Annotated in this window: 85 protein-coding genes and 1 riboswitch (1 of these 86 cut by a window edge); of the genes, 15 read left to right on the forward strand and 70 right to left on the reverse strand. The window is 46.2% G+C overall.

The window, feature by feature from the left end:
* On the reverse strand, positions 1–440 hold a 440-nt coding region (locus ASG89_RS16945; protein ID WP_235549798.1), incomplete at its 3' end, for an RICIN domain-containing protein.
* Between the two features lie 3,586 nt (positions 441–4,026).
* Here ASG89_RS16945 and ASG89_RS16960 point away from each other — a divergent pair.
* Positions 4,027–6,276: an AraC family transcriptional regulator gene (locus tag ASG89_RS16960; protein WP_057311889.1), complete on the forward strand. Its 2,250-nt coding sequence runs from the start codon at positions 4,027–4,029 to the stop codon at positions 6,274–6,276.
* Positions 6,277–6,937: 661 nt separating this feature from the next.
* Here the strand turns inward: ASG89_RS16960 and ASG89_RS16965 are convergent.
* The 3 genes from ASG89_RS16965 to ASG89_RS37725 all read right to left on the reverse strand — a co-directional run bounded on the left by ASG89_RS16965 (position 6,938) and on the right by ASG89_RS37725 (position 8,735).
* On the reverse strand, positions 6,938–7,474 hold the full coding sequence (locus ASG89_RS16965) for a group II intron maturase-specific domain-containing protein (RefSeq protein WP_057311890.1): 537 nt from the start codon (positions 7,472–7,474) through the stop codon (positions 6,938–6,940).
* 377 nt (positions 7,475–7,851) lie between these two features.
* Positions 7,852–8,382 carry a helix-turn-helix transcriptional regulator gene (locus tag ASG89_RS37720; RefSeq protein WP_235549799.1) on the reverse strand — a complete coding sequence of 177 codons (531 nt, stop codon included), beginning with the start codon at positions 8,380–8,382 and terminating at the stop codon, positions 7,852–7,854.
* On the reverse strand, positions 8,307–8,735 hold the full coding sequence (locus tag ASG89_RS37725; protein ID WP_321166514.1) for an AraC family ligand binding domain-containing protein: 429 nt from the start codon (positions 8,733–8,735) through the stop codon (positions 8,307–8,309). Before ASG89_RS37725 ends, ASG89_RS37720 begins: the two co-directional genes overlap by 76 nt.
* A gap of 127 nt (positions 8,736–8,862) precedes the next feature.
* On the opposite strand from ASG89_RS37725, the gene ASG89_RS16975 reads away from it, so the two are divergent.
* Both ASG89_RS16975 and ASG89_RS16980 read left to right on the forward strand, forming a co-directional pair.
* Complete coding sequence (locus ASG89_RS16975) at positions 8,863–9,750, forward strand: sugar phosphate isomerase/epimerase family protein (protein WP_057311891.1); 888 nt, start codon at positions 8,863–8,865, stop codon at positions 9,748–9,750.
* Between the two features lie 27 nt (positions 9,751–9,777).
* The gene (locus tag ASG89_RS16980; RefSeq protein WP_057311892.1) at positions 9,778–10,830 is read left to right on the forward strand and encodes a Gfo/Idh/MocA family protein; all 1,053 of its coding nucleotides are present in this window, start codon (positions 9,778–9,780) and stop codon (positions 10,828–10,830) included.
* 194 nt (positions 10,831–11,024) lie between these two features.
* On the opposite strand, the gene ASG89_RS16985 is transcribed toward ASG89_RS16980, so the two are convergent.
* The 29 genes from ASG89_RS16985 to ASG89_RS17125 all read right to left on the reverse strand — a co-directional run bounded on the left by ASG89_RS16985 (position 11,025) and on the right by ASG89_RS17125 (position 59,606).
* Positions 11,025–11,690 (reverse strand): rhamnogalacturonan acetylesterase, encoded by a 666-nt coding sequence (locus tag ASG89_RS16985; RefSeq protein WP_082593363.1) that lies wholly within the window; start codon positions 11,688–11,690, stop codon positions 11,025–11,027.
* A gap of 123 nt (positions 11,691–11,813) precedes the next feature.
* Entirely contained in the window at positions 11,814–12,122 is a 309-nt protein-coding gene (locus ASG89_RS16990) for a hypothetical protein (RefSeq protein ID WP_235549800.1), read from the reverse strand.
* Positions 12,115–13,554, reverse strand: coding sequence for a glycosyl hydrolase family 28 protein (locus tag ASG89_RS16995; RefSeq protein ID WP_057311895.1), 1,440 nt, complete (start codon positions 13,552–13,554; stop codon positions 12,115–12,117). Before ASG89_RS16995 ends, ASG89_RS16990 begins: the two co-directional genes overlap by 8 nt.
* A gap of 150 nt (positions 13,555–13,704) precedes the next feature.
* A complete protein-coding gene (locus ASG89_RS17000) occupies positions 13,705–15,552 on the reverse strand; it encodes a glycoside hydrolase family 97 protein (protein ID WP_057311896.1) in 1,848 nt (615 codons plus the stop codon).
* Between the two features lie 364 nt (positions 15,553–15,916).
* Positions 15,917–18,049, reverse strand: coding sequence for an RICIN domain-containing protein (locus ASG89_RS17005; RefSeq protein WP_057311897.1), 2,133 nt, complete (start codon positions 18,047–18,049; stop codon positions 15,917–15,919).
* Positions 18,050–18,336: 287 nt separating this feature from the next.
* Positions 18,337–23,259, reverse strand: a complete 4,923-nt coding sequence (locus tag ASG89_RS17010; protein WP_057311898.1) for a discoidin domain-containing protein — start codon at positions 23,257–23,259, stop codon at positions 18,337–18,339.
* Positions 23,260–23,299: 40 nt separating this feature from the next.
* Positions 23,300–24,724: a glycosyl hydrolase family 28 protein gene (locus ASG89_RS17015; RefSeq protein WP_082593346.1), complete on the reverse strand. Its 1,425-nt coding sequence runs from the start codon at positions 24,722–24,724 to the stop codon at positions 23,300–23,302.
* A gap of 87 nt (positions 24,725–24,811) precedes the next feature.
* On the reverse strand, positions 24,812–26,410 hold the full coding sequence (locus tag ASG89_RS17020; RefSeq protein WP_057311899.1) for an extracellular solute-binding protein: 1,599 nt from the start codon (positions 26,408–26,410) through the stop codon (positions 24,812–24,814).
* Positions 26,411–26,483: 73 nt separating this feature from the next.
* The gene (locus tag ASG89_RS17025; protein WP_057311900.1) at positions 26,484–27,347 is read right to left on the reverse strand and encodes a carbohydrate ABC transporter permease; all 864 of its coding nucleotides are present in this window, start codon (positions 27,345–27,347) and stop codon (positions 26,484–26,486) included.
* Between the two features lie 28 nt (positions 27,348–27,375).
* Positions 27,376–28,350: an ABC transporter permease gene (locus tag ASG89_RS17030; RefSeq protein ID WP_057311901.1), complete on the reverse strand. Its 975-nt coding sequence runs from the start codon at positions 28,348–28,350 to the stop codon at positions 27,376–27,378.
* A gap of 228 nt (positions 28,351–28,578) precedes the next feature.
* A complete protein-coding gene (locus tag ASG89_RS17035; protein ID WP_057311902.1) occupies positions 28,579–30,156 on the reverse strand; it encodes an extracellular solute-binding protein in 1,578 nt (525 codons plus the stop codon).
* Positions 30,157–30,236: 80 nt separating this feature from the next.
* Positions 30,237–32,447 (reverse strand): AraC family transcriptional regulator, encoded by a 2,211-nt coding sequence (locus ASG89_RS17040; RefSeq protein ID WP_057311903.1) that lies wholly within the window; start codon positions 32,445–32,447, stop codon positions 30,237–30,239.
* Positions 32,448–33,546: 1,099 nt separating this feature from the next.
* Positions 33,547–34,971: a family 43 glycosylhydrolase gene (locus ASG89_RS17045; protein WP_057311904.1), complete on the reverse strand. Its 1,425-nt coding sequence runs from the start codon at positions 34,969–34,971 to the stop codon at positions 33,547–33,549.
* 77 nt (positions 34,972–35,048) lie between these two features.
* Positions 35,049–37,112 carry a glycosyl hydrolase 115 family protein gene (locus ASG89_RS17050; protein ID WP_235549801.1) on the reverse strand — a complete coding sequence of 688 codons (2,064 nt, stop codon included), beginning with the start codon at positions 37,110–37,112 and terminating at the stop codon, positions 35,049–35,051.
* A gap of 29 nt (positions 37,113–37,141) precedes the next feature.
* Complete coding sequence (locus tag ASG89_RS17055; RefSeq protein ID WP_057311905.1) at positions 37,142–38,020, reverse strand: carbohydrate ABC transporter permease; 879 nt, start codon at positions 38,018–38,020, stop codon at positions 37,142–37,144.
* Positions 38,020–38,859 (reverse strand): ABC transporter permease, encoded by an 840-nt coding sequence (locus tag ASG89_RS17060; protein WP_235549802.1) that lies wholly within the window; start codon positions 38,857–38,859, stop codon positions 38,020–38,022. The genes ASG89_RS17055 and ASG89_RS17060 overlap by 1 nt, the downstream gene beginning before the upstream one ends.
* A 179-nt stretch (positions 38,860–39,038) precedes the next feature.
* The gene (locus ASG89_RS17065) at positions 39,039–40,580 is read right to left on the reverse strand and encodes a hypothetical protein (RefSeq protein WP_057311907.1); all 1,542 of its coding nucleotides are present in this window, start codon (positions 40,578–40,580) and stop codon (positions 39,039–39,041) included.
* 109 nt (positions 40,581–40,689) lie between these two features.
* A complete protein-coding gene (locus ASG89_RS17070; protein ID WP_057311908.1) occupies positions 40,690–42,534 on the reverse strand; it encodes a sensor histidine kinase in 1,845 nt (614 codons plus the stop codon).
* Positions 42,531–43,547, reverse strand: coding sequence for a response regulator (locus ASG89_RS17075; protein WP_057311909.1), 1,017 nt, complete (start codon positions 43,545–43,547; stop codon positions 42,531–42,533). Before ASG89_RS17075 ends, ASG89_RS17070 begins: the two co-directional genes overlap by 4 nt.
* 214 nt (positions 43,548–43,761) lie before the next feature.
* Positions 43,762–44,433: an ABC transporter ATP-binding protein gene (locus tag ASG89_RS17080; protein WP_057311910.1), complete on the reverse strand. Its 672-nt coding sequence runs from the start codon at positions 44,431–44,433 to the stop codon at positions 43,762–43,764.
* Between the two features lie 85 nt (positions 44,434–44,518).
* On the reverse strand, positions 44,519–45,220 hold the full coding sequence (gene sigK, locus ASG89_RS17085; RefSeq protein WP_057311911.1) for an RNA polymerase sporulation sigma factor SigK: 702 nt from the start codon (positions 45,218–45,220) through the stop codon (positions 44,519–44,521).
* Between the two features lie 110 nt (positions 45,221–45,330).
* A complete protein-coding gene (locus tag ASG89_RS37155; protein ID WP_057311912.1) occupies positions 45,331–45,564 on the reverse strand; it encodes a hypothetical protein in 234 nt (77 codons plus the stop codon).
* A gap of 307 nt (positions 45,565–45,871) precedes the next feature.
* Complete coding sequence (locus ASG89_RS17095) at positions 45,872–49,102, reverse strand: endo-1,4-beta-xylanase (protein ID WP_162259711.1); 3,231 nt, start codon at positions 49,100–49,102, stop codon at positions 45,872–45,874.
* Between the two features lie 833 nt (positions 49,103–49,935).
* On the reverse strand, positions 49,936–53,628 hold the full coding sequence (locus ASG89_RS17100) for an Ig-like domain-containing protein (protein ID WP_057311914.1): 3,693 nt from the start codon (positions 53,626–53,628) through the stop codon (positions 49,936–49,938).
* 39 nt (positions 53,629–53,667) lie between these two features.
* The gene (locus ASG89_RS17105; RefSeq protein WP_057311915.1) at positions 53,668–54,510 is read right to left on the reverse strand and encodes a carbohydrate ABC transporter permease; all 843 of its coding nucleotides are present in this window, start codon (positions 54,508–54,510) and stop codon (positions 53,668–53,670) included.
* Positions 54,500–55,456: a carbohydrate ABC transporter permease gene (locus tag ASG89_RS17110; RefSeq protein ID WP_057311916.1), complete on the reverse strand. Its 957-nt coding sequence runs from the start codon at positions 55,454–55,456 to the stop codon at positions 54,500–54,502. Before ASG89_RS17110 ends, ASG89_RS17105 begins: the two co-directional genes overlap by 11 nt.
* 171 nt (positions 55,457–55,627) lie before the next feature.
* Positions 55,628–56,947 (reverse strand): ABC transporter substrate-binding protein, encoded by a 1,320-nt coding sequence (locus tag ASG89_RS17115; RefSeq protein WP_057311917.1) that lies wholly within the window; start codon positions 56,945–56,947, stop codon positions 55,628–55,630.
* Between the two features lie 151 nt (positions 56,948–57,098).
* Positions 57,099–57,845 carry a response regulator transcription factor gene (locus ASG89_RS17120; protein ID WP_057311918.1) on the reverse strand — a complete coding sequence of 249 codons (747 nt, stop codon included), beginning with the start codon at positions 57,843–57,845 and terminating at the stop codon, positions 57,099–57,101.
* A gap of 3 nt (positions 57,846–57,848) precedes the next feature.
* Positions 57,849–59,606: a sensor histidine kinase gene (locus ASG89_RS17125; protein ID WP_057311919.1), complete on the reverse strand. Its 1,758-nt coding sequence runs from the start codon at positions 59,604–59,606 to the stop codon at positions 57,849–57,851.
* Positions 59,607–59,900: 294 nt separating this feature from the next.
* A riboswitch (purine riboswitch) is annotated at positions 59,901–59,999 on the forward strand.
* A gap of 61 nt (positions 60,000–60,060) precedes the next feature.
* Here ASG89_RS17125 and ASG89_RS17130 point away from each other — a divergent pair.
* Both ASG89_RS17130 and ASG89_RS17135 read left to right on the forward strand, forming a co-directional pair.
* Complete coding sequence (locus ASG89_RS17130; RefSeq protein ID WP_057311920.1) at positions 60,061–61,485, forward strand: NAD(P)/FAD-dependent oxidoreductase; 1,425 nt, start codon at positions 60,061–60,063, stop codon at positions 61,483–61,485.
* Between the two features lie 186 nt (positions 61,486–61,671).
* A complete protein-coding gene (locus ASG89_RS17135; protein WP_057311921.1) occupies positions 61,672–62,013 on the forward strand; it encodes a LytTR family transcriptional regulator DNA-binding domain-containing protein in 342 nt (113 codons plus the stop codon).
* A gap of 68 nt (positions 62,014–62,081) precedes the next feature.
* Here the strand turns inward: ASG89_RS17135 and ASG89_RS17140 are convergent, their stop codons facing one another.
* From ASG89_RS17140 to ASG89_RS17165, 7 genes are all read right to left on the reverse strand, one after another.
* Positions 62,082–62,480, reverse strand: coding sequence for a hypothetical protein (locus tag ASG89_RS17140; protein WP_057311922.1), 399 nt, complete (start codon positions 62,478–62,480; stop codon positions 62,082–62,084).
* A 109-nt stretch (positions 62,481–62,589) separates the two neighbouring features.
* Entirely contained in the window at positions 62,590–63,855 is a 1,266-nt protein-coding gene (locus ASG89_RS17145; protein ID WP_063867965.1) for an MFS transporter, read from the reverse strand.
* Positions 63,852–64,301 (reverse strand): MarR family winged helix-turn-helix transcriptional regulator, encoded by a 450-nt coding sequence (locus tag ASG89_RS17150; RefSeq protein ID WP_057311923.1) that lies wholly within the window; start codon positions 64,299–64,301, stop codon positions 63,852–63,854. Before ASG89_RS17150 ends, ASG89_RS17145 begins: the two co-directional genes overlap by 4 nt.
* A 762-nt stretch (positions 64,302–65,063) precedes the next feature.
* On the reverse strand, positions 65,064–65,216 hold the full coding sequence (locus ASG89_RS37730) for a hypothetical protein (RefSeq protein ID WP_235549803.1): 153 nt from the start codon (positions 65,214–65,216) through the stop codon (positions 65,064–65,066).
* Between the two features lie 243 nt (positions 65,217–65,459).
* Complete coding sequence (locus tag ASG89_RS17155; protein ID WP_057311924.1) at positions 65,460–66,596, reverse strand: lactonase family protein; 1,137 nt, start codon at positions 66,594–66,596, stop codon at positions 65,460–65,462.
* Between the two features lie 27 nt (positions 66,597–66,623).
* Entirely contained in the window at positions 66,624–67,256 is a 633-nt protein-coding gene (locus ASG89_RS17160; RefSeq protein WP_057311925.1) for a DUF2238 domain-containing protein, read from the reverse strand.
* A gap of 101 nt (positions 67,257–67,357) precedes the next feature.
* A complete protein-coding gene (locus ASG89_RS17165) occupies positions 67,358–68,203 on the reverse strand; it encodes a helix-turn-helix transcriptional regulator (protein ID WP_057311926.1) in 846 nt (281 codons plus the stop codon).
* A gap of 134 nt (positions 68,204–68,337) precedes the next feature.
* Between ASG89_RS17165 and ASG89_RS17170 the strand changes: the two genes are divergently transcribed.
* Both ASG89_RS17170 and ASG89_RS17175 read left to right on the forward strand, forming a co-directional pair.
* Entirely contained in the window at positions 68,338–69,333 is a 996-nt protein-coding gene (locus tag ASG89_RS17170) for a Gfo/Idh/MocA family protein (RefSeq protein WP_057311927.1), read from the forward strand.
* Positions 69,334–69,363: 30 nt separating this feature from the next.
* Positions 69,364–70,302, forward strand: coding sequence for an aldo/keto reductase (locus ASG89_RS17175; protein WP_057311928.1), 939 nt, complete (start codon positions 69,364–69,366; stop codon positions 70,300–70,302).
* A gap of 154 nt (positions 70,303–70,456) precedes the next feature.
* On the opposite strand, the gene ASG89_RS17180 is transcribed toward ASG89_RS17175, so the two are convergent.
* Entirely contained in the window at positions 70,457–71,269 is an 813-nt protein-coding gene (locus ASG89_RS17180; RefSeq protein ID WP_057311929.1) for a phytanoyl-CoA dioxygenase family protein, read from the reverse strand.
* A 179-nt stretch (positions 71,270–71,448) separates the two neighbouring features.
* Here ASG89_RS17180 and ASG89_RS17185 point away from each other — a divergent pair, with 179 nt between their 5' ends.
* The 4 genes from ASG89_RS17185 (at position 71,449) to ASG89_RS38230 (ending at position 74,568) form a co-directional block, all read left to right on the forward strand.
* Positions 71,449–72,354, forward strand: a complete 906-nt coding sequence (locus ASG89_RS17185; RefSeq protein WP_057311930.1) for an AraC family transcriptional regulator — start codon at positions 71,449–71,451, stop codon at positions 72,352–72,354.
* A 62-nt stretch (positions 72,355–72,416) separates the two neighbouring features.
* Positions 72,417–73,166 carry a glucose 1-dehydrogenase gene (locus tag ASG89_RS17190; protein WP_057311931.1) on the forward strand — a complete coding sequence of 250 codons (750 nt, stop codon included), beginning with the start codon at positions 72,417–72,419 and terminating at the stop codon, positions 73,164–73,166.
* A gap of 114 nt (positions 73,167–73,280) precedes the next feature.
* Positions 73,281–73,415, forward strand: coding sequence for a hypothetical protein (locus ASG89_RS38225; RefSeq protein ID WP_268795631.1), 135 nt, complete (start codon positions 73,281–73,283; stop codon positions 73,413–73,415).
* A 520-nt stretch (positions 73,416–73,935) separates the two neighbouring features.
* On the forward strand, positions 73,936–74,568 hold the full coding sequence (locus ASG89_RS38230) for a c-type cytochrome (protein ID WP_082593353.1): 633 nt from the start codon (positions 73,936–73,938) through the stop codon (positions 74,566–74,568).
* A gap of 381 nt (positions 74,569–74,949) precedes the next feature.
* On the opposite strand, the gene ASG89_RS17200 is transcribed toward ASG89_RS38230, so the two are convergent.
* From ASG89_RS17200 to ASG89_RS17210, 3 genes are all read right to left on the reverse strand, one after another.
* A complete protein-coding gene (locus tag ASG89_RS17200) occupies positions 74,950–75,756 on the reverse strand; it encodes an anti-sigma factor (RefSeq protein WP_057311933.1) in 807 nt (268 codons plus the stop codon).
* A 3-nt stretch (positions 75,757–75,759) separates the two neighbouring features.
* Complete coding sequence (locus ASG89_RS17205; protein ID WP_057311934.1) at positions 75,760–76,326, reverse strand: sigma-70 family RNA polymerase sigma factor; 567 nt, start codon at positions 76,324–76,326, stop codon at positions 75,760–75,762.
* 170 nt (positions 76,327–76,496) lie between these two features.
* Positions 76,497–78,176, reverse strand: coding sequence for a hypothetical protein (locus ASG89_RS17210; protein WP_057311935.1), 1,680 nt, complete (start codon positions 78,174–78,176; stop codon positions 76,497–76,499).
* A 253-nt stretch (positions 78,177–78,429) separates the two neighbouring features.
* On the opposite strand from ASG89_RS17210, the gene ASG89_RS17215 reads away from it, so the two are divergent.
* A complete protein-coding gene (locus ASG89_RS17215; protein WP_057311936.1) occupies positions 78,430–79,185 on the forward strand; it encodes a DeoR/GlpR family DNA-binding transcription regulator in 756 nt (251 codons plus the stop codon).
* Between the two features lie 55 nt (positions 79,186–79,240).
* Here the strand turns inward: ASG89_RS17215 and ASG89_RS17220 are convergent, their stop codons facing one another.
* The 8 genes from ASG89_RS17220 to ASG89_RS17255 form a co-directional block, all read right to left on the reverse strand.
* Positions 79,241–80,500 carry an MFS transporter gene (locus tag ASG89_RS17220; protein WP_057311937.1) on the reverse strand — a complete coding sequence of 420 codons (1,260 nt, stop codon included), beginning with the start codon at positions 80,498–80,500 and terminating at the stop codon, positions 79,241–79,243.
* A gap of 161 nt (positions 80,501–80,661) precedes the next feature.
* Entirely contained in the window at positions 80,662–82,293 is a 1,632-nt protein-coding gene (gene nagZ, locus ASG89_RS17225) for a beta-N-acetylhexosaminidase (protein ID WP_057311938.1), read from the reverse strand.
* A gap of 27 nt (positions 82,294–82,320) precedes the next feature.
* On the reverse strand, positions 82,321–83,136 hold the full coding sequence (locus tag ASG89_RS17230; RefSeq protein WP_057311939.1) for a carbohydrate ABC transporter permease: 816 nt from the start codon (positions 83,134–83,136) through the stop codon (positions 82,321–82,323).
* Positions 83,133–84,017 (reverse strand): carbohydrate ABC transporter permease, encoded by an 885-nt coding sequence (locus tag ASG89_RS17235; protein ID WP_057311940.1) that lies wholly within the window; start codon positions 84,015–84,017, stop codon positions 83,133–83,135. Before ASG89_RS17235 ends, ASG89_RS17230 begins: the two co-directional genes overlap by 4 nt.
* A gap of 14 nt (positions 84,018–84,031) precedes the next feature.
* A complete protein-coding gene (locus tag ASG89_RS17240; protein WP_057311941.1) occupies positions 84,032–85,378 on the reverse strand; it encodes an extracellular solute-binding protein in 1,347 nt (448 codons plus the stop codon).
* A gap of 94 nt (positions 85,379–85,472) precedes the next feature.
* Positions 85,473–87,071 (reverse strand): response regulator, encoded by a 1,599-nt coding sequence (locus ASG89_RS17245; RefSeq protein ID WP_057311942.1) that lies wholly within the window; start codon positions 87,069–87,071, stop codon positions 85,473–85,475.
* Entirely contained in the window at positions 87,068–88,918 is a 1,851-nt protein-coding gene (locus ASG89_RS17250; RefSeq protein ID WP_082593358.1) for a sensor histidine kinase, read from the reverse strand. Before ASG89_RS17250 ends, ASG89_RS17245 begins: the two co-directional genes overlap by 4 nt.
* 68 nt (positions 88,919–88,986) lie before the next feature.
* Positions 88,987–89,430, reverse strand: a complete 444-nt coding sequence (locus tag ASG89_RS17255; RefSeq protein WP_057311944.1) for an OsmC family protein — start codon at positions 89,428–89,430, stop codon at positions 88,987–88,989.
* A 993-nt stretch (positions 89,431–90,423) separates the two neighbouring features.
* On the opposite strand from ASG89_RS17255, the gene ASG89_RS17265 reads away from it, so the two are divergent.
* Positions 90,424–91,104: a DUF559 domain-containing protein gene (locus ASG89_RS17265; RefSeq protein WP_157276694.1), complete on the forward strand. Its 681-nt coding sequence runs from the start codon at positions 90,424–90,426 to the stop codon at positions 91,102–91,104.
* Between the two features lie 1,258 nt (positions 91,105–92,362).
* On the opposite strand, the gene ASG89_RS17270 is transcribed toward ASG89_RS17265, so the two are convergent.
* Positions 92,363–94,129 (reverse strand): methyl-accepting chemotaxis protein, encoded by a 1,767-nt coding sequence (locus ASG89_RS17270; RefSeq protein ID WP_057311946.1) that lies wholly within the window; start codon positions 94,127–94,129, stop codon positions 92,363–92,365.
* Positions 94,130–94,336: 207 nt separating this feature from the next.
* On the opposite strand from ASG89_RS17270, the gene ASG89_RS17275 reads away from it, so the two are divergent.
* The gene (locus ASG89_RS17275) at positions 94,337–95,281 is read left to right on the forward strand and encodes a diacylglycerol/lipid kinase family protein (RefSeq protein ID WP_057311947.1); all 945 of its coding nucleotides are present in this window, start codon (positions 94,337–94,339) and stop codon (positions 95,279–95,281) included.
* Here the strand turns inward: ASG89_RS17275 and ASG89_RS17280 are convergent.
* The 6 genes from ASG89_RS17280 to pdhA form a co-directional block, all read right to left on the reverse strand.
* Positions 95,278–97,452, reverse strand: coding sequence for an AMP-binding protein (locus tag ASG89_RS17280; protein ID WP_235549804.1), 2,175 nt, complete (start codon positions 97,450–97,452; stop codon positions 95,278–95,280). The two genes, ASG89_RS17275 and ASG89_RS17280, sit on opposite strands and share 4 nt — an antisense overlap.
* 108 nt (positions 97,453–97,560) lie before the next feature.
* Positions 97,561–98,292, reverse strand: a complete 732-nt coding sequence (locus ASG89_RS17285) for a glycerophosphodiester phosphodiesterase (RefSeq protein ID WP_057311948.1) — start codon at positions 98,290–98,292, stop codon at positions 97,561–97,563.
* Between the two features lie 179 nt (positions 98,293–98,471).
* The gene (gene lpdA, locus ASG89_RS17290; protein ID WP_057311949.1) at positions 98,472–99,887 is read right to left on the reverse strand and encodes a dihydrolipoyl dehydrogenase; all 1,416 of its coding nucleotides are present in this window, start codon (positions 99,885–99,887) and stop codon (positions 98,472–98,474) included.
* A 4-nt stretch (positions 99,888–99,891) separates the two neighbouring features.
* Positions 99,892–101,220: a dihydrolipoamide acetyltransferase family protein gene (locus ASG89_RS17295; RefSeq protein WP_057311950.1), complete on the reverse strand. Its 1,329-nt coding sequence runs from the start codon at positions 101,218–101,220 to the stop codon at positions 99,892–99,894.
* A 34-nt stretch (positions 101,221–101,254) separates the two neighbouring features.
* The gene (locus ASG89_RS17300; protein ID WP_057311951.1) at positions 101,255–102,235 is read right to left on the reverse strand and encodes an alpha-ketoacid dehydrogenase subunit beta; all 981 of its coding nucleotides are present in this window, start codon (positions 102,233–102,235) and stop codon (positions 101,255–101,257) included.
* A 55-nt stretch (positions 102,236–102,290) separates the two neighbouring features.
* Positions 102,291–103,373 (reverse strand): pyruvate dehydrogenase (acetyl-transferring) E1 component subunit alpha, encoded by a 1,083-nt coding sequence (gene pdhA / locus ASG89_RS17305; protein WP_057311952.1) that lies wholly within the window; start codon positions 103,371–103,373, stop codon positions 102,291–102,293.
* Between the two features lie 218 nt (positions 103,374–103,591).
* Here pdhA and ASG89_RS17310 point away from each other — a divergent pair, with 218 nt between their 5' ends.
* Positions 103,592–104,323 carry an alpha/beta hydrolase gene (locus ASG89_RS17310; RefSeq protein ID WP_057311953.1) on the forward strand — a complete coding sequence of 244 codons (732 nt, stop codon included), beginning with the start codon at positions 103,592–103,594 and terminating at the stop codon, positions 104,321–104,323.
* Here the strand turns inward: ASG89_RS17310 and ASG89_RS17315 are convergent.
* The 11 genes from ASG89_RS17315 to alaS all read right to left on the reverse strand — a co-directional run.
* Positions 104,315–105,136: a biotin/lipoate A/B protein ligase family protein gene (locus ASG89_RS17315; RefSeq protein WP_057311954.1), complete on the reverse strand. Its 822-nt coding sequence runs from the start codon at positions 105,134–105,136 to the stop codon at positions 104,315–104,317. The two genes, ASG89_RS17310 and ASG89_RS17315, sit on opposite strands and share 9 nt — an antisense overlap.
* Positions 105,137–105,210: 74 nt before the next feature.
* Positions 105,211–107,031 (reverse strand): peptidoglycan D,D-transpeptidase FtsI family protein, encoded by a 1,821-nt coding sequence (locus tag ASG89_RS17320; RefSeq protein ID WP_057311955.1) that lies wholly within the window; start codon positions 107,029–107,031, stop codon positions 105,211–105,213.
* A 141-nt stretch (positions 107,032–107,172) separates the two neighbouring features.
* Entirely contained in the window at positions 107,173–109,350 is a 2,178-nt protein-coding gene (locus ASG89_RS17325; protein ID WP_057311956.1) for a methyl-accepting chemotaxis protein, read from the reverse strand.
* A 193-nt stretch (positions 109,351–109,543) separates the two neighbouring features.
* A complete protein-coding gene (locus ASG89_RS17330; protein WP_057311957.1) occupies positions 109,544–110,827 on the reverse strand; it encodes a peptidase U32 family protein in 1,284 nt (427 codons plus the stop codon).
* Positions 110,828–110,852: 25 nt separating this feature from the next.
* Complete coding sequence (locus tag ASG89_RS17335; RefSeq protein WP_235549805.1) at positions 110,853–111,779, reverse strand: peptidase U32 family protein; 927 nt, start codon at positions 111,777–111,779, stop codon at positions 110,853–110,855.
* A 23-nt stretch (positions 111,780–111,802) separates the two neighbouring features.
* On the reverse strand, positions 111,803–112,903 hold the full coding sequence (mltG, locus tag ASG89_RS17340; RefSeq protein ID WP_057311958.1) for an endolytic transglycosylase MltG: 1,101 nt from the start codon (positions 112,901–112,903) through the stop codon (positions 111,803–111,805).
* 123 nt (positions 112,904–113,026) lie between these two features.
* A complete protein-coding gene (locus ASG89_RS17345) occupies positions 113,027–113,326 on the reverse strand; it encodes a DUF1292 domain-containing protein (protein ID WP_057311959.1) in 300 nt (99 codons plus the stop codon).
* A complete protein-coding gene (locus ASG89_RS17350) occupies positions 113,323–113,631 on the reverse strand; it encodes a DUF1292 domain-containing protein (protein WP_057311960.1) in 309 nt (102 codons plus the stop codon). Before ASG89_RS17350 ends, ASG89_RS17345 begins: the two co-directional genes overlap by 4 nt.
* Positions 113,632–113,637: 6 nt before the next feature.
* Positions 113,638–114,054 (reverse strand): Holliday junction resolvase RuvX, encoded by a 417-nt coding sequence (ruvX, locus tag ASG89_RS17355; RefSeq protein ID WP_057311961.1) that lies wholly within the window; start codon positions 114,052–114,054, stop codon positions 113,638–113,640.
* Between the two features lie 17 nt (positions 114,055–114,071).
* The gene (locus ASG89_RS17360) at positions 114,072–114,332 is read right to left on the reverse strand and encodes an IreB family regulatory phosphoprotein (RefSeq protein ID WP_028555746.1); all 261 of its coding nucleotides are present in this window, start codon (positions 114,330–114,332) and stop codon (positions 114,072–114,074) included.
* A gap of 109 nt (positions 114,333–114,441) precedes the next feature.
* Positions 114,442–115,343: the 3' portion of an alanine--tRNA ligase gene (gene alaS, locus ASG89_RS17365; RefSeq protein WP_057311962.1), read on the reverse strand. It continues 1,726 nt past the right edge of the window; only the last 902 of its 2,628 coding nucleotides appear in the window; its start codon lies off the right edge, out of view; it ends in the stop codon at positions 114,442–114,444.

Below are 115,343 nucleotides of genomic sequence, written 5' to 3' on the forward strand. Positions count from 1 at the left end.
TTCGCGCCAGTGGAAGTGGAACCCCCAGATACATCGAGCACTTTTCCGCTATTTTTATTTATGATTTTGTAGTCGCCGCTTGCTGTTTTGACAATTTGAAAGTGCTGATTGACGGCACTTGTGTCGTTCCATTGAATAATATTCGCGCCCGAATTAAGCGAACCCCCGTTTACATCCATTACCTTGCCGCTATTTTTATTCACAAGCTTGTAATAAGCGGTTTGGTCTGGAGCTGAAATAGAAGCGAACGCATCCAAAGCACAGATTGTATTGCTAGAAGAAGCATTTTTGGTTCCCTTGCAAACGACCTTAATGGTGTGAGACCCATTCAGAAGATTGGAGTTTTGATACAGAACAACTTGTTTCGTTGTGCTTGGCGTATAAGCATCAATATCGGCCTGTGCAAGAACGCCGTCGATATAGACATCTACTTTCCCCATGTTGGGTTGTGTCATGCTCAGATATCGAACGCCCGTTCNTAAGCATCAATATCGGCCTGTGCAAGAACGCCGTCGATATAGACATCTACTTTCCCCATGTTGGGTTGTGTCATGCTCAGATATCGAACGCCCGTTCCATTAAACGTATATTGCGCATAACTATTGGCGCTGTTGATATACGATTCAGAACCACTGTAATCACTTGAACTGTTATAGTTGCTCCATGTGGGACTATAGGTTACATTGACATTTTTGTCGTCAATATAATTCCATTGCTGTCTAACGAGGAATCTGGACTCTGCGGAACGATTCCCAAGTGCGTCCACAACATAAAGCTTATAATCTCCGGCAGCTTTCGGTACAAAGATCGAGGTCGCCGTACCGCCTGCCTTGGTCATCGTGTTGCCTTCCGCGAAGGTAGTAGTGCCTGAAGGAGCCAACCATACCGTTTTGGTCGCATCACCAGCGCTGCGGATCGGTACCTTTACCGCATTGGTATCCACGTATACACTGGCAAGCAGAAGGTAATCCGGCAATGAGAAGTTGGACTGCGGTATAATATCCCGATAGGAGTCCTCAATTCCGGAATTTAGCGCAAYGTTGTACGCCTGCAMCGGAAATACATCATTGGTAGTTAAGCCAACTTGGTTATCGCTATTGTACGTATTCTTAGTCCAATCACCAGTTTTTTTCACTGAAGCCGTAAAATTGGAAAATATTGTATTATTTTTTGATGCACTGTCGGGGTTATAGTTTTGAACATACACCCAATTCACGTCATTTCCAATGTCAGCTACCAGATTATTGTTTACGTTAAAAAATTGAGTTCCTTCGTCCAGATAGATCGCTCCGTAATGCGCGTTATCTTCACGAACATAGTTGTTATTGATGGAGGAGTTCGGTTGTCCGCCTAAGGTATAGATNAGTTCCTTCGTCCAGATAGATCGCTCCGTAATGCGCGTTATCTTCACGAACATAGTTGTTATTGATGGAGGAGTTCGGTTGTCCGCCTAAGGTATAGATTCCGCCGCCATCTGTTAGAACATTCATCACGTCGTGTATATAATTGTATTGAACGGTATTATTCTTGGCCACTGTAGGATCAGCCCATCCCCAACCCCAGCCCATTGAAATCNTTAGAACATTCATCACGTCGTGTATATAATTGTATTGAACGGTATTATTCTTGGCCACTGTAGGATCAGCCCATCCCCAACCCCAGCCCATTGAAATCGCGTCATATGGAACGTCTGTGATTTCATTATGGGAAATGTTGGTACCCTCCGTATACCCCACATTGATAGCCGGTGCATCCATATACTCCACACCGGTCTGCGCGATATAGTTATTCTGTATCGTATTGTTTTTAATGGTTTTGACAGTCGGATCCGCTTCCGCGTAAACACCAAACATATCAACCTTCATCCAGGTCCCGCCCGTCTTAACGACTTTTATCGTATGTTGGCCATACGTCAGCCCTGTAATACTGTAGAGGTTGCCACTACCGCGACCGCTGGCTATATAACCATTGACCGTCTGTTTAAATGTTCCGTCCATGTACACATCTTGGGTGCCTGTAGTCGATTCTTTAATGCCGTAATAATCGACTCCGGAGCCCGTAAAGGTAAACTGAAAGTAATCGCCATTATTTTGGGTTTGGGTGACATCATCGTGGTAATCGCTTTTATTAAGCCAATTGTAAGAACCAGAGAAGCTTCCACTATAAGTGACTGCACTATCCGTATTATTGTAGTAGGCGCTTATGTTATGCCCTTGATAATTGATGTTGTCCATCCAGATAGNTTTATTAAGCCAATTGTAAGAACCAGAGAAGCTTCCACTATAAGTGACTGCACTATCCGTATTATTGTAGTAGGCGCTTATGTTATGCCCTTGATAATTGATGTTGTCCATCCAGATAGCAGATGAGGAAATATCCTGAAAGACGTTTCCGATAACGGTGTTGTYTTGACACCCGTATTCGAAATTCATCGCCGCTGCACCCAAATGAGTAAATGTGTTGCGTTCCAACCTTACATTTTTAACAGCCGAGAAGTTGATATTGGCTGCCGTTTTGTANTCGAAATTCATCGCCGCTGCACCCAAATGAGTAAATGTGTTGCGTTCCAACCTTACATTTTTAACAGCCGAGAAGTTGATATTGGCTGCCGTTTTGTATAAATCGTTTCCTCCTCCGCCATTAACACCGTAAAATAGCATACCTGCCTGGGTGGGAATATAACCTTCCCCGGTGCTCGTTCGCAACCAAGTCGCATAGGCGAAGGTGATGCCGTAAAATTGCACGTTATGCAACGGAGTAGCATAGGTCCCTGCTGCGTTTACAAGCGTTTCCAAAACCGGCGCTACGACTGTAGCCGTCGATATGTTTTCATTCGCAAGAGGCTTGTAKTAGAGATAGCCGGCAGTACGATCCAGATACCAYTCGCCTTCCGAATCGAGCAATTCATAGGCATTCTCAACCCACGACGGCTTCCCGAAGTTGTTAGACCCTTGCCGGCTGCCATTTTTCCAGCACGGGAACTGCATGTTAACAGAAGTCCCGGAAATGGAGGAAACGCCGCAACGATAGCTTTTCCATTGTACATTGGAAACGATTTCAATATTGCTTTTGTTGCCCCAGCTGGCCATTGTTGAATCAGGGGCGAAAAAGCCGTTGCNGGCGCGGGTCGCGCGTACGCCGTTTACATAAAGCTGCCGGGTATTGAGTGAAGTTCCCACGTTAGCCCGATATATGTTTTTCACGCTGTCATATTGCGTCCAACCTGTAATTTGCTGGCCTCCGCTGATGACAGGATGTGAACCGGGATCCGCTTGATAGATTACGTTGTAGCCGTTCGTTCCCGAATCATGTACAGTCGCGCTTTCCGTTAATTGAAACGTAGAAGATAATGTATAAGTCCCATCCAACAATCTAATGATAATATCTCCAGTCATATTACCATTTACAGTGCGGGCTTGATCTCTAGCTCCTTCAAGGGAACATGGCGAAGCCTGACTGCAAACAGTGCCNCTAATGATAATATCTCCAGTCATATTACCATTTACAGTGCGGGCTTGATCTCTAGCTCCTTCAAGGGAACATGGCGAAGCCTGACTGCAAACAGTGCCGCTTCCGGTCGGTGAAGCATAAAGCGTTGTCTGAACTGCGGCTACTGCCTGATTGGGAGCAACAAGAGTGGCGAAACCACTAAAAGATAAGAATATGGCGAGAAAAACAATAAACGTTGGTTTCCATCTTCTCAATATCATTTTTTCATTCCTCCATAGCATATTGGGGTAGGAAATTAATTTGAAACCGTATTTCTGATTAGTCTCTTATCAATCCACCTTTCTAAAGTATCCTCGAAACTTTACCCTATTGGGTGCAGTGCCTTACGGCATAACAATATCATCCGCGCCAGACAGTAACAATTTCTTATCCTCGCGATAAGTTCTGTTTGGAGTAAAATTCGAGTACGCAATTTAAGAATTTGTTCAGAAATTAGGGATTGGCAAAATCAATATATTACTGATTGATTCTTTATTATCGTTTATGATAGTCTTTGTACTATAGGAGTTGACTATATTGCTCAAATCGTTCGTACTCAAGAACCCTTATCAGTTGTTCATAACGATACTGCTGCCTTTCCTCCTCAGTACAGTCTTGCTGCTATTTGTACAATCCTCATTTTTAAATCAGAATTTTGTGAATTTTTCTTTAAATATGGTTTACAATCAACAAAAAACTGACTTGCAGAATACTAGCCGTAATGTCAGTTTAATGGCTGACTCGGTCAAGTCCTTGGTAACCACCGCTTTTTTTGACGATACGATTAAAGATCTGTTGTATTCGGACGTCAATCCGGAAGACTATATAAAATATAGTAATAAACTGCAAACTTATAAAAATATATATCCATTCCTGCAATCCATTTATATTTATAATGGCGATAAGGTTTATGCGATTCCAAGTAAAGTCTTCGTTAATGAGCGTACGACTTTCAGCGATCAAAGCATTTTCCCGATATTGGACGATATCCAGCATAACCGCTCACACAGCATTGTGCTTCGGAAGATCCCAAATTTGATGGCGGATATTAATGCAAATGCCCCTAAGGAAATTTACGTTTATTCTTATTTGTTCTTTGATTCTCAAGTTGCAAGCGGTAAAGTGAGCGAAGCCATTATTTTGAATATCTCACAGGATTCGATTAAGCAAAGCATCAGTTCTTCGGATCCGAACAATAAAAACCGGATTTTTATTGTAGATCATAACGGGAAGCTGCTGTCTGATGATGGTTCGCATCCATTATTAAGCGATCTCAGCGGAAATTCGTATATCCATCAAATTATCTCGTCCAATGCAAAGGCAGGCAATATGCGAATCAAAGTTAATGGCGTGGATTCTTATGTCACTTATGCGTCCACGGATGTTTACGATTGGAATTTAATTAGCATCACGCCATATGACTCCATTGTCCAAGATGTTCAAAAGATGAAGAAAAAAACGTACCTGCTTGTATCTTTTTTCATAATCGGCAGCATCCTGCTTTCGCTCTATTTTGCACGGAGACTTTTCAAGCCCATCAATATGGTGCTAGAAAATTACAAAATTTTAGAATCCGAACAAAGAAATGCGTTCTACTATAGAAAACAAGATTTTTTACGCCAGATGGTTCATTCGGCCGATCTGATTCAAACAGATTCCCTTCGCAAACAGTTTGCGAAGTTTCAAATTGCGCTTGAGCCAACCGAATGGTATGTTCTGCTTCTTATCAAACTGGATAACTATAGCAATTATTGCGCAAAATATAATCTGAAAGACCGCCAATTGTTGAAATACGGACTGGTTAATATTATTTCGGAGATTCTTGCCGAAACATACGAACATGAATGTGTAGAGGTCGAAGAAGACCAAGTTCTTGTACTGCTTCACTACAAGTCCTCCGATTTGCCTTTCAATGATGAGCCTTTGTTTGCACTTGTCACTCAAATCCAAATTTGTACAATCAAGTATCTTGGCATCTCCACCTCAGCTACAATCAGCGAGGCATTCGAAGATTTGTCGAATGTGAATTTTCATTATTTGAAAACGCTTGATTTATCCTATTACAGAATGATTTTAGGGCATCAAAGCATCATTTTCAGCGAAAGCTTAAATATTAATACGGATGATTTCAAATATCCGCAAGACCAGGAAAAAGAATTATCGGATAGGCTAATCCAAGGTCAAACGGATGAGGCCAAAGATATTTTGTCGGATATGATCCGGCATGCATCTCAATATAGCTATACCATACTCAATTCCGTCCTTATCAGGTTGCTGTTATCCATCCGATATGCGATTGAAATTCTGGAAGCCAATCATCACATTAAAGTGAATTTTAATTTCAATACGTATTTGGCCAACCTACAAAAGATGGAAACGTTGGATAAAATCGAAGCTGATTTCTTTGAATTGTTCGAGAACCTGTCCAAAGAGCTGGAGTCCAAAAAGGATAACAAATATATCCGGCTGCTGGAAGACGTTGACCAATTAATTCAAGCAGACTTTGGAAACCCTTACCTGTCATTGGATACCATAGCTGAAAAAGTGAGCCTATCTCCGGCTTATCTGGGGAAATTATTCAAAAAGCACAGGCTGATCTCTATGACAGACTATATCAATAATGTCCGGATTACCTATGCCAGCAATCAAATTGCCGTATCTGAGGATACTATTAACGAGATTATGGAAAAGTCGGGATTTTCAAGCCGCAGCCATTTTTTTACCTTATTTAAAAAGGCCTATGGCGTCACGCCGAATCAATTTAGAAGCAATTTTAAAGGAAAGTAAAGTAAAAAAAGCCGCCTTTAATGTAATAACGAAAGCACCGAAAACTATTTTTTAATGATAGCCCCTTTCTGCGAATAGCGCAGAAGGGGCTTTTCCTAATCCAGGAAAAGCCCACGCTTTGAATTAAAAGATCACAATAGTAATTTTCTTGTGTATTCCTTGGTGAAAAAAGAATGGTACCTTGCTCTGGTATCATTCAAACCAATCCATTGAACTAACGTTACCCGTTAATGAGTTACCTGAACCGGTTTACTTAACTGCACGTATCGAAAGCCATTGAGGAAGGGATGTCATGGGATTTAATGTCTCAAATGTAATTTTATACATTATGTATCTATAAAAGGGTATTGTAGATAAAGCTTTAGAAAATCCTCGTATCTCACCGTATTTTATTAAATCCACGGAGACTCTCCTCTCTTGATACAACCCAGCGTCAATGTTTGTGGCAAAACGGAACCCAATGAATGTGACCACAGTTTAGATAAACCCATGCAATCAACAAATTCCTGTGAACTTATATATCGCGCATTAGTAGCAATAGGTAAGCGTTTGATGCGATCTCCAGCTTTTCCTCCGGGTAGAGAGGCCACCCAACTGGTGGCCCGAACCCCCACAGAACCCGGCGTGCGGATTTCCCGCACCGGGCTCTTCAGAAATGGTTTCACAGCATGGCGTAAGATTTCATCCGATCAGACGGGATAAATATCTTCGGTCGCAACAATGGAAACTTTAACTTCAATTGATCGAATTTCTCCCAAGATACATGACTTTTCTGGCTTCGACTGCTTAGCATTCGTCTCCAGTAGTTATCGGCTGCTTGGTACACTTGGATAAGGCACCTTATGTTGCCTGTCATACCGTAATATGCATAGTGTCCTCGTAGTATTTGGTTAACCTTAGCTGCTTGGGCCTTCATAGATTCATGTCGAATTGTCCTTATTGTTTCCTGAACTTTCCCAATACTTCGCTTCAATCGCGTCTTCTCCGTTTTACGCCCCACCATAAAATTACCTTTCTGGTTTCGCGTGCAATAATGCGTAAATCCCAGAAAGTAAAGCGTTTCTGGCTTTCTCATACTCTTTTCCTTAGCATGTCTGCTTGCAAAACGACCGAATTCAATTAGCCTGGTTTTGTTCGGTTCTAGTTGGAAGGGCAGCCGGTGAACTGGAGCTAGTGCCTTACGGCAGCGCCAACGCATAGGGGAATTCCTACTGCTCGGCCATCGCAAGCCGGAGCCATGGAAAAACTCAGCTTGCTTGTTGTCGTATCCGACTGCAGGGGATTTTTAGTTAGGCATTGCTGCTTCCATTGTAGATTGCGCAATGGAATCGTTCCGAAGAGATGCGTTGCTAACCTCCGCAGCAGTTTATGCAACTGGACTGACCTTTCATCTCTACGGAAGCACAGAAGGAGCCCATTCGATTGTATTTCTGCAACAGAGCTCATCATTTTATGCCTTATGTAAGGTTTCTACTACAAAATGTACAATGGACGCGCATTCAGCTTTTGTAGCAATACGAATTCAGCGTTCGCAACAATCGAATGCAGTTGAGGCCGCTCCCTTTCGGAGCAGCCCTATTTTCGCGCTTGTGAAGGAGTCATCCCCTTATATTGCTTATACAGCCTCGTAAAATAGTTCGGATTATCGCAGCCGACCAAAGCTGCGATTTCGGTGACGGTGTCGTTGCTTTCACGGAGCAGCCGCTCCGCCTCGTTCATGCGGCAGACGTTGACGTATTCGACAAAGGTGCGGCCCGTCAGTTTTTTGAATAACTTGCAGAAGTGAAAAGGGTTAAGGCTGACCTGCTTGGCGGCTTGTTCAACGGTTATTTTATCACAAAAATTCGATTCGACGCGCTGAATAAGCGTCTTAAAGCGATCACGATTGACGAAATACGGCTCAGCCGGCTTACAGGTGGCCTGCTGCTCCATGAAGGTACGGGAGAGCAGCGTAAACAACGCATACAGTTTTGACTTCACTACGAGCTGATAAGCGGGAAGCTTCGCGGCCAGCTCGGCAATGGCCTCATCTAGCAATGAATAATAGCGGAGGCAGGACTCCTCCTGCTCCGACGGCTTGACGGGAAAGCGGAGTCGTCCCTCCAAGTATGGAGCAACAAACTGGGCATGAACCGGATCATGCACCAGTCATTGAACAGGGCCGCGTTCAAGACAATGCAATCATAATGAACATTCCCATAGTGAAGCGCGTATCCAACATGCAGGCTCCCGCCCGGTATAATGATAACTTCCCCTTCATTGACGATATACGGACGGCTGTCGATATGGAATACTGCGCTGCCCTCTCTCATAACGATGATCTCGAAATGCTCATGCCAATGCAAATATAAGATGCAATCATTAGATTTGACTTTAGGGAAACGATTTTGAAATAGCTGAATCGGATATGTTTTATGCTCGAGTCGAGTATTTTCCCAAAGCTCCTTCGGATAGGTCATGTTCTTTATCCACCACCACAAGATCAGACTAGTATTGCACAAGATTGTTTAGAGTAATATACAAAACTCCTAGCTATAATGGAATTGTTACGAATACTATAAGCCAATATTGGAGTGATTTGCAAAGATGGAAAATATACTGCGCATTGGAACGCTTGTAAGCGGAAGCAACGCGGATCATGTTATTCCGCAAATTGTGAAGCATGGATTTGAATCGTTTAACTTAACGTTTTGGCAAACGACTGGCAGCACGGATCTTGTGGAAATGGCTAAGCGGGTAAGAGCGCTTGCTGATAAGCATGATTTTGTCGTTCCTGCTGTAAGCATTTTCGGTAACCCACTGACCGGAGATGGAGATAACACCGATACGCTTGCAAGCTGGGAGCGTCTTATCGATAATGCCCATTTATTCGGCGCTGATATTGTTTCCGGATTCACGGGCCGCCTGAGGGGCCAACCGATCGACGAATCGATTCCGAAATTTAAGGAAGTGTTCGGCGAGTTGACTCGCAGGGCGGCGGATAAGGGCGTGCGGATCGCTTTCGAAAATTGCGACATGGGCGGCACATGGGCAACCGGTGATTGGAATATAGCGCATAACCCGACAGCCTGGGAGCTTATGTTTAATGCGGTACCGGAAGACAATATCGGACTGGAGTGGGAGCCTTGCCACCAAATGGTTAGCTTAATTGATCCGATTCCGCAGCTGCGCAAATGGGCAGACAAGGTGTTCCACGTTCACGGCAAGGATGCTACGATTGCTTGGGATATCGTAAAAGAGCATGGCGTCCACAGTAAGCAGCAGTATGTTTGGCACCGGACGCCGGGCTTTGGCGACAGCAACTGGACGGATATTATAACGATTTTGAGACAGAACGGCTATAAAGGAACAATCGACATCGAAGGCTGGCATGATCCGGTTTACAGTGGAAAGCTGGAGATGACCGGCCAGGTGAGTGCTTTGAATTATTTGAAATGCTGCCGTGGCGGCAATTATGTTCCAAATCCAATATAAGCCGAGGGAAAGCGAGGTCTGATCATTATGACAATAAAGCATCGAGTGATCGTCGCTGGCTGCGGCGGCATGGCGAATACATGGGTGGACTATGCAAAGTGGAGAGAAGATACCGTAATCGTCGGGCTTGTCGATATTAAAGAGGAGTTCGCGCAAGAAATGGCTGGGCGGAAGGAGCTTAAATGCCCAACCTTTACGGATGTAAAGCAGGCAATAGAAACGACTGGGGCCAACATGGTGTTTGACGTAACCATTCCTTCAAGCCATTACGCTGTCAGCACGACAGCCTTGCAGCTGGGGTGTAACGTATTTGGCGAAAAGCCGCTTGCGGAGTCGATGAGCGATTGTAACGATATCGTTCGCATTTCGCAGAGTAGTGGAAGAACGCATGCGGTTATGCAAAACCGCCGATTCGATCCGCGTATCAGGGCGTATCGCAATCTAATCGCTGGAGGTACAATCGGAAAACCGGGCTTTGTCGGCGCCGACTTTTTCATTGGAGCTCATTTCGGCGGCTTCCGCGATGCGATGGACAGCCCGCTGTTGCTTGATATGGCGATTCATACCTTTGACCAAGCAAGGTTCATAATCGGTGCGAATCCGGTGTCCGTCTATTGTCAGGAGTTTAATCCGCCCGGTTCATGGTATGCAGGAAATGCAATGGCTGTCTGCATTTATGAAATGTCAGACGGCTCGGTATTTAACTACCGTGGTTCATGGTGTGCGGAAGGCGTGCTAACCTCATGGGAAGCATCGTGGCGGGTTACGGGTGAACGCGGTACTGCAATATGGGACGGCCATGGGGAGCCGTATGCGGAAGTCGTTGCAGCTGGCGATCAAACCGGCAAATTCATTCGTGATTTCGAACGCGTGGACAGCGTATTACCGGAGATGGCCAACACGTTCCACTATGGCTGTCTGGACGATATGTTTGCAGCTCTAGAGTATAGCCGAAAGCCGGAAACGGATTGCAGCGACAATATTTACAGCATGGCCATGGTGCTCGCCGCCCTCGAGAGCGCGAAGACCGGCCAAAAAGTGCTGATCGCCGATTTCATGAAGGATGAGCCAGTGCAATAAGCTTGTGCCCGTACCAACGTCAGGCGGAATAGGGGAATTATATATCGCATTAGGTTTATCACAGTATCTATATGCGTTTAATAGTAGGTTTTACGCAAAAAAACCTTGCGACAGGAATCTACCGGAAAATGGGCACCAAACACCTATTCTCTCATAAATTCCGTCACTAGGGCATCATACTCAGTGATGACTCCTCAACCAAGATTCAAGTTCAACTTGATGATGGCTTCAGCCACCATTCGTGCGACAGCCTCTGCACCTTGCTCATTCAAATGCGTATTGTCTTCGATCCCTTCGGGATAATTCAGATGTTCGCCCGGGCGCAGCCAGGTCAGCCATTCTCTTGATTTGGTGTCTCCCATTTCTTTGAATGCGACAGCACTTCGGCCGCACAAATCGATGAAAAGGACTTTTTTCTGTACGGCCAGCGCTTCCATCGACCGAGGATAATCGCCGTGCGTGTTGATCAATAGACCGTCATTGTCAAAATGTCTGCGGCAAAGAGGCGAGATAAGGACGGGATGAGCTCTCCTCTCTCTCGCTCCGTCGATATATTGCTGCAAATACCGATGGTACGTGCTCCAGGGACTTGTATGCCTTTCGGCATCTTCCTTACTGTCGTTGTGACCAAATTGAATAAAAAAGTAGTCGCCCTGCTTAATCACGGTTAAAATTTCTTCGAGCCTGCCTTCCTCGATAAAGCTCTTGGCGCTTCTACCGCACATAGCCTTATTCACAATTCGAACGGAATCGGGTATAAATAGATGGAGCTTATTCCCCCAACCTTGCATGGGGTACGATGTAGGCGGATAATCCGCCATTGTCGAATCGCCGGCCAAATAAATCGTTTGTTTTTCCAAAACATCCACCACCGATTATTAATTTTCTCCCCGCAGCAGTCAGCGGGATATCTTATTTTTCACGACATAACAGCCATCATCGCTTCGCTTTAGCATAATACCGTTATTGAAACGTTCTGAAGACTAATTCACATTGATAACCAGCCTGGCAGGATACATGCCTTCTGACGCAGCGGATAATACTACGCGCCCTTGTTCACCTGTAAGCCGAATAACCGTACTGACACATCCATGGTACAGATGCATTCTATTATTATTATATGGTTCACTTGAACTGAGATCGCCATTATCCACAGCAACGAGTTCTGCCGGCCCCGTAACGCTGAAGACGACTTTTGCGCTTTCACGGAATACAGTTCTCCCAGAATGGTGTTGTCCACGGTTCACTTCGTTCGTCACCTTATCGTTTGGTATGATATTTGAATTATTCAAAACGGATGTTGCCAGCAAACGGAAGCACCCGGATGTTGCCCGATTCGGCGTCCGTCACCGGCTTCCCGTTGATTACGACATTCTTGAATACGATATGCTCGACCGTCCTGTCCTTATCATATCCGCCGATCTGTGACAAATTGCCGCAGTCCCCGACGCAGGAAATATTCTCGTAGCGGATCTGTTCGATCCGTTTACCCGGCACCGGATTGTACTTCGGGTTAAAGAGCACGCGGATATCGAACAGCCGTCCGAGCTCGAACGGTTCAACCCGGATGTTCCGGTAGGTCACATTTCTAACCGTATTGTTATCGCCGGCATTAATCGACATACAGCCCCGATAGTCGGGCTGCGGCTCATGATGCTCGAGCACATCGATATTTTCGAACATGATGTTCTCAATGACGTCCCCCTTATGGTGATTGCCGTGCCCGCCGACATTCATCGGATGAGCCACGTCAGCCCATAAGACGGAATTGCGGACGACAACATTCCGCGTGTCTCCCTGATAATCCCAACGGCTGGCGTAAACCGCGATACAATCGTCGGAATTGCGCATAAATACGTCCTCGATCTCGATATCCGAGCTGGCCATCATATCGATCCCGTCCGACCACCCTTTCGTGCTGAACGCTTTAAAGTTCGCAATCCGGATCTGCTCGGACTTGCCGATATAGATGCTGTAATGCGGAGGATCGATGAGTGCAATTCCCTCGACGCGAATCCGCTTGGAGAAGATGATACGCACCCCGCGAAAAGCGGAAAAACGCCCGAATTCAGTCAAGTAAAGAACGCCTCTTCCGCGGACAGTGACATCGCTGACGGAGTCGCAGACCATAGAGCCCGCGACCGCCGCTCCGCCGGCTATGTAAACCGTCTTCCCCGACGGGATGCGCAAAATCACTTCCTCCAAATGATGCATGCCCGGCCCGAAATAGAGCGTATGCGTCTCGCAGCCGTCTGTTCCCGCAGCCATCAGCAGCGCAAGAAGGTCCTCAGTCCGGTGGATGCCCGGCTTGACGAAAGCGACGCCCGACTCGTCAGGGGACGGCGCATCCTGCTCGAGCGGATTGGCAAACAGATGCAAATTACGGAACCTGTCACCGTTCACTTCCACCGACAGCTTTTGCGGGCCGTCAATGGTAAAAGTGATCGTGTTGCCGTTAAGCACGTAAGAAACACCGCACGACAACGGACGAATTACGCAGTCGTTTACTGTCCTATCGTTCTTCGTAACCTCAATCTCAATCGTGCCCAAGCAATCGAACATCGCCATGGAGGCATGCCGGACCTGGTGCATGTCGACTTTGACATCATAGACGAAGAGCTGCTCCCATTCGCCGCCCGCCGGTCTTGCCCTGACCGTGAAATCGTGATTTTCCGCTACCCCCGAAGGGCCCGGATACGTAATTAGCTTTGTTTCCTTTGACATGTTGGTACCTCCAACGGAGTTCATTTTGATGTATGACAGTAAATGGTCCAGCAGAGAAGCCACTCATCCCCAATCGGAAATAAGCGGCTTAAACTCAATCAATTATCTTAATTTAATCCACAGCTGATTGCTTTAGGTTATCTTTATACATTACATAGGTTTTAAATAAATAGCTGTTCCTCCCGAGCTTTCCAAATGAAACTCAAGTATGGAATCTTTGGTAACCTCGACATATCTAATACCCACCTTTGTGCGAGTATCAAGTTCCGATACATCTTCATAAATCTGTGCACTATATTTATTCTCAGCATCCAGAAAATGTAGAGGAATTTTAGCAGTACGGACTTTCTCATTATTAATGCATCCTATAAACCAATCGCTATCCTTGCGTCTTGCAATAATTGCATACTCTCCGATCTCACCCGATATGCCAATTGACTCGTCCCAAGTTACCGGTATTTTCTCCCAGAATTCAATTTCCTCCTCACCATGCCAATCCGAAGGTTTGTCATACCAGAACATCATCTGCATTGGACTATACACAATAACGCCCATAGCCAGCATATGAGCATGTGTCACTTTCAATCGTTTATCAAAATAGCAAAGCGTATAATCGCCTGCTCCAGCCTGAAACCGTACGAAGGGCAATGTCGTGTTATGTTTGGCTGTGGGAAAATGCTCGTTTCCCCGAATCCCTTCCTGTGTAAGCACATTGGGATAGGTACGTGAAAGGCCTGTAGGGCGATAGGCATCATGAATATTGACCATCAACCCATGTTCATGGCACTTTTTTACCGCCTCTACAAGCCAACGCGTCCACTCTTGAGGCCCCACTTTCACAAAACCTAATTTAATGCCCGCTATCCCCCACTCTTTCCATACAGGCAGAGAAGCATCCAAATACGGTTCTGCAGCAGTTCTATCAACGTAAAGGAATATTCCAATGCCTTTCTCTTTGCCATATGAAATGACTTTCCTTAGATCCAAATCTCTGTCAGGGTCTTCTCTTCTAGGATCGATTGCTTTATTTTCCGAATCAAGCGATCCATACCAGCCTCCATCAAATAGAACGTACTGGAAATGATGGTCTACACAAAAATCGATACAGTCAAACGCACTTCTTGTAGACAGCATCATGTCCCGCAACGCCTTCCCAGGTTTTACATATCGGAAATCTTCAACTTTGCCAGACTCGCTTAGGTTAAGTACCATATTGCTCCGACATAGCAATTCCGCTGCTTGATCTGCAAGTATGAAAGTTCGCCAAGGTGTTGCAAAGGGCGTTTTTCCCTCTACATTTGAAACTAGACTATCCGTTTCGTCTTTATTTAAAGTAAACCCATATCCTACATAATCATTCACACTGAAAAGCCCACACAAATGTCCTGACAAATGCACTTTTAATGTGTTTTCGGCTTCTTCATCCTTTACAATCAACATTCTTGCGTAATCTGTCAGCCCTGCTTCATGAATAAGAACATATCCACATTCCGGTAATTGCACAACGAGTGGACGTTCACAATAGCCGCTCACATCACTGACTCGTTTTACAGCGTATTCCCCTTCTACTCCATGCTCTTCCCATGCAAGACTTCCTTCCGGAAAGGCAAAGCTTGTATCTTCTTGAATAATGGTGAAATTTTTCAACTTTTCCTGCTCCGGTATAACGTATTGCAATGCGGTACCTTCAAAATAGGCACGTAACCGTATTTCCATTCTCCGTCCCAAGTCATCTTCCACGCAAACAATTGCCTCTTCGAAACTATCGTCAATTTCAGCCCGCTCACCGTATATAGGTTTCCACGCACCTGCCACATTTCTTTTGGTTACTTTTGTTATCGTAAACCTGTCACATAATGGACGGGCATTGGCAAGATGCAGTCCAAGCCTTGAAGGCAGAACAACCTCAGTTCCGTTACGCTTAACGGTATACCACATTTTTCCACCACTATTTAAACTTAAGCAAATACTATTCCCTGCATATGATGCTTCTATCATCGTACTTTCACCTCAAAATATATATTCATTCCGTGTTAGAGTAGATCGGAATAACCTAAAGGAATGTGGCAGGCTTAGCTTAGCAAATCATGCTCATTTCATCAATTTCAAAATCATTAATTTTATTTTGATTTCTTTAGAATCTCCAGTTGAATTCTCATAATGTCTTTTATTCGGATATTGTCGTCAAAATTTGGATCACTGATCATTCAAAGAACCCTCCGATGGATATCGCCGAAATCTTATTAACAATATCTTCTCTCCTCTTAAACGTACATTGTTGCCCTTTCGGTATAGAGTGTAAGGCAACACAAAGCCGCTCACCTCCGAACGGAAATGAGCGGTATAAACTCAGTCAGTATGCTCAGTCTACAATCTGCCATCTTTGGTTGGCGCTGCTGCCTACTCCCCATTGGCCTAGGTCAGACCCGTTGGTCGTCAGGCCCACCCCGTCCACATATAACCCCGAAGCGCGGTTTCGGATCCGCACATTGTTGCCCTCAATCGAGACAGACCATTGCTGATTATTGCTGGTGCTTAAGCTCCACTGTCCGACAGTCGAATCGTTTGTCGTGCGGCCCATACCGTCCAGGTATAGTCCCGTTGCGACATTCTTAAATCGAACATAGCTCCCGTCCGTTTCCTCAATCCACCGCTGATTATTGCTGGTGCTGGAGCTCCACTGTCCGGCAGCGGAGCCTCTCACCGTGCGGCCCATCCCATCGATATACAAGCCGGTGGCGGCGTTACTGAATCTGACCGAAGCAGTCCCCAAAGTTCCTCCCGTAGCTGCAGATACGGCAGAGGATTTCGATCCTCCGGCTACTTCTACCTGATAATAGTAGATCGTATCAAGGGTCAAGTTTGTATCGCGATATACTCTCGCTGTAGTAGGGGCGCTGTTAATCTTTACAAAAGTGCCATTCGGATCTGTGGATCGGTAAATGTTATATCCAAGCGTACCTGACACGCCCGACCAACTTACGTAGATCGTATTCTCACCCGCTGCAGTTGCTGTCAATCCCGAAATCGAGCCTAACGTGATCTTGTTGCTCAAGCTGACCGTCTTGGCCGCATCAGGTGTGTACAGCAGCATGAAAAGCGGATAATCCTTTCCTGCAACCTCAGGCATTCTCGTTTCGTAGGCATAGGCCAAATATTTGTACTTCTCTTGGGTCATATCCCTATTTTCGATATATTTGTAATAGTTATATAAAACACTGAAGTAAGCATCGATTCTGCCTCTGCCGTCTGCATTGATCGTATCGTAATATTGAATCGTACTGCTTTGGTTTGCCCGTGCAGGCGTCCATAACACATCGTAACCCAGATGATACTTGAGCAAATAAGTCGTTCCTGCCAGCAGCCGGTCGTCCAGGAAGTTGAACACATCCACCGCATTGGAGGCTGTAGACCTTGCTCCGGTGACCGGGTCAACCTTCGTGCTTTGGGCATAGATGGTTCGCACCAATGAAGACAGTCCGCCGACATTGCCGTAGGAATGCCCTACATCGCGCCCCATTTCGATGGCCTGCACATGGTAATCCGCCGGATCCAATGCCGCTCCTGTCCGCTCATTTGTCGTCATCCACCGCATCTGATGCTTAATAGAACCGTTTCTTCCCCCTTGATCGCCTGCGGTATTTACGGTCGCAGCCTCCACAGCCTCATCGTAAAGCTGCAGATTATTGGTGAAGATAGCTCTTCCCATCGTTCCCATCACAGTGAACTGATGCTGATTCATAAAGAAGGTATGAGCGTTATAAGTGACGGAAACGATGTCCATGAGATGGGTAAGATTCGCCGTATCCGCATTCGTCCATTTCTCACTCGCCGTAGGCGTATCGGAATAGCGCAAGATTTCCGCCGCTGCCGAGAGAAGATAACTCATCGTAGCAAGACGGAAGTTCGAATGGGTAACGCAATCCACTGCAGCAGAAAAACTCCTGATAATTTTCATGGCATTGGCGCGATACGTTTCATTCCCTGTTATATACCACATGATCGCCTGCATGAAAGCGGTCTCAGAGTCGGTATTGGCACGCGTTCCTAAATATTCGCTGGGATTACTGTAATACTTACCCGTCTCGGGGTCGGTAAACCCCCAAGGTCCTTGAATGTGTTTAAAGATGTAATTATTTTCATAATAGATTCTTGGCGTTTTACTGGATTGAGAATCGGCGGCAAAGGCATTAAACGCCGTATTCCATGGCTCATCCCCCGCTCTTACATGATCGCGCATGTTGTCCAAATCGACCTGCCTCATTGCAATGCCAGGATGGTGAATGGTTCCCGTTACTGTGTTTCCGGAGGAATCCTTATAGGACACATTGGCATCCGAATTGACGACCTGCGGCTTATAAGGCGTGATCAGCGGTGAAACAGCCGCTTTCGCTGTTTGGCTGCCGATTCCAAAGAAGCTCGTCATCACCAATACTATACAAATAATTCCAAAAACCATCCTATTGGAGCAACTTTTCTTCATAAAGGGATTCATTTCGTTGTCCTCCTTTTTTTAGCGAAATTGGATCCAAGCATGCCATCGAATCGCTATCCATTTTTGCCCTTCTGAACCGACATCCGTCCAAATCTGGCAGCGTTTTCTTCTTTATAGCTATTTACGGCATTTCCCTCCTTTCAATTAAAAAAACTCCAACGTAAGATTCGCATGACGGCCGTTATCCAATCCTCCTACATGTTATTCACCCCCTTAAATCCTCTAGCCGGCACAAGCGTCTTGCTGCCTAGTGCCGGCCTTGGGAGGAAATCTTTCTTAAGAATTATTTACGGATTGTTCAGCAAATAACCGGCATCTCGAAGCAAATACTGTGAGGCCTGCGTATAGATATGCTTGCCGCTCTGCGCCTGTACTTCGTTAACGAACGCGGCCAGACTGTTCGCTGCCAGCTTGCTCTGCAAGCTGTTCGCAATGCCTGCGTTATCGATCCATCCCGCATTCTTGAATCGTGCAACCAAATCTTTCATCGATTCGATGCTGGCCTTCGACTCGAATGTCACCGTTTTGCTGCTTGTGTTCCCCGCCAAGTCGTTTGCGGTCACAATCAGCGTGTGCGAACCCAACGGCAATGTGTACAACGGAACCGTTGTTCCCGGCTGCATGCCGTACGTGTCCAATGTGACCGTCGTCTTGCTGTTGTCGACTCCGGACAGATTATCACCGAGCACAAGGGCCGGTGCTAGATCCACGGCATTGCTGTACGAGCCGTACACCAGCCCGGTTACTGTAATCGTCGGAGCGGTCGCATCCAGATTGACGGCGACCGTTTGAACGCTCCCCGCATTCCCGGCTTCGTTCCTGGATCGGTAGCTGACCGAATAGTTGCCGTCCTGGTTTAACGTTACCGGTCCAGAGTAGCTTTGCCACATCCCACTATCATCAAAACTATATTCCGCTTTGCCGTATGTCGACAACGTGACGGTAATCGGCGTTGTGTACCAATCATTCGTCCCGTTCGGTTCGGCAGGATCGAGGGAAGCTGCAATCTTGTAGATCAAGCTGTCCAGCGCGGTCTTCAAGCTGTCGGCAGCTGCGTCGAGGTCGCTTTGGGTTGCTGTTGCGTTTGAAACAACCAGCTTTGCGTTCGAGACCGCAGTTTGCAGAGCCGCATAGCTGTCGTCCGTGTAACGATCGGCGGCGACTTGATCCGCTTGATCCAGCAAGAAAGTTAGCAGTGTACGGTCCACGATTTTCTCGTAGAATTCCAGCTCGCCGACATTGGCATTGCCGGTCGAAGAGTAATATCGCAAATAACGGTATGGCGTGTTGTTGTTAATCACTTGCGTATACCATTTCACTTCTGTAACGCCACTGATTGTATAGATGCTGGTATAGGTAAACCCGTCTTTGGAGCCTTGGATGATCGCCCCGTTCATTCGGGACGCCTGACCGGACCGCGGGATATACTTGATGCCGACAATCGTCTTAGCGTTTTCTGCGCCCAAATCAACGGTCACCCAGCCGGCGGCGGTCTTCGTGTCCGGGAACGTATTCTGATCGCCGTCAAATGCGCGCCATCCGTTTTGCCCAGCGGTGTACTTGCCGTCCCACGATACGGTAGACGCCGTGACCATCGAAGGGGTTATGGCAACTTTCTGATTGATGAAGCTGATCGGCACAAGAATCGCTTTGGCCTCCAGCAATTGATTCAGAATGGCCATCTTGTTGACGTCCGGTTGCTCCAATTCCGCCCTGATCTGGTTTACTTTCTGTTGATACAGATAGTAGCTCAGCTTGGTATAGCCGTCCGGCGCAACTACTTTGGAATCGAAATAGGCGGTATCGTAATCCATTGCACCGTGGAATCTCACTTCCGACATATTCCCGAACCAGGCGTTCCCATTGTACATACGGATATACCGGTAACGCTGCTTGTCGTTAATCGACAAGATTTGCCAATCCTTCGTGGGCACCGCTGCCGATGAGATGGTCTTCCACGTCGCATTGTCGTTGGAGCCCTGAATGACCGTGCCGTTGATTCTACTGAAGTACCCGTCTTGTCTTGCCAGCAGCTCCACATACGACAATTGCGCATAGCCGCCTTGCCCGAAGTCAAATTGGACCCAAGATCCGGCTCCGCTGCCGTTCAGGCGGTAATCGGTATCCGTCATCGGATTGTTATCAAATAACCTGTTCGCGATTGCGATAGCATCTGCCGGCGATCTGCCGTAGGAATCGCTCACTGCAGCGATTGACGTTATATCGCGGATCAGGTCCGATTCATCGGCCAATATCAAGCGGGAACCGTCGGTCGTGAACAACGTTTCTGCGGCAATGATTCCGCTCGCTGTCTGATATTGGATGTTAAATTTCACCGCGCCCGGCGCGGATCCTGGTCCCATTACCGCTTCCGCCGTCCAGGTTCGACCATCATCCGTACGGACGGTTGCAGGTTGTCCCTGAATCTTGACATTCAAATTTTGAATGTTCTCCGTCGATTGGAACGATAATTTCACCGTATCTCCCAAGACGATGCGTCCCCCAAAAGCCTGGTTCGAGCCGATGGAAACCTTGGAGAGCTTGTTGATGACCTCGTGACGCTCACCGAAGATCCGGAATTCGGACAATTCAATGATAGGGGGTCCTGCGAACAGTTGATAATACGGCTTAACCATCTGGATTTTCAGAAAACGGAATTGCTCATTCCGGAGTTCTTGCGGCACTGTCAAGGTCTGCATATCTGACGTCACGATTGTCTCCTCCGGCGTCAAACGGGTCCAATTCTCGTAGTCATTGGAGCCGAATACGGCGACGCCGCCGATCCGTTCAGGGAAACCTGCACGCACCTGAAGCCCGAAGGCTTGGGCCGATACCCGGAAGCTGGGCCCGAAGTCCATAAAATGCGATAAATTTTGTGCCGTCGTGTAGGCTACAAACGTATCAGGTGATTCGTCCAGCCAAGTGCCCGCAGTGAATGTAGACGACACAAACATATCCCTGTAATTCATGCTGCCGTCCGCGAGCAGCGGCGTCGTCTCCCGAAGGCCTTGTACGGCCTGATCCAGGTCCTTCAGCTTCTGGTAGAAGACTTCATCCGTGGCCCCTGTGATCGCGTTCACGGCGCTATTGTATGCTTGATTATACGCATCAAGCGTTGACCATACATAGCGGATATTCGCGTTGTAGGGAGCGATGGCCGCCTCCACGGCCGATTGCCGGTCGTTCGTGACTATAACCGTGACGTCCCGGGTGGATATCGTCGTGCCGTCGGAAGCCTCCACAACGAAAGCATACGTTCCAGCTTTCGCCGGTTTCCATTCAAATATGCCGGTGTTTGTATGGAACACGGTGCCCTCAGGCGCGTTGTCAATCTGATAGGTCACAACATCGGATGGGCCTGCGTCCGCTGCCGAGAATTCATAATGGAGCGTCGCCCCGGACCCTACATAGGCAAATAGCTTCAAAGGGGCTGCTCCGGCCGTAAATAACGGCGGCGTAAGTTCGTTCGCTGCGTTGACATTGATATGGTCGATATCGACCGCCGTGCCGTTGCCTATAACTGTGAAATAAGACAGGTTGTTCAGCCCATTAAAAACCGGGAGATTATAAAATACATATCTCCATTGCCCCTTGGTATCCGGCAATGCAATGGTTTGGCCGAAGGCTTCCAGCTTCGCCACGCCGTTCGTACGAATCTTGTATCCGATCGCTCTCGTACTGCTTTCGGAACCAACCAATGCCAGTTTGCTCCCGGTTTCCGTGGCCGTGATGCGGACGAAGGAAACATCGCCCTCTTGCATGGCAGTCGAATTGCCGTCAAAACGGGTAAACCGAGCCTCGATCTCCCGCAAATTCCCGATTTGAGGTTTAGGAAGATAGGTCGCTCCCTCGGCCTCGGCTTCCTTGGGGATGTACAGCCAGTATTCTCCTCCGGCATCCGGTGATTCCCAGTAGTAAGGCAGCTTCTTCTTAAACATTTCGGCGAAGTACGGAGCGGCCTGCTCTATGTCCAAACCTTGCTCATACTTATAGTAATAATACAGATCATAAACATTGCCGCCGATTCTTCCGCGATAGTTGCTGCTCAAAATCTTGTAAATAACCGGGTTTCCATCCGAATCAATACGCGCCTCCGTTGGGATCCAAGGCGTATCGTAGCCGAGCATATAACGGGCAAAATGGTCGGCCCCTTGCAGGATACGCTTGCCAAGAAAATCATACGTGGAAACGGCATTCTCCGCAGTCGATACCGTACCATTTACGGGATCTACCTTAGTTCCCTGGGCCTGCAGCAGACGCGACAAAATGGAGGCATTGATGACGTCGCCGGTGCTGTGAGCCTGATCCCTGCCCATCTCCACAATCTGCACCTGAGGGGTATCCACCTTCTCGCCTGTCGCCGCATTCGTATCGACCAACCGGAACAATTGCTTGATGGAACCGTTCATGTATTGATCCACAGCCGTCTTATTCACCGTGAACCACTCGACAGCCTCCTGATAGCGCCCCAAGTTGCCGGAGAAGATATACCCGGATACGGATCCGATGAGCGGATATAGATGCTGGTTCATAAAGCGGTAATTCGTATGATTGAAGGTTTCGGTAACCGGAACGATCAAGTTATTTGTGAAATCAGCCGTATCTTTGTCCGTCCATACCAGTTCTGGCGTCTGCGTGCTGGAATACCGCAAGATTTCTGCGGCGGTAACCATCCGGTAGAGAGGAATCCCTGTGTGAATGTGCGCATCGGTAAAATACGCATACTTCGTCGGGTCCATCTGCTCCCAGTTGCGGATAATACGCATCGCATTGGCCCGATAAACCTCATCCCCCGTTATCACATACGTAAGAGCCTGGGTATACGCTTTCAAGCCATCCGCTATGAATCCTCCGTTAAAGCCCTGGCTGTTGAAAGTGTCGCCCGATTTGCTGGATGTAACCGTTCTCGAAGCGGTACCCGACGTCGTCATCTGGTTGAAGTAGGTCATCCAAGGCTCTTTTTGCGCCCGAACCTCTGTTTGCAAATTCTCGAGTATTTCCTTGGTCAGCCCGACGCCGGGATGCTTGAAACCGCTTGCATCAATTGTTTCATTAATCGTCGGCAAATAATCGGTCATAAGAGATTGCGAGGTCGTATCCGCCGCAACCGTTCCCGCCGATACCGGCAGGAGCATGACGATCATGCTGACGATACCGAGGATGGATAGCAATTTTTGCCAAGCTTTACCGGATCTTCTGTTCCGCACCATTATGATAATCCTCCATTTCAATTTGTTCATCCGTCTTACATTAGGTGAATGTTACATCATGTGCATGCTCCTCAATCCGAATATTGCCAGACTCCGGACTGAGAATGTGTCGAGCATTGATACGCAAATTCCGAAACTTCACCCCCTTCACGATTCTGGACTCGTCGAATCCCGCAATAACCGACGGATTGTCGCAAGTTCCGTTGAACGCTATATTGTCAAAGAAAATATTCTCCACCCGGAAGCCGGGGCATGGATTATATTTCGGATTAAAGAGTACGCGGATGTCGATTAGTTGTCCGAGCTCGAATTGTTCTATTCGGATATCCCGGTAAGTCACATTCCTGACCGTATTGTTGTCGCCGCAATTAATCGACATACAGCCCCAATAGTACGGCTGCGGCTCATGATGCTCGAGCACATCAATATTTTCGAACAGGATGTTCTCGACGATGTCCCCTTTCTCATGATTGCCGTGCCCGCCGACATTCATCGGATGAGCCACATCCGCCCATAAGACGGAATTTCGGACTGTGACATCCCGTGTGTCCCCCTGATAATCCCAGCGGCTTCCATAAATCGCAATGCAATCGTCGGACGTTCGCAAGAACACATCGTCAACGTTCACATGGCTGCTTGCCATCATATCGATGCCGTCCGACCACCCTCTAGTGCTGAATGATTTGATGTTGCGGATCGTGATATGCTCGGATTTCCCGATGAATACGGTATAGTGAGGTGGATCGACCACAATGATTCCTTCTATCGTAACCTGCTTAGAGAACATGATTTTGACCGCACGGTAATACGTCGTCTTCTCGAAATCGGACATATAGACAATTCCGCGTCCCCGGATGGTTACATCCTGTACACGATCACATACGAATGCCCCAGCAACGACGGCTCCTCCGGCGACATATACCGTGACTCCAGAAGGAATACGTAGCTGTGGATGCTCCAGAACATGCATGCCGGATTCGAAGTATATGACGGATACCTCTGTAGAAATCAGGCTCTGAAGTTGTTCCGTCCTGTGAATGCCCGGCTGAACAACGAAGACACCCGAATCGGCAGGGTTCGGCGCGCCTTCCTCGATCGGATTGGCAAATATGTGCAAATTATGAAAGCGGTCTCCATTTACCTCAAACGAAAGCTTGCGGGGACCGTCCATTGTGAATGTCACCCGGTTACCGTTAACAACGCCGTCAATCCCTGCGGATGCAGGGCGGATCGCCACGTCCCGAATCTCTCCGTCATTCTTGACCACCTCGACTTCAACCGTACCGGCGCAATCGAAATAGACCATGGAGGTGTTACGGACATCGTGCATGTCTACCTTCACGTTGTAACAGAACAACGGCCGCCATTCATCCTGATCTTGTCGAACACGCACGGTATAATTGGAATTACCTGCCGCCCCCTCGGGAGCCGGGTATATGGTCATTCGCTTTGACGAAACGGTCATCGATATCCCACCTTGCTTGGAGTAGTATCGGTTTGACCGGAACACGTGAGACGTGTTCCGGTCAAATAAGTTCATGCATGATCCAGATTACTTCACAGCCTTACGCTCTGTATATACCTTGTTGGCTTCGTCTGTCAATTCCTGTCCGCCGGACTTCAACCATTCCGCCTTGAAAGTGTCGAATGCTTTGTCTGAATCCGCTTCTCCTATGATTGCCTTTATCAAGTACTTATCCTGCAGTGTCTGAAGATTTGCCCAGTACTTCGCCTTGGCCGGCAATATGGCAGGTCCAAGAACGTCTCTCAACGGCTCATAACCGACATCCAGCTTCGCCTTCAGCTCCCGCAGTTCATTACTCGTATTATATTTCTCCTTCGCAGTATCTACGGAAGTAAGCGGGTTGTAGAAGCTGCCGGCTCCGACTTTAGCAGTTGCGGCTTCAGGTTCCGTCTTGGCGACGACATAGTCGCCGTTCGGCTGATCATAGTTTTTACCCTTTTCGCCGTATACAGTCAACAACCAGTACTCGTCGTTTGTTGCAAGGAAGTCTAGGATTTGCTCAATCTTAACCCGTTTCGCTTCATCTTTCTCAAGATGTACACCTAAGAGCACGGGGGCTTGACGCGCGCCGTAAGACCAGCTATATGCTTTGCCGGCCGGGCCTACAACCGGCTTTCCTGCGATGACGTTCTGACCCTTTTCCAATGCGGACTTCGTAATAAATCCGGACGTCTTGATAAAGTTACCCCATCCCATGTTTTCGACCATACCGATCTTTTGATTGGCAAATTTTTCATCGAGCTGTTTGTTGTCGGTCGTCAGAAACTCAGGATCGATAAGCCCGGACTTATACCACTTGTTCAGAAGATTGAGCGCTGTGCGAGTTTCTTCGGTGATGCCACCATACACAACCTTGCCGTCTGCACCCAGCTTGAACGCGTACGGATTTACGCCATGAGCAGCAAATACGGAAGTGAACATCTGGATGGGGAGCTTCCCTCTGGCCGACATACCGTATGTATCCTTCTTGCCGTTGCCGTCTGGATCGTTATTGACGAATTTCGTGAGGACATCCTCCAGCTCCGCAAGCGTCTTCGGCGGCTCGTTGTAGCCGACCTTCTTCAGCCAAGCTTCATTGTAACCGGGGATGAAGCTGGAACTGCCGCTCGGCCACACTTTCGGAATCCCCCAGTCCTTCCCTTTGTAGAAGCCGACTTCCCAAGCGCCGGCATCCGTGGTCTCCAGTGCTTTCATATAGTTCGGCATGTTCTTTTTAAGCTCATTCCGAGAGAAATTGGCGATAACACCTTGGTCAGCCCAAGCGGCCATATCGTTTTCATTCGCATCGATCGGGAAGATATCCGGTACTTGTCCGGAGGCAAGCAGAACATTGAATTTTTCCTTCCAGCCTTGGCGTTCGAATTTAACCGTTTTGATCTTGACATTGAACTTCTCTTCAATCTTCTTCTGCACCAGGTTTTCTTCGGATTCCGGGGCATTGAAATTGTTTGACCAAACAATTTCAATCGGTTTTCCATTGATCGCAGGTGCTGATGCTGAAGTGCCTGCGGACGTTTGCGGGGTAGCTCCCCCATCACTTTGCTTGCTGCACCCGGTGGTGACGGCAAGCGACATCGACAATACGACGCCCGTCAAGCCCAGCCAAGTCTTCTTTCTGTTACTCATTCTTTTGTCCTCCCTTTTCATCTTTGATGTATTATTTAAACAATACGCTTCTGAAGCGCACCGGTTAAACCAATTATCCCTTAATCGAACCGACCAAGGTGCCTTTCACGAAATATTTCTGAAGGAACGGATACACGATCAGGATGGGAAGTGCGGTAAACATAATGACGGCAGCCTTGACGGTCTCCGGCGCCATAGTTTCATCCTTGGGAGGCAGGAGCGGATCGGACTCGGCAGCGATGACAAGCCGCCTCAAGAATGTCTGAAGCACGTACAACTTTTGATCCTGCAGATAGATCATGGCATCGAACCAAGCGTTCCAATGTCCGACAGCGGACCAAAGCGCCAAGGTTGCGAGCACCGGCTTCGACAGCGGAAGGATAATGGTAAACAAGATCCGCAGATCGCCAGCACCATCCATTTTCGCCGAATCCTCAAGCTCTTCCGGCAGGGTCATGAAGAAATTGCGGAGAATCAGAAGTGAAAACGTACTGATCAAGCCGGGGATGATCAAGACCCAGCGGGAATCGATGAGTCCGAGCGATTTGATCAAGAGATACGATGGAATAAGACCTCCGCTAAAAAACATCGTGACGACGATAAACATCATGTAAAAGCTGCGATGCGGTAGATGCTTCTTCGAAAGTGGATAAGCCGCCATCGACAAGGCAAGGAGCGTCAGAAAGGTCCCGACTATGGTACGAAACACGGTGTTTCCTAAAGCGCGCCAAACATTACTATCTTCCACAACCCGCTGCCAGGCGAACCAAGATATCTCGTGCGGGTACCAGTGCAAGCCAGGCCGGACTGACTCCGCCGTCGTGCTCAGCGATATCGAGAGCACATGCGCAAACGGATAAAGCATGCCGGCACTCACAAGTAAGATAAATCCGATCAGGAAAACCTGAAACACTTTCTCTCCGGAACTGAGTCTCACGCTTATTCATTCCTTTCGGGTCATGGGGTTATGTAATTCCTTCCTGACCCAATTTTTTCACAATATAGTTGGCAGACAATACCAGAATCAATGCGACTACATTTTTAAATATGCCGACAGCCGTCGTCAAGCTGTACTGTGCGTTCTGCAAGCCTACGCGATATACGAAAGTGTCCAGCACATCGGCAACATCGTATACGGCAGGCGTATATAACGTGAAGATCTGGTCGAAGCCGGCATCCAGAATGTGGCCTACCCTAAGGATCAACAAGATGGTGATCACCGGAAGAATGGACGGAATCGTAATGTGCAGCGTTTGCTTCCATCGGTTTGCGCCGTCGATGACGGCGGCTTCGTATAATTGCTGATCAATGCCGGCCAAAGCCGCCAAATAGATAATCATGCCCCATCCGACTTCTTTCCATAAAGCGGATACGACCAGTGTAAACCGGAACCAGCTTTCATTCCCCAGAAAATAGATCGGCTTAAAACCGAGCCCCTTGACGAAATAGTTTACAACCCCGCTTTCCGGAGACAAAAGGGTAATCATAATGCCCCCGAGAACGATCCACGATAAAAAGTGCGGCAAGTACGAGATCGTTTGGGCGACTTTCTTAAACATCGTCAGCCGGACTTCATTAAACAGCAGCGCCAGTATGATGGGAGCCGGGAAACCGAATACGATTTGATAGAAGCTGATCACAAGTGTATTCTTCATGATTTTCCAAAAGTCGGGGGACATGGTAAACAAATAATGAAAGTGCTTGAACCCCACCCAAGGACTGTCCCATATGCCTTTCATAATGTAAAAATCTTTAAAAGCCAGTTGAATGCCGTACATCGGGCCGTATTGAAAAACGGCATACCAGATTAGCACAGGAGCCAATAACAGAAACAAAGCTTTGTTCTTTTTATATTGTCTCCAGTTGTAGGCCAACTTGGATTCCTTTTTTTTGCCGGCCTCTTTGACAGCGCTTACTGCAGTGGCGTTTGCCGGATTCATGTTTTGCATCTCCTTTCAAAGTTTGAGTTGTTGCGTCCCTGACGATATGCCCCAAATGTAAACGATTGAAAGCGCTTTTTCCATGTCAATTTCATTCGAGTTTTTTTGAATTCTTTCAAAATCGGGTGTTAATTTCTTTCGAAATGAAAAAAACAGCCTAAAAATCGGCTGTTTGGGAATAATTGGGGCAAAAATGAGCTATTTTGCCCAGCTGAATATCCTATTCGATTACTTCTTTTGCCGCTGTGCATATACCTTATTGGCTTCGTCCGTCAATTCTTGACCCCCGGATTTCAGCCAATTCACCTTAAAATCATCGAACCCTTTATCCGTATCCGCTTTGCCGATGACGGCTTTAATCAAATAATTGTCCATCAGCGTCTGCAAACTCGCCCAATATTTCGCCTTGGCGGTCAATACGGTCGGGCCAATAACGTCCCTGAGTGGTTCATAACCACTGTCCAGCTTCGCCTTCAGATTCAGCGATTCCCTGGTCGTGTTATATTTCACCATGGAAGTATCAACATACACAAGCGGGTTGTAGAAGCTGCCGGCGCCGGCTTTTGTGGCTTCCGGTGTCAGCCTTGCAACGACAAAGTCGCCGTTCATATCGTAGTTGACGCCCTTCTCACCGTAATTCGTAAGCAGCCAGCCTTCCGGATTTGTTGCCACGTATTCGAGAATCTGCTCAATCCCGGCCCGTTTCGCTGCATCCTTCTCAAGCTGCACGCCTAACAGTACAGGGGCTTGACGCGCGCCGTATGAGAAGGCATACGCTTTGCCGGCTGGCCCGATAACCGGCTTTCCTGCAATAACGTGTTGGCCCTTTTCCAATGCGGATTGCGTAATATATCCGGATTCGACGTCAAAGTTGCGCCAACCCATGTTATCGACCATGCCGATCTTTTGGTTGGCGAATTTATCATTGAGCTGACCGTTATCCGCCGTGATGAACTCCGGATCGATAAGTCCGGCTTCGAACCACTTGTTCAGGAGCTTGAGCGCCGAGCGGGTTTCTTCCGTGATACCGCCATATACGACTTTGCCGTCGCCGCCCAGCTTGAACTGATACGGAGATACGCCGTAAGCCGAGAATACGGAAGTGAACATTTGGAACGGGAGCTTGCCTCGGGCCGACATGCCGTACGTATCCTTCTTCCCGTTGCCGTCCGGATCGTTGTTGAGGAATTTGGAGAGCACATCCTCCAGCTCCGCGAGCGTCTTCGGAGGCTCGGTATAGCCGATCTTCTTCAGCCATGCTTCATTGTAACCGGGGATCATACCTGAATTGCCGGTAGGCCATACTTTCGGAATCCCCCAGTTCTTTCCGTTATAGAAACCGACATTCCATGCGCCGGCGTCAATCGACTCCAGCGCTTTCGTATAATTCGGCATCGTTTTTCGAATTTCGTCCGGTGAAATGCTGGCAATGATGCCCTGATCAGCCCATCTGGCCATATCGGTCTCGTCGGCATCGATTGGGAAAATGTCGGGGATTTGACCGGAAGCGAGCAAAATGTTGAATTTATCCTTCCATCCTTGTCGTTCAAATTTGACGTTTTTGATTTTAACGTTGAATTTTTGCTCCAACAGCTTCTGCACATAGTTGTCGTTAGCTTCAGGAGCACTGAAGTTATTCGCCCACGTAATCTCGATCGGATTGTCGCCGACCTCGGGCTTCGCAGTTTCTACGGATGCTTTCGGTGTAGTCCCGCTATCGCTTTCTTTGCTGCAACCGACCGCGACAAGAGACATCGACAAGACGATGCTCATCAGACCAAGCAAAGTCTGCTTTCTTTGATTCATTGTTTTCCCCTCCCCTTTTAATTTCTTTCTTTAGAAATGGAATAAACAGCCGTTAAAAGGCTGTTTAAAGAGAAATCCCACTAGTTGGCCGCACTCGCCGTTGGTTTCGTTTGCCTGTACTGAACCGGTGTAATGCCAAAACGCGCTTTGAATTTAACATGAAAATATTGCAGGTTACGATACCCGACAAGTGCAGCGATTTCCGTAACGGACAACTTATCGTCCTCCCGCAGAAAGGATGCGGCTTTTTCGAGTCTGACTCGGGTCACGTATTCGGTAAACGATTCGTTCATCACTTCGCCGAATAAGGTGGAAATGTAGGAGGGAGCGAGCGAAGCAACTTCGGAAAGAACGTTGAGCGAAAGTTCTTCGTGCAAATGCTCATCGATATAGGCTTTCAGCTTGAGAATGACTTCCGCTTGCTTATGCTTGACTGAATCCCGCACATGGACCCCAATCCGTTCGGAAAGTCTACGAATCGATGCAATCGTGTCTGACAGCGTATCTTTCTTCAGTTCGTCAAACAGATTGGAAGGAGGAACGATTTGCTGCAGCTCCAGCTCAATGATCGTTTCGTACAGTGTGGATACGAGTTGAAGAAGCGCGAGTTCAACCGATTCAAGCTGCATATTCCGTTCCATCAGAATCGCAGAGAATTCATCGATAAATTGATTAGCGCCCTCTACATCCCCGGCCTTAAGCATATTCTGAAATGTATCCAGAGAAATCAGTGGCGGCTTCGGATCGAAAGCGGAAATTTCCGATTGAAGAATGATTGCTTCAGGACCGTACATAAAGCGATATCGATACGCTTGATGAGCAACTCGATAGGAAAGAGGAATTTTTTCGGGAGATAAGACCGAAGTGCCGATACCTGCTCCGAATCGAAGCTCTCCCCGTACTTCGTCCTTAATTTTGTTCAATTCCGCAGCTACCATCTCATCATCCATCTCGGCGCGTGAATCCAGGAAGTAAATGATGGCCACTTCCTGTGAATTCAAGCAAACAACCTCACATGGCACGGTACGATCGAATTGCTCGTATCTCATCTTAAGCTTCTCGCTATCGCCTTCGATGAGTTGGGCATGCACCACCTGATAGCAGCATTCCTGTTGCAGGCCATCCACATGTACTAGTCCGAGACTGGCGCCTAACACCAGGTTTTTCATCTCATTCTTTTTTGCCTGAGATTCCAAACTCACGATTTTTTGTCCCATGAAGTTCAGCGCACTGCCGATAATCATATATTCATTCGCATGGCCGGGGTTCAGACCCGGTTGATACAGGTTGCGAACATGTTGGATCAGCTTTTTCATCGGGAGATAGAAACTTTTGGAAATCAGGTAGGAAACCGCAAGCCCGAACAAGAGCAGAAGACAACAGGCTACGAAAATCTTGGTTTTCAATTGTTTGGAATCCAGTACAAATGAATTCATCGGCCGAACCATCGCATAGGTCCAACCGTGTTCCGACTTCGGTTCGCCGAGATGAGATAATACGACTGTACCGCTTACGCTGTCACTGATCTTTGTGACGGTCTTACCGGATCCGATGGCATGCTGAAGCAGCCCGACTTCTTCCGGATTCGTCCCGGCTGTTTGCAGGATCAAATTCCCGTTCGCATCGAATATATAGAACCTCTCGAATGAGGAGATAATGATTTTGGAGACGGCTTGCTTTAGGTACTCCAGATCGACATCAACATATAGGTATCCTTTAGGCGAAGAGCTACCTATCCCATATGGGAGTTTAACGACATACGTCATCGCTTGCTTTCCGTCTGGCAATGTCCGAATCATCCACTGGTTTGGAACAATTTGCGGAAGCCGCCCGATAAAAACGAAGTCCGGGGAATTTTCTGGCTTTTCAAAGAAAAGGTCGCTGTTTACGACATATTTTCCTTTATGGAAGTACACTGATAAATTGTAACCGCCTTCAATTGTTTTTTTAAAAATGTCAAGATCTTGTTGCAAGGACAAAATACGGTCGAGGTTTTCTGCCCATCCATTGTCGAGTAAATAATTCAAATTAGAACTGTTCCAAGTGAACATGGTGGATACGGCCTTATTTTGAAGATTGTCTTCGTATTTTCGCAACAATGTCTGTTCCACATAATCTTTTGCTCCAACGAGACGTCTTTGGCTATCCCTGGCGATTTCGTTCACCATCATGTGACTAGCCTGCGTGTACAGGTAACCTCCCGCAAGTCCAAGCAGCACGACAGCTAATGCCGTATACGATAAGATAAGGCGGTTAAAAAAGGTGTTTCTATAAAATGGAAACACTTTCATGAATATCCCTCCTGCACAATCCCTGATACAGTACAACTTCTGAATGTTTCTCTTCCATTGCCCTCACATCCGGATTGATGCGCATACGCAGGAATTTGCCGAGCACATTGTATGAACATTTAATGCTATGGTCCAGCTTGGTTGTCATCCTTCAACGACCATTTCACTAGAGGGAATGACAGGAACACAACCAGTATACCAATCTTTTGATTGGTTAGCCAGAGGTTCATAGATTGCATGTGTTGGAAATCAATGAACAAACAAATCATCATCCCTTAGTGTATTTGCCTATTCCAATTTTTTAGGTATCCCATTTCAATGAAATCAAAAAAGGGGCTTTTTCAATGCAAGCTCCTACAATGATGTTTTCCGGTAGGTAAATGGCATGTTAAATAAACTAAACAGTCTGCCACTTCCTTCAGATGCTCCGTCTTTACATAGCCAACCAGACTTAAACCTGATTGTACTGTAATGCCATTATTTTTCGGACACCCTTCGGAACGACTTGAATGATCAAAAAAGGAGCTACCGTGATGAGTGACCCCCAAAAACTTGGATTTTAGCCAGACTGCTTCTAATTTCTCCTCGGTTGAGTATTTATCCAAAAAAACTGCACCTCCAATTGTTAGACTGTGTCTAACAATTGGGGTGCTCATTCGCGGGATTTTATCACCTTGAAAATTAATATCATTCAGATAGTAAGTGGGGGATAACCGTTGGTCCATATTTTGGGCATACGGAAAACGCATGGAATATTTCCTTAGTTTATAACTCTACTCGCATACTCCACAATTTCCTTAGAGGATTATTACCCTCCCAACGCTCAATGGGTCTTTGCCCTTACATTCGTTAAACCTGACCAAGGTGTGGAGACCGTTAGTGTTTAGCAGATGGGTCGGGGCCCTTATGAAACATTCGTGTATCTTCTCAAAAAACTAGATTCGTACCTACGAGTGTGATCGTCGCCAAACCCATCGTCATCTGTTCAGCCATTGCTCATGCGAAGGAGGCTTCTCTTGCGGTACTTAAGCAGTAGTAATTGCCTCCCGTATTGATAAAATCCCATTACTCGAGTGAACATCTCAGTTTTTCAGCCAGTTTACTTTTCAATCCTTCTGTAGCGAAATTTCGAAAACTCAGCCTCTCCATTACCTGCCCCATAAATACCTAGACGAAGACCAAGAAATTCACCAAATGTATTATGGTTATAACCTGAGACCTCTATCGCTGAAGGAAACCGATTCCATTGAACGCCATCGGTACTATAATACATCGTTAATGTATGGTGGTCGTTTCGAATCTTCAAATGAAGCTGGCAACTTAGGTTTTGAGTAGGATAGCCTTTGATACCTCGCCGCAGTCGGAAAATTTCATTCTCCGTAAAGCCAATTCCCGCATAACAGCGTTCGTTATAAAAGAGCACAAGTCCTGCTTCAGCCTCTGGCCCCACCTTAATCTCAACTTCAGCTTCATAGGCATGATCAGGTGGAATGATGACGAGTGGTGCTGAATTCGCTGGTGAATCTCCTTTGGTCTTTAGCCTCAAGACCCCCCCGCCTACTTCATAACGTTCTGGATCCAGTTCTTTGTAAAAGCGCCACTGCCATCCGAGTGCAACTCCTTGGAAATCATCAGATAGCTCTGGGAAGTTTGCTTGCATGAGCTTCAACTCATCTTCCGTATCCTGTGATACGATCGGCCAACCATCTTCTGTCCACTCGATAGGGTCCAGTAATGTTTGCCTTCCAAGCGTGTAATAGTCCTTTTCATAGGCATGATAAACGAAAAACCATTTTCCATCAGGTGTATCGACCAGCGTGCCGTGGCCTTTGGACCACCAACGCTCTTCCTTCGACCAAGTATGCACAAGAGGATTATAGGGAGAATTCTCCCAAGGCCCTAAAGGATGTTTGCTCCTGGCTGCAACCGCCATATGACTAGTTGCGGGACCCGCCGTTCCGCCTTGTGCGCAAACCAAATAATAATAATCGCCTCGTACTAGTAGTTTTGGAGATTCCAGAGCGATCCCGTCCACAATCCAATCATCAGGGATTAGCCATCCTTCATAAACCGTTTGTAAATCGCCTGTAACGGACAGGCCATCTGGGGCTAAGGAAATGGCCCTCCCGTAGTTTACGTACAGGTACCGCTGACCATCCGGCGCCAACAGGTGCCCCGGATCAATACCGTCTACTCTTAGATTAATTGGATCGCACCAGGGACCTTCTGCTTTCTCTGCATAGATAACATAATTCGTTCCATTAGCGGGAAAATAAATGTAAAAGAGACCATTCACATAGACCAGTTCTGGTGCCCATACATCTCCGATGTATGTCTGAAGAGCATGACAAAGGGGAACCCAGTCGGTCAGATTGCGAGAATGCCATACGAGAAGCCCTGGCGCATACATGAAAGAAGAGTGTGTCATATAATAATCGTGGCCTACACGGACTATAGAAGGATCAGGAAAATCGCCCCTTAGAATAGCCGAAGGACAGCTTGTATTTAATTTAGAATTGGACATGGACCTTCACACCTCACAGAGAATCTTCATTACTTAGATCATTTCGGAGAAATCCTGTTGAAGATGCCGCCAAAACGTCAGACTCCGAACTTTTTCGCTAGCCTCTTAGCCAATTCGTCGTCTAAGAGAGGATTGCGGTGCGTATTTTCCAAATAAATATATTTCTCCGTTTCCGGCATCAAATGCTCTTTGTACCACGTGAAGAAATCTGGACTGTCCCCATGAATGCGAAGCCAACGGCGAAGTGTATCCATATTCCGCACTGTACTCTCGATATTCGTCAGCCAGTCCGCACGGAAGAAATCGGCCCACTTTCCATGCTCGGCTTCCTGCAGTGCGACCTGCCCCCTCCTATACTCCCACATCGCTTGCGAAGCATATACAAATGCTAACGGGTAGATTCCTTCCCGGTAAGCCGAGTACGATTTGCCCAATGCATCAAATCCCTCGCATCCGGATAAATGCAATTCTACGTGCAGGAGCAAATGATCCTTCAGCCGAAGCCGGTCCGGATCCGCAAGCTCCGGAAGCAGCTGATCGATCCGCTCTTTCAGCACGCGCCAGCCCGGGATTGCCTCGGCACACTTTCTGCGAAACCACTCAACCTGCTCCGAGAAATCGGCCACTCCTGTCGCCCAATACAAACGAGTAAGCGGCTGATCCGATTTTCCTTGGAGCCAATGTCCGACGATTATACGGGCAGGATGGTGATAGAATTCGTCTCCTGCCCGGTCGTCCTCGTTCGGTCCGTATGGAATCGTTCGCTGTGCATATTCGCGGAACAACTCGGCGATTTCACCGCGTCTGTTTGGGAACAACCGGTTGACATACGACTTGAGATGCTCCTCCGCATCAGCTCTCCCCTGCATCCACAGCTCGCGAATCAAGTCCAGCGTATATACATGCGGCCGGATGTTGCCGCTATTGACGAGTAAGTAATCATTCGCTCCTGCTAGAAATGCCCCCTCTACCTCCTCTTGGATCAAATCAGTCGGAGATGGAAACAAAGCTAAATGATTGGAAGCTTGGAGATCGTGAAACGTCACGTGATAGTATATACCGTGCTTGCCATTGTCTTCGGGTCCAGGCAACGCCTGAACGCGCAGGTTCTCGTTGCCATTACGGCGGGAAACCATTTTACCGTATCCGTTATCTGCCCATATCTTGATGATGTCGTCTGGAATATCGATATGCCCCGCTTTATACAACTCTGAGATCTCGCCATATAACGCTACACAACAGTATGGCTCAGCCACCTTCTCGTGAACCATATCGTATTGTTTACGCACCACGCGACTGATCATTTCACCGCGCTTCTCTGGTGTGTTGAATGCAGGGTCCTGTATCCAAAAAGGCTGGTCACCTTGCCCTCGGAAGGAAAGAACCCACACAATGTTGCGGTCCTTTTGCTTCTCGATCGCGTCCTCCCAAAGGAGTTCGAAAAGCTCTGGGTTCTCCTGATAGCTGGCTTTCTTTCCGGGATAAGCTCGAAGGAACATCTCGGCACCAAGCGGCTCCGCATGATGGTGGGTGACCCATAGTCCCATCTCTGCTGCTAGATCGGCATGAATGCCATCCTTCGGAAGGTCGGTACCTGGAATGACCATATTTCCGCCACAACGCAGCAGCGCCTCAAAGACCGGTTGCCATACCTCTCGGTTCGGCGGGTACTCCTCCTTCCAACCGATCAGGCACACCTCGTCGTTGACGAACCAGCCTCGGAACCGGACGAACGGTTTTGGCGAATCATAATCTTCAACAGACAAGTCTACCCGGCTTCGCCGCTCGGGAGATAGGTCCGCCCAGAACCAGAACGGATCGACGCCCAAATGCTTCCGGCTGTATTCAAGCATACCGTAGACGAGTCCGAGGTCATCGCTTGCAGCAATATGAAGCTCAATTCCGGCGCAACCCTTGATGTATCTAAAGCAATATGATTCCGGCCATGCCGGGCAGCGATCCTCGGGAGTAGCATAGCGAATCACAACCTCCGCCCGATCACCTTCTCCCTTTACGATGGCAGGAGTAGCCCCCAATACCTGTTCATGATCTCGCTTTAGTATTTCCCATGCATGGCGGATAGGTGAAGCTGGATCATTAGGGACTCGGTAAGTTGTTCTTTGATCAATGATTAATCCCAAGATAACTTTCCTCCTTTTCCATTAAACTGTTAGCCCTTCAAGGAACCAAGCAGCATGCCTTTATTGAAATGCTTCTGAAGAAACGGATAAATGATCATCATCGGCAGTGCGGAGATCACGATGGCGGCCATCTTTACGCCCGGTGTATAGGTGATCACTTGCTCCATCAATGTGGCTGATCCGTCCATCGGCTCATTCAAAACGAGCATTTGCCTTAAAAATACTTGCAGCGGCCACATATCGGAATCGTTCAAGTAGATCACAGCCGAAAAGTATGTGTTCCAATATCCAACCATATAAAATAAAATAAAGGTGGCAATAGATGCCATCGATAATGGGAGCATAATGCTGAAGAACATTCTCCATTCTCCACAGCCATCAGCCCGAGCGGATTCTTCCAACTCATAGGGGAGCGAGGAAAAGAAGCTGCGCATGACAATGGCATAGAACGGAGAGATTGCCCCAGGAAGCCATAAGGACCAGAACGTATTAATCATCCAAAATTGTTTGATGACCAAATACGTTGGAATCAAGCCACCAGAGAACAACATTGTGAACACGATCATGAAATTGAAGGTAGTCCTACCTTTCAACCATTTTTTGGATAACCCATAAGCCATGAAGGTTGTTGCCGATATGCTGATGACTGTACCGATCACCGTAATGATGACGGCGTTCCTGAAGCTATTCGCAAAGTCGTCGTTTGCTAGCAAATATAAATACGCGTCCAACGTCCACTCTCTCGGAATGATGAAGAAACTTCGGGTCAAATACTCTTTTTCCGTTGCAAAAGACGTCATCAATACATAGAGAAGTGGGAACAAGAGTAGCGTTCCCCATACGATGAGCACTGCGTAAACGAGAACATCGAAATACCTTTCATTGCCTGATAGGCGACGGAGTTTCATCAGTATACACCATCCCTTCCCGAGCGTTTCGCAATGGCGTTCGCCGAAAGCACCATCACAAGTCCAACAACCGATTTGAACAGTCCGACTGCTGTCGTATAGCTAAACTCACCCTGCTGTACCCCAACCCGGTAGATGTAGGTATCAAACACGTCGGATACCACAAGATTAAGCGGGTTTTGCAACAGGAAAATATGTTCAAAGCCGACATCAATAAAGCTTCCAAGACGAAGGATGAACAAAGTAATAATGACCGTAGTAAGAGAAGGTAGTGTGATGTGCCAAATTTGTTTCCAACGGTTGGCACCGTCCATCATCGCGGCCTCATACAGTGTCGGATCGATGGAGGACAGAGCAGCCAAATAGATAATCGCGCTCCAGCCCACTTCTTTCCATATGTTCTGTAGCAGCCATATCCAGCGGAAATGATCCGGGTTGTTTAAGCCTTGATACCTTGGAAGACCAATAGAATCCAGAAACTGATTGACCCCTCCAAACTCACCGGCAAAAAGGACAATGGTAATACCGACAACGACAATCATCGAAACAAAGTGAGGCAAGTACACAATTGTTTGTAACGTCGACTTAAACCATTTCAAGCGAACCTCGTTGAGAATCAACGCGAAAAGGATTGGCGCAGGAAAATAAAAGCAGATATCGATAAAATTTAAAATTAGAGTGTTTTTCAGAAGCGTCACAAACTGCTGTTCGGTGAACAAGCGGACAAAATGATCCAGTCCTACCCACTTGCTCCCCCATATCCCACGAAACGGACTATACTGCTGAAAAGAGATGATGATGCCGAACATGGGTAAATATTTAAATAGTATAATTGACATTATCCCCGGAAATATCATCAAGTAAATGGGGAAAGCTCGCTTGATGTAATGGGAGGAGGCTGAAGTAGCCCTAGTTGTGCTGACAGATTTATCTTCCGTAACGGACCTCATGCTGTCCCACCTTTCGGTATTAAAAAAATGGTCGGCCGCACCTGCTCCGGCCGATAGGGTATCGTATATTATTTTCCGTTTAGTTTGGCGTATGCGTCGTTTATTTCCTGTATCATCTTGTCACCTCCGTCCGCCTTCCATGCCGCAATCGCCTTGTCGATGCTGTCTATAGGCTCCTCCCCGATGACGATTTTGAGCTGAGTCTCTTTGAACTTCGTATCAAGGGTCTTTTCTTTCTGTGCGTAGGTCTCCGAATAGATTTCCAACCCGCCAGATGCGTTTTTCCATGGATATTTGGCATTGTTCTTATTGAAAGTTTCGTCAAATTTGGCTACCTCAGGAGCAGTCCAACGGTAATTCCCGAGGTTTGGATCGGCGCGCAAGAAAAACCAATTGTTCAAAATCCGAGGCAGGTCAGTATCTATGAGTGGCGTTGCTTTAAATGTGCCATCAGCTTCTTTCGTATAGTGAACGCCTTCAAGCCCGCTTTTCATAATATCCGTGCCTTCGTCGGTCACCCACCAATCGAGCATCTTCAAAATCCGTTGTTGCTTCTTAAGGTCAATTTTGCCGTTGATCACGGTTTTTCTATTTCCAACCAAATCCGTCGGATTTCCGCGAAGACCAGTAGGGCCGATTGGCGGTGCTAGCTGAGCCAGCTGTGCGTTCGGGTCTATTTTCTTTAGTTTTTCGGTATCTGTCCTTAATCCAAGAGGGTGATGAGTCCAAATACCCGACTTGCCTCCTTGGAACAACTCGTAGACATTGTTGTTTTTCTTGCTGAGGAAGTCCTTGTCCAGAACACCCTCCTCATACATTTTGTGAAGATAGCCGAGGAATTCTTTCTGCTCCTTGGCTTGTACATACTGGGGAATCAGCTTACCGTCCGCCATCTTCCAGCCGTTGGCAAGACCAAATGCGGCCCGCAATTGAGCGGTGTTCGCCCCTAACTCTTGATCCGTTGTGAAACCTACCGTATCTTTCTTCCCGTTCTTGTCCGGATCATTCAATGCGAACGCCTTCATGATCTGATAAAATTCATCAACGTTGAATGTCTCTTCTTTCGGCATCGGTAGCCCCACATTGCTTATCCAGTCCGTGCGAATCTGATAGCTGTCCCGGACCTCTATTCCCCACGTCGGCATCCCATATAATTTCCCCTGTGGATTCAGCATCTTCCATTGGTCATCCGGCCACGCCTTTGCCAGATTCGGGTACTTACTCAGATGAGGAGCCAAATCCATGAAAATCCCCTCATTTTGCCATTTGACGAAATTGTCCGTGGTGAGCCTATACATGTCCGGCAAGTCTCCCGACGCTGCAAGCACATTCAACTTGTCCTTGTAGGTCGCACCGTCCGTCCACATAAGCTTCAAATCAATGTTAAACTTCTCGTTCAGATACTTGATGGTAGGATGGTCTTCCCGCCATTTTCCTCCACTCCACGATTCCGGCATAAAGGTGATTGTCAGCTTTTCCTTCATATCATCCGCGACACCGACATTGTTTGTTTTTCCTGCGACGTCACCCGATTGACCGTTACTAGAACAACCAGCTAAAGCGGATGCTACCATAATTCCTGAAATTAATAGTGCTACTTTTTTCTTCAATATTGACCCCTCCTGTAATATGACTTCAATTACATTGTAGAATATAAGTAGCGCTTTGTTTTTTCACATTTTTCTCATTTGTTATCCAATATTATTTTTGTGAAATTTCTTATTCATTTGTATCAGAAAATAGTTTAAAAGGGATACGGATGGCAACGACTGTCCCTCTATCCGAAAACGATTCAATTCTTATTCCGTACCTCTCCCCGTACTGAAGTACAAGGCGTGCATGCACATTAGCCAGTCCGAGCGAATCGCGTGCGGCATAGTAACCAGCAGTTTGATGCTCGGCAACTTGGGCAAGAGAGTTGCGAAGGGCCTCGAGCTTGTCTCTCGGGATACCGGGACCATTATCCGCTACTTCAAGAATGAGATCGGTGCCTTCGTCAAAGGCGCTGACCAGAACATTAGCATTTCCGTTCATCGGCTCAACTGCATATTTTACCGCGTTTTCAACTATGGGTTGGAGGGATAGCTTGACAACACGCGCCTCCATGAATTTCTCATTCACGTATATCTTGCTTACAAAATTTTGCTTATAGCGGATATCGATGATCTCCAGATACTTACTCAGATGATTGATTTCCTCGCGAAGTGTTACTTCGAGAGGTTCCAACTTGGCGGTATAACGGAAAAACGAACCTAAACTGACCGCAATCCTTTCAATCTTGGGAATCTCCTCCAGAAAAGCGATGCTTCGGATAATCTCTAGCGTATTATACAGAAAATGTGGATTGATCTGACCTTGAAGTGCTTTGATCATCGCGTCCTTTTGCTTAACCTCTAGCTGCATCTCCCGTAATTGATACCGGTATACATCATCAATTAATGTATTTAGTCGATCAATCATTTGACTAAAACTGCGATTCAGGCTCTGCAGTTCGTCTTTTCCAGGATGAAATTCAACATGAATGCCTAGATTCCCTCGCTCGACTTCGTTCATGACCTTTTTCAGTCGAATCACGGGTTCCATAAGCAGCTTGGTCAAAATTGGAACCACCAGAATAACAAAGATAAATAAAAAAAGTAGTACGATCAGCATCGATTTTGTCGCTACGTTCAAGCCTGTCGCCATCTCTTGAAGCGGAACAACAGCAACGATTCGCCAATCCGTGAACTCTGATCTGGTAAAAGTAATCAAATAATCGAACTTTCCTGATTCTTGCATCGTATCTGGTTCGTTTAAGTGAAAATCGTTGAGTGGCGTCATGGAAATTGATCTGCCAAGTAGACTGGAATTCGGATGATACACCACGGTATCCGATGATGAGACAATAATAAATGTACCGGTTTTACCAATCTTCGTCTTACCCATAATTTCATTCACTTCGGCCATCGAAAGATTGATCACTAGCCTGCCGACCATACGCGTGTTCTCTGTACTGAATACAGGAACAACAAGAGATATGATCGGAACTTTATAAGGATAAGAATCGTAAGTCGGGATGACTACCGTATTCTTGGTAAACGGTAAACGGAGCCACGGTTCATCTGGCCGATACTCAACCTGACCATTTGAAGAAATGATCTCACCGTTTTCTTTCATGAGAACGAGACTCTCTATCTCTGAGTAGTTAATTGCGATGTGCCTTCGAAGCGTATCTTCTATAATTGTTCGGTTTGCCAAGGATAGAGGAGCACTTCCTGTTAGCCATTCTTGGATTAATCCTGCCTCTTGATTCGGATTTGAGGCATGTCCTATGGAGGGTAGTGGCCCAGCGATCGTAACAGAGGTTGACCGAATTAGCTGGTTAAAATATCGGTCTATTTGGTTATTGAGACTTGCCGAAGAGCTTCTCGCGATATTATAGAAGTCCTGTGTTGTTGCCCGGGTATAGTAAATGTGAGCTGAAAGTGCAATCGTTATCACCCCGAGCAAGCTTACTGTCAGGAATGCGACGATCATCTTCTGTTTAATCGAATATCGATACATAAAACGTTTGATGCGGTTCATAGCCCCATCCTCTTTCGAAATTCATTAGGAGAAACACCTGCCGATTTTTTAAAAACCCGGATAAAATAAGGTTGTGTAGCGAATCCAACCTGCTCAGCGATCTCGTAATTTTTCAACTGTGTTTTGATCAAAAGTTCTTTGGCCTTGTCTACTCTAACATCCTGAATATATTGTACCAATGTCCGTCCAGTGCATCTTTTAAACCAAGAGCTGAAATAAGAGATGCTCATGCTGGCAAACCGAGCCATTTCGGTTAATGAAATGTCTCTTTTATATTGAGTGTGAATATATTCGCAAACCCGTTTGATAATTTGATTGTTATTCGTGTTATTCTGCTCTGTATAATACATGATTAATATCATAGCCAAGTTGTTAAAATATCGTATTATTTCGGGATCCACTGCCTCCTCTTGAAGTAAGGGAACTGATTGCCCCGGTGAGAGCTCCTTAACCATGCCGTTCAGCTTCCATTTAAACAAACGAAGCAGATTCGATCTCGCTGCCGGGTTCATATATCTCAAATTCAATACGGAATCGATGATGTCGGACATTTTTCGACTGGCCGTTTGGGGATCCATCTCAGCGAGAGCGTTCACTAGTTGTTGAAAGCGCGACATATAGGCGTTGATTTCTTTCAGGTTGCCCATATTTTGCTCGGATCTGTGCAATGCCTCCCGAAGTTGTTCCATCTCCACAGGCTTAAGTAAATATTCTGAAATCCCGTAACGAATCGCTTTTTGGGCATATTGGAAGTTATCATACCCACTGATAATGATGAATGTCATCGGAATGCCATGTTCATGGATTTTTTGAATTAGCGATAGACCGTCCATCTGAGGCATCATGATGTCCGTAATCAGCACAGTCGGCCATTGCTCTTGAATTAATGCCCAAGCCTCTTCCCCATTCGTTGCTTCCGACACGGATAAAGATTCTCCTCCGATCCGTATCAACATTTCAACGATAGAGTTTCTAATCCAAGGTTCGTCCTCGGCCACTAGAATATGATACATAGCGATCACCCCCATAACGATTATCTCTATAGTTTATCAAAAAAAAGTTATCTTATTTTACTTTTTCTTATCCGATTTTATATAAAAAACATATAACAGTTATTTTCTGAGTTGTGGTGATTCCAATAAAACAATATAAACAGCTTGAAAACACAAATAGCCCTACGATTTTTCGTAAGGCCCAATAATAAGTAATGTTAACCTTGGAGCATATTCAATGAATCAACCGCCCGTCCCTAAATCTTACAACCCGCTTCGCCTGCTCCGCGACCTGCCGATCATGTGTAATTACAATAATCGTCCTCCCCTGCTCATTCAACCGCCTGAAAATATCCATAATCTCCGCACCGGTTTTCGAGTCCAATGCTCCTGTAGGTTCATCCGCCAGAATAATCGGTGGATCTCCAGCCAACGTCCTAGCAATAGCAACACGCTGCTGTTGCCCGCCAGATAATTCTGAAGGAAAGTGCTTCCTGCGTTCCAACAAATCCACTGCTTCCAACGCTTGCAAGACTAACGGCTCTCGTTGTTTTCTCGTTAATCCGCGATAAATCAACGGTAGCTCTACGTTTTCATAAGCACTTAACCTCGGCAGCAGGTTAAAGCTCTGGAACACAAATCCGATCTTCCTATTCCGAATCTCTGCCAGTTGCGAATCCTTCAGCGAGTGAATCTGCTTCCCGTCCAGCACATACAGACCTTCATCCGAAACCTCCAAACAGCCTATGATATTCATCAGCGTGGACTTTCCAGACCCCGAAGGCCCCATAATAGCGACAAACTCACCTTGCGCGATGTCTAGCGAAATATCATCTAGGGCGCGGATTGTCTCCCCGCCCATATAATAAAATTTACTAACATGCTCAATCTGGATTAAGGCTGTCATTGTCTTCGCCTCCATTATCTGAAATCAAATAAATGAAGAATGCGATTCAATTCCAATGAATTCAATTCTTTTACAATCCATTCTCTTACCGCTTCGCCTTATAAAACTCATGATACAGCTTCATTAGCGCCCGCTTCTCAATCCGCGACACATACGACCGTGAAATGCCTAGCTCTTTCGCAATCTCCCGCTGCGTCCGCTCTTCGCCGCCAAGCTCCAAACCAAACCGACCGACAACAACTTCCTTCTCGCGGTCATCCAAAATCTCTAAATTTTTATATATCTTCGACTTCTCAATCTTCAGCTGTACCGCATCCACTACATCGTCAGCTTCACTGCCGAGGATGTCAATCAACGTAATCTCATTCCCCTCTTTGTCCGTTCCAATGGGATCGTGCAGAGATACATCTTTACGTGTCTTCTTCAATGAACGAAGATGCATTAAGATCTCATTTTCTATACAACGCGCCGCAAAAGTCGCCAACTTCGTGCCCTTATTCGGCGAGAAAGATTCGATAGCTTTGATCAATCCGATCGTCCCGATGGAGATCAAATCTTCCAAATCTTCTCCGGTATTGTCGAATTTTTTCACTATATGTGCGACCAATCTCAAATTGTGTTCAATCAACTTGTTCCTAGAGTGATCATTGCCTTCTGCCATTTGTCTAAGATGTAATTCTTCTTCTGCCTCGGTAAGTGGTTGAGGAAACGCATTATTTTTGACATAGGATACAAGCAAGGTTAGCTGCTTTATTAATACAGCTATTGCGCTAAACAATCCAGGCATTCCAGCCACCCCCTTCAGTGTTAGCGGATCTTAGCTGTTCGGAAGTCTCCGCTTTGAGCTTAGTATTAGTGTATGTAGGTGGGAGCCTAGAAGTGCATGTACCTTATAACTTAGACAAAGAAGTCATCTGGAACTAGCTCATTTAAATTGTATTGTCTATCCCGCTTTACACTAAGATAAGAAAGAAACTTTAGTCTCCTCTGATTAAACTCAAATATAGCCTGCTCTTTCGAGGTCTCCATTTCCTCCGCTTCGCTAAGAGATCCGAGCATCCGGTACGCCACAGCCAAAAGATGCTTCCATGATACCTCGAATTGCTCCGCCATCCACGGCTCACCATCCATTAGATTTCTTCCTCTTCATGAAAAAATTTTGTTTACATTAGTATGACGAAAGCTTCCCTGTTATGGTGATAACAAAACTAAGCCTCCTATAAGCTGATGTTCCAGAATACCCCGGTTTGATCCTTACCGATAAAGAATACCTTCATAAGCAGCATACAGATCGTTCTCCAACGCCTCAGAAGGTGCAACTTGATAGCTGCGCGAACAACTGGACCCAATTACAAAAAAAACTGCCGCAGTTCATTTGCATTGCGGCAGTTTTTTTGTAATTAGGATTGCTATTTACGGATAGGGTATAACTAACGAATTAATTGATGTTGGTTGCGATATACGCAAGATCCCAGATATCAATTTTGTTATCGTCGTTCATATCAGCAACTTTAGCTTTTGCCCAATCTGTGCTGGTGGAGTTCTTGCCATAGTGATAAGCTACAATCGCGATGTCACCTACGTTGGTGTCTGCATCTCCGTTTATGTTTGCAGACTTATTAGCTGTTGCTTTGAAGGTATCAATGGATGTGTTGAGTGCTGCGAGAGCACTGTCAACTTGGGCTTGAGTTGCGCTTGCATTGTCTCTTACAGCAATTGCGGTGTTAATTACTTCAAGGAGTGCGTCTTTAGCTGCTTGCGGATATTGACCAGGTTTAGTACCTACTATAGCCGCGTTGTACAGGGTTTGTGCACTCGTAATTGCTGCATTCAAAGCAGTTTTATCCAGTTGAATAGCATCAACGGATATAGTCTTGCTGCTCAGTGCAGCAGTAGTTACGGTTCCATCAGGACCGCCAGTCTTCGCTTGAGAGACTGCAATGGTTCCACTTGTATTCTGAACACCGGACTTTACCTTAAAGGTTATATTCAAAACAGGTGTGCTGATTCCAGCTACCCCTCCTCCGATATTAACGGAAATGATTCTCACTTTTCCAGGGGTAGCAGTATCTTCTTTCAGAACCTGAATGTTACTGGTTGCACCCGCTGCACTGACATAATCGAATACGCTGGAATCATAGCTTAGCGTGATATCCTGTGCGTACACGCTTTGTGTCACGCTATCCAGGCTAACAGCTGCTGTGAAAGTAGCTCCAGGTGTCACACTGTTGTTAGCTGCGATTGTTGCTGTAAGCGATTCGGCTTCTCCATTACCAGGTGTATAGATTCCAAGGTCGCCAAGGTCAATTGCATAGCTATTCTGGAGTTTCTCGTATTCGCCTGCAAAGAAATCATCCAGGTATGAATGTCCTAGAACGAATCTGTCCGGATTCACGGAGCCATAGTAGCCGGCATTGGCATTGCTCTGACTGTCAAACAACACATAGCTTCCCTGCCATCCTGAACCGGCTACGCCCCAGCTGATGATGTGATCGATATAAGGGGCGAACCTGTTGAACAGTTTGTACATCAGCGCGTACTCATAACCAAGGGCGTCAGACTGTCTGACATTAAGTACTGTGGGAGCGACCGCGCCGCCGCCTGGGGTGCTAGTCGGTGCCTTAAGGTCAAGTTCTGAGTAGGCAATACCGGAAAGAAGGCCTTCGTCAATGAGAGAAGCATAGAGGGCCATGGCATATTGGTTATCGCTTGCAAGGGTCTTTCCAATCGAATCGTGTCCCTGAATACCCATGTCTTCGATAAGGGGTCTTCCGTCATACAGCGGATCGGAGAGCCATGCGGTGTTCACTGCTCGAATCATGTTGTATGCAGTTCTCGCTTTGGTGCGATTAGAAATGTCATAATCGTTATAGGTCAATTTCGGAGGATCGTTAACGATATACGCATCAATGCTGCCAACGTTGTCGTGTCCGTCGAGCTTCATGTACGCTGGAAGATTAGCGTAGTTGGATTTGTAAGCCGCCGCCATCTTGGCGTTGGGGGCCGCGATGTGCGCGTTTTTGAAGAGCAAGTAAATGTAATGCTCGGTGATATCGCCGCCAATTAGATCATCCGACATTGCAGAAAGCCAGTTGGTGTTTTTGAGTGACTGTCTCCAGCTGTTCGGATCCGCGGGGATGGTTTCGCTGTGACGGCTTTCGTGGACCTCTTCGTTGAGTACGTCCCATGAATGGATGGGGATTACTCCGCGAGATACACTTGAGCCATACTTCGTATCTGTGGTTAGAAAGTGCCGCATCACATACATTGTGTGGTTAAACTGCACTCTTCTGGCCATTTCTTTGTCTACCTTAACCGTAGTTGTAACGCCGTTGCCCAATCCATAGTAGTTGGTTGTTCCATTATATCCCAAGGAAAGGGTCGCGGGAATCATCTGTCTCATCCATGCAGGGGCCTGGTTGTACCATGCCAAAACGTGGGCGTGAGACTTATACTGTCCGGGAGTTCCGGAATCCCTGATCGCTTGATAAGCGCTGGTCGGGAAACTGTATTCACCTATACCAGGGGTGTTGGTTGCGCCGCTAAGAGCCTCGCCAGTAACGCTTTTCAACCAGCTCGGGCCGCGGGGATGCGTTGCATCGGCCTTGAGATTGTTGCCGTCGACAAAGATTTCATAGTGATTAGCTCTGGTTCCGGTTACTGCTCCGGTACCGATCGTACCGACCATGAACTTGCCATTATCCTTGTTGTAAACATTCTTTAAAGGCGTTACGACACTTTGGTTTTCCTTGTTGACAACATTCGGAAGCGCAACACCGTTAGGATCCGGTGCAGTTATTTTGATGTTGCCGACAAGAAGCTTACCTGTTTCTGCGGGACGGCCGTTCTCGCCATGGAGCTCAAGAATGAAGATCGAAGAAGTGCCAGTTGTGGCGGTAATGCTGTTGTGCTTCAACAACCAGGTTTCACCGTTGTAGCTGCCAATCCAGTCAGGGTTAAGGTTGTTATACTCGTATTCCCTGAGGTAGGTATCGATGTCAGAGCCGGCATTTCTGATCCTCCACCTCATGAATTTTCCCTGCGCGCTCTTGGGATAGAACACATCAAACTCAATAGTTGAGCCTGCCGGGACATCTACACTCGGGGACAACGGAGATTGAAGAGAAATTCCTCCGAAGGTGGAGGTTCCGTTATGGACGTAATTGATCTGAAGCACATCAGCTTTGCCTTGGGAATCTGCAAAAGGGTACGGAATCACATTGAATGTACCACCAGCAAAGTCGGCGGGGACACGGCTATCAAGCGGCGTTCTCTTGGTCCAGACATTGGTTGGCGCAGTAACTTTTACAGGTACTTTACCAGGACCCGGATCAAGACGGAAATAGGGATCTGAACCGTCCGCTTTGATCTTTCCAGTGAAACTCACTATTGCGTTTTCAAGGCTAGCTATGGCTTCGCCGGCAGGAGTGAGCGCATTGCGCGCGAACTCAAGTGCGTTATCAAGATCTTTGAGTTCGTCGGCGTACACCCACGGGAAAGCTTTGTTCACATCAGATCCAACGTCAGTTTGGCTAATCTGGAGCGGAAATTCCTCGTTGCCGGCTTTTAGAGCTTCGGCTTGTGCAATGAGGTCGTTCAGTTCATGTGTCTGTTCGACTCCAGCTGCAGCGGCCGGGACGGGGGCAAACGCGAATATTGAGAACAGCATGATGACTACGAGGATGCGGGAGAGGCCGATTAAGGGTTTTTCACGGTTCATCTTCGTTTTACTCCTTTTCTTAAGGCAACCTCTAAAATCTCGGTTTAGAGTCGCCCAATTTTTAGATTTCGGAATTTTTTACAACTTTACCGATAAAATGTTGTTTAAAGATTTTGGATTTTTTGATGAATTGACCATCAAATATGCCTCCGTTTCTTACTGAGCACTTGCCCCTTGGGCAATATAAACACCTCCCTCTAATGTTGGTTGGCAGATTTTGAAAACGTTTTCACGAAAGCGAATACAAGGTCTCTACCTTCTACAGCCTTAACAGTTGAATGCAGCTCAGCTGTTTGTGTCACCGACGGTGTAGACTATCCTCTTATCTCTGCCACTCTGTATTGACTATTGTTAATAGGATATACAAACCATAGAATTAACTCCATGGATGGATAATAGAACATTTGTACTTTTTTCGAAAGCGGTTACAACTCAGACCCTGGTTTATGATTTCTGTTGACCTTACTTTCATCAAGACCCCTTTTCGTTTGGTCATGCGCTGTGCAATGCCCAACTCCTTCCGTACCAACCGCGCCACGCACTCTTTCGCGAAATATTACTTATACAATTCGAAAGCATTATTCGCTTACTAGCATCGCCACCTATTGCCTCAAGAATCGGACTATCGTTTCGTGTCAATACAGCTGCTTAATCAATATCGCAAGAATGGCAACAATCCTGGCATTCCAGCTACCCTCTTGATCGTATTGCAGAGCAAAATACAACTAAGGGGACTGCTTCAAGGGCGATAATCGCACCTTTGAAGACAGTCCCCTGCCAAGCTAGTTCAACTTATTCAATAATCGGTAGATGATCACGGCCGCTTGTGCTCTGGTTGTACTTTCGTTCGGCATAAAGCTTCCGTTACTTCCTTCAATAATACCTGCGCCTTGCATAGTGCTTATAGCTTCCATCGCATAGTTCGCTATGTCGGACATGTCATTAAAAGCTTCAGAGCTACCCTTCGCAGGAATGCTTACGTTCAGCACTTGTAAAATCCGGCTAGCCATTACGGCCATATCTTGTCTGGATATTACTTCGTCTCCACCAAAGCTTCCATCTTCCCTGCCGCTAATGACACCAAGCCGCTCTGCGGCAGCAATGGAGCCGTAATACCAATCATGCTGATCCATATCTCCGAAGGAGGAAGAGCCCGCATGTTCATCGGTCAAGCTAAAGCTTCTCATCAAAAGTGTTACGAATTCAGCTCTAGTGACCGGGCTGTTAGGTGCATAGCTATCTGCACTTACACCATTAACAACTTCTCTGGCGGCCAATGCTTCAATACTTGCTTGCGCCCAAGATACTTCGTTGAGGTCTTGGAAGGTAACATCCTTGTAGAATACAGCATAGTCGCCAAGCTCTGCCGTTGTGAACTCGACTTGTCCTGTAGCTGCATTGTAAGCCCCATTAACAAGAACCTCTAATTGCCCTGATGCGTTCACATAGCTTACGATTACTTTCTCAGGAGATTCTCCCGGTTTCAGCGTATAGCTAACAGCTATTCGAGCACCCTCGGCACCCAAGTTGCTGATTGGTTTTCCATCCATTTGCACGTCAAATTGGAATACACTGCCGCTCCCAATGGACTGTCTAGCCTGCTCTGACAGAACTCCACGTTCAACGTTCGTTACAACAACTTGAATATTCTTTCCATCTGTCCCTGCCTGTTGCTTCAATGCTTGAATAGGAAGGATAACCTTAGAAGCCCCTGCATGGAATGCGATCTGTTTCACTTGGTTGGCATCCGCTTTGTTCAGCAATTCAACAGGAACTTGTATGACAAGCTTCTTAGTAGTCGACTCTGCTGGAACGCTTAAGCTTATCGTTCCAGCAATAACTCCCTGAATGGCACTATTCATTTCTTGTTCTTTAATTGTAACTGAAGATGTATTAGGATCCTTAGGTTCTTCCTTTACGGGTACACCTACCGTACCGTTGTTGCCTGTTCCTACCGGCGTATCATCGGAGTTATCATCGTCTTCCCCATTATTGTTACTGGCTGTCACCGTTATATTCGCAGTCGCTTGCAGCGCAGTTCCGGATACCGATCCATGTACTACAAAGGCACCAACTTGTGCATAAAGCGTTGGAGCGATGTTGTCCCAGACAACCTGAAGCTGTGAGGTTAGCTGATTATCATATACGGCCGTTACAACCGTCGGTAAGATTGGCGCTATCCCTGTTGTCGTGCTTACGGCAACAGGCTCAATCGCTAGGATGACCGCCGGAGTTTCAGTTACCGTAATATTCGCTACTGCGCGAATGCTTGTGCCTGCGACATCCCCATTTACGACAAACGAGCCAGCTTCGGCATACTGGGAAGCATCCACGAGATCCCATGTAACGGACTGCGATGAAGTAGATTGATCATCATACACAGCTGTTACTACTGTAGGAAGCTCTGGTGCAATACCTTTCGTTGTCAACACCCCAATCGGATTGATACTAACGATCACTGGGTTTGGATTAACAGTGACTTGAGCCTCCGCTCTCACATCGGTCCCCTCTACTACACCATACACAACAAAGCTTCCTGCCTGCGCATATTGCGAAGGTGCCACAGTATCCCAGATTACAGGGTGTGATTTTTGGGACTGATCGTCATATACGGCAGTCACATGAGTAGGCAATACTGGCGCTGCTCCAATAGCGGTCGTAACCAACTTAGGCTCGAAACTGACAATAGCAGCCGGAGTAGCTCCTACAGTGATATGCGCCTCTGCTCGAATTGCTGTACCAGCTACAGTCCCTTGTAGAGTAAAGGTACCTTCCGCCGCATACTGAACGGGTGCTATGCTGTCCCATGTTACCGGCAGCATTTCGACCGACTCGTCACTATAAGTAACAGAAACGGTTGAAGGCAATGTTGGAGCAACATTGACATACGTATTCACGTCAACTGGTGATACCGCATTAATAACGGCTGTTCCAGGAATGATTTCACCACTGCCCATTTTGACGTGGTCCAATGTAATATTAGCGACGGGAACCGTGTCTCCGCCAATTTTCATCACATTGCCGCCGGTACCTAAACTGGCTGCTCCAGCCCAAGCTAGCTGACCGTCAATGTATAAGTCATACGTATAATTCGCGTGAACAACTACTCTGTAATCGTGATACACCGTTGTATCCAAAGTAGTTGTCTTGGTCGGGCTGCTTGCTTTATTTTGTGCCGTACCTTCTGTGCCATACTTTAAATAAAGCCCGATCTGATAATTTCCACTTCTAATTGTAAATTCATTCGTGGTGTTTGCCGCATTTACCTTGGCTCTATACTCTACAGTGAAGGCCCCCACAATAGGCGTGAAAGCGGTTTTCAGTAAATACGTTGAAAAACCGGTGCTTGTGTCAATAATTTTAACATTCCCGCTGTCCTGCGTTACGGAGCCAGAGCCATTGACCAATTTGGACCAGCCTCGTGAATACTTATTCATATCGTCATTAAAGTATTTAAATGGGCCTGGCGGCAGTGGAGGTATCTCGTCTATTGGTTCAACTGCATTCGGGTCCATCTTGGCATAGGCAAGCACGCCGCCTAATCGGTCGCCCTGCTCATAGAACATGTATAAGTCTTCGCCGTCATATACAAAGTTAGCCGAGGCTGTTCGTCCTTTATCAATCACGTCATCAGAGTCATGCAATACGCCCAGATGATTCTCTAGGTCAAAATTAGCACCAACCTCGGTAATATGCACATTGCCCGAAGACGCATGGTAAGCTACATAATGCTTGCCATTCCATGGAAAATAAGTGGGACCGGACAAGTTTGTTCCTTCAGATGCATTGGAAGTAATCAATGGATTCTTTTGTGTCGTCCAGTTGAGACCATCATTCGACCATGCCAGATAAATGTTTCTTTTATTCGCTGTAGTATTACCCATCAGCAGCATGATGTAAGTATTATTTTTGGAAGGAATCGTGTACTTGAACACCTTGGCATATGAGGTTTCCATCAAGCCGACAAAATCACTAGTGCCAAGCGCTTTTCGCTCATACGTAAAGTTGATGCCGTCTGATGTTGAGGCAATCCTTGTCGTCGTATTTTCCCCATGGTAATACATGTAATATTTCTGAGCTGCATCGTTCCATATCATATAAGGTGAGGATACATGCGACACATTGTAATGAGGAGACCAGACATTAGCGATTAACGGGTTAGCGTCGTACTCCGTCCAAGGCCCATCCAAGGAATCGGAGTAAGCAAGATTTATCCCACCTGGCGCATCGTGAGGAGCATAGTACAAATAATAATTGCCTAACGGATTCGCGATGTGTTCCCTTGCATTAACAACCTGAGGAAATATAATCTCGTCCGTAGGATTATATTTTAACTCCAGCGGGTCCAAGACTTGCCCCTGATATTTGAAAATTGGAAAACCTGCTAGAGCGGACGCAGGTTTAGGGTTAACAACGACTACAATGCTCAGTACCATGATAAAACATAAAAAACTGGCTATCACTTTTTTTAGCATCAGTCTTGCTCCTTTTTAATTGTAGATGGTCTTCTCTTCTTATTTCATACCAGTCAAAGCTACACCCTCGATAAATCGCTTCTGAGCGATAAAGAAAACAAGCAATAGGGGTACAGTTGCCATAACGGAGGCTGCCATCAATAAGTGCCAATCAGTCCCTGCCGTATCCGTGAATAACTTAAGTCCAACAGGTAAAGTAAATAGTTTATTATCGCTAATGTAGATTAGCGGATCGAAATAGTTATCCCAGCTGTGAAGAAATGTAAAAATGGCGAGCGTGGATAACGCCGGCGTAGAAAGCGGCAGCATGATACGCCAGAATGTTGTCCATGGTGTGCAGCCGTCTATTTTCGCCGCTTCCTCCAGCTCATTCGGGACCATGATGAAAAATTGGCGAAGTAAAAATACGCCGAATATTCCGCCTGCACCTAATACGGAAGGAACAATTAACGGAAAGTGTGTGTCGGTCAGATGGAGTTTAGACATCCAGACGAACATCGGAATCGCCGTCACCTCCGTCGGAATCATCATACCGGTCAGCAGGATGAGGAAGATGATATTTTTGAAACGAAAATTCATCTTACCAAAAGCATACCCAGCCAGTGCCGCAAACAAGCAAGTCGCTACGGTAACCAATATGGCTATATAAGCGCTATTGAAGAAGTAAAGAGGAAACTCAGGCTGTTTGACGAACACTTGCTTGAAATTAGACCAAGAAATGGGATCAGGAATCCATTGCGGCGGAAACAGGAATATTTTCGTAGGATCCTTAAGTGAAGTCGTGATCATCCATAGGAATGGAAACAAGATTACGAGCGATATAAGGGAAAGTACTGCATAAATGGGCAGGTTTCGAAGTATGCCCTGTTGGTTATTGTTCATGATGCACCCACCTTTTTCTCATATTCCATTGCACGATGGTTAAGATCAGCACTAGGAAAAACAAGATGAAAGCGATTGAAGACGCGTAACCGAATTCAAATTGCTTAAACGCCTGCTGATAAATATAGTACACAAGCACATAGGTGCTAATCCCCGGACCACCGTCCGTCATGACTTGGATTTGAGAGAATACCTTTAGCGAACCGATTAAGGTTAGGATAAGCGCCAGGAAAAACGCTGGTGAGATCATCGGAAAGGTGATATTCCAGAAAGTTCTCATACGCGAGGCTCCGTCAATCTTGGCAGCTTCGTAATACATTTTGGGAACCTCCTGAAGCGCAGCAAGGAAAATCACCATATTCAGACCTACATTCTTCAATACGCTGACTACGATAACTACGGGCATCGCCAAGCCAAAATTGTAGAGCCATGCGGGTCCCTGTATGTTAAATAACTGCAGAATTTGATTGACCAAGCCAGCATCCGTCGCAAAAATGTATTTCCACACAATCGCCCATACGACAATCGAAGTCACAACCGGCGTGAATATAGCGGTTCGAAACAGGCTGATCCCTGGTATTTTTCTATTTAACAGAAGTGCTAAACCAAGCGCGAGCATCAAATTCAAGGGAATGAGCCCCGCCGAAAAGTACAACGTATTCCATACCGTTTTCCAAAATAAAGGGTCGTTCAGAAATGCTTTCTCGTAGTTATCTAACCCTACAAACTCCGTATCGTGTAGGAGAGAGTAATTGGTGAAGCTCATGCCGAATGCAGCTACGATTGGAATCAATAGGAAAATGATATACCCGAGTACCATCGGAGAAATAAATAAGTAAGCATACCAGGCTCCGCTTGAAGCAAGACGGCTTTTGCCGCGTTTCCGAACGGAAACGGGTTGCCCGGTCTGCAGGGTTGGAGTCAGATTCGCATCTGTGGAATTCATGTTGTTTCTCTCCTTTCTCTGTAAGTTAATCATTCAAATGGTGTGCGAAACCCACAGCAAAGCAAGAAGTTCGGAGTAAAAGGGATCTGACGATTGCTAAGACATCTAGCCGTAACTGGCCATAAACAAGCAACAGACCCTTTTCTACTCTAAACTTCTTCACTGCGCTTTTTATTTAAGCAACGGGCTTACTTCACTTTCGGCTTTGGTCAATACATCCTTCACCTTGCCCGACTGCGCATAGAGCAAATCAAGAATCGTTTGCATCTTGGTATCAATTTGCTGCCAATTTTTGTGAGCTGGCAACGTAGTAGCGCCTACCATTTGATCGATGACGGCAAGCTTCACACTCTCAGTCGATGGCCCTTGCTTCAGGAATGATTCCGATTCCAGGATCGACTTGCGGCTTGGCACGAAATATTGGCTCGTAATGTTCATATTCTCATTATTCGTAATATATTTTAAGAAGTCCGTTGCTTCTTTCGGGAATTTGCTGTCCTTCATAACGACAACGCCAGCGTATCCCATTGTAGTGCCAGCACCTTTGGGCCCCTGAGGCAATGGAGCGATATCCCACTCGAAGTCTTTGATCGCCTTAGCTTTACCCATATAGCTGAACAATTCTTTTTGCATGGCAATTTTACCCGTGTCGAACGTCGTTTGATCGCCTGGCTTCGGATGCACTTTATCCTTGAATATCATATCAGAATACAACTGAAGCGCTTGCTCGCCCTCTTTGGAGTTCAAGGTAAACTTCGTACCATCTTTACTTAACAGTTCAGCACCGTATGAATTAAATACCGTTTGCAGGGCATCTGGCCAGTTGGTCCAGCCATTGCGTACAAAATTCGTTCCATATACACCCTTTCCAGGGTCAGCTAATGCCTTGGCCGCTTTGAGGAACTCCTCATAGTTCCATTTTCCTTGCTTATACAGCTCAGTTGGCGTTGCCAGTCCTTTTGCTTTGAACATCGTTTTGTTGTAGTAGATCATCGATGTAGGTGTAGAAAATGGAATTCCATAGATTTTGCTGTCTTTGGTTAATAATTCAAGCGTGGTCGGAAATACCTCATCAAATTTATACGCTGCATCCGACTTCAAGGAAGTTACGTCAAGAAGCTGACTGCCCTGAATGAATTGCGGTATCATACGTTCTGCGAGCCATGCGACATCCGGAGCCGAGTTCGATGCTTGCATGATCGATAGCTTCTGCTGGTAGTCAGCGAAAGGAATGATCGTAATCTCCACACTGATGTTTGGGTTTTTCTCTTTATATTTGGCAATCATATCCTCATACATTTTCTTATGTGTGTCATTGCCCCATATGCTGAATTTCAGTGTGACAGGCTTCTGCTCCTTCACCTCTGTTGACGAACTTGGCGCTTTGGTAGCTCCGGCTGCTGCCGGTGTATCTGTTTTGGTACCGCAAGCAGCTAATACCGAAGTTGTTACTAACAGCGTGCCCATAAGTAAGCCAAACTTTTTATTCATATTCGAGTTCCCCTTTTAGTTGTAGTATGTAACCGCTTCAATAAAACGTTTACAAACCTTATTATAAAGAAAACGAACCTTCTGTTTTATGGCCTAAAATTCAGAAAAGGTTCGAATTGTATCGATGTTGGTTGAAATCCGGATTAAATTCTTATTCCTTTTGCTCGCGAAATTCCGATGGAGTCAAACCAACGATTTGCTTAAACAAAGACATGAAGTACTTCCCATTCGGATATCCCGACATTCTTCCGATGTCTTGAACCTTCATATGTGTGGATTTTAATAGCTGCTTGGCCTTCTCTATACGGCGCTGCGTCAGGTAATCTGAAAGGTTCTGTCCCGTTTCGGACTTGAACAAAGCAGACAAATACCGATGATTTAGAAAAACCTGATCAGCCAAGTATTGCAGCGATATGTTCTGATCCAGATGAAGGTCGATAAGCTCCTTCACTTTTCTTATGATTTGTCGCTCCTCTTGCCCGTCCTTTACAGGGGCAGCAGCTTCGGCTTGCAGGGGATTACTTTTGATATGCACCTTCTTCAATCGATCTATAACTAGCGCTAATTCAGCCTTGTCTACAGGCTTCAATAAATAATCCGCAGCATGATACCTTAGTGCGTCCCGTGCATACTCGAAATCACTGTACCCGCTCACGATGACTACTGGCAGTTCAGGGAATTGGTCCCTGAGCCTTCTGATCATCTCAATCCCGTTCATTTCCTTCATACGGATATCGGTAATGACGACATCCGTCGTATTAACCTTCAGCCAATTGATCGCTTCAAGGCCATTGGACATTTCCCCAACTACCTGAACGCCGCCTATGATATGCTCAAGCAAATGACGAAAGCCATTCCGAAGATTGATTTCATCCTCAACTAATAAAATACGAAGCACTTTTCATTCCCCTTCCCACTGCAATGGAATTTTCACAATAAAATGAGTGCCTTGCCGATGAGTCCTATCCAGAAATAAACCGTATTCCGGTCCGAACAACAGTCGGATTCTCCAGTGCACATTGCGTAGCGCGAAGCCTTTCTTCTTAAATCCGAAGCCATCTCTTGCGCCGTGTTCATTGCTTTCTTTGTACATATGAGCTTCTACCTGTGCCATTCTTTCTTCGTGTATCCCCTTACCATCGTCTGATACCGTGATGATAAATTGATCCTCTTCTATATACGTGGCGATCCGAACGGTGACAATATCCTCGTCCATGGCATGCTCGATCACATTTTCGATCAAGGGCTGAAGAAATAATTTGGGAACGAGATAGTCCTCATGCCCCAGGTCAACATCAAGCTCCATCCGAAGCTGTCCACCTAATCGATAGGACTGGATCTGGATATAGGATTCCACGAATAGCAGCTCATCCTTCAGATAAACAAGCCGCTCCTCCTTATTTACAGTAAAGCGCAGCAGTCTGCCTAGACTGACGACAACATTTGATAGCTTAGGCTGATTCGACTCCAGAGCCATCAAATTGATCGATTCCAGCGTATTGTAGATAAAATGAGGGTTGATTTGACTTTCAAGCGTTGATAACTGGGCATCCTTTTCACGAAGCTTGCTTTCATACACCTCTTTAATTAGACGCTCGATTTCAGATACCATCGTGTTGAAACCATCTGTCAAATGACCAATTTCATCATGGGAGGTAACTTCAGCTCGTTCACCAAAATCACCTTTCTGCACCTTTTTCATTTTCTTATGAAGATGTCGAATAGGATTCACTAATCGGCTTGATGCTACAACTGCTAGTAGATAAGCAACGAGCATCGAAGCAGCCGAAACAATAACTGTAGATTTCACTAACTTGCGAGCTCCTGCAGTTACCTCACTCTTCGGGATAAAGCCCGTCACCTGCATACCCGTAAATTCGGAGTTTACCTTTGCCGAAATTTGTTCTTCTCTGTTGGCTACCTCCTTCAGGCTCAACGAATTATCCATATCCACCTCATCAATCGGGTAGATCACATCACCATTACGATCCGAAATGTAAATTTGACTCTTACTATTATAATTCTTGGATTCTAGCAGACTCTTGAAACCCTTCTCCGACAGATCAACCTTCACGATACCCAAATATTTATTGGTAGAAATTTCCCTAATAACACGTGCAATGGAGATGACCTTCTCTGCGCCATCCAAATAATAGTCTGCATCGTGAGGCGGTAATACAACAATAGAACCGTTCCCCTTCTCAACGCCAGCCATCCACGGATTGCGTGAAGCTTCCCAGTATCGATCAATGGTTGTCTCCAGGTTGCTAAACAAATTCCCGTCAAGCGCAAAAATCAAGATGCTCCTGATCTCACTTCGATCAAAGGTGAGTGAAGAAATCATCAGATTCATCTTGCTGTATTCATCGGAGGTCACAAAGACTGGAGAACTTTGCCAGTCGTGCTTTCTTAGAATATTCATTACATTCTCATTATAATAAGGCGCCATCGTAATTCGATCCATATCCTTCATATATTGATCCAGGTTAATGTTGACCTGCTCAATAATTTGGCGCGTGTATCTACGAGAATCCTCCTCGACATTTGCAATATATTGATAGTAAGTAATCAATCCGCTGATAAAAAAAGGGACTGTAATTAGTAAAGTAAATAAAATAATGAACTTGCTCCTTAAGGATAAAAAAAGCTTCATGGTCATTCTTGAATATTCACCTCATAACTTCAGATTCATTGTTATATACGGCCCTATTATGATCGCTACTGGACTAGAAATCTACTTTAACTTTACTTTACAATTGGAAAAAACCTGCCCGTCACACAAAAAAAGAGACACCCCGAAGGGAACCTCTGGTGTACATATGCGACTTTATACCTATTATCATATCACAGATTCATCGTTCAAATTCGAAATCTTTCGTCCGCCTTTTTACGAACATTAACTCATTGACAACATATAATGTTCGTATTATGATAGTCAGGTCGTTAACAATCAGTCACATAACAATGAATCGTTCGTATATCCTCGAGAATTGGCTTGGGGGTCTCTAGAGGAAGCCATAACTTCCTAGCTACGACGGGTGCTCTTTTTCGCATACCCGTGTGGCTAGGTTTTTTTGCGTCCAAATATGACTGTTCCTGAGGAGATTGCTACTATGAAAGCTTATGATTTTATCGTTGTTGGTGCAGGACCTGCCGGTATTTTTGCTTGCTATGAGATGACATTGCTTCACCCTAACGCGAACATTCTACTTGTTGACAAAGGCCATGATATTTACAAGCGCAGTTGTCCGATTCTTGAAAATAAAATCAAGCTTTGCCCACCTCCGGCTGGTAAAAAGGACTTCTCTGGCTGTCTTCCCGCTTGTTCCATTACCTCTGGTTTTGGCGGAGCAGGTGCTTATAGCGATGGAAAATTCAACATTACGACCGAATTCGGTGGCTGGATGACCGATTATTTGGCCCCAAGTAAAGTCATGGAGCTCATCCGATATGTCGATCGAATCAACCTCCAGCATGGAGCTACAGAGAATATGACCGATCCAACAACGGAAGCCGTAAAAAATATTGAACAACGTTCCTATGCCGCAGGTTTAAAGCTGCTTCGCGCACAGGTTCGTCATTTGGGTACAGAGCAGAACCTCATGATCCTCAAGTCCATCTATGAGTATTTGAAAACTCGCATTGATATGCAGTTCAAAACGGAAGTCGATGATCTCATAACGACAAAGAAAGAAGATAAAAATGTCATTCAAGGCATTCGCTTGAAAGATCGCACGGAGCTCTTAAGCAACTATGTCATGCTGGCTCCAGGACGAGACGGTTCGGCTTGGTTAACACAAGTGCTCAAGAAACGCCGTCTCAAAATGTCCAACAATCAAGTCGATGTTGGAGTCCGTGTTGAAACCTCTGATGTCGTCATGCGTGAAATTAACGAGCATCTATATGAAGGTAAATTTGTGTATAACACTTCGGTTGGAACACGAGTAAGAACCTTCTGCAGTAACCCTTCAGGACATGTTGTTGTTGAGAATCATAGCGGCATTATGGCTGCCAATGGTCATTCCTACAAAGATCCTGCACTTGGATCCAACAACACGAATTTTGCGTTACTTGTTTCTCACAAATTTACGGAGCCATTCGATAAACCGAACGAATATGCACGAGAAATATGTAAGCATGCGAATGACTTATCTAGCGGTGGCGTCATCGTGCAGAAGTTCGGAGATATTATGCGAGGACGTCGTTCTACGGCTGAACGGATTCGCGAAGGCTTCTTAGAACCAACACTTTCTGAAGCAGTTCCTGGGGATCTTGGGCTTGTTCTTCCCTATAATACAATGAAGAGCTTAATCGAAATGATCCATGCTCTTGAAAAAGTAACACCAGGTATCGCGTCCGAACATACGCTTTTCTACGGTGTAGAAGCGAAATTTTACTCGGCTCGACCTAAACTAAGTGAGAGCTTTGAAACAGAAATCAAAGGTCTTTTCTGTGGCGGTGACGGAGCAGGTATTACACGAGGATTAGCACAAGCAGGTGCTGCGGGCGTATGGGTTGCTCGTAATATTCCTCTGTAAATTATTTCCGAGGAAATAATTGTTAGTTCGTCAAAATCAGCTAGAGACCAACATACTCGACCTAGAAGGGAGAATGATGTTGGTTTTTTTTCATGAGAAAAGCCTTTCCAAGCCTCATAGATTGTGGTAAAATAAAACCGTCTCAAGTAATGTAAGCGTTATCATTTTAAGAAGGGGGCATATAAAATGAGTGTAGCGCTCGAAGTAAAGAATACCTATGAGGATTTTATTTTAGAAAAGGACATTATGTATTTCCGCGTTGGTGATCATGGTCTAGTCTCCTTTCATGGGAAGAACTATCATGTCAAGAAACGCCTTAATACGGAAGAGATCCAGAATATGACCTCAGACAGCAGTTTTTTCAAAGTAAACACAGATTGTTATGTGAATACTCGTAAAATTCAACATATTCAAGACGGCAAAGTATTCTTCGAAGTGAGAGGATCCGAATCCAAATACACCTCGATTACGAAGCTTCGCCAACATAGACTGAAAGAAATTGTACAACAACAAAAAGCTGAAGCATAACAGTTGACTATATGCACCAAAAAAGGAGCCGAGCGAATTAATCGCCAGCTCCTTTCTTGTTTACACCATTATGAAATTTTGGCTAGTGTCTCTTGCTGATGCTCGCGGATCAGAAAGCGTATGTAATCGACGGTTGTATCTTTCACTTTTTTGGCTTCTTCCAACGTAGCGAAGCTGTATTCAGCATAATCTGTGCTTTCATACTTGTTCAACTCTTCATTGTTCATGCCAAGCGTGGAAAAGTTATGAATGAGCTCATAGGATGTTTTCGAATCCACATTTTTCACAAAAATATCTTTCGAAAAGAAAGAGCCTTGTTTCTCTACCTTAAAAATGACTCGAAACGGCTTCTCCTTATCCGAAACAAAACATTTAATGACAACGTCGATTTCCATCGTTTTGTAATCCACAGTGTGCTTCGGTTCCTGCATTGGTTTCTGCATCCATTTCTTCAATATCCCCAGCACAAGATCCCTCCTCACACTTGAACTTATCCTCATATTGTAGCGAATCCCTAGTTAATTGACAACCCAAATGATAGAATCTTTATAATATTAATAGTCAAATAGACTCCTTTTAAACCATTGCCTGCTCCTTAGTAGATTGCGTTGATAGTGACGCCTTATACTTCCAAGTAATGAACAAGCAGAGCAACCCCGTTAGAACCCCACAAGCAACGAATGCGCCATTGGCTCCATATCGATCGGCTATGAACCCAGAGAACAGACTTCCAATCGGTGTAGAACCCGCAAATACAAGGGAATATACACTCATGACACGTGCACGATACTCATCCTTCGCATACATTTGAAGAGCAGAGTTACTATTTGTCGCGAATAAAATATTAAAGAATCCCGTAAACGCAAGCAGCGTACCACAGACCCAAACTGAACCGCTCAGTCCATTAAGAATTAAGCATATGGCAACCATGCAGCTTGCGGCCATACTCAACTTCAACTTCGGCCCTCGCTTACTCCGAAACGACATCGTTAGAGCCCCAGCTAGTGAACCAACGCCCAAACAAGACATCAATGTACCATAGGTCGTCTCTCCCATATGCAGGACATTTTTGGTGAATACAGGAATTAGAATATTAAAGTTAAAAGCAAGCGTACCAATAACGGTTACTAGCAACACAGTTGGTGAGAGAATCGGATCTTTGGCAATGTAGACGATGCCATCCTTAATTTCCTTCAGTATACCTTCCTTCGCCCTCAACTTCCGTACGTATGGTGCTGCCTCAATATGAATCAATCCATATAGAACAGCTATAAAGCTGACTCCATTTAGTAAAAAGCACCATCCTGCACCTAACCAGGCCATCATCACTGCGCCAATCGAAGGACCAACAATTCTTGCCATATTAAACGTCGTTGAGTTAAGTGCAATCGCATTCATCAAATCTTCTTTGCCTACAATTTCCACATTAAAAGCCTGCCTTGTTGGCATATCCAACGTATTATTTAGGCCAAGAAGCAGCGCCATGACAAGGATATATTCGTATCGAACCGTATCCGTCAGTACCAATGTGGCCAAAGCAAAAGCAAGTATCATCGATACCGACTGTGTTAGTATAAGAATCTTCTTCTTAGGAAATTTATCCACAATAATGCCGGCAAACAGCGAAAATAATAGGATCGGTAGAAACTGGCACGCAGCCACAATCCCAAGTTTGAGAGACGATCCCGTCAGAGTGAGAACGAGCCAGGACTGCCCGATATTTTGCATCCATGTACCGATTAGCGATACACATTGCCCTAACCACATATAGCGATAATTCTTGTGTGTCAACGCATGGAAATGACGATCAATGAACACAGCCCCCGCAGCCCTCATATTCATAGATCTACCTCTTCTTCAGCAAAGTGAGCCGCATTGTGACCCATTTTTTCTAAAATCGTTAGCGCCATCTGCTTCTCCTCATCCGACATGCCGAACGTCAATCGCTCTCGCCAATCCGTGAGAACTTTGCGTACATCCTCCTTAATTCCACGAGCTTTATCCGTTAGAAATACCTCGTTGCATCGCTTATCCTTCTCGCTGACAATGCGCATTATGTAGCCTTGTTCTTCGAGCTTTTTCAGTGCTTTCGCCGTCGTACCTTTATCTATTTTCAAATAGTCGGACAGCTCCTCTTGCGTTAAACCATCCTCTTTATACAGCGCATTGAGGAAAATATGCTGACCTCTGCCGATCTCGAATTGCCTCAGGTGGTCACCGATATACATCTGACCGTACCTGTAAATCAGCGAGACCCACCTCGGAATCGAATTTCGCGTTTCAATCATTGCAGCAACCCCTCCTTGTTTCTGAATGTACGGCTACAATACAACTAACTACCACTTAACTAAACCTGATGAAACTGACTACCACTAACCTAAACCTGATAAACTGACTAGATCGAACTGCCGAATCGTTGCACTTGCCACTAATTCAGTGTACGCCGAATACGTTGCATGTGCAACTAATTTTTGGCGGATTTATTAACCGTTACAGTGTGGAGGGGAGGTGGCCTGCTTCGTGAGTTTAGCTTCTTTAGTGATGATTTTCTTCACTATGGAGTAGCGAGGCAGGCGGTTCTGCTGTATTTTGCTTCGTTAGTGATGATTTTCATCACTATGGCGTTCAGAGGCAGGCGGTTCTGGTGTATTTTGCTTCGTTAGTGATGTTTTTCATCACTATGGCGTACCGAGGCAGGCGGTTCTGGTGTATTTTGCTTCGTTAGTGATGTTTTTCATCACTAAGGCGTAGCGTGGCAGGCGGTTCTGCTGTATTTTGCTTCGTTAGTGATGTTTTTCATCACTATGGCGTTCCGAGGCAGGCGGTTCTGCTATATTTCGCTTCGTTAGTGATGTTTTTCATCACTAAGGCGTAGCGTGGCAGGCGGTTCTGCTGTATTTTGCTTCGTTAGTGATGTTTTTCATCATTATGGCGTTCCGAGGCAGGCGGTTCTGCTGTATTTTGCTTCGTTAGTGATGTTTTTCATCACTATGGCGTAGCTTGGCAGAAGGTTCTGGTGTATTTCGCTTCGTTAGTGATGTTTTTCATCACTATGGCGTACCGAGGCAGGTGATCTTGGCACTCTCTGTGCTGTAAGCGTGTTTTTCACCGTTACAGCTCGAGGGGCTGCTGATTTGGGCACTTTCCGCAACTGTAAGCGTGTTTTTCGCCGTTACAGCGTGAACGGCTGCTGATTTGGGCACTTTCCGCAGCTGTAAGCGTGTTTTTCGCCGTTACAGTGTGAGGGGCTGCTGATTTGGGCACTTTCCGCAGCTGTAAGCGTGTTTTTCACCGTTACAGCGTGAACGGCTGCTGATTTCGGCACTTTCCGCAGCTGTAAGCGTGTTTTTCGCCGTTACAGCGCACACCATACAAAAAGGAGAAGCAAGTCGAAACTTGCCCCTCCTTTTTCAGAAATAGCGCCTAACGTTGCTCGTTCAGCGCTATTAAAGAAATCTCACGCAAACCGGTCGCGATACCGCTACAGTTTGCTCCGTTTCATGCAGCATCCCTGTCTCCGCATCCCTGCGGAAGACAACGATGCTGTTCGAGCCCTGATTCGCCGCAAGCAGGAACTCGTCCTGCGGCGAAAGCGCGAAGTTCCGCGGCGTCCGCCCCCGCGTCGACTGCCAACCCACGGCCGACAGCGTGCCGCTGTCTCGGTCGACGCCATAAACCGCAATACTATCGTGTCCGCGGTTCGATGCATACAAGAAACGGCCATCCTCGGAGAGGTGGATGTCCGCGCAATAACTGTCACCGCCGAAGTCCTCCGGCAGTGTCGACAAGCTCTGGACCGCGGCCATGCGGCCCGCAGCCGCCTCATAAGACAACACGGTGACCGTGTTGTCCAGCTCATTGATCGCGTACACATACGTGCCGTCCGCGTTAAACACCACATGCCGCGGGCCTGCGCCCGGCTTCACCCCTGCTCCGCCATGCGGCAGCAGGTCGCCGCTCTCCGCGTCAATGCGACTAACGACCAGCCGATCAAGGCCTAGATCGGCCGATACAGCAAACCGATTGTCCGGAGCCGGGACAATCGAGTGCGCGTGCGCTGCTTCTTGGCGATCCGCTTGCGGTCCAAGCTCGCCTTCGTGCTTGATCAGCTGCGTGTGCTCACCTAAACCACCGCCTGCTTCAACGGGAAACACCGTCACATCTCCGCTTAAGTAATTCGCCACATACACCCTGCTGCCTGTGGCATCCAAGCTAATGTAGCAGGGCGCAGAGCCGTCTGTCGGCTGTTGGTTGATTTTGTTCAATCTCCCTGTTCCCGCTTCAATCGCGAATGCTGCGGCGGAGCCTCCGAAACGTCCCTCATAGGTTTCGGTTTCACTCACAGCATACAGAATGGTTCCTTCCTTGTTCACCTCTAAGAACGATGCATTCGGCAAATCGCTGTACGTTTGAATCAGCGATAATTCACCATTTTGCCCATTAAAGCTATATAAAGAAATGCCCACCGGATGCTGATCATCCGTATAAGAACCAACATACACATATACCTTTGAAATTGACTTTTCATTTGCATTTTCATTTGCATTTGCATTTGTACTTGCATTTTCACGCTCATTTCCCATCCCAACTCTACCTCCCTAATTCCCCTATCATTTATCTGCCGCTTGCCTTCGCTTCCCAAAAGCCGTCACACACATCGCGATAATCGCTCCATATAAAGCAAGCTCCATATCATGATGTGCATCCCAAGGATCGCCTTGCGCTCCAACGAATAAAGTACCGATCTCAGGGGCTACGATCATGGCGACCCACATTTCGATTAGCTCATAGCATGCACCCATTGCCAAAACGATAGCACACGTCATCACATAAATCCATCTTCTTCCAAGTGTTGTGAAGCCCCTCAAACCTTCATAGATGGGATAGGCGCAAAGCAGCCCGAAACTTAAGTGAACAAGCCGATCGAAATGATCTCGCTCAGACCCGAATATACTCCGCAACCAGGGATCGAACCACGTCCCATTATATGAAAAGTGAGCCCCTACGCTATGTAACAACAGGAAACTCGCCAATAAGCCATATGTTAGATTTGAAAATGTAAAAAACCTATACGTAACGATGAATCCAAGTAATGCTGCCCATGTCAAAAGATTTTCTAACACCCAGTCCCCACGACTATGCGGTGCAATCGCCAACCATCCCCACAATCCTAGCCACACGACCAGAATGATATGCAGTATCCCATTTGTTTGAAAAGGTTTCTTAGTCGCTTTCCCGTGCATCTGCTCAGCCCCCTTATCGTCTCTACAGACTAAGAGTACCGTGCTAGCATGCCTTCCAAAAGTACTAACTTTTTCTAGTACCGAGCCCGAGGCTCACTCATTTAGTTGAATGAACCTCTCATGTATAGGCTCCGGAACTCACTCGGTGTCATCCCTTCATGTTCATGAAATCGCTGATTGAAATAACTAGCAGACGTATACCCCGCTTCACCTGCGATGTCCTTGATCGGCCAATTTTCTTTCTCAATTAAGCGCTGCTTAGCGAATTGAATTCGGCAAAGTGTAATGAACGACAGCGGCGTCATGGATGTGGCTTTTCGAAATATTTTGCAAAAATAATACGTACTAACGCCCGTTAGCTCCGCCCACTCATCGAGATTGAAAGGTTCGCAGGCTCTACGCTGCATCTCTGGGAGCAAGGCTAGAATCCGATCCACCGATTCCGTCCCTCGATTGACCGTTAATGGTGAGGCATAGCTCATGAATTCGCACAAAATCATATACATCAACGTGCTCAACTCCGTCGGTCGAAGTATTTGATGTGCTTCCGCTTCTACGAGCAGCTCATTGAAAGCTTTTTCAAGCTCAGCACTCCTTTTTAACGTCCATAAATTGCGTAGAAATCCCTTCTCCAACAGAAACTCCTTGATTTGATCCCCATAAAAATGCACCCAACGAACATCCCACGGATCATCTTTTGAACTGTAATAGCGCTGCTCTTGATAGGGCGGAAATAAGAAAGCATCCCCCTTTTGCAAAGTGTATAGCTGCCCTTCGATCTCCACATAACCTTTTCCTGAGATGACAAAATGCAAACTGTACGTTGACCATAAGCCCTCTGGCCGCTCGACTTCATGTTGGGGCTCTTCGCAATACCAGCCTACGGATTCTGGGAATATGAAATACATAGATTGCTGTAAAGTTGGTAACATAACATGTCGGCGCATCGATTAAGACCTCATCTCTAATGACAATATTACGATAGTCGAATCAATATATTGTTATATTCATTTTAATTAACTCATTTTATAATAGCAATATAACGTTACACATTCCGCAAGAAAAAAGGAGAATTGCTGTTATGACTAAACTTCGTTGGGGCATTCTAGGCTGTGCCAATATTGCCATCCGTGCCTGTATCCCAGGAATTAAGCAGTCCGAAACCGGTGTTGTAAGCGCAATCGCTAGTCGCAATCTGGAGAAATCTCAAGAGGTTGCCACGCGACTTGAAATCCCGAAAGCTTATGGAAGCTATGAAGAATTGATTGCGGATCCGGATATTGATGCGATCTACATCCCACTTCCGAACCATTTACATAAAGAGTGGACGATCCGAGCAGCGCAAGCTGGCAAGCATGTTCTGTGTGAGAAGCCTGCTGCGCTGACGGCCGCTGAGGTACAAGAAATGGTTACGGTTAGTGAAGAAGCTGGCGTGCTGTTCGCTGAAGCTTTCATGTATCGCCATCACCCTCGCTATGAGCGTGTGAAAGCCATCATGCAATCTGGCGAAATCGGAGATATTCGCGGTATTCACGGTACATTTACGTTCAGTAACCCAGATGATAGCAAAAATGTTCGTTACGTCCGCGAATGGGGCGGCGGATCGGTCTATGACGTGGGCTGTTACCCGCTAAGTGCGGCTAGATTTCTGCTAGATCGTGAACCTGAGGCTGTTACCACTCATGCTTTCTTCTCTCCTGAACATGATAACGTTGATATGATGATGTCTGGACTTGTTGAGTTCAGCGGGAATGTAGCTCTCACGTTCGATTGCGGGATGTGGGCATCCTTCCGAAATACACTTGAGATTCTTGGTTCCAAGGGACGTATCGTGATTCCATCGGCATTTGTAACTCCAACTGAAGAATCCGGTCATTTCCAAGTTTTTGTCGGGAACGAGCAGCGCGAAGAAAAAGTTCCTTTCCTTAACCAATACGCCCTGCAGGTCGACGATATGGCCTATGCCGCATGGGGTGAGAAACCACAGCGCTTCCCTGCACATGATGCCATTCTGAATTTGAAAGTCATCGACGCTTGCATGCAATCCGCGACAGAACGCGCTCGTGTTCAACTTTAATATTTCATAATGAGAGGCTGGCGATTATAGATGAAGCATATTCAGATTAAAGGATTAGATAAACCGGTATCCAAATTGGTGATGGGATCTGATTTTTTCAGATTAGACAACCCGCAAGAGGTTAGTGAAATCCTTCATCATTATTTGGCTATTGGCGGGAACACGATTGATTCCGCGCACATCTATTGTGGGGGGCAAAGTGAGCAGGCAATCGGCATTTGGCTGGATGAAACGGGGAAACGGGAAGAAATGGTGTTATTCACCAAAGGCTCTCATCATGATCAAAATGGTCCTCGCGTGAATCCGGAAGCGATTCGCCATGATCTGATGACTAGTCTGGAGCGGATGCGTACGGACTACATCGACTTGTACGGTTTACATCGGGATGATCCAGCAACACCTGTTGGCGTCATTGTTGAAGCGCTCAATGAACATTTGGAAGCTGGCCATATTCGTGCCTTCGGCGGGTCCAACTGGACGCATCAGCGTTTGCAAGAGGCGAATGACTATGCCGCAAAGCATGGCCTCGTCGGCTTTAGCTTCAGCTCGCCTAACCTTAGTCTCGCTAAGCCCAACGAGCCCTTCTGGGCTGGCTGTGTCTCAGCAGACGCGGAGACTTTGCGCTGGCACGAAGAGCAGCAGTTTCCACTGCTGTCATGGTCTTCGCAGGCGCGGGGCTTCTTCACTGGCCGGTACTCGCCGGAAGTCCGCGATAACGCTGATCTCGTTCGAGTATTCTACAGCGACGAGAACTGGACGCGGTTGCAGCGTGCGCAGCAGCTCGCACAGGAAAAAGGCGTGAGCCCGATCCAGATCGCCCTCGCCTACGTGCTAAGCCAGCCGCTTCCGGCGTGCGCGCTGATCGGACCGCGCACCGAGGCCGAGATGGTCTCCTGCCGCGATGGCGCAGAGCTTGTGCTGTCGGCGCAGGAGCTCGCCTGGCTTGATTTGACTGGAGCTACGGTGTAGCTCTGGCGGGGTTAGAGCTGATTTATTCGATGTGAAACGTATAATGATTTATGGTTAAGTTGCGGAATGTGATTCCGCAACTTTTTTCAATTTCTCCTTTGCAAATATCTATCCGTATTTACGCTCCAACTTGGTTATCTACTGTTAGACTTGTTTATTTCGTATAAACAACAGGGAATTCTGCTCCAGTCAAAAGTTCACCTGGCTGTACATGGATATGTTTGCTCATAGGGTGATTGCCGACTGGCTCATAACGAATGTTCCCCGGCATATAATGAACCGCAATCGCACGCCGTTTCATCTGGGAGTGGTTAGGCAAAGATCCGTGCCAGGTCATACAGTGATGGTAGCCTACTTGGCCTTTCTTGATCTCGAACGGTACTGGTTTGATCTCCACACCTTCGGGCAGTAATTCAGGACGCTTATGCTGCGGCATATGGTCTGGACCATGAAGCAAGTGCCTTTGATGATCTCCCCATGTATGACTACCAGGCACCATCCACATGCAACCGTTCTCTATAACCGCATCGTCCAACGCCACCCAGGCGCTGATCAACTCCGAAGGTTGAATAATCGGCCATAAGGGATGATCTTGATGCCACTTCGTAGGCCCACCTGTGACAGGCGGCTTGTATTGAATTTGATCATGCCAAATGCGTAAGGTGTCTGTACCTGCGAGTTGTGCAACCTCTTCACATAAGGTGCGATTAGCTGCATGCTGCAAATAAAGATCACTAGCCATCCAAATGTTGACAACTTGAACGATGGATTCATTCGCTTCCATGCTCATACCATATTCACTTTTGTCTAATAAATTACGGCTAAGTACCGGTTTCTTCATCGTTCTGCCTTCCAATACTAGATCCAGCTCACGACGTAAAAGCTCAACCTCCTCGTCGTTTAGCACAACCTCACCTTTTACAAACCCATCGCGCTCAAAAGCCTCTACTTGTTCCACTGTCAGCATGCTTAATCCCCCATCCACAATTTATTGATAGCCGCATATTCGCCTTACAAGAGTAAGTCTAACAGGGCACCGTTCTTAAGTCGTTGCAGGAAAGGGTAGAATAAGTTGCACTTTTCAAAGGTTTTTAACTGCTAGCAGCGAACTAGTTGAGAATAAAAGATCGATAAGGAGCGCCTCAAATGGAACATTTTCGCTCGCTCGGGCCGATGGACTTATTACTTCCTGCAGTGAACTATGCCAACATACAAAACGTTCCAGCAGGTGTCGTTTACGGGCCTCGAACCATTCCTGATTATCAGCTTGTATATGTAGTCTCTGGACGCATGGATTTGTTTATCGGCTCCGATGAATACGCCATTCTTCCAGGTAACTGCGCTTATTTGGGATCAGATACGCCCCACAAGCTTTCCGTTCACCCAGATAAATCAGTCACTTTTATCAGTCTACACTTTGATTGGCATCGTCTATCTCCAGAGCCGATACATCCAGGTCTTAGGATAAAATACTTCAACGAGAGCCCTCCATTTGAACCAGCGCAGAGCTATACGGTTGAAGTTGAGGGTTACTGCAGCGTCGCCATCCCCGTTCATTTCAGATTCATGGAAGGTGAACGAATGCTTCATCAGATTGTTCAGGAATACAAAGAAGAGGAGCATGGCTACTCGTTCGTATTGAGAGGACTACTCATGCAAGTTTTATCTGAAATCATACGTCGTGAGTTAGATGTTTCAACCACACATAGCTCTAAACGAAGCATGATTCGCAATGCCCTTCAGATGATCGTGGAACACCCTGAACGTGCATGGAGTATAACAGAACTAGCTGAGAGCTGCGGTTATCATCACATCTACTTTTCCCAGTTATTTAAGGAAGTCATGGGCCTTTCTCCGAAGCCTTACATGATTCATAAACGCATACAATTGGCTAAAAAGCTGCTATTAAAAGAAGAAAAAGTTGAGGTCGTTGCTACTAAGCTTGGCTATACTTCTATCCATTACTTCAGTCGGCATTTCAAATCCATTACCGGGATGTCACCGTCTACGTTTAGACTATATGGCGGTGAAGATGATCACACGAGCGAATAGCTTTTCTGATTCAAACACCAAGTGTGTTACACTGTTGGAAAATAGTGATTGAGGTGATTCCTATGCGCAAAATCGCAGTCATTACTGGCGGAGGTCAGGGTATTGGACGAGCCATTGCTCTTTCTTTTGCTCAAGAAGGTTATGGCATTTCTATAGCAGATATTCATCAAGACAAGGGTTTGGAAACCATTGAGCTCCTACGTCCCTTTACAGATGATGCACTTTTTATGAAGGTCGACGTCTCCAGGAAAGAGGAGGTCGAGCAATGGCTGGAACATACCTCTGTCGTTATGGGCAGCATCGATGTCTTGGTGAATAATGCAGGGATCATGCATAATACCGATGTGTTAGAACTTCGTGCTGATCAATTTATGCGGGTCGTTTCCGTCAACTTGGGAGGTACTTTTCACTGTTCGCAAACTGCAGCCCGAATCATGAAAGCGCAGGAGCGCGGCGGTGCCATCATTAATCTCTCGTCAACCAGGGCAGTCATGTCGGAACCTAATACCGAAGCATATTCAGCCTCCAAAGGAGGTATCTCTGCGCTGACCCATGCGATGGCTATTAGTTTAGGTGGTTATGGCATTCGCGTCAACGCGATATCTCCAGGGTGGATTGAAGTCAGGGACGAGGGCAGCTTTTCCCATACGGAGGCAGACAAAAGCCAGCACCCTGTAGGCAGAGTAGGCAGGCCAGAAGATGTTGCCGCGGCTTGTCTCTATTTAGCTAGCGATAAGGCAGGATTCATTACAGGTCAGAACCTGACGATCGATGGCGGTATGACCGTTAAAATGATGTACGCAGAGGAATAATTGCCAATCGCATAGCATTCATTGATAAAGAGATATAGCCGCTCTATGGCAGGGAATGGATAACATATCAGATATAGGAAATCCTATTCCCTAATTAAGGAAGGGGTGGGCAGAGTGAATGATGAGACAACAATTCCGCAAGAGCAAGAGACTGAACGCAAGGCAGAGCTTGAGTACAATCACGATTACGATTTGATGCGTGCCTATGCCGAACAATTGAATGGTGAAGTCGAAGCTGGTGAAGAGTAACCGCTCGATATGATGATGAGAGGCTGTCTCAAAGGTCCTTGTAGACTTTTTGAGACGGCTTCTTTTCGGTTAGTGACCAATGTGTGAACAGCTTCATATCCATTGTGAATTCCGATGTTTGAACACATGGTGCACTAGATCGTTCCCAAAGGGAACGTAGATACGCTATTTCGCCGGATAAGAGTTAAAATGTACTCCAAGCGGAACGTAGATGCGCTATTTGCCTTATTTTCGGGCTATTTGGCTTATTTGAACTAAATAAAGCACCCTCGTTCCCCTTCAATTCCAGTCTCGTTCATTGAGACATGAATAGCGCATCCTATTTCCCTCTATCAGAATGTCTTATGGGACAGCCTCTTTTATTGTTTACAACAAGAATGGTTCGCACAGATTTCAGTGCCCCAGCGATCTACTCATTGTTTTCATAAGATGATTCATTACATTCTTCCCTCACAATTAAAACCGATTTCTCCTCTCCTTCGTTACCTTTATTAGAGTACATATGAAGGAGTTGGACGCTTTGAAAAAATGGATGTATGCAAGCATCTTCGTGATCGTCATACTCGCTGCTACAGGATGCAGCACAAAAGAAGCCGCACCAGCCGTCAGCTCACCTTCCCCTGCCGCTGTAGCTGTCTCAAGCTCACCAACACCAGCGCCTGCTGTGACAGTGGCTCCAGCTACGCCGACACCGGTGGCGACCACAACAGCTGTAGCAACGGTTGCACCGACGGCGTCGGTAAGCCCTTCGCCTTCGGCCAGCGCCGCGCCGCAGCAACAAGCTTCGGCGACACCTGCACCTGCAACGTCATCAGTGCCTACGCCAACACCGGTTGTCGCGAAGCCAACACCTGCGCCAGTGGCAACACCTTCACCTTCACCGTCGCCTACTGCCCAGCCACAGGCGACCGTAAGCGCCGCTGGCTCCAGCGAGAAAGCCCAGCAGCTGTACAAAACCAACTGTCTGTCCTGCCACGGCACAGGCCTTAAAGGGGATTACGGACCGAATCTGACGAAGGTCGGTGCGCGTAGGACAATGGAACAAATCACCAACCAGATTATGAACGGGAAGGTTGAGATGCCCCCTTTCAAAGACACCTTGAAAGCAGACGAAGTCGAAGCCTTAGCAACTTGGCTTTCAGGTATGAAGTGATGGATAGTAATGATAGTAATAGATGGATTTTCTGTAGTTAATATGGAGAATTATTCATAATTTGGAGCATTAGATGGATTTTATCCAGTTAATTCCACCTAAAATTCACAAAACAACCAATATGACTTAAATTAGATGTCCATCTATTCACAACATCCAGGGAAAATCAGCAATATTAGCTGTACTTTTTACATTAATTTGTAAAACCAGCTGCTCAATTGACTACAGACTTCTACTTCCTCTCCATCCCCCTATTCAACTCGCAACAAGCAAGTCACATGAACTAAGGGGTAAGCTCCGCTTACCCCTTACCTTACAGATACTAATTCTTAAATAACAAAAAGCAGGCCACCTTTTTCAGAAAAAGAGGCCAATTTTTTGTTAAACCGACCCCAACACTTTCTTTCCTCGCGGCTGGCTGCCGTTAGGATCCGGTTCCAACGTAACACCGATAGAATCGATATTTAAATTTTTGGCATGCACATCATAGGACAGAACGCCTACCCCTTTGTTATCCACACGCAGTGTTCCACAGTTGTACTTCTTCCCGTTGTGGTTCAACCAAACCTGGTAGGTCCAATCGCCACTCGTTTCATTCAGACCCGACAAGTTCACGACTACTTTATGAACATCACCGTACTGCACGACCCAGGCTGTTCCCGATGCTGCTGGCATGGAAGTGTCCGCTGAAGTCAAATTGAAGGTATTGACAACCTTTGAAGGCACGCTCGTTTCACTTGCTGTTTCCTTGGTATGAAATGCGTCATTGTTCCACAAAGCACCTACAACGATACCGAGCACGACCACGGCAGCCGCACCATACATCCATGCAAATGAACGCCGTTTAGGAATGGAATTTTTTCTGTTCTCTTTTTTATGAATTTCTTCTTTATGAATTCCTTCTTTATGTTTCTCTTCTTTAAGTTTCTCTTCTATATGAATCTCTTCTTTATGAATCGGCTCATTACGAATAGCCTCCATCACTTGCCCCTTCAAATCCGGCGGAACGTCCACTTCTTCCATTTGGTAAGGGAGCGATTGCCAGACCGCCTGTAATTCAGGCAGTTCTTCGCTGCAAGAGACGCAAGTGCGCAGATGCCGTTCGAAAGCCGCACGTTCCCATTCCGTGCATTCGCCTGTTAAATAATTGATCAGATAGCTGCAGTCAACAGGTTGCTGCTCTTTCATGCGTCATCCCCCCCTCACTGCTGTCAGATGCTTGCGAAGTATTTTCAAACATTGGTGAAGCCTGCTTTTCACGGTACCTACCGGTTCATTCTTTTTGGAAGCAATTTCGCTGAGCGAGTAGCCTTCCCAATACATCATTTCTAGCAATTCAATCTGATTCGTAGATAAGTGCACATACGCTTCTTGAATTTGCTCGACCACCCATTTGCTGGACACAACCGACTCTGGATCCGGTTCACCTGAAACGAGCGATTGCTCCCACTCTCTTGGCTCAAATCGAACAATTTGGTTCTGTTTGCGGTTCTTGCGCACATAATCAATTGTAATATTACGGGTGACTGTAATCATCCAGTTGACGAATCCGCCTTTGTTGGCATCATAGCCAGTTTCTGTTGTCCAGAGTCGCATAAACACCAATTGCACGATTTCCCTGGCTTCCTGCTCATTCTTCATAGATTTCATGGCAAACGAATACACGAGCTTGGCGTAACGATCGTAGAGCTCTTCTAAGGCAGGATGCTCTTTGGCCATAACCAGCTTCATGAGCTCCCCATCTGTTCGATTTCGCATAACGTGGCACTCCCCGAGTCGAAATAGAAGACAATTTCACTCTACCAACCATATCATATTTTTAGCTAAAATGGACAAAACACTCCAACCTTTCTGCCTAAGCAGTAAGTTGAAGTGTTTACGGCCAACCGAACTTTTACTTTCCGTCTCTCATCCTCAATTTTTCAAGCTTATCTGCTTTCCGTTTTAATCGGATCTAGCACGAACCATACTTTCCCGACATTTTGACCCGTCGTCTCGCCAGGGTTTTTATCCTTGATCCAATAGTACAACGGCCAGCCTTTGTACGTATTTTGCTTCATGCCATCGTTACGTGTGAACACGCCAAAATCACTTGCATTCAAATCGCTCGACACGGTCAATTGCTCATCGTAGTAGATCGGCCAATTGACAAGGCATTGCCCCACACACGAATTCACATCGGTTGTATCCTTCGTGAACAAGTACAAAGCCATGCCATTCGAATCAACCAAGTATGTACCTAGCTGATCGGATTTGCTCGTTTTCACCGAGCTGTTCACAGCCTTCGTACCGCTGAATTTCACGGGATCAATGACGAACCAGACATTTCCGACATCTTGCCCCAATGTATCGCCCATCTTCTTATCATCTACCCAGTAATACAAAGGGAAACCTTTATAAGTCGTTTGTTTCTTCCCGTCAGCGCGAACGATTGTACCAAAATCCGCTGAGTTTACTCCCGTTGGTGCAGCCACATGATCGGCATAGAACAACGGCCATTTTTCCAAACATTTTCCAGCACAGTTGCTTACGCCCTTCGTATCTTTATCGTAATAATATAGCGTCATGCCATTCGTGTCTGTCAAAAAGTTACCGAGATCCGCTTTTGTCCCCAATGCGATTCCCGCAGAAGGCTTAATTACATACCAAATCTTCCCTACCGCATCACCTTTTGTATCGCCTGCCGCCAAATCACCTGCGAAATAATATAGCGGCCAACCTTTGTAAGTCAGCTGCTTCTTGCCGTCTGCACGTACAAAAGCGCCAAAATCAGCAGCGTTAAAACCAGCGGGCACGATCAATTTATCACTATAATACATTGGCCATTTCGCCAAACAAGCATCCACGCAAGAATTCACATCTGCGGCATCCTTCGTGAAATAATAAAGCGTCATTCCTTTCGAATCACTCAGGAAGCTCCCTAATGTATCATTCTGCTTCAATTGCAGAGATGTATTGCTCAGTACGCTTAGCTTATCTGCAGCAACGATCCCTTTTTCTGATAAAAAGGTTGCTAACGGTTTGCCCCCGTCCTTCATCGTGGCCTGCAAGCCTTCCATCGTTGCGGTCGCTATGTTCATGTTCACGATATGCTGAACGCTTGCGATTTTAGATAAACCCTTCTGCCCTGCAAAATCAAGCACTTGGGCAAATTCGAAATCCACACCTTGCTTATAACCCAAAGTCTCCAGCAAAACCTTGTAATAAGCCCCAGCTGTAATACCAGCTGCCGGATCAAACAGATCGCCACCAGTTCCTTGCCAACCAAGCTCAGGATGCGCTTTCAAATAACCAAGTACGGCCTGACCTTCTTTGTACACAAGGCCCGCATCCTTAAAATTATCAGTTCCGCGATAAGCTAGCGCGTCCGCTTCCAATCCTTTTAAACGAAGATACATGATTGCCGCTTGAAATCTTGTTGTAGACTTGCCTAAATATTCAGACGTAAGCCCGCTTCCATCACCTTGCAGAATACCGAGATCACCGGCAATATCGGTTTCCGATTTGACTTGCACTTGCTCCGCTGCGCCTGCTGTCAGAGCTGTCAAGCCCAAGACAACACCTAAGAGCACAAAAACTGAAAGTAAGACTTTTTTTACATTTCTCATTCTGGCTATACGCCTCCTTAGATGGGATGAAGCAATCTCAGATCTCTTGGAATGCTTTTCCTCTTAAGGTAACGAGCCCAGAATCAGATCGGTTTGATGCCTCTTCAAAATTTTCTTGAATTGCACACTTCAAGCAAAAATAAATACAAAAACGGTCGATACAAGCATCCCCAGATAGACGAGCATCTTTGACCATGATAAAATAAAAGGAAGTTGCAAGCTTCCCAGATCGGGAGCTTTTAGGGGGTACACCATGGGAAAGACCGATGTTCGCCGAGATGCCATTATGCATGCGATCAAAGATAAAGGCTCCATCGCCTTAACGGATATTGTCAAGCAATTCAATGTTTCTGAAGCAACTGCAAGGCGGGATCTCGAAATTCTCGAGCAGGAAAAACGCTGCATCCGCACCTTTGGCGGAGCTGTACTTGAAAGCTTGAAGGTCGAAGTCCCTTTCTTTAATAAAATGGAGCTCTACACCGAAGAAAAGAAAGAAATCGCGGACAAAGCCCTTCGCTACATCGAAGATGGGGATATTATCGGGCTTACCGGTGGAACAACAACGACCTTTATTGCAAAAAAGCTCAACCAATTCAAAAATTTGACCGTCATCACGAATGCCGTGAACATTGCCTACGAGCTGATCGGCACGCCTGGGCTGCAGTTGATTTTGACTGGCGGTGTGATTCGCACCCAAACCTTTGAGCTATCAGGTCCGCTTGCGAATGCCACACTCGAGAATCTCAGCATCCGCAAAACATTCATGGGCTGCGACGGCATTTCGCTCTCCCGCGGCATGATGATCTACAATGAATTGGAAGCCGAGACGAATCGCCGGATGATGAAGCAATCCATGGAGACGTACCTGGTCGCCGATCATTCCAAATTCAGCCGCAGTTCTTTGTTTGTGATTGGCGAGGTACAGGAAGCCGTTGGCATCATCAGCGACTCCTCCATTACGCCAGAAATGAAGCTAGCCTTTAAGGAAGCAGGCGCACCTTTCCTTTAATAGCAAAAAGCGATATCCCTAGCCATTCGGCCAAGAGATATCGCTTTTTTTATGCTTATTTCATTTCGCTGCTCGGCTGCGGAACATGACCCGACTTCATTTTCAAAGAAGGCACCATAATCAATACACCGATAACAAACAGTAACGCTGACGTTATATAGATCGATTCAAGGGAGAACGATGCTTTAATCGTACCTGCCAAACTCATCGTAATGACCATCGAGCCCATAAAGAGTGGCGTTAGAATACCATTCACACGTCCAACGAAAGCTTCCTCGGTATTCCCTAGAATTAATGTACTAATCCCTATCTGAATTGCTGGCATCACAAATCCTGAGATAAATTGCATCAGAAGTGCCAACCACACCAAATGAGTAACACCTAACATGGCAAAAGTGATTGCGCTAACCGCCATACCGACGGTTAGCATCGCTTGTGGAGATATTTTTTTGGCAAAGGCCATCGTTACACCACCGCCTATAATCATCGCAGCCCCATTCGCCGCCATGAACCACTGCAAGCTCGACTTCTCGAGTCCTAATTGCTCCGTTACTAGAAAAATGCCAAGCGGGCTTATCAAACCAATCGCTAGACCAGCAACGGCAAAACAACCGCCGAGAATAACGAGCATTTTGTTTCTCATCACATAACGAAAGCCATGGCCCATTTCCGTAAAAATGTGGGTTGTGCGCGGCTCCGATGTATTTTCTCTTAGATCCTTAGGAAGGAACGTAAGAACTAATGCCGATAACAGGAAGCACGCGCCCATGATTGCCACGGCTGTTTCAATTCCAAAACGATAGTAAATGAATGAGCCCAGCATTGGCCCCAGAATCATGAAAATCGCCATCATGGATTGAAACATCGACATCCCTAGTTGCATTTGCGAAGCAGGGACATGTACTTTAAATAACTTCATATTGGAAGGTTGGGAGAATTGGGAGAGAATTGATGATACCAAAGTAGCAAAGAAGATCGCTTTCCAAGACCCCATATACAACGTAATCAAAATAACGAACACAGAAGCTGCGCTAAGTAAATCGCACCACACCATCGTCAACTTTGGCCTCCAGCGATCGGCGAATGCCCCACCGATAAAGGAGAAGATAAATATCGGCGCGAACTCAGCTACCGAGATTAAGGAAAGCGAGTATGGATCATTATTCGTCATGTCTGTCACATAGAGCAGAATCGCAAAGTTACGTATCCAAATTCCAATTTGCAGCAAAATGCCCGAAAGCATAATCGTTTGAACGAACCGATTGGCGAAAAAAGATCGCATCGATGACTCAGATTGAGCGTTCGCTTGACTCATTTGAAAAAAACACCCCTTTATTAAATAGATAGCTTGTGAAATGCGTGAAATGTGCGCATTGTTCCTACGTAATAGGAGACGAAAAGTTTCACAGGCCTATCTGATTTTACTAAGAGATCCTGAAAGTTACTAGATATAAATTTTGTATATCCATTTTCTCCCTAGTCCTGTCTCCAGCCAATCGGATATTGCTCCGATAACGTCACAGGTAAACGCCCTACAGCTGCTTCACGACCAAGCAACACATTCGCTAGAGAAACCATGGCAAGCGGTCGATTCTCATAACAGGCATAGTACGTTTTCACTTCTGGGAACTCAAGCAAGTCATATGGGTTGCGCCCTGCTGCGACGATGAGATGTAAGCCATCCAATTTGGCCAAAGCTTTGACCAGCGCGGTTTGACCCAAGGAGAAGGTCGCATTGTAGGTGACGATAACGACTTGCTCTGCGTTTTCACAAACCTTGATCATCTCTGCAATATCCTCATAGCTTGGTTGGAGTCCTAAGTAAACTTCACGAACCGGTTCTCCCACTAACTCAGACAATATGCTGCCAAGCGTTCCCTCACGATCAACAACCTCATCGATTTCCGTCCCCGATTGGACTTCAGTCCAAATCACCAGCGTTTTCTCGTCCACTCGAAGAACGTCGCCTACTTCATCCTTAACCTTCGTGATGCTTTTACGACTCAGCTCCTTCGCCAGCTCCTGATGCTCAGGTGTCGAGATTGGCCCCACCGGAACCTGCGTTAGTGTATCAAATCGAATGTCACGCTTATATTTGTACGTCATAATACGCAGCACGGACTCATCAATGCGCGATTCAGAAACCCGCCCGCTTTCCACAGCTGCAATGACAGCCTCCATGGCAGCAATCTGACGCTCCAACTCATGACTTACCAACAAAATATCCGCTCCTGCTTCTAAAGCACGAACAGCACCTTCTGCTACGCCAACACCTTCAGAGATCGCTTTCATTTCTAAGCAATCCGTGACGATAAGCCCTTTGAAACCAAGCTGAACGCGCAATAATTCCGTCAGTATCTTATACGACAATGTCGAAGGTACACTACTTTCTTCCAACGCTTCAAAGACCACATGTGCGGACATAATCGCATCTACGCCGCCTTCAATTGCCTTGATGAACGGAGCCAGCTCCAGCTCCATCAATCGCTCCATACTATGCGGTACCACAGGTAAATCATGATGCGAATCCGCTGTGGTATCCCCATGTCCAGGGAAATGCTTCACCGTTGCAATTACGCCTATGTCTTGCAAACCTTTGACAGCGTGTGTGCCCATACTACTAACAATCGCCGCAGTTTCACCATAAGAACGGACTCCAATTACAGGGTTTAGCGGGTTATTATTAATGTCCAAACAAGGCGCCAAGTTCATGTTCACACCCATTTGACGAAGCTCTTTCCCCATCACCTTCGCGCTGGCATACACGCCAGATGGGGCAAAGGCTGCACCTAATGCCATGTTCCCCGGTAATAGCGTCGCTCCTTTTTCAACCCGTGACACCATGCCGCCTTCTTGATCCACGGAAATAAATAACGGCTGGCCGCCGCTATTGAGACTGATGTCTTGCAAATCGGCAGACAGCTGAGCAAGCTGATGAGCATCCTTCACATTGCGACGGAAATAAATAACGCCGCCAATCCCATACTCCTCGATTAATTGTCTAATAGGAGGATTCGGTTCCAATGCGTCAAACCCACAGGCGAATAATTGGCCTACCTTTTGACGTAAAGTGAGTGGCTTATCGTTCGAATTCCCTGCTGATAACATGTATGTACACGCTCCTTGATAGTTTATTTAGGCTTTGATATTTTCCATGATGCCTCTCTGTAGAATGAGATACATCACAACAACAGGAATGATGCTGATCATAATCGCCGCACATAGCGAACCATAATTCATATTTAATTGGTCATAGAAGGCTACCATACTCACGGGGAGCGTCCTCAGCTTCTCTTTGGCCAGAAATAAATTAGCCATGATGAATTCATTCCAGCTCGTTAGAAAGTTCAACATGAACACGGAAAATAAGGACGGTAGAGAAATCGGGACGATGATACGACACAACAACCCATAAATAGAGAGCCCATCCACGATACCCGCTTCTTCTAGTTCATTCGGTATGGAGCTCAGGAAGCTGCTTACCATGAATACAGTCCAAGGCAATCCTAATGTCACATAAGGCAGAATTAATGCTAGCGGTGTGTTATACAGATGCAAGCTCCTTAAGAGCATATACAAAGGGACCAGCAAGGAAGCGGCAGGGACCAGCAGAGCCAGGATCAGAATCCTTTTCAGAACGAGACTTAATTTAGGAAAAGACATACGAGTCAGCGCATAAGCGGTCGCAGTTCCTAGCGCTAGCGAAACGATAGCTGAAACGGTCGAATTGATCACACTATTCATAAAATAATGGCCCACATGTGCGCCAGTCCACGCATTCCAATAATTCGATAACGAAAGCTCTGTAGGGAAAGACCATGGGGTTGTAATGATTTCTTTATTCGTTTTGAAGGAGGAATTCAGTGTCCAACCTAGTGGAAATAAAATCACCCCGATGTAGATCAACAATACCGCATGTGGGAAAACACGTCGCAGGAGGCTTCCTCTCATAAGCGTACCTCCTCCTGTTTTCTTGTAAACCATCCGAATAGGGATGTTAACATAGCTGTAAATAGAAGGATCAGCACCGCGATACTGTTAGCGTAGCCATACTCGCCGATCCGATACGCTTTCTTGATCATATAGGAGGCCATAACTTCCGTTATGCCATAGGGATTCCCGCCTGTCATGACAACCACAATGTCCATGGCTTTCATCCCCCCCGTAATGGATAAGAGGATCATAACCATAATGACAGGTCTTAACAGCGGCAGAATGACGAACCACGCTTGTCTTAGGCTGCCTGCACCATCCAATTGGGCGGCTTCCAGCAGATGCTTCGGAATGGCATAGATCCCAGATACTACGAGCACCACATAGAACCCCATCCATTGCCATGCATTGGTGATCAAAATAGCGAGCATCGCTGTCGCCCCCTCTGCCAGCCAAGCATGCTGCCAGTTCGATAAACTGACAGCTGCTAAGACTTGGTTAAGCAGTCCTGCCTGTGGATGATAAATAAATTCCCAGAGTACTCCTACGACCGCAGTAGATAGAATGGTTGGAAGAAAAATCAAGGCTTTATACAACCTGATCCATCGCTTTAATTTACTCACAAGCAGTGCAATGGCTAGTATGATGGGAATTTGAATCCCGATAGAAAAGCCAATGAAATACATATTATTTCGCACGGCAATCCAGAAATAAGGATCTTGAAATGCATCAACGAAATTGTCCAGCCCATTCCATGTTGCCGGGGAGATGCCGTTCCACTCCGTAAACCCGTATCGCAGCGACATCAGCATGGGATAGATAAAAAATATCGCAAATATGAGCATCGTCGGTAAAGTAAAGAGCGTGTAAGCCCATGCATTTCTTCCCATTTGGTTCATATGTCATCCTACTACTATTTGGAATGGGTTTCTTCTTTATTCGAAGCATCTTGCTGCTTCTGTAATTCGATCATCAGCGAAGCTGGATCTGTTCTTCCGCCAAGCAACTCCTGCATCCCGCGTTCAAGTTTTTCACGAACTTTCGTTTGAATGCGTGAATCGAAGGCGGGGAAGGTTCCTTTACTGGTCGCAAATACATGCAATATTTCCTTAATTAATGGGTTCACTTGACTCGTATCCTGCAGCTTCATCGCCGGTGGCATGCCTTCTTCAACAAGCTGTCTCTTCTGCATCGATTCCGTATACATTTGCTTAATGAATTCTTTAATCGCCAGCAATTGTTCGGGGGTCACCTTTTTGGAAAAGCCATAGGCATTGGACCAGCCCCCATTGATATACCCGTCACCTGGCCCACCCATAGAAGGGAAGTTCATGAAGCCTACATCATGAGCAATGACTGACTTCTCAGGATCAAGGAGCGGCGTATTCGCCCAGCTGCCATCAAACATGAAAGCTGCGTTTCCACTGATGAAGGCATTTTGCTGTTCTGCATAAGCAAGGGCTAGACTGCCATCTTGGAAATAGTCTTTCTGAATGAGCGTTCTATACTGTTCAAAAGCTTTCAGTACCTCCGGGTCCGTCCATTTCTTGCTCCCATTCAACAATCCTTCGATCGAATCCGCACCTGCTGTGCGCACCCACATCGTATTAATCATCATATTAATAACCCACGAATCCTTAGCCGCCATGGCAAAAGGGGTAATTTTGGCAGCTTTCAGTTTTCCTGCTGCAGCTACCAGCTCGTCCCAGGTTTCGGGCAGTTTGATTCCCTGCTCAGCCAAAATCTTTTTGTTATAGTATAGGCCTTCCACATAGCCAGCCATCGGAATCCCATAGATTTTTCCATTCACCGTGAATTCTTCAAAGCTATAGAAGTTATCTGTTAATCCAAGCTCTTGTAGGATGGGGGTAAGGTCCAGCAATCGATTCGCCTTTACATAATCCTTCGTATCCGTGCCTCCGAACAAGTCGAATATTTCCGGCGGATTACCTGCAGCCATTTCTGCTCGCAGTTTTTCGAAGCGATTCACCTTATCTTCTACACCATCTAACGTAATCGTCAAGCCAGGCACCTTGGCTTCGGTCGCTTTGACAACATCTTGCAGCATTGCGAGGCGTTTCTTCTGTGTATCCTTTACCTGTGTATGCCGGATGGTCAGCATGATTGGCTCATTCTGGATACCTTTTCCGCTAGACGAATCACGTCCTGGATCCGATTTACCCGAAAATATACTGCATGCCGACAGCATGAATGTGAGAGCCACAGCGCTTGCGCTCCAAATAAGTGTTCGTTTTCTCATCCACTTGGTTCTCCTTTAAGCTTACCATCTAAGTATAATTGAACCCCTTTACGTGCTAAAGACAGATAAATTCCTAATCTAGGGGCAAATTCCTCTAGTTCCCTTCCTTTCGCTTATCCCGATACTCGGAAGGAATCTCCCCGGTAAACTTAAGAAATACCTTGGTAAAATAGCGCCGTTCGATGTAGCCCACGCATTTCCCAATATCCGTAATGCTTTTGTCACTGTGAAGCAACAAGGATTTCGCCTGCTCCATCCGATGTTTCGTCACATGCTCCACAAAGGTTTCCCCAAAGTGTTGTTTAAATAACAAACTGAAATAACTCGAGCTAATCCCTAAACTGCCAGCTATATCCTCAATGCCGAAATCTGTTGAATAATTCGCTCGAATATACTCCTTGGCGGCAGCCATGAGGAGCTCACTATTTTTCTTCTTGTTCGTACCTTCGAGCCCATTCGATACAAGTTGTACCATAACCTGCAGCAAATGCGGGATACTTTCGCTTTTATCCAGTTCAAGCCAAATTTGTTCTTCTTCCTGACTATCGAGAGCATTCATCTCTCGCAACTCGCGCAGCACATGCAGGATCAAATAGTGCAGCATCTGATAGGCGCGGGCGAATGATCCCTCCGACAAACCTTCCAGCAACAATTTAAGACGATCCAGTGCCTCCTCAGTCTTGGGACGATTCAACTGCTTCATGCCCGTAACAATTTCTTCAACCAAAAACCAAAGGGAACTATTCGCATCCGAGGATTCTTTAGCCTCTTTATAAGGCAGCACAGATTGCTGCTTATCTAAATTCAACTGCATGAATCTCTGCAGCTTTCGATACGTATCCGCAAGTTGTTGCAGTCCTACTGGACCTGGAAAGTAGCCCACGCTAATCCCCAACTTCACAGACTGACTAACATTTCGTTGCAGTTTAGAGGCTAACTCGCGCAATTTCATATCTACGGAAGTATGGTCAGCCTCCTCCCACGCCATGAGCAGTGACCATTCCCCTTCGCGCATCTGAAGCACCGTGTGCTGTGAAATCTCGTCCGCCAAGGAATCCTGTAAGACATTACGCACAGCGAAATTCCACAGCTTACGTTCTTGCTCGGACCAAAGCAATGATTTCTGTGAATAGTTATCCACATCAATAATGGCGAACACATATCGAAGTGTCTCTAAATCCCCTTGATCAATAGGAAGCAGAGTAGTCGCCGTAATATCGGTATAATCCATCATAATATCCTGCAAAATCTTCTCGTAAGCCAAACTTCTAATCTTCCACCACTTAAGGAGTTCTTCTTGATGGTTCTGTTTCTTCGTCCGAATTTCGCCAGCAAACTTACGGATCGAATTCTCCAGCTCTTCGTAATTGATTGGCTTCAGAATATAATCACTAACCCCCACCCGCAAGAGTGAGCGCACATAGTCGAAATCCTGATACCCCGTCACCATCAGCACCGTGCAGTCTTCATTAATTTCCCTAAGCTTATGTATGAACGTAATGCCATCCATGTGCGGCATCCGAATATCACTCATCACGATGTCAGGGATTTGCTGAATACAGAGTTCCAAGGCTTCAATCCCATTTTTGGCTGTGCCTACAATATCGATTTCGAGCTCTTCCCACGGAATGACCGCTTGCAAATTACGTAAAATATTAGGCTCATCATCTGCCAAAATCGCTTTTAACCTCACCCTACATCCCTCTTCCTTTTCGGAATTATCACCTTCATCGTCGTACCTTGACCTTCTTGGGAACAAATAAACATCCCATAGTGCTCGCCATATTGAATCCGAACGCGATCGGCAACATTGCTTACACCAAGGCCTCTGCGCTCTTCATTCGATTCCAGAATTTCATGAAATGGTGTCTCCAGCTCGGTTTTATAATGGAATTTCGCTAGCTTTTCATTACTAATGCCAACACCATTATCTGTCACATACAATCCAATCCGATTCCCTTCGTCCACAGCCTTCACCGTAATTAGCCCCATATAATCAATCGGTTCAAACCCATGCTGTAAGCTGTTCTCAACCAAAGGCTGCAACGTCAGCTTCAAGATATCCTCATGCAGCAGCTCTGGAGGAGCTTCAATCGTATATTGAAACTGATCCTCAAAGCGGAACTCCTGAATTTCCAAATAGCTGCGCAAATGCTCCAGCTCCTGCTTCAACGTAATTTCTTCCCGGTTTTCCATCCCGATCCTCAGCAAATTACCAAGACGGATCACCATCTGGCTGACTTTCTTTCCTTGGTTTTGGATGGCTAGCACATTGATCGACTCGAGTGTATTAAAAAGAAAGTGAGGCTTAATTTGCGCTTGCAGCAGCATGAGCTCTGCTTTGTTTTTGCGGTCCTGTTGACGCTTCACCTCTTCGAGCAGATCCTCGACCCTTACCACCAGACTATTAAATCCTCGCGCTAGCGCCGTGGTTTCATCCTTGCCGCTCACTACCATACGGGTAGTCAGATCACCACGCTCCACCTTTTTCATCGAGGACAGCATTCGGAGAATGAGTTGAATAATGCGCCTTACAAATACAAGGTTATACACAAGGGCAAAGAATAAACAAATAAACGTAATCCCTGCCACCAGCTTCATGATCGTCTCAATTTCTCCAGCGATATATTTCCATGATGTGATCGATACGACACTCCAGTCCTGAACACCCATCCCATTAATATTCAAATGATAGAGAGAAATCAGACTTTTCTCATTTTGAAAATCAGCCTGGAAGCTGTAGTTATTGAACCCAAGATCCAATTTCCCTTGCGTCAATTGCAGGACGTTCGCCCCTTCTAAGCTTTGTTTATTATCGTAAAAAATAAGTCCGTTTTTGTTGATCAGCAGATAACGTTTGGAGCTTTGCTCGTTCGTATTGAAAGATTTGAATATGAGATCCAGCTCATTAAATTTAAATTTCAACAGCATATAGCCGAGGTTATCCATCGTCCAAAAATCCTTCACCATTCGCGCTTGATAGAATTCGCCGCGGCCTGAACCGAACTCCTTGAACTCGGAGGGACCAATCCAGAGTGGACTGCCATTCAGCTCCTGAATGTGTTGGAAGGCCATGCTTTGCTGAATCGTTTGCCACGGAATCGAACTTCCGCTTGTTCGCCCGGCACTAAAGGACTTGCCGCTATTGTTGTAAATGACGACGGATTGAACAGGTGAATAAGTAAGAATCGAGCCGCGAAGCAACGTATCAAAAGTGTTCAAATCATACGAGGAAAGGGGATCCGCGTTCTGTTTCGTAGTATCTATCGTACGATATATGCCTTGAATGCTATCTTTCACCATCCAGAAATCAGAGAAATAGTTCGCTTCCTTGAACATGTAGTAAATATTACGAGAGATCGCTTGCAGCGTGACTTCTGTTAAATCCCCATATTTTTTCTCAATTAGCTGCTGAGAGACCGTATACACCGCTGATCCTAGGACGAATAAGGGGATGATGATGAAAAGCAAAAAACCGATAAATACTTTCTTGTTCAGGTTCATCGCTGCGCTGTGCTCCTTCTTGATAGAATCGGACATCGGGCTAGTTCATGTACTTCACTTCGGCCAAACTTCGATGAAACTTCAAGTGCTCCAGTCAAACACTGCTACGCTCCCGAGATTCGAATCTCTGACTCAACGCTTATAAGTACATTACCTCTCAAAGCCTTGCTAATCATGCAAGTTTGTTCCGCACGGAATGCCGCTTTACTTATTTTATCCAATTGCGCTTCGCTCATATGTGGTGGCACAGAAATTAGAGGACGATGGACGATCGCAGTCACTTTCATCGTTGGTCGATTCTGGACGTAGATGTGGGAGTTGAGTTTTAGAGATTGGATGCTTTCTCTTGCGAGAAGCGTGCCTAGCGTGATGATGTAACAGGTTGCCGCGGCGCCGAGCAGCAGCTCTTCCGGATTCGTTCCTACGCCAGGTCCGTCAAATTCACTGGGTACGGAAATGGATGTCTGGAAGCCATCTGCTTGGAGCTGACCGGTCCCATCGAGACCGCCTGTCCATGTGGCTTTAAGTTCAAAAACTTGCTCTGGCATGGGAATTGCGCCTCTTTCTATGTATGATCAGAATCTTTAATCCTTGCAATCTTTAAACCTTTTAAACCTTTTAAACCTTTTAAACCTTTTAAACCTTTTAAACCTTTTAAACCTTTTAAACCTTTTAAACCTTTTAAACCTTTTAAACCCTACAAACCCTGCAAGCCCTGCTGACCCTGCAAAACCTGCAAAACCTGCAAACCATGCAAAACCTGCACACCCTGCAAATACCTRCGAACACTGCAAGCCCCGCAAACCCTGCAWACCCTGCAAATACCTGCGAACACTGCAAGCCCCGCAAACCCTGCAAAACCTGCAAATACCTGCGAACACTGCAAGCCCCGCAAACCCTGCAAATACCTGCGAACACTGCTGACCCTGCAATGCCCTACAAACCTACTGACCCTGCCTACTCTGCCTACCAACCATTGGTTGATTTGCTTTTATTGTAAAGGAAGTGCCTCTGATTCACCAGCCAAGAACAACATAAAAAATCGTTCCCGCACCTGATCAGCACGAAAACGATTTATCTTACTTCAATTGATCTCTATGAAATTGCGTAATTCATGTGTTGGAATATCAAAACAATGAAAGCCCTACCTCTCTTTCATCCTTGCGGCTCCAATGACCGCGCCAGTGCGAATTGCGTTACAAACACTTACTGCCGAAACACTTACGTTGCCTCGGGTTTACCATAAATGAGCTGATGGACTGCGCATTGGGAGAAAAACAAACAAGGAGAGGGGGTTACTTTCTTCTCGCTAATCGTTCGTGTGGGGTAAATGAGGCTAAATATGAAGTGTTTATATGTTTTCATTTCAATCAACTTTAATATTATATAACAATAGTGCAAGTGTGTCAATACGATGGTGATATACGGAGTGTGTGTGGTACAATATAGAAATAGTTGGTCGTAAAGCATACGCCGCTTTTCTACTTTCAGCCTAGGCTGTTAGAGAGGAGCGGCTTTGTTTATTTTAAGGAGGCATTCTCATGAAAATAACATTTGAAGTTGCACATAACGGATTTATCGCATACCACGCATCTACTCGAAAAGGAGACTCGCTTCGCAGACTGCTAGAGGGGCATAGTCACGCTGAGAAATTATTTCTATTGCAGGTGTGGTGGCCTGCGTTTAAACATTTCAACAATCTTCATCCCGAATATGAAGTGAAAGACTTCAGAGACGGAACCCGATTCCTTGATTTTGCTTTTATCAAACATACACTCAAACTTGCCATCGAAATCGATGGTTTCACAACTCATGCCTCGCAAATTAGCCGTTCCCAATTCTCCGATCACCTCATTCGCCAGAACCACCTCATCATCGATGGCTGGAAAATCCTTCGCTTCTCCTACGACGATATCAAAGATCGCCCGCGCATGTGCCAACAAGTCTTACAACAATTTATGGGCCGCTACCTGGGTATGAACGACGATTCAGTCAAATTGATAAGCTACGTGGAGAAGGAAATTTTGCGTTATGCGATGACTCGTGAAAATCCCCTCACAACTCAAGATGTATGCCAATTACTCGCTATCGAAGCTCAGAAAGCACGCCATCTGCTCAAGGTTATGCATGAGAAAAACATGCTTGAACCCGCAGGAAAAGGGACGCAACGGATCAGAAGCTTTCGCCCAACAGCTGAAATACTTCAGCAAATGATGGGATAGCGCGGGGAGATACTGCGGATCCGTCAGCGCGAACCCTCATTAGTGATGTTTTTCATCACTATCGGCTGTGCTTTCGGCGCTTCCGCCACGGCCTACCCTCGTTAGTGATGTTTTTCATCACTAACGACTGCGCTTTCGGCGCTTCCGCCACGGCCTACCCTCGTTAGTGATGTTCATCACTAATAGATGTGCTTTCGGCGCTTCCGCCACGGCCTACCTCGTTAGTGATGTTTCTCATCACTAACAGCTGCGCTTTCGCCGCTTCCGCCACGGCCTACCCTCATTAGTGATGTTTTTCATCACTATCGGCTGTGCTTTCGGCGCTTCCGCCACGGCCTACCTTCGTTAGTGATGTTTTTCATCACTATCGGCTGTGCTTTCGGCGCTTCCGAACCGATCCTCCCTCTTTAGTGATGTTTTTCATCACTAACGGCTGTGCTTTCGGCGCTTCCGCCTCGGCCTACCTTCGTTAGTGATGTTTTTCATCACTAACAGATGCGCTTTCAGCGCTTCCGCCTCGGCCTACCCTCGTTAGTGATGTTTTTCATCACTAACGGCTGCGCTTTCGGCGCTTCCGCCTCGGCCTACCCTCGTTAGTGATGTTTCTCATCACTAACGGCTGCGCTTTCAGCGCTTCCGCCTCGGCCTACCCTCGTTAGTGATGTTTTTCATCACTAACAGCTGCGCTTTCGGCGCTTCCGCCACGGCCTACCTTCGTTAGTGATGTTTTTCATCACTATCGGCTGTGCTTTCGGCGCTTCCGCCTCGGCCTACCTTCGTTAGTGATGTTTTTCATCACTAACGGCTGCGCTTTCAGCGCTTCCGCCACGGCCTACCCTCGTTAGTGATGTTTTTCATCACTAACGACTGCGCTTTCGGCGCTTCCGCCACGGCCTACCCTCGTTAGTGATGTTTTTCATCACTAANCGGCCTACCCTCGTTAGTGATGTTTTTCATCACTAACGACTGCGCTTTCGGCGCTTCCGCCACGGCCTACCCTCGTTAGTGATGTTTTTCATCACTAATAGATGTGCTTTCGGCGCTTCCGCCACGGCCTACCCTCGTTAGTGATGTTTTTCATCACTAACGGCTGTGCTTTCGGCGGACTACCCTCGTTAGTGATGTTTTTCATCACTAACGGCTGTGCTTTCGGCGGACTACCCGCTGCTCTCACTCTGTAACCGTGTTTTTCACCGTTACAGCCTCCTTCGCGGCGGAAACCAAAAACCCGCAGGCACACACGCCCGCGGGTCCACTTCTACACCTTAAATTTCTGCAGCGAAATTTGTAATTCTTCCGCTAGCCCAGCCAGAGACTTCGCGGAATTTTCGATTTCCTCCGTGGTCGACATCTGCTGCTGGCTCGCAGCAGATGTCTCTTGGCTGACGGAAATCCCCGTTTCCGACACGGAGCTCACAATGCGCATCACCTGCTCGATGCGCAAGTTCGCATCTACGAGCTGGTGGATGTTCCGGTTCACATCTTCCACTTTCGTATTCACTTTATCGACGGAAGTCTCGATGTGCAAGAACGATTCTTGCGCTTCCTCCGAAATCGTCAAGCCTTCTTGTACTTTCCCTGCTCCGGTATGCATGGAGCTAACCGCTTGATTAATCTGCTTCTGGATTGTCGAGACCAGATCCGTAATATTTCGCGCCGAAGTAGATGACTGCTCCGCAAGTTTACGAACTTCGCCAGCAACGACCGCGAAGCCGCGCCCAGCTTCTCCAGCACGTGCCGCTTCAATTGCTGCATTCAAGGAAAGCAGATTCGTCTGCGTCGAAATCTCATTAATGACATTGACGATTTCACCAATTTTGTGTGCATTTTTACCCAACGCTTCAATAACGACATTAACGTCTCGAACCGCGTCTGAAATCTCAGACATTTGCCCCGCGATCGAAACAACCGATTGCTTACCTTGTTGAGCAGCCTGCGTCGCTTGATTCACGAGCCCAGCAACCACTTGCGCCGACTCATCAATTTGCTTCGTACTAGTCAGCATAAGGCCAACAGCCTCATTCGCTTGTGTCACACCAGCAAATTGCTTTTCGAAATCTTCCGACAACTGCTGACTAGAAGTAGCCACCTGCCTTGCTGCCAAAGAGCTTTGCTCTGAGCTTGCAAGAAGCTCTTCGGAACTTGCTGAAAGCGTTAAAGCATTATCTGAGATTTGCATAACTAAGCTGCGCAAGCTCCCCGTCATGACATTAAAGGAATTCGTTAATTTACCTACCTCATCCTCATAAGGGTAGTCCCCTTTAACGGATAGATCTCCTCCAGCAGCCTTTTCCATGTTTTCTTGAAGCTTGCGAATTGGTGTAGAAATGATCATATCCAACGTCAATGCGCCTAAAGTCATCACAACAATCGCAATAATGATCGTAAGTATGATGACCCAATGCGAAGTAGCTGAATCCGAACTACTGGATTTCTGGAATTGTTCAGCCGCGGATTCTTTGAGCCCTACGAGCTTGTCTAATGCTTCTACCGTTTTATCACCTTGTGGAGATACTTCATTATTGTAAACCTGATAAGCAACTTGATTATTTTGCGTCGCTTGATCCATGGTTTTCGTAACGAATTCACGATATTTCAGATTCAGCTCCTCCAAGCTTTTGAAGGCACCAGCCTCTTCCTCATTCAGCGCAATTCCCGCAATTTTCGTAACTAATTCTTTATTTGTACTTAGATTCTCATCTAATTTGGCTTTGAGCTTGGCCTTATATTTCACATCCGTGGATAGCATCATTTCTAGCAAATTAGATTCGGTTTCATTGAAATTTGTTTGGAGTTGATTAATCCATTTGACAGATAGCAGACTTTCCTCGTACATTCTAGTAGAGTTGCTAGACATCTTGTCCATATAATGATAGCCCGTGATCCCTACAATTAATAAAAATAAAATGGCAATCGCATTCATGAGCAGCAATTTAAAACGAAGTTTCAGATTACGAAGAGTGGATAGGTTGACATTGAGCTTTCCTGTGCTGTGCATGCTGTTCAATTCCGATTTGAATTTCAAAGTTACCCAATCCCCCCAAGTGTAATTCACAAAAGCAGTATTTCATATGATACAAAACCTAACATAGTAATCAATTAATTTACCTATGGTTTATTCTACAAAACAGTGCCCCTTATGTAAAGGAAATTTCGCATAAAACCCACGTACAGCAATCGTTTCACTCACCAAAAACTACCACTTCAACAAAAAGATAAGGGGCAAATACTCATGGAACCAATCGGAATCATCGTGAACCCGCTTTCAGGCAATGGCAGAGGAGCTAACATCTGGGGAGAAATCCAAACCTACCTCCAAGAGAATCGAATCTCTTATCTAGCCAAATTAACAACCCAAGCAGGAGAAGCGACGCAACACGCCATAATGTTGATTCAAGAACATCACGTTCAGCGGATTATCGTCATTGGCGGAGATGGCACTGTCCACGAAGTTGCTGGTGGTATTTGGCAGCTTCAGAACAGCAAAAGTTCCTCCCCAGTCTGCTCACTCGCAGTTATTCCAGCAGGAACAGGCAATGATTTTGCAAAAGCCTACGGCATACCTAATCATCCACTTCAAGCTCTACAAATTGCCCTTCATGCCTCCAACACAGTGCAAATCGACCTTCTTCATGCTCTTCAGAATCATCAAGTGGCAGTGAATAGCATTGGTGCAGGCTTTGACGGGATGGTCGCCAAAATTACGAATGACGCCAGCTACAAAAAACTCCTCAACCGCTTAGGTCTAGGCAAACTCTCCTATTTCATTTCCATACTACGCGTTTTCGCCACCTATCAGCCTTCCACCGCATGGTTAGAAGTAGATGGCAGCGTAACGAAATTACCTAATATGTGGCTGGCAGCCGTTGCGAACATTCCTTTTTACGGAGGAGCCATTCAAATTTGTCCAACAGCAACTCCTACTGACGGTGTAGCTGATGTTGTTGTTATTCAAAGCAAAAGCCGCTTTCGCCTCTTGCCCGTACTTTTTACTGTGTACCAAGGCAAGCACACCGAGCATCCAGCAGTATCTTTTTATAAAGGTAAATCGATTTCTATTCGGACAGAGAAGCCCCTGCTTGTCCAAGCAGACGGGGAGTTCGCTGGTTCCACACCTCTTCAAATCGAACTCATCCCCGCCGCCATTACCGTCATTCATGCAAAACCCACAGCCTAAGCTGTGGGTGTACTTCCAGCACCACTTGTCAGCGCCCATTGCTTCATGGTCACATAATCCGTCTTCCCGCTCCCCAATAGCGGCAGCTTCTCGATATAACGAAACTCAGAAGGCATATAAATCGCCGGCTGCCCCTCCTGTCTCATACATTCACGAAGTGCTTCAAGAGGACTTACCTTACTGGTATGAAAAACAATGATTCGCTCACCTTTTCGCCGATCAGGCACATGTACCGCAGCGCAGACAGCAGGGGCCGCCAAAATCTTAGATACGAGCTCCTCCACCATGAGAAGCGATACTTTTTCGCCGCCTATTTTAGCAAAAGACTGCAAACGCGCTTGAATGAACAAGTAACCTTGATCATCCAACGTCACAATATCCCCGGTGCTATACCACTCCGATGCAGGTACAAAGCCCCGACTATGAATCAAATACCCTTTCATCACGTTCGGACCTCTAACAAGCAAGTGACCACCTGTCGCAATTCCTTCCACGTTTTCTACAACAGCCTCCATGCCTGGGAGTAATTTGCCTACTGAACCTTTCTTTCCATGCATCGGTGTGTTCAGTGAAATAACGGGCGTCGTCTCCGTCGTTCCATAGCCCTCTAGAATACGGATCCCGAATTTATCCTGCCAAATTTGACGAACTTCCTCTTTCAGCCTTTCAGCACCAGCCACAACATAACGTAACGAATGGGCAAAATCATAAGGATGCGCCGTTCTCGCGTAAGCACCTAGAAACGTTGACGTGCCGAATAAAATCGTAATATTCCGGTCATAGACGAGCTCTGGAATGACTTTGTAATGCAAGGGATTAGGGTATAAAACCAGCTTAACCCCCGAAAGAATTGGAAGCATTGTCCCAGCAGTCAGACCGAACGAGTGAAACATCGGCATGCTGCCAAGCACGCTATCTGAACTATTGAAGGCAATAACAAGCCTCGCCTGCTGGATGTTCGCCCAAATATTTCGGTGCGTCAGAACGACTCCTTTCGGTTTACTCTCACTGCCTGATGTGAATAGCACAGCTTCATTAAGTTCAGGACCCACAGGCCCCTTCTTACGCTGCAAAAAGTGGAACAAGCCAGTTAACTTTTCAGTCCATGATAACGCTTCCTTAACATCCTCGAGATAAATAAGCGTGAAGCTCCCGCTAGCAGCCAGGATAAACTCCGCAAGCCCCGCCTTCTCGACAAAAACTCTTGAAGTCAGCACGGTCCTTACTTCGGCCGTTTCACACGCTTCCAGCATCGCGTGCCTGCCGGCCGAGTAATTCAATATCGCTGGCGTAACGCCTAATCGAAATAATGAAAACAACGTCACCACATGCCCCGCAGCATTAGGAAGCAATAGTGCTACTCGCTTCTGCCCAGCCAAAAGCTTCTTCAATCGAACGGCCAATGTATAGCTACTCAACTGCAGCTTCCGATACGTCAACGCAGCATTACTCATCACATCTTCGCAAATGACCCTCGATTGCCCATGCCTTTCAGCCGCCGACAGCAATTCATTGAATAAGTTAACTTCGGGCTGGAGCCGACTTTCCAGCAAATGACGTAATAGCTGTGTGCGGATGACCTCCGTCGCCTGCTCCTTTTGAACTTTTCTCGTAAAGCACTCATCCCCTGCCGGTACTTGAAAGGCTTCGCCAAACGCAATGTTCACCCGCGGGAACCAGCGTTGCTTTATTTTTCCACGTAGATAGGATAGCTTCGAATGCTCCAAGCCTTCAATTGAAATCGGTACAATTCGCGCCTGAGATCGTAGGGCAAGGTACCCGATGCCGCTGTATATTTTCATCATGCCACCTGTCGTCGTGATCCGTCCTTCTGGAAAAATGACAAGAGGTGTACCACTTTGAATCGTTTTTAGCATCTTTCGAACGGCATATGGATTCGAAGTGTCCACAGTGATATGAGCCCTGAAGTGGAGTATCCATGCAAATCGCTTCGCAATGTTCGTATTCACAACGAATGCCACATCTTTAGGCAAAATCAAAGCAAGCACCACCGCATCCAACAACGAAACGTGATTCGGAATGAGCACTGTTTTTCCCGTCAACTCGAGTTTCTCCATACCTGCTACTTTCACCTTAAAGGCAAGCAGCACAAACAGACGCAAGCACGGAAGTAAAAGCCTTACTAGCGTAACGAACATCCATTTGAACATGGAAATTCCCCCTATTGGTATCTTGTTCGAGTCTGTCAATAGTTCATTGTATGCGGGAAAAAGAAATAAGACCTCGGCATGTGTATGCTTCGGTCTTTTTATTCTTGGCTATGTATTCAAGTACGTCTTCAATCTGCCCGGATAATCCGTAATGATGCCAGTGACGCCAGCTTCGATCATTAGCTGATAGTCAGTAAGTTCATTCACTGTGTAGGGATAGACAGCTAGCCCATCTGCGGTGGCCAAAGCAATATCCGCTCCATCAAAGGAATGATGATGCGGATGCAAGGAAAAGACCTCTACCTCAAGCAGCTTTGCATAGGCCCCATGGTCAATGAGATTCCCTCCATACAGCAAGCCTACCTTCAACGCAGGTTCTGCCCGCTTTAAGCGCTGAATCACTTTATGGTCAAAAGAGGAAACTACGACATCCTCGTACCGATTCACCTCTCGCAAAAATGCCAGAAGTGCACTCTCCATCCGCCCTTCGTAGGCATGCTTCACTTCCACATTGATGAGCGTGCCCTTCGGCACTACATCAAATACCTCGCTTAGAAGAGGGATTCGTTCCCCAATGAATTTCTCGGAAAACCAAGCTCCTGCGTCTAGCTGCTTAATGTCTGCCCACTGTTGATTACAAATAAGTCCTGAACCATTCGTTGTTCGATCTAATGTTCCATCGTGACAAACGACAATCTCGCCATCTTGCGTGATATGAACATCCAGTTCAATCGCTTGTGATCCTTGCTCCAAGGCCAAAATAAATGAAGCTAGTGTGTTCTCTGGAGCTTCGCCCGCCGCGCCGCGGTGGCCAATGATAATCGGTTTCGGTGTATGCATGTTCAACGCTCCCATCGTTATAGCTTACATAAATCCATCTTCAAATTATATAAGCAGCCGATTCAGGGCGTCAATTCAAGTTTTAGTAAACCAAAAGAGTCCCGTAGAGCGGCTCTTCAACCAAACTCTCGGGACTTTTATCTAAAGGTATGGAAATAACCGTGAATAAAACCTGTAACTTACTTGCCAAGTTGATGAATCGGATGTCCTAGTGCACCTTCAGCCGCATCCATAATCATTTCAGTCAATGTTGGATGTGCATGAATGGTGAGTGCGATATCTTCCAGGTTAGCGCCCATCTCAACCGCAAGCGCTAGCTCACCGATTAAGTTCGAAGCTTCTGGTCCTACGATTTGTCCGCCAAGCAATTGGCCTGTTTCTTTGTCGCCTACAAGCTTCACGAAGCCTTGAGCCGCGTTCAAAGAGTTCGCACGTCCGTTAGCCGCGTAAGGGAATTTACCAATGGTAACATTGATACCTTGCGCTTTCGCTTCGGTCTCGCTTAGACCTACACCAGCAATCTCCGGATCGGAGAATACAACAGCCGGCATTGCTTTGTAATCAACGATACTTGCGTGTCCAGCGATCGCTTCAGCAGCTACTTTTGCTTCATAAGAAGCTTTGTGTGCCAAGGAAAGACCAGGAACCACATCACCGATTGCGAAAATGTGAGGAATGCTTGTACGACCTTGGTTATCAACTTCGATCAAACCGCGGTCTGTCATTTTCAAGTTGATGAGGTCTAGACCAAGTTCGCCATCTGTGTTCGGACGACGACCAACTGTTACTAGAACGTAATCAGCCGTAACTTGTTTCTCCTCACCTTTAACTGTGAAAGTAACCGTAACATCGTTGTCTGTTTTGGTACAGGATTGCGCCAACGCTTCCGTATGAACCTCTACGCCAACTTTATCTAGACTCTTAGCAACCAGCTTTGTCAATTCTTTCTCGAACCCTGGAAGCACGTGATCAGAGCCTTCCAACACAGTTACTTTTGTACCGAATTTCGCATACGTTTGACCAAGCTCGATCCCGATATAGCCACCGCCGATAACGATCATGCTTTTCGGAATTTCAGGCAAGTTCAACGCTTCTGTCGAAGAGATGATTCTTCCGCCGTAAGGGAAAGCTTTCAACTCAATTGGACGGGAGCCCGTTGCAATAATACAGTTTTTGAAGCGGTAACGCGGTGCTTCTGCATCATTGAACACACGTGCTTCGTGCTCATTGATAAACATCGCTTCACCTTGGAACGTTTGAATCTTATTGCCTTTGAGCAAGCCGCTAACGCCGCCTGTTTGTTTGGCAACAATACTGTTTTTCCAAGCTTGTACCTTCGCAAAGTCGACTTTCACGTTCTCTACGGATATCCCGATGCTGTCTGCATGCTGTGCGTGCTCATACGTATGTGCTGCTGAGATCAAAGCTTTGGATGGGATACAGCCGCGGTTCAAACATACGCCGCCCCAAGCTTCTTTATCAACAATAAGAACACTTTGTCCAAGCTGTGCTGCGCGAATCGCGGCAACGTAACCGCCAGGACCCGCACCAATAACCAACAAATCTATATCTAAAGATGCATCTCCTACAACCATGCTGTTACACCTCCAAGACGAGAAGCTCTGGATCAGCCAGAAGCTGTTTGATGTAGTTCAAGAAGCTTTGTGCTGTCGCTCCATCTACGATACGGTGATCGAAACTCAAGGAAAGCGCCATAACGTGTCCAACCGCGATTTCACCGTTTTTCACAACTGGCTTTTCCGTGATACGACCTGCACCTAGAATCGCAACTTCTGGGAAGTTGATTACCGGTGTGAAGAACATGCCGCCAACAGAACCGATGTTCGTGATGGAAATGGTGCCGCCCTTCATCTCGTTCGGAGACAATTTGCCTTCGCGACCGCGAACAGCCAAATCTTTAATCGCTGCTGCGACGGACCATACGTTTTTACGGTCAGCGTCATGGATAACAGGAACGAGCAAGCCGTTGTCTGTATCTGTTGCGATTCCGATGTTGTAGTACTTTTTGTAGACGATTTCTTGCTTCTCTTCGTCGATCATCGCGTTCATAACCGGGAATTGACGGCAAGCTGCAACCAATGCTTTTACGATGAAAGGAAGGTACGTCAGTTTCACGCCTTTTTTCTCAGCTAGAGGCTTCGTACGCTCACGAAGTGCGACAAGTGCCGACACGTCGATCTCATCCATCAATGTCACGTGCGGAGCCGTGTACACGGATTTAACCATCGCGTTCGCGATGATTTTACGGATGCCTTTGAACGGAATCCTTTCTTCGACGCGATCGCCTGTTGTTACTACCTGCGCTGCTGCTGCAGGTGCTGATGTTGTCTCAGCTGCTGCTGGAGCCGCAGCTTCCGTTGCTGCAGGAGCAGAGCCAGCTCCTGTAAAGCCAAGCACGTCCTCGCGTGTTACGCGGCCGTGCTTCCCTGTAGGCGTCACCTCTGCGAGTGTGATGCCTTTCTCTCTTGCCAGCTTGCGCACGCTAGGCGTCGCAAGCACTTCACGCGCGCCACCTGTTGGCGCGGCCGGTACGGGCGCTGCAGCGGCCGCAGGCGCTGCTATAGCTACTGCTGCTGGTGCCGGAGCCGCAGCAGGTGGAGTTGCAACCGCCACGGCTGGAGCCGCGTGGCTGGAGCCATGATGCATCGAAGCCGCAGGCATCTCGCCAGTCACTTCAATCGTCATCACAAGCTCGCCGATTGTGCAGACTTGTCCATCTTTGACAGCAACGCTGACGATCTTGCCTTCAACTGGACAAGGAACTTCAACGACTGCTTTGTCATTCTGTACTTCCATAAGAATCGTTTCGTCAGTTACGGTGTCACCCGCTTTAACTAACATTTTTACGATCTCGCCTTCATGTATGCCTTCACCAAGCTCTGGGAACTTGTATTCAAACAATGCCACGTGTATGACCTCCTGTTACCTTCGACTAGGTGAATTAAAATTCAAGAACTTTCTTAATTCCGGCAATAACACTTGCTGGACTTGGCAACCAAGCATCTTCGATCTGTGCAAATGGATACACCGTATCTGGCGGTGAAATACGCAGCACTGGTGCTTCCAAATGTAGAATCGCTTTTTCATTAATTTGAGCAATAACCTCAGCAGCTACACCAGATGTTTTTTGCGCTTCTTGAACGATAATGGCGCGATTTGTTTTCTTAATGGAAGTAACGATGGTATCGATATCTAGTGGAAGAAGTGTACGAAGGTCGATAACCTCGACTTTCACGCCTTCTGTTTTTTCGATTTCTTCAGCAGCTTTCATGGAAGTGTGAACCATGGCGCCGTAAGTAATGATCGTAACGTCAGAACCTTCTTTTACTACATTGGCTTTACCTAGCTCTACGGTGTATTCACCTTCTGGCACTTCGCCGCGGAATGCACGGTATAAGTTCAAATGCTCCATGAAGAAAACAGGGTCATTATCACGAATAGCTGCAATTAAAAGCCCTTTTGCATCGTAAGGATTGGAAGGAACAACGACTTTAATCCCTGGTGTTTGAACAAGTAAACCTTCAAGAGCGTCAGTATGAAGCTCAGCCGCTTTCACACCGCCACCGAATGGTGTACGGAATACGATTGGGGAGTTGTAACGACCGCCTGAACGGTAACGCATACGAGCTGCTTGCACACAAATTTGGTCAAGTGCTTCGTAAATGAATCCTACGAATTGGATCTCAGCGATTGGGCGGAAGCCTTGTACGCCTAAACCAACCGCAAGTCCGCCAATTGCGGACTCAGCAAGAGGCGTATCGAATACACGCTCTTCGCCGAACTCTTTTTGCAAACCTTCTGTCGCACGGAACACGCCACCAACATTACCAACGTCTTCACCGAACAAAATAACATTAGGATCTCTTTCTAATTCTACGCGCATCGCGTCTTTAATCGCTTGAATCATTGTCATTTGTGCCATGACTACTCTGTGCCTCCTAAAGTTAAAACTTGTTTCGTGCCTATGTGTTAATTCTCTATTTATACTCTGCTTTTTGTTCTTCTAGATGAGAAGGTGTCACTTCAAACATGGAGTCGATCAAACCAGCGACTGTCATCTTCTCAGTTTCTTCTGCTTTTTTGATATGCTCAGCAACAGTAGCTTTCGCTTCTTCTTTCACTTGAGCTTCGATTTCTTCATTCCATAGGCCTTTCTTCGTCAAGAACAAACGCATACGAGTAAGCGGATCTCTTGGCTCCCAACCGGACTCTTCGTCTTTCGTACGGTATTTCGTCGTATCATCGGCCAAGGAATGTGGACGGAAACGGTATGTTAGTGCTTCGATCAACGTAGCGCCTTCGCCTCTGCGACCTCTTTCGGCAGCTTCTGTAACAGCTTGAACAACAGCTAGAACGTCCATGCCGTCTACTTGCACGCCTTTGATACCCGCAGCAACGGATTTATGTGCAACAGAAAGTGCTCCTGTTTGTTTCGAATAAGGTGTTGTAATCGCGTAACCATTGTTTTGTACAAAGTAAATGACAGGCAGCTTAAATGCGCCTGCAAAGTTCATACCTTCATAGAAATCGCCTTCGGAGCTTCCGCCATCACCTGTGTACGTAATAGCTACACGCGGTTGGTTGCGTTTTTTGAAAGCCATTGCTACACCTGTTGCGTGAAGAATTTGTGCACCGATAATAATTTGTGGCATAAGTACGTGAACATCTTCCGGAATTTGTCCGCCGTGTTGATGACCGCGGGAATACAAGAATGCTTGATAAAGTGGAAGTCCGTGCCATACCAATTGCGGCATATCGCGGTAACCCGGGCAAATGAAATCGTCTTTATTTAGGGCAAATTCACTACCAATCATAGATGCTTCTTGACCAGAAACTGGTGCATAGAAACCAAGACGGCCTTGACGACCTAGATTAACTGCTCTTTCATCCCATACGCGTGTGAATACCATTCTTCTCATTAATTCTTTTAGTTGTTCATCGCTAAGCTTCGGCATTTTGTCGGGATTTACGACTGTGCCGTCTGGAGCAAGAACCTGCAATGGCTCAACCTTTTCTGTGGTCACTTCATAATTTGCTTGGCTGACAAGTGGCTTACTCATACCATTTCACCTCTTATATGATTTTGGTGCCTACTATCTGAACTTCTGTTATAGTATTATTATAATCCTGTTTTGGTGAATTGTACACCAGTAGTGACGGGGTATCTCACCTTTTTTACTGTTAGTGAATAGTACAGTTTAACAAAATATATAATACAGTTTATAGGGAAACAACAACTGCTATAATACACCTACCCCAATTGTGAAGGAGATCCACGATGCTAGACGACTCCCGTTTGTATAAGCGTACTATTGTCAAAGATGAAGTAACCTCGAGCCTGCTCGGAGAAAATCGTCCCCTGCGGATCTATCTCCCCCCTGGTTATAACGAACTGCTCTCTTATCCTGTTATTTACTGTCAAGATGGTGAACAGTTCTTTAATTTCGGCAGAATTGCTACAACCCTAACACGATTAATCCTCGATGAGAATCTGGAGCCTGCCATCGTTGTCGGAGTCGATGTGAATAATGCTAATCGCACATCCGAATATGCGCCTGAAGGCGAGCGTCATGATGCGTACTGTCAATTCTTCGCAGAGGAGCTTCTCCCTTATGTAGAAAGTCGTTATCCCGTCCGTACGGAGAGATCAGAACGCATTCTAGCAGGAGATTCTCTAGGTGGGACAGTTTCCTTGCATCTCGCCTTAGATTATCCTAGCCTTTTTTGCCGAGTTATATCCTTGTCCGGCGCATTTTTCGACATAACTCGCGAAAGAATTAAACAAGAAGATGACTTATCTTGGCTAGAGATTTATATGTTAATCGGCACAGATGAAACTGATGTTACAACGGAGCGTGGCACGTTCGATTTCGTCCGGGAAAACAGACTAACTCACACGTTTTTGCAAGACAAAAATGCCACGCTTCACTATACAGAGAAACCTGGCAAGCATATATGGGGCTTTTGGCAAATTGAACTGCCAGCTGCGCTACATTATTTTCTAGGTTGAAATGGCATAGCGATCCTTCAATAGCTTAATCATATCTTCAATCTCTGAATCGCCGGGATAACCGGCGATTTCTTCAGCTTGAGCAAGCTGTATGCCCTGACTATTCATAACCTGTCGTAACTGCTCAACAAATTGCTCCGTTGTTAACGGCAATTGTAAACACTCTGCTAAACTCGACATGCTTTCCTGCACGACGATTGGATAGTCCTGCTTCGTTGCTGATACAGCAGCCCTTTCATAAAAGTCACGGGCTAATGCAGCCTTTTCCTCGCCACGCCCTTCTACAATGATGAATGCTTGAACCGAAATGGCGAGCTGTTGTCTGCGTTGTGCAATACCGCAAAATTTACGACCTCCAATACTCAGATCGAATTCTCCTGGGCAAAATGAACCAATAATTTCCCCTTGATCAATTCGGTCCGTTATGGAAGCCATCACCTCTCGAATTAATCCGACCATTAGATCGAAATCTTTGCGGTGCTCCATATCTCCAGCTTCTTTCGGAAGGAGTAAGGATATATTAATAACGCCCGCGTCCAAAGGTACTGCCGCGCCACCAGAATTACGCACAGCGGTATCATAACCCTGCTTTCGCAACCATTCATCTGCAAGCGCTGCGCCTGGCAATCTGCTATCTCTTAATCCCATAACGAACGCACGCGGATGCCGCCAAATATGTAAGATGGGGGGTGTCGATTTGCCAATTGCACGGCATAGGAGCTCTTCCAAAGCAAAAGCATATAAAATCGGTTGGGATTCAATGTCATTTGAACGATCTAGCAATCGTAAGGTTGAAGGCAGTTGGGTCGCCATAATGTTAAGTCTCCTGAGTTTAGTATGTGTCATCAGCATGGATAGCCAAATAGGCTCAACATCCATCATACCTGTTATTTGCTGTTTGACAACCCTTGGCTCGCCAAAATGTCCATGATCCCCTTAAATAAAGGAATCGCCTTATTACTTTCTGTTGGGTCTGTATTCTTGATTACGACGGATACGGCATATCGAGGAGTTTCCACTGGCCCATAACCAATGAACCATTGATTTACTTTTTCTTGATTGCCATTTTGAATTTGTGCTGTTCCTGATTTACCTGCTAGCTTCCACTTTGCGCCCTGAAGACTTTGACCTGTACCTTCTGTGACAACCTCCCTCATCCAACTCAACAAGGTACGACTCGTTGCTACTGATATTTTGCCATCTTCAGAAGCTAAGCTTTTAACAGGAAATGTCTCCATCTCACGCCCCGTTTGATACTGGATTTCTTGCACAACTCTTGGGGTAACGCCCTTTCCATCATTCAACAAGGTCACTACCATATTCGACGCCTGTAAAGGGGTCATTCTGACATCCCGTTGGCCAATCGCCGTTTGCATCAGAACCCCCTCATCATTCTCAGGAGTATGTACAGCAAATAATTGCCCTCTCTCCTCGGAATCAAATTGTTCAAAAACATCTCGCGTATCTGTTTTCCCTGTCCAGCCTACCTCATTTAACACACCTAACTTATTAGCATACTTCTCTAGTTGAGCAGCTGATAGACGCTGCATGACGTTTGCGAAGACGATATTACACGATTGCGCATAGCCTTCTTCTAAGGTTAAAGGTCCGTGCCCGTCTTTTCTCCAGCATGTAAAACCGTACTTACCAAGTGCCCCTTCACAATCAAACGTTTCCGTAGGGGTCACAACCTTCTCATCCAATGCTGCCGCGGCTACAATGGTTTTGAAAATCGAACCAGGCGCCGTCGCCTTAAGGGCATAATTACTCCAATTATTACTGGCTAAGTCCACCTGTAAAGGATTGAAGTTCGGCCTGCTCGCCATCGCGATGACATCGCCTTGCGCGGCATCCTGCACAACAACCGCTCCCTCGCGAATATTAAGCTTATCCATCAGGGCTTCTATTTGCTGCTGCACACGGCTATCTAACGTCGTAATTAGCTTGACGGGGTAGTAAGAGTTATCTGGCGCAATCATCCTTGCGTCCAAACCCGCTAATGGTCTTTTGCCCGCATCCGTGAAATAGGAAATTGAAGTTTCACCTACACCGCGAAGCCGTGTGTCGAACGACTTCTCAAGACCTGCTCCCCCAATTTTCGATGTCAGTGCAACACGCCCTTTTTCCAAATCCGACCCGTAAATTTGCATCACACGATCTGGATTTTGACCGATAAAGCCAACTAACTGCCGTGCCGTCATCCCAGTAGGATAGCGGTCTTCCATTTCTACTACCTTAACGTTCGGCAAGCTTAAACCATCTATTCCATGCACTTGTTCCGAACTCAAGGAGAGTGCTTTTCCCCCACCTTGCGTCCCCCATACTTGCGGCTCTTTCAAATTACGGGCAAATGCTAACCAGCTTTCTTTATTCGTCTTCAAAATACGTGCTAGTTGGCTCACTTCCTGCCCATTCATCGCAAATTCACTATTAATCGGGAAAGCGACTAACGCTTTCACAATTTTTCCAGTCAATGGCTGTAGATGGCGATCCAATATCTCGCCTCTTCCGCTCTCTAAGACTAGTGCGCGTTGCCTTTGTATGACAGAATTTTTCACCAAATTGATTCCTCGTGATGAATAGCTTTCCGTTGCCGCGATTTGGATCCAGAATAACTTGCCAAATATACCTAGAAAAAAAAGCAGAATCAAAAAGAGCATCAAAAACATACGTCTTTTCTCCATCGATGATAATTGATTCTCACTCATTGTACGATCCCCTTTTATATACTTCAGAATGGCCTTATTGCTCTCAGTATCGGCATTCTCGCATCAAGGCAAACCGGATCCCTACAGCGAAAATGAGAAAAATCCACCCTCCTAATGGAGAGTGGACTCGTCTTCTTGCTATTACACTTCGAATTTAGATAATGTATCCGTCAATGACTGGGATAGTTGATCCAGCTTGTCCGACAATTTCACCAAACCATCACTAATGCTCAACTGTTCGGAGCTTAGGGAAGCAACTTCCTCGGATGTAGCCAACGATTCCTCAGCAACTGCACTGACATTCGTCATCGCATCAGACAGCACTACTTGTGATTGTTCCAGCGTAGAAATGGAATCACTAACGGTGCTCAACTGAACAATAAAGCCACCCATATGATTCGTCACTTGTTTGAAAATCGTATCTGCTTCCTTAACAGCCATAATCTGCTCTTGGAAGATTGGTGTCGCTGTTGAAAGAACTTTAACGGTTTCATCGATCTCGCCTTGAATCGTTTCCGTGATTTGACCAACAACATCGATAGATTGTTTAGACTGATCCGCTAGCTTACGAATTTCATCCGCAACGACCATGAATCCTTTGCCCGCTGTTCCTGCACGTGCCGCTTCAATTGTGGCATTCAATGACAAGATATTCGTTTGCTTCGAAATGTTATTCAACAGATCCAAAATTTTACGGATCGAACGTGTGCTTTCTTTCAGACGATCCACTTTATCAACCATAGAACGGATCATTTCTTCCGTCAGATTCGTTTTGGCAATAAGTTCTGACATGTACTTCGTTCCAAGCTCACTGGACGTTTGTACATCCGCTGCCGCAGTTCCCATCTCGAGATTGGCTTCAATTACTTGCTTCATTTGAATGCCAATATGATGCGTCAACTCGTTGCCCTTCTCAGACTCCGTCGCCAAACCGCCTGCGCCATTAGAAATTTCGTCAGTCGCAACAGCAATCTCTCTTGCCGCTGTAGCTGTCACTTTAGAGGAGTTCGTCAATTCTTGCGCTGTTTCAAATACTGCCTGTGCCGACGTACTCGTTTGTTGTACCAGTGTCGTGATCTGTTGCATCATGACGTCAAAGCTTGCACCTAGCTGTCCAATCTCATCCTTCGACTTATAATTGGCACGAACCGTAAGCTTACCTTTGGCACCTTGCTGCATCAGGTTACGTAGATTAATAAGCGGACTACCAATCATTCTTGCTACGATAATACCGATAATAACCGCTGCGATTGCAGCAAACAATGCGATTAGTAGTGTATAGTTGTAAATTTTCTTCGCGTCTTTCACAAGCGCACTGACGGGAATATCACCAACCAAGTTCCAACCCGATACAGCTGACTTGTAGAAAGCAACCAAGTGGTCATCCTTCGTAATAAAGGAGCCATGTTCTTCTTCAATCTGTTCCTTCGTAAGTTGGATCGATGCTGCCTTCCCAATCTCTTTCATATCTTTTAATGCGATATTCATATTTTTCGAATTCGTAATAATGACACTGCTGTCATCCCCTAAAGACATTCCGCTTAACTCTTTCGTTAAAATATCTGTACTAAGCTCTAGGACTAGAACAGCTGTTGCCGAATTTGTTAACGTATTACGCATCAGACGGCTGATCGCAAACGTGTTGTTGGAACTGCTGGAATATCCTTTTTCTTGGCTATCCAACCATGTGACTTTACCCGCGTTTTCTACAGTTGCTTTAAACCATTCTGTCGAAGATGAATTATCAGTTGACGGAGCGCCGCCAGCGCCTGTAATAACAATCAACTTACCATCAGGACGATACAAATGAAGGGTTTTAATGGATTTGTTAGAGAAGGTAACTACATTTAATTTCTCTGTTAATTGACGTGAAACATCTAGTGCTTCATAGGAGGATGCCTCCAATTTAGGAACCTTATCAAGTAAATCCTGCAATTCTTTATTCAGCATAATCTGTAGCGATACATCATCAAAAGTTTGATATAAGAAATCTAATTTCTGACCTGCTTGTGTCACGGTTTGTAAACTGGATTCGGACACTTTGTTTTTAATAACACTTTTGGAGACAGAATACGAAATCATCCCTACGGTAAGAACGAAAACTAGAATACTTACAAAAAACATCAGAAATAACTTCATACCAACTGATTTCACAGGGTTTTCGAGCCTAATGTTGCTTGGACCTTTAAATCCGTATGTACCGTTCGGTGAAGCTGATCCTCCACCTGCAGTGTCAACGTTTCGACCCCTTCGAACTTGACCAGTTGCTTGAACTACTTTGTTTAAAATGGAGCGGATACCTTGAGGTCTTTTTGTCATTTCGTTCACCACCATTAGTTTCTTATTAACCTTACTTTGAATACATACTCAAATGAAAAGGTTTACATACAATTGTCATACAAGAATTTCGACATTCCTTTCCAATATCCTCTATAAAACGATATAAAAGTATAAAAAAAGCTTTCTCCAATATATATCACTACTTGGAGAAAGCTTCCATGGTACTATTTTCCTATTTGCCCGTTTTCTTGCGCATCATATCCCATTTTTTAACAGGAGATGCTACTTTTATTTGTACTAATTGCAAAGGATGTCTGGCTGCCGTTAATTCCTGACCCGCTTCATCTTGAATAGCGCCAACCGTTTGTTTAAAATGTGTCCCCTCAGGACCGAAAAACTCAATTTCTTGGCCTGGCTTGAAATGATTCCTTTGTTGAATAAGAGCAACCCCAGTTTCTGCGTTATATCCCATAACCAATCCAACGAAATCAAAGCCAACGACCTTATCCTCGGGTTCGAAAATGTGATCCTCATGACCTGGCGCTTCATAGAAGAAGCCATCGTTCAAAGGTCGATTGGCCGCTTTATGAATCTCATCCTGCCAGAGCGGATTGATCTTGAAATGCTCTGGATCCTCGAAATAAGCATCAATCGCCTGACGATAGGCATTCACGACTGTTGCCACATAGTGAATACTCTTCATTCTTCCTTCAATCTTGAAACTATCTACACCTGATTCAATCATGTCTGCTATATGATCAATCATGCTTAGATCCTTGGATCCCATGGTAAAAGCATCATCATCTTCTGCAAACATGGGGAAATCCGTTGCCAATGGTGCATCAAGCGGCTGATCCTTGGTGAATAAATCATATTTCCAACGACACGATTGCGAGCAGCCGCCGCGGTTCGAATCACGATCCGTAAAATGATTGGATAGCACACACCGTCCCGAATACGAACTGCACATAGCCCCATGGATAAAGGCTTCTATTTCGACATCCACATGTGCCTTCATTTCATCGATTTCCTGCATGCTGACTTCACGCGCCAATACGACTCGTTCGATACCTTGATCTTTCCAGAATTGTACCGTTTGCCAGTTCATCACGGACTGCTGTGTACTAACGTGGACTTCGAGCTCAGGAGCAACGCGTCGACACGTTTCCATGATGATGGGATCTGCGGCAATGATTGCCGAAATACCAACCTCCTGCAGACCTCGCAAGTACTCGTCTAAGCCTTCAATATCCTCATTATGTGCGTAGATATTCGTTGCTACGAATACTTTGGCCCCATATTGCTTTGCAAATTCGACGCCTTCACGCATTTCCTCTTTGGAGAAATTATCCGCGTTCGAGCGCAAACCATATTTCTGTCCACCAATATATACTGCATCTGCGCCATAATGAATCGCAAATTTCAGCTTTTCCAAATTACCTGCTGGAGCTAGAAGCTCTGGCTTATCAAGACGTACACGTTTACCCCTGGCTCGTGCTTCTACGGCTGTAGTCATCTAGAAGAGCACCTTCTTTCTTCGATCAATATACCTGTTCTTTATAGAAAAATCCGAAACTGAGTTCGCGCTCAGGATCCTGAAGCTCCACGATCGCGTCCAGCCATTCTTGCTGAAACTCATAGCCTGCGGGATCTGCAACATAAGCATCAATCGCGGCGCGATAGCTTTTGACGACAGTTTCATTGTAATGCGATGATTTGAGCAAGCCTTCAATTTTTATACTATCTACATTCCCGTCGATAAGTTCTGGCAAATTTTCCAGCATACAAAAGTCTTCTGAACTCATAATGTGTGTACCATTACAATCCTCGTAGACAGGATAACGTTGGTCGCGTCGTTCGTGTTCAATAAGGAATAGTCCTCGCCCTTTCGAACGGTCTTCTTCCGGCGTTGTTCCTTGATGTGTCATATAATTTTTGACAAGCTCGCGCTTGGAGTGATAGATATTCGTAATCCCATGCACTTGAACTTCAACAGCAATCTCAGACTTCACTATAAAATCGAGCACCTGCTCCATGTTCAACTCTCGCGCTAGAACTACGCGAACTGCCCCTTGCTTCCCCCAATAGTTTGCAGTTGCATAATTCGTCGAGGTCATTTCCGCATTCCAATGAAGCGCCAGCGACTCTGGTAATTGGCGAACCGTCATAAGGACAGCTGGATCACCGAAGACGATGGCATCAACGCCATATGCCTGTAAGGCAGCCAAGTACTCTTTTAACCCTACGAGAGTTTGATTGTCCAAAATATTATTGACCGCGACATACACTTTCGCATTCCGTTCATGAGCCCATGTGACGGCTTCCCCGATCTCATGCAGCTTCACTTCACCTGGAAGTCGAAGCCCATAGCGATCTTCCCCTATAATAACGGCGTCTGCACCTGCAAGTATCATTTGTTTCAAATCAGCAATTGAACCACAGCTGACGACTAATTCTGGTTTATTCACGTGCTTACCTACCTTCTGTCAACTTAATTCGTAACCTTCTTACTATTGGCAATATTCTTCTTGTGCTCTTCAAAGGTTTCCGCAAACAAATGCCCCATTGTTCCATCCTTCTTCGTCACGTAGAAAACATATTTCGTTTCTTCTGGATAGATCGCTGCCTTAATAGAAGCCAGACTAGGGCTTGCGATCGGACCTGGAGGCAGTCCTGTATTCAAATACGTATTATAGGGACTTTGGATTTGAAGATCCTTTTCCAACAAACGCTCCTTCGACTTCTCAAATAAATACTGTACTGTCGCATCGATCTGAAGAGGCATGTTCATTTTCAAACGGTTCACAATGACCCCGGAAACAGTAGCACGCTCCGCATCAACAACGACCTCCCGCTCGATCAGCGAGGCAATCGTCAGCATCTGGTGAATGGATAGATTACGAGCTTTCAACTTGTCCTTCCAGTCAGATGGAAGCGTTGCAAGCATCTTGTCTAGTTGATCCAATGAACGTTCGACGAATTCCTTTTCCGTTGAGCCTTTCTTAAACTCATACGTTTCAGGGAATATATATCCCTCTAGTCGATGTCTGACATTATTAGTATCTGGAATAGATAGCGTTAACTCATTTTTAAAGCCAGCAGGATCATCGACAAGCCCCAGAAATGTTTCTTTCTTCCAAGTGCTCTGTTCACTCACTTTAGAGGCGATCTGCTCAACTGTATAGCCTTCAGGAATCGTGATGCGAATCATTTCTTCCTTCACAACATCTCCCTTATTAAGCTTATCGATCATATCTTCAAATGTCATGCCCGGCTTCATCGCGTAAACACCAGCTTGAAATTTAGAGCCTTGCTTTTTAAACTTCAAATAGTACGTGAAAATGGAAGAATTCTTAATGAGTCCCTTGGCTTCTAATTCCTCTGCGATCATTATCGAACTGGAGCCTTGTGGAATGGAGATACGTACCTCCTGATCAGAAGCATCAACAGGTTGAAGTGCATTCGCAATAAACAATCCAATGCCACCTGCAGTGCCGAGAACAAGCAACACAACGATACTAAAGCTAAGCAATACCCATTTCAGCACCTTACGCTTAGGCTTCTGTAATTCTTCTAGCTCATCATCCCTCATCACAACGCTTCGATTCCTCCTACGAATGTCCTTCATTAAACCTTAGGCTGTAGCTTACCATACTCGCATTAACCATATGCACAACAAAACCGAGCGGATATCATCCGCTCGGTTATCTACTTCTTAGAGGTCATTCTGCTCAGGGAAAACCATTTCGTCGTATAACTCCGAAACCGTTTCCCATTCATCGTCATCGTCAATGGTAACTAGTTCATATTCACCGTCAGCACCTGAAATGACACGAAAAAGGGCAACTTCTTCTTCCTTCTTCAAGGCTTCCGATTGCATAACAGCATACGTTTGGTTCTCATAGACGAATTCTTTCAGAAGTTGATACACCGTCGACTCACTTTGGTCGTCAGACAACAGAATATCATCCCCGTAAGTTTTGCGCAATACATCAGAAGGTGTTGTCAAACTCATGCTTCTTCTTCCTCTTCGAACTCTGCCATTAAGGTGTTGAACGTTTCTTCCACAATGTTCCATTCTTCTTCGTCGTCAATGGTGAATAGCTTCAAATCCTCACCATCATCGTCTTCTTCATAACGGAATGCATACACTTCGTCAGATTCTTCATCTCCGCCGTCTGTAGGCACAACCATCATATATTTCTTATCTGAACCGTCCACTTCGAATTTCATGATAACCTCGAACTCTTCTTCGTTGCCTTCATCGTCCGGGATGTAAATGATTTCTGGTTCTTCTTCACGCAATTCTTCTTTGGACATGTTCATTCACCTCTTCATATTGGCATCCATATACCCTTGTAGAATAAGCTGTGCAGCCATTTTATCAATGACTTGCTTCCGTTTCTTCCGGCTTACGTCTGCTTCAAGAAGCGTCCGTGTCGCGGCTACGGTTGTTAAGCGCTCATCCCATAGGTGTACTGGTACACTGATCTTTTGTTTTAATTCTTCTGAAAAAGCAATCGCAATCTCACCGCGGGGTCCAATCGTATTGTTCATATTCTTGGGCAACCCGACAATAATCTGCGATACACCATATTCATTAACAATCTGTATAAGCCGTTCGATGTCTTCTCCCGGCTTATTGCGGCGAATCACTTCAAACCCTTGGGCCGTCCAACCAAGCTCATCGCTTAATGCGACACCAATGGTTTTATCCCCATAATCCAAGCCCATCCATCTCATGCTGGTTCTCTTTTCTTCTATTTGTGTTGACCCAGATAAGCACGAACTAATTCTTCAATTAGTTCATCCCGTTCCCGTTTACGAATGAGGCTTCTCGCATTATTGTGACGCGGAATGTAGGCAGGATCTCCCGAAAGCAAGTAACCAACAATCTGGTTAATCGGATTATACCCTTTTTCCTGAAGAGCATCATACACCGCCAGCAACACATCCTTCGGCGAAGTTTCGATCTCTTCCGCCTTCACATTGAACTTCATCGTTTTGTCCATGGAACTCATCAGGAGCACCCCACTTCCTTGTGACCTTTGTAAAATAATTGAAAAAACTTGCGTTATACATGGATATATTCTCTATGGTTTTAAAAATTCCTGTCCATTCGAAAAATAATTATACGAATTGAGAAAGTAGCCCCTCGACACTCGCTAATGCCGCTTGCAATTTAGATGCATCCTTACCGCCAGCTTGCGCCATGTCAGGACGACCTCCACCGCTACCGCCAACTGCCCCCGCGACTTCTTTAATAATTTTACCCGCATGGAAGCCCTTAGAAACCAGGTCAGGCGTAACTGCAGCAACTAGATTGACTTTATCTTCTGTAGCAGCGCCAAGAACGATAACAGCCGAACCTAATTTCCCTTTCATCTCATCAACGATGTTACGAAGGGAATCCATATCAGCCGCATTGACCTGCGCAGCCAGAAAGGAAACACCTGCAATTTCTTTCACTTGATCTGTAAGAGAACCTGCCTCGATACGACCAAGCTTTCCACGAAGTGATTCATTCTCACGTGCAAGCTCTTTTAATTGCTGCAAGGTAGCATCAACACGTTTAGGAACATCGGGTATGTTAGACTTCAGCAGGCCTGCTGCTTCTTTTAACAGCTGCAGTTGACCATCTAAATATTCATAAGCACTGCGCCCAGAAACGGCTTCAATCCGACGTACGCCAGAGCCAATCCCTGATTCACTTACAATTTTGAACAAGCCGATTTGGCTTGTATTTTGAACGTGACAGCCTCCACAAAGCTCTAAGGAATAGTCACCAACTTGTACAACGCGAACGATATCTCCGTATTTCTCACCAAATAGGGCCATAGCGCCCATTGCTTTCGCATCTGCAATGGCTTTGAGGGAAATGTCAACGTTCGTGCTATTCCAAATTTGTTGATTCACACGTTGTTCTACATCTTGCAGCTCTTCACTGGTAATGGAGCCAAAATGCGAGAAGTCAAAACGTAAACGATCTGGTTCTACCAAGGAGCCAGCTTGATTGACGTGCGTGCCTAATA

It is taken from the genome of Paenibacillus sp. Soil766 (assembly GCF_001428105.1).
Taxonomy (GTDB): domain Bacteria; phylum Bacillota; class Bacilli; order Paenibacillales; family NBRC-103111; genus Paenibacillus_E.

What these genes read in the sequence shown, in the direction of transcription:
- ASG89_RS16965 (WP_057311890.1), bottom strand. Translation starts at nt 7,474, where the DNA reads ATGCGTTGGCGCTGCCGTAAGGCACTAGCTCCAGTTCACCGGCTGCCC.
- ASG89_RS37725 (WP_321166514.1), bottom strand. Translation starts at nt 8,735, where the DNA reads ATGACCTATCCGAAGGAGCTTTGGGAAAATACTCGACTCGAGCATAAA.
- ASG89_RS16975 (WP_057311891.1), top strand. Translation starts at nt 8,863, where the DNA reads ATGGAAAATATACTGCGCATTGGAACGCTTGTAAGCGGAAGCAACGCG.
- ASG89_RS16980 (WP_057311892.1), top strand. Translation starts at nt 9,778, where the DNA reads ATGACAATAAAGCATCGAGTGATCGTCGCTGGCTGCGGCGGCATGGCG.
- ASG89_RS16995 (WP_057311895.1), bottom strand. Translation starts at nt 13,554, where the DNA reads ATGTCAAAGGAAACAAAGCTAATTACGTATCCGGGCCCTTCGGGGGTA.
- ASG89_RS17000 (WP_057311896.1), bottom strand. Translation starts at nt 15,552, where the DNA reads ATGATAGAAGCATCATATGCAGGGAATAGTATTTGCTTAAGTTTAAAT.
- ASG89_RS17005 (WP_057311897.1), bottom strand. Translation starts at nt 18,049, where the DNA reads ATGAATCCCTTTATGAAGAAAAGTTGCTCCAATAGGATGGTTTTTGGA.
- ASG89_RS17010 (WP_057311898.1), bottom strand. Translation starts at nt 23,259, where the DNA reads ATGGTGCGGAACAGAAGATCCGGTAAAGCTTGGCAAAAATTGCTATCC.
- ASG89_RS17015 (WP_082593346.1), bottom strand. Translation starts at nt 24,724, where the DNA reads ATGACCGTTTCGTCAAAGCGAATGACCATATACCCGGCTCCCGAGGGG.
- ASG89_RS17020 (WP_057311899.1), bottom strand. Translation starts at nt 26,410, where the DNA reads ATGAGTAACAGAAAGAAGACTTGGCTGGGCTTGACGGGCGTCGTATTG.
- ASG89_RS17030 (WP_057311901.1), bottom strand. Translation starts at nt 28,350, where the DNA reads ATGAATCCGGCAAACGCCACTGCAGTAAGCGCTGTCAAAGAGGCCGGC.
- ASG89_RS17035 (WP_057311902.1), bottom strand. Translation starts at nt 30,156, where the DNA reads ATGAATCAAAGAAAGCAGACTTTGCTTGGTCTGATGAGCATCGTCTTG.
- ASG89_RS17040 (WP_057311903.1), bottom strand. Translation starts at nt 32,447, where the DNA reads ATGAAAGTGTTTCCATTTTATAGAAACACCTTTTTTAACCGCCTTATC.
- ASG89_RS17045 (WP_057311904.1), bottom strand. Translation starts at nt 34,971, where the DNA reads ATGTCCAATTCTAAATTAAATACAAGCTGTCCTTCGGCTATTCTAAGG.
- ASG89_RS17055 (WP_057311905.1), bottom strand. Translation starts at nt 38,020, where the DNA reads ATGAAACTCCGTCGCCTATCAGGCAATGAAAGGTATTTCGATGTTCTC.
- ASG89_RS17060 (WP_235549802.1), bottom strand. Translation starts at nt 38,859, where the DNA reads ATGTCAATTATACTATTTAAATATTTACCCATGTTCGGCATCATCATC.
- ASG89_RS17070 (WP_057311908.1), bottom strand. Translation starts at nt 42,534, where the DNA reads ATGAACCGCATCAAACGTTTTATGTATCGATATTCGATTAAACAGAAG.
- ASG89_RS17075 (WP_057311909.1), bottom strand. Translation starts at nt 43,547, where the DNA reads ATGTATCATATTCTAGTGGCCGAGGACGAACCTTGGATTAGAAACTCT.
- ASG89_RS17080 (WP_057311910.1), bottom strand. Translation starts at nt 44,433, where the DNA reads ATGACAGCCTTAATCCAGATTGAGCATGTTAGTAAATTTTATTATATG.
- sigK (WP_057311911.1), bottom strand. Translation starts at nt 45,220, where the DNA reads ATGCCTGGATTGTTTAGCGCAATAGCTGTATTAATAAAGCAGCTAACC.
- ASG89_RS37155 (WP_057311912.1), bottom strand. Translation starts at nt 45,564, where the DNA reads ATGGATGGTGAGCCGTGGATGGCGGAGCAATTCGAGGTATCATGGAAG.
- ASG89_RS17095 (WP_162259711.1), bottom strand. Translation starts at nt 49,102, where the DNA reads ATGCTGTTCTCAATATTCGCGTTTGCCCCCGTCCCGGCCGCTGCAGCT.
- ASG89_RS17100 (WP_057311914.1), bottom strand. Translation starts at nt 53,628, where the DNA reads ATGCTAAAAAAAGTGATAGCCAGTTTTTTATGTTTTATCATGGTACTG.
- ASG89_RS17105 (WP_057311915.1), bottom strand. Translation starts at nt 54,510, where the DNA reads ATGAACAATAACCAACAGGGCATACTTCGAAACCTGCCCATTTATGCA.
- ASG89_RS17110 (WP_057311916.1), bottom strand. Translation starts at nt 55,456, where the DNA reads ATGAATTCCACAGATGCGAATCTGACTCCAACCCTGCAGACCGGGCAA.
- ASG89_RS17115 (WP_057311917.1), bottom strand. Translation starts at nt 56,947, where the DNA reads ATGAATAAAAAGTTTGGCTTACTTATGGGCACGCTGTTAGTAACAACT.
- ASG89_RS17125 (WP_057311919.1), bottom strand. Translation starts at nt 59,606, where the DNA reads ATGACCATGAAGCTTTTTTTATCCTTAAGGAGCAAGTTCATTATTTTA.
- ASG89_RS17130 (WP_057311920.1), top strand. Translation starts at nt 60,061, where the DNA reads ATGAAAGCTTATGATTTTATCGTTGTTGGTGCAGGACCTGCCGGTATT.
- ASG89_RS17135 (WP_057311921.1), top strand. Translation starts at nt 61,672, where the DNA reads ATGAGTGTAGCGCTCGAAGTAAAGAATACCTATGAGGATTTTATTTTA.
- ASG89_RS17145 (WP_063867965.1), bottom strand. Translation starts at nt 63,855, where the DNA reads ATGAATATGAGGGCTGCGGGGGCTGTGTTCATTGATCGTCATTTCCAT.
- ASG89_RS17150 (WP_057311923.1), bottom strand. Translation starts at nt 64,301, where the DNA reads ATGATTGAAACGCGAAATTCGATTCCGAGGTGGGTCTCGCTGATTTAC.
- ASG89_RS17155 (WP_057311924.1), bottom strand. Translation starts at nt 66,596, where the DNA reads ATGGGAAATGAGCGTGAAAATGCAAGTACAAATGCAAATGCAAATGAA.
- ASG89_RS17160 (WP_057311925.1), bottom strand. Translation starts at nt 67,256, where the DNA reads ATGCACGGGAAAGCGACTAAGAAACCTTTTCAAACAAATGGGATACTG.
- ASG89_RS17165 (WP_057311926.1), bottom strand. Translation starts at nt 68,203, where the DNA reads ATGCGCCGACATGTTATGTTACCAACTTTACAGCAATCTATGTATTTC.
- ASG89_RS17170 (WP_057311927.1), top strand. Translation starts at nt 68,338, where the DNA reads ATGACTAAACTTCGTTGGGGCATTCTAGGCTGTGCCAATATTGCCATC.
- ASG89_RS17175 (WP_057311928.1), top strand. Translation starts at nt 69,364, where the DNA reads ATGAAGCATATTCAGATTAAAGGATTAGATAAACCGGTATCCAAATTG.
- ASG89_RS17180 (WP_057311929.1), bottom strand. Translation starts at nt 71,269, where the DNA reads ATGCTGACAGTGGAACAAGTAGAGGCTTTTGAGCGCGATGGGTTTGTA.
- ASG89_RS17185 (WP_057311930.1), top strand. Translation starts at nt 71,449, where the DNA reads ATGGAACATTTTCGCTCGCTCGGGCCGATGGACTTATTACTTCCTGCA.
- ASG89_RS17190 (WP_057311931.1), top strand. Translation starts at nt 72,417, where the DNA reads ATGCGCAAAATCGCAGTCATTACTGGCGGAGGTCAGGGTATTGGACGA.
- ASG89_RS17200 (WP_057311933.1), bottom strand. Translation starts at nt 75,756, where the DNA reads ATGAAAGAGCAGCAACCTGTTGACTGCAGCTATCTGATCAATTATTTA.
- ASG89_RS17205 (WP_057311934.1), bottom strand. Translation starts at nt 76,326, where the DNA reads ATGCGAAATCGAACAGATGGGGAGCTCATGAAGCTGGTTATGGCCAAA.
- ASG89_RS17210 (WP_057311935.1), bottom strand. Translation starts at nt 78,176, where the DNA reads ATGAGAAATGTAAAAAAAGTCTTACTTTCAGTTTTTGTGCTCTTAGGT.
- ASG89_RS17215 (WP_057311936.1), top strand. Translation starts at nt 78,430, where the DNA reads ATGGGAAAGACCGATGTTCGCCGAGATGCCATTATGCATGCGATCAAA.
- ASG89_RS17220 (WP_057311937.1), bottom strand. Translation starts at nt 80,500, where the DNA reads ATGAGTCAAGCGAACGCTCAATCTGAGTCATCGATGCGATCTTTTTTC.
- nagZ (WP_057311938.1), bottom strand. Translation starts at nt 82,293, where the DNA reads ATGTTATCAGCAGGGAATTCGAACGATAAGCCACTCACTTTACGTCAA.
- ASG89_RS17230 (WP_057311939.1), bottom strand. Translation starts at nt 83,136, where the DNA reads ATGAGAGGAAGCCTCCTGCGACGTGTTTTCCCACATGCGGTATTGTTG.
- ASG89_RS17235 (WP_057311940.1), bottom strand. Translation starts at nt 84,017, where the DNA reads ATGAACCAAATGGGAAGAAATGCATGGGCTTACACGCTCTTTACTTTA.
- ASG89_RS17240 (WP_057311941.1), bottom strand. Translation starts at nt 85,378, where the DNA reads ATGAGAAAACGAACACTTATTTGGAGCGCAAGCGCTGTGGCTCTCACA.
- ASG89_RS17250 (WP_082593358.1), bottom strand. Translation starts at nt 88,918, where the DNA reads ATGTCCGATTCTATCAAGAAGGAGCACAGCGCAGCGATGAACCTGAAC.
- ASG89_RS17255 (WP_057311944.1), bottom strand. Translation starts at nt 89,430, where the DNA reads ATGCCAGAGCAAGTTTTTGAACTTAAAGCCACATGGACAGGCGGTCTC.
- ASG89_RS17265 (WP_157276694.1), top strand. Translation starts at nt 90,424, where the DNA reads ATGAAAATAACATTTGAAGTTGCACATAACGGATTTATCGCATACCAC.
- ASG89_RS17275 (WP_057311947.1), top strand. Translation starts at nt 94,337, where the DNA reads ATGGAACCAATCGGAATCATCGTGAACCCGCTTTCAGGCAATGGCAGA.
- ASG89_RS17280 (WP_235549804.1), bottom strand. Translation starts at nt 97,452, where the DNA reads ATGTTCAAATGGATGTTCGTTACGCTAGTAAGGCTTTTACTTCCGTGC.
- ASG89_RS17285 (WP_057311948.1), bottom strand. Translation starts at nt 98,292, where the DNA reads ATGCATACACCGAAACCGATTATCATTGGCCACCGCGGCGCGGCGGGC.
- lpdA (WP_057311949.1), bottom strand. Translation starts at nt 99,887, where the DNA reads ATGGTTGTAGGAGATGCATCTTTAGATATAGATTTGTTGGTTATTGGT.
- ASG89_RS17300 (WP_057311951.1), bottom strand. Translation starts at nt 102,235, where the DNA reads ATGGCACAAATGACAATGATTCAAGCGATTAAAGACGCGATGCGCGTA.
- pdhA (WP_057311952.1), bottom strand. Translation starts at nt 103,373, where the DNA reads ATGAGTAAGCCACTTGTCAGCCAAGCAAATTATGAAGTGACCACAGAA.
- ASG89_RS17310 (WP_057311953.1), top strand. Translation starts at nt 103,592, where the DNA reads ATGCTAGACGACTCCCGTTTGTATAAGCGTACTATTGTCAAAGATGAA.
- ASG89_RS17315 (WP_057311954.1), bottom strand. Translation starts at nt 105,136, where the DNA reads ATGGCGACCCAACTGCCTTCAACCTTACGATTGCTAGATCGTTCAAAT.
- ASG89_RS17320 (WP_057311955.1), bottom strand. Translation starts at nt 107,031, where the DNA reads ATGAGTGAGAATCAATTATCATCGATGGAGAAAAGACGTATGTTTTTG.
- ASG89_RS17325 (WP_057311956.1), bottom strand. Translation starts at nt 109,350, where the DNA reads ATGACAAAAAGACCTCAAGGTATCCGCTCCATTTTAAACAAAGTAGTT.
- ASG89_RS17330 (WP_057311957.1), bottom strand. Translation starts at nt 110,827, where the DNA reads ATGACTACAGCCGTAGAAGCACGAGCCAGGGGTAAACGTGTACGTCTT.
- mltG (WP_057311958.1), bottom strand. Translation starts at nt 112,903, where the DNA reads ATGAGGGATGATGAGCTAGAAGAATTACAGAAGCCTAAGCGTAAGGTG.
- ASG89_RS17345 (WP_057311959.1), bottom strand. Translation starts at nt 113,326, where the DNA reads ATGAGTTTGACAACACCTTCTGATGTATTGCGCAAAACTTACGGGGAT.
- ASG89_RS17350 (WP_057311960.1), bottom strand. Translation starts at nt 113,631, where the DNA reads ATGTCCAAAGAAGAATTGCGTGAAGAAGAACCAGAAATCATTTACATC.
- ruvX (WP_057311961.1), bottom strand. Translation starts at nt 114,054, where the DNA reads ATGAGATGGATGGGCTTGGATTATGGGGATAAAACCATTGGTGTCGCA.
- ASG89_RS17360 (WP_028555746.1), bottom strand. Translation starts at nt 114,332, where the DNA reads ATGAGTTCCATGGACAAAACGATGAAGTTCAATGTGAAGGCGGAAGAG.